The sequence below is a fragment of the Rummeliibacillus sp. TYF-LIM-RU47 genome, from assembly GCF_008638315.1.
Classification (GTDB): domain Bacteria; phylum Bacillota; class Bacilli; order Bacillales_A; family Planococcaceae; genus Rummeliibacillus; species Rummeliibacillus stabekisii.
This window is the reverse complement of sequence record NZ_VVIR01000004.1, coordinates 115,343-203,696: the sequence shown is the minus strand read 5'-3', so window position 1 is coordinate 203,696 and position 88,354 is coordinate 115,343. Positions and strand designations below refer to the sequence as shown.

The window sequence follows — 88,354 nt, the reverse complement described above, 5'->3', positions numbered from 1 at the left end:
TATTAGGCACGCCGCCAGCGTTCGTCCTGAGCCAGGATCAAACTCTCCATAAAAGTGTTTGATTGCTCAAAATTTCACTAGCGCATCATCTTTACGATGATGACTTTAAAACTAACAGTTGTTAGTAGTTTAAATGATTAACATCTTGCTTGTTCAGTTTTCAAGGTTCATTTCGTTGTCGCCTTAACGACTTAACTATCTTACCATGGTTAAAATCATTAGTCAACAACTTTTTTAAAATAATTTAAGTCGTCTACTATCAGTCTTGCTCATTCTGACGAGTCAACGTTAACAACTATACTCTCTTACTATAAATGAGTCAACTATTTTTTTATAAAGTTTTAAAATACAAGCCTCTAACATATATATACTTTGGAGGTGAGCATACTGATTAAAAGAATACTGCTACTGATGATAGTAATGTTAGCTATTCTACTCGTCTTTATTCCGACTAAAAACAATTTACTTAGTGTATTTCGGTTAACAGATGAGCCAAACGTTATTTTAAAGGGAACATACGGAAAGGCATTAACAATTGATCTTTCATATGCCGATGAGGAATTTATCAAATGGCTAAACGAAACAAAATCTCCTTACCCATTATTAATGGTAGACCCAGCATTATTAGAACGTTCTAAAACTCTCGTAAAAGTCATTAAGTCTAAAAACATTCCTGTTGGTTTATTAGGCAAAAGCAGTGAAATATATGAGGAAAACCCTTCTCAACTGGAACAAGATATAGAATTGTTCAACACCATTATGAAACAACCTCCACTTTGGTTCAGAACGAAAGATTACATCTTCCTGCCAAACGTTTCAAATGCTTTATGGAAACAAAAGATCAATATGTTAGCAGCATCTAAAATGGGCACAAATTCAAAAGAAATAAAGGTTTCAAACGGAGACATTATTGCCATCCCTTATCATCAAGAAGAAAGAATCACCATAAAAAACTTAGAGCGACTAATTGAGAGTAACCAATTTGGACAAATTGAAGAAGTTATTTTTGGTTATTCCGCAACCACTAAAAAGTATCCTAAATAGAAAGAAGGCTATTTCACCATAACCAGGGAAATAGCCTTTCTTTACTTTTGTTTCGCTTTTTTTCGGTTTGTTTGTTGATTATTCGCTTGTTGTTTTGTAGCGTTGGCATTATGTTCTTTACGGCGCTCTTCCCTTTTCTTCAAATCAGCTGCTGATTGTGCATTATATTTAGGTAATTCCAGTAGTTGGAATGCATTAACAGCCAAAATTGGGAATAATAAAATCGTGATATATTGATTGCCTCCTTCAGTACGAACCCAAAGCGCAATCAGCCATTCGATAATACTTACAAAAACCATGAAAAATAAAGCGGAGATAAGGATATGCTTTTTATTCGTCATTTTGACTTTTTTGATAGCCGTCAAAAAAGCAGCTACTAATAATACCGCTAATAAACCTATGTATAGGAACCAATCATTTGCAGTATCGGCATATGGCCTAAAACGGAAATAAACCACATCTGCAATCGCTATAATCATCAACAATAGTTGTACCCAATTCCACAAAGTTAATGAGCGGAAAATATTTACCCCGATTTGATGCACCGTCAGATAGGCAAAATACCCCATTTGGCAAACCATGCTAATTGTAAATCCAAGAAATACAAACCACAATAAGCCACTGATTGCTTCTGTTAGTTCACCATTAGAAAAATGCGGTCCATAAAAATTTCCCCACCGAACGATTAAACTCATAACCCCAGTGACCAAGCCGCCTATAATCAACGCTCTTAAAGCAAACTTCAACCAATTACGTATCGTCACAACGAGTGTCCTCCATTTTTTTAGAAGTTCTTGTTTCATTCTAACATGAATATTTAAAAAATCTATTTCTTCTCGTTCCCCATACATATTACACGGGCTTTTGTGAACAATAAATGAAACGACTGATACACAAAAGTGAGGGAAGGTTATGTATAAAAAAGCCATTATCTTTACATTTCTTCTTGCTCTTTTAACAGGTTGTTCCGCTGCTGCTCCTCCTCAAAGCCAATCGTATGAAGATATAAAAAAATCCACTCTAGATGCATTGCAAACAGAGGAAGGAAAAAAGGTCATACGAAAACTTCTAGAAGATCCGGCCATGAAGGATATGCTTGTGCTCGAGCATGATGATGTCAATTCTGCTATAGAGGACACATTGCTTTCTAAAAAGGCCGAAGAATATTGGAAAACCCAATTTGAAGATCCTAAATTCCGCGAAACATTTGCGAAAAGCTTGAAAAAGGAACAAAAGGATCTACTGAAAGATTTAATGAAGGATGCCTCTTTCCAAAAAGACTTGGAACAATTTTTCTCTCAACCCGACATGCAAAAACAATTAGAAAAAATCATGAAATCAGCAAGCTCTAAAGAAGATTTAGAAAAAGTGATTGCTGAAGTCATAAAAAGCCCAATGCTACAAGAAAAGTGGGCAAAGCTAATTGAATCGTCAGGAGAAAAGTCTAAGTCTTCAGATGGCGGTGGCGGCAGTGATGGTGGCCAAGGTGGCGGTGGCGGCGGCTCCGGTAAAGGAGTTGGCGGTAAGTAAGCATGAAAAAGGGATGAAGCATTTAGCTTCATCCCTACTTTTTTTACCTTAATCTTCTTGCTCTAATTTATCACTTACACGCTGTGCAATTTCTAAATAAATTTGACCTGTTGAATGATTTTTGGCATAAACAGATGGCGCAAAATCAACTTCATTCCAATCTGGTTGTCCTAAAGGTATTTGGCCAAGTAAATCAGTTCGCAATTCATCGGCTAGCTTTGGACCGCCGCCTTTTCCAAATACATATTCTTTTTCACCTGATACATCAGATTGGAACCAAGACATATTTTCAATCACACCAAGGATTGTATGCTCTGTTTTGATAGCCATAGCACCAGCACGAGCTGCTACGAATGCTGCAGTTGGGTGTGGCGTTGTTACAACGATTTCATTTGATTCTGGCAACATTTGGTGAATATCAAGCGCAACATCCCCAGTGCCCGGAGGAAGGTCTAATAATAAGTAATCTAACTCTCCCCATTCAACATCACGGAAGAATTGATCCAATACTTTGCCAAGCATAGGTCCGCGCCATACAACTGGTGCATTATTTTCGACAAAGAAGCCCATTGAAATCATTTTTACTCCAAATCGTTCCACAGGGATTATACGATTCTCTTCTACAATTGGCATAGTTTGTACACCCATCATATCCGGTACACTAAAGCCATAGATATCTGCGTCAATTAAGCCTACTTTTTTCCCTAAACGTGATAAAGCAACCGCTAAATTGACAGCGACAGTAGATTTCCCCACTCCGCCTTTACCTGACGCAATGGAGATGAATTTCACTTTATTTAAAGGCGATAACAAATCCTGTGCTTCTGCACGAGTGGCAGTTCCACGGAATTGCTCGATATTTTCTTGAGGAAGTTCTTGGAATCTGATGCCGACTGTTTTAAATCCTGCTTCCTTTAATGTATTGACGATTTCCATTTGAAGAGAAAGCTGTTCAGGTGTATTTGTTTTCGCAATTGCAATTTTTACACTGACATGTTCTTTCTCTTCTTTAATTGAAACCTCTAAAACCCCACCAGTTTCCTTTAAGGATTTATGTAGAAAAGGATCTTTTAATGCTCCCACTAATTCCAGAACTTGTTGTTCATTAATCACTGTAGACACTCCTCTATTGCGTTTGCCTTTAGTATATCATAACGCTTACAAATAAGTATTATGGCATATCTTATTCAATAGAGGATTCAGAATAGCGTTCAATACCATCCACAATTGCTTCCGCCATTTTTCGTTGATAATCAGGAGAAGACAATAGCTCTGCTTCTTCAGGATTACTTAAAAAGCCGGTTTCAACTAATACAGCTGGCATTTTCACTTTTTTCAGCAAATATACTTGCTTAATAGCTAGCGCTTCACGCTCTGTATTTTTTAGGTTCTCCTTGATGGAGTCTTGGATAGAATTAGCTAACAATTCTCCTGCTGGATGCCCATTCGCATGGTAAAATACTTGAGCTCCACGCCACTTTGTTTCAGGAATAGCATTTGCATGTATGCTTAGGAATAAATCCGGTTTTTCCTTGTTTACTAATTTTTCTCTTAAAAATATGTCTTGCTTTTTGCGTTCTCTCAATGTGTTAAATTCAGCTTTAGGTGTATGCTCGGCGATCACATCATCATTCTTTGATCTTGTCATATATACCGTTGCGCCTTTTTTCTTTAAAAGCTTTTCCACTTCTTTCGTAATAGCCAACGTTACATTTTTTTCAATCAACTTATCTGTAGACGCCCCTCCATCAATCCCCCCATGTCCCGCATCCAATGCTATCTTGACGCCACCCAAGGTCTCGGAAATAAAGAATCCGCGATTAGATGCTTTGGTTTCATACACAACTATGAAAATACAAGCTACTAAAACAACACTCCATATCATCCAACGTTTCAATCACAGACACCACCTTTTTACCATACCATATGCGGAAGACTGTCCCGATATGTCGGTGCATAAGCAAAACAAAAACCCCTTCTCTGTTGTATGAGAAAGGGGCTTTGTTTATTTGTATTAATAAGCGCGGGCAAACCACACTGTATGTTTTGCTTCTTTTCCACAATTCAAGCATGTATGCTTTGTTGTTGGCGGATTGAATGGTATGTTTCGCGTAGTGAATTTTGTTTTTTCTTTTATCGTTTCTTCACACGCGTCATCTCCACACCAGCCAGCTAAAACCCAACCAGGAATGGTTTCTTGTTCTTTAGACTTTTCTAAATGGGTTGTTAACTCATCCAATGTTTCAATATGCGTGTGTGAATTCTCTGTTCGGAAAGCTTTTGCTTTTTCCAAAAGGCGTGTTTGCATCATTTCAAGTTCTTTTTCTACATGTTCAATGACTGCATCTAAAGATACTGAAACTTTTTCATCCTCATCGCGTGCTTTCATTAAAGCTTGCTGATTTTCTAAATCACGAGGACCAAGTTCAATACGGACAGGAACACCTTTCAGCTCCCATTCATTAAATTTATAGCCGGGCGATTGATCTGAATCATCCAGACTAACACGAATACCTTTCGCTTTCAATGCCGCGAAAATTTCATCGAGTTTCTCAACAATGGCAGGATTCTTTTTCCATGGACCGACCGGAATAAGTACCACTTGTGTAGGTGCTATCTTTGGTGGCAAGACAAGGCCTTTTTCGTCACCGTGAACCATAATAACAGAACCAATCAAGCGTGTAGATGTTCCCCAAGAAGTTGTATGCACGTAAGTATGCTTGTTTTCTTTATTCAAGTATTTGATATCAAATGCTTCCGCAAATTTTGTACCTAAATAATGAGAAGTCCCCGCTTGTACAGCTTTTCCATCCTTCATCATCGCTTCAATAGAGAAAGTATCAACCGCACCGGCAAAACGTTCTGATGGTGTCTTTTGCCCATCATAAACAGGGATAGCAAGAAGTCCTTCAACTACCTCTTTATATATAGATAGCATTTGCATCGTTTCTTTGCGTGCTTCTTCTTCATCTACATGTGCAGTATGACCTTCTTGCCACAGGAACTCGGATGTACGAATGAATGGAAGAGTTTTCTTTTCCCAACGGAATACATTTGCCCATTGGTTAATTAAAACTGGAAGGTCTCTGTAGCTTTTAATCCAGTTTGAATATAGATGGCCAATCATCGTTTCAGAAGTTGGACGTAACGCCAAACGCTCTTCTAATTCTTCTCCTGCTGCTTCTGTCACCCAAGGAAGCTCTGGTGAAAATCCCTCAATATGATCCTTTTCTTTTTGGAAAAAAGATTCAGGAATTAACATTGGGAAGTATGCATTGCGGTGCCCCGTTTCTTTAAATCGTTTATCCATCTCCGCTTGGATATGTTCCCATATCTCATAGCTGTCAGGTTTGAATGCAATACATCCACGTACTGGAGTGTAATCAATCAAATCTGCTTTTTGAATTGTATCAATATACCATTTTGAAAAATTGTTTGTCATTTGAGACATTTTCTTTTCCTCCTTAGAAAAAATAAAAAAAGCATAAAGCGTCCAAATAAGGACGTCTTTATGCTAGTAGACGTGGTACCACCTTAGTTCGGCGTAAATAAACTTTATGCCCTCTAAACGTTTATAACGAAACGACTCGGTTAGCTTTTCACTAACATCTCCGTGGCAGGGTTCAATAAGAAGAGGTGATATAGCTTCCAGCCTAGGCTATACTTTCTGGTTCACAATTCTTATTTACTTGATCACTTCACTGATTATATATATAAACAAATATATCAACTTGTTTCAGATACTTCAATCATTAGTATCAACACAAATGCTAATTTGTATACCATATTAACATATTCTTTTTCTAATATGGATAGAAGATTTATAAGTCTGCTCCCCCTACCGTTACTTTCGACGATGGATAGGGGGTTTTATAATTGGTTCTTCTATCAAATGGTTCACGATAATAACACGTTTTTCAATTGACTTTCTGATTAAATTAAAATAAACTACTAACATACTTTTTAAAAAGTACTTTGATTAAAGTATTTTAAATAAAGCATAAATGAACTTAACAAAAGGAAGGATTCAACAAATGAAGTTTACTCAATTCTTAAAAACAAAAGGGGCAATCGGAGCCATATTCATGGGCATATTTTATGCGGTTGCCATGTTAGGGATCTTCTTGCCTGGCTATTCAGCAATCCCAGGAAATATAGATAAATTACCAATAGCCATAGTTAATGATGATACTGGTGAATACGGTGCAAAGATTGCCGATCAGTTACAAGAGAAGCTACCGTTTAAAAAAATTGAAATGGATTTAACAAATAAAAAAGCCTTAAAGGACTTAGAACATAATGATTTAGCGTTAGTTGTACACATTCCAAAAACATTCTCTAAGAATATGCAAAAAGGTGAAACATCTTCAAGCATCGACTTTACAATCAATGAAGCCGGAGCTACAACCGTTTCCTCTTCTATCAATTCTGTCATTACGGCAATCAATAACCAATTTAGCACTCAATTTTCTCAACAGACAGCAGAAGGCATTCTAATGAACGTGAATGTACCAAAAGAACAAGCGGCTGAATTAGCCAAAAAGATTGAAACGTCGTATGTAGGAAACGTCGTAAAAATTAACGAGATGCCAGATGGTATGAATAATAACATGTTGCCAATGTTCTTAACGATGGCTGGTTATACAGGTGCGATGATTGGTGCCATGCAATTAGTAGGCGTATTCAAGAGCAGTCGTGGAAAAGCAAGTAAAACTCGCTTATTCTGCTATGTACAATTAACAGCATTGTTAGTGGCAGTAATATCATCACTAGCCGGTACAGGGATTGCATATTTAATTAATAAACCAAGCGGCAGTCTATTCTTCAGCGTATTAGGACACCAAATTCTTAATTATATGGTCTGCTTCAACTTCACAGCCATTTTAATCTTTTTAGTTGGTGAAGTAGGGATGATTTTCAACTTACCAATTTTACTCATTCAAACACTAGCAAACGGCGCGACTATTTCCCGGGATATGATGTACTTGCCGTATAAATGGATGAGCTATATTTCACCAATGTATTACTCTGTACAAGGATACTTTGCTGACTTATACGGAAGCATCAGTGCAAGTCCATATATTTGGTCAATGGTTGCAGTAGGTGCAGCTGCTATGTTGATTAACATTGGGATTGTGGCATTTATTCACAAACCTATCCCAGTAGAGGAATCTTCAACTGAAGAAGACAAATTAAAGAATTCGACTGAAGCAACTATCTAGTTTTTGTTACAATAGAGTTAACATGCTTCTTGAAGGAGTGTTAGTATGTCTATTCAAATCTTTATATTGAGCAAACTGATGGAGGGTGCCAACTACCCTTATAAATTAAAAAAACACCTATCCGATCCGATTCCATTAGATCAAATAGCTGGATTAACAGAAAGTAAGCTATATTATAATTTTGACTCCCTAGCTAAAAAAGGGTTGATTGAAATTATTGAGATTAAAAAAGAAGAAAATCGACCAGATAAGCAAGTATTTGCGATTACCGAAAAAGGTCGCGAAGAGCTGCCCAAACTCATATACAAGTTATTTGAGAATGCCAAAGAAATTACAGATATGGTCGTGGGCATAGCAAATATTAAATATGTGAACCGAGAAAAAGTAATAGAGATATTAGAAAAGAAAGCTCGAAACATTGAAAGCCAATGGGCGCACGTAATTGGGTTCAAAGACCAGATTGAGCTAGATGAAGATAGTGAGAAGTTTGTAAACTACATGACAGGTTATGTATCGACCAAAACCGAACACACGATTTTCTGGCTTGAGGAACTAATTAATCGAATTCAACAAGGACAGCTATAACAGATGAAAATAGTCAGTTTTCCTAATTAAGGAGAGCTGGCTTTTTTCTAACATTAATTGATAACAACTTATATACCAAACCTCTTTCCGATGCTATATCAGAAAGAGGTTTTTATGATAAATATGGATGTTCAATATTGTACATCAAACAAGATAACGATACGATGGCTTATTCATCCAAGGCCCTTGGCAACATTGTTTTTAAAAACATGTAAACGAGCTAATTCTCCTTGTATCAATACCAAAAATCACCCAGGTCCAACCAGTCCATCTGAAACCTGAAACGGATCTTGAACCTACGAAAACAGGATAGTACCAAAATGCTTCACCATTGTTTAGCCATACGTACGTATTACGGAACAGACACATTCTAATTGCTCCTGGATCTACTGCTAATGGTGAAACAGTTGTTGATCGTTGCGGAGTAAATGATGGGGGCGGAGCAGTTGGTGCCTGTGAAGTGCCTGGCGTTCCTGGAAATGATGGTCCTGGAGAGCTTGGTATCCCCGGTATTCCTGGAAATGAAGACCCTGGGAAACCTGGCATTCCTGATGACCCTGGGAAACTTGGAAATTGGAATGGATTATTCATTTTAAAAATCACCACCTTAAATAAAACTCTAAAGTAGTGTATGTTGTATTGTCCTTTTGTGTTCAATTACTCTCAGATCAAATAGAGTACCAATTGATACAAAATAAAAAAGAATACCCTGATATATGGGCATTCTTACTGTTTTTGTTTTTTTGGCTTCGGATCTAGAATGGATCTTAATTCCTGTATATCCTCTTCGGATAAGTTATCCTCCTGGATAAACTGTACTAACATAGACTTCAGTGTGCCGCCATAAATACGTTTAATAAACGATTCCGCCTCTGCACGCTGACATTCATCCTGCTCATACAGCGGAAAAAAGGTATACACCCTTTGTTCTTTATTTACTCCCACGACTTCTTTTTTGACAAGACGATCTAAGAGCGTGCGTATTGTTTTTGATTTCCAATCAGTTCGTTTCTGTAGGGCGGAGATTACATCATTTGCAGTAAGCGGCGCCTCTTTCCAAAGCACCGTCATCACTTCCCATTCAGACTCTGATATATTGGGAATATTTTTAGACATCATACAACCTCCTTTAGTAGATCAATAATTAATATATTCCCATGTCCTTTAAAATGGACAAAGTTATTTCTGCCGCCTTTTTACCCGATGCCTTTTCTTTTCGCTTAATATTGGTTGCAAAGAAATACGTATTCTTCCTCTTCTCAATATATCCAATGAACCAACCATTCACTTCTTTGTTATTGACAACGCCTGTACCCGTTTTCCCAGAAAGCAGTACCCCATTTTTTTGCTCGAGTTTGATTGCCTTTTTAACCGCTTGGACGTTTTTATCCTTAAACCCTAGCCGATTAGTATAGAAATTTTTTAATAACTGTACTTGTTCAACTGGCGATATTTTTAAAGATGATTCTAGCCAATATTGACTGACCCCGCCCGACATATCGGAATTGCCATATTTCATTCGTTTTAAATAGGATTCAATGATTGCAGTCTGATTTCGCCTATCTAACTCTTGAAAATACCAGCTCACTGAATTTTCCATCGCAGTCGACAAATTTTGTTTTGAATTCCAAGAATCAAAAGGATACTTGGTCCCATTCCATTTTAGGCTAGAATTTTCACCTGAAATAATACCGGACTCCAATCCGATTAATGCACTATAAATCTTGTAAGTAGAATCTGGAGAAACTCGAAGTGTACTTTTATCTTTATTATATATTTTATATTGATCAGCCTGGTTATCGTATAAGACAAAGCTTCCATCATACCCCTTGAAAAGATTACTCAGATCCAAATAACTAGTCTTTTCACTCATAAACTCATAACGATTCTGGTTCTGAGCCATAGCTGAAATGAATGGAACCTGACTCCCCACCAATATGCCTAACATCATAAAAACCACTATACTCTTCAGTTTCAAAAGCTTTGTTTCCTTTGTATAACAAGCAATATGCTCTATACGGCTTTTCATTTGCTCTTTGAAGCCATTAAATTGATTGGCTAAAATTAGGTTTTTCTGCTGCGAGACTTTCTCTATAAAATGGATAATCGTCAGCCCATATTCTTTGTGGTAATTCTCATCTAAGGAAGCTAAAACTGCATAATCGCAGGTGATTTCCCGATCCAAGCGCATCTTGCGGAAAGCTATCCAAACTAGTGGATTGAACCAGTAAATAATTTGGAAAAAGAGGATAAGGTAATTTACAACTGTATCTTTATATTTATAGTGATTAAGTTCATGTAGAAAAATATATTTGATTTCATCTTTTGACAGCCATTGATCAAAATTAGAAGGCAATACAACATAATTTCTTAGAAGACCGATTATCATCGGAGAATTGACAAGCTTTGACTCCCCTACTGCTATCTGTCCCGATATACCTAATTGCTTTTTGCACTGTTCAAATAAAAACAGTATATCTTTATTTACTAAGGGGGATGTTGTTCGTTTAATTTTCTTTATATCAAGCCAAGCAATTATTGCTAGCCATAACATAACTAGCATTCCTGCGATCCATATATAAGTTAATACCGTACCCAGAAATTCTATATTAATGCGATGAATAGATAAGGAATAACCCTGTATCCAATTCGAATGTTGAACATCTTCTGTACTCGCCAACACTGGATTTCGTTCATTATGTTGGTTGACACCCAAATCGATAGAAGGATATTTAATAGGCAGTAACTGAAACGGAATAAATGGCAGAATTAAGGCCACCATCAATAAAAACCACATATGATATTTCCCTTTTACAGATAACTGCTTTCGGAAAATTTTCCTTCCCAGCATAATTCCTATAACCGTTAAAGAAGAAACTATAAAACAAATGATGAAGTATGTAAAAAGCAATGTTTTCACCTCCATATCCAATTAAAACAAAATACGTCTATCTTTTGTTCATTCGAAGAAGTTAAATAAAATCTCCTTAAAACTACAACTGTAATATTCAAATATTATCATGACGGTTATGGTTTATCAAACACCCTCTCTACTGATGCATTATGTTGTCCCCCTTGTTAAAAAAGGTTGACCAATATGGATTACAATTGTAGTATTGTATTACACGTGTAATACATTTGGTGTGAAAGGTGGAGACGATTTAATCTATTTAAGACAATAATGATGAAATAGAAATGAGGTTATAACTTGAAGAAATTAACGAATACATTATGTAGACTAAATAAAACCCTCCTTTTATCTTTGCTAGGTTTAATCATGCTGGCTGGTTGCACAAATGCAACTAATTCTTCTGCTGCTTCACCCGAGCATAAAACAACTAAGGAAAAAGACACGCATACTGAAGAAGCTTTCAAACAGCTGGAGAGTGAGTTCGATGCCCGTCTTGGTGTTTATGCGATTGATACGAAAACAAAAAAGAGCGTCAGCTATCAATCAGATGAACGATTTGCTTTTGCTTCTACTTACAAAGCACTTGCCGCAGGTGCCATGCTTAAGCAAAAATCCATGAAGGATCTTGATAAGATTATCACTTACACTAAGGATGATTTGGTTACCTATTCACCTATCACTGAGAAATACGTAGATAAAGGAATGACAGTGAAGGATATTGCGACTGCTGCTATTCGGTATAGTGACAATACAGCAGGAAACCTACTTTTCAATGAATTAGGAGGTCCTACTGGATTTGAAAAAGCCTTAAGGATGATGGGAGATAAGGTAACACAGTCTAATCGTTTGGAACCTGAACTAAACCTTACCACTCCCGGAGACCTTCGTGATACAAGTACACCGAGAGCACTTGCCTCAAATCTTCAAAAATTCGTGATTGGTGACGTACTTCCTACAAAAAAGAAGGCTCTCCTAACCGATTTGCTAGTTGGGAACGCTACAGGGGACACATTAATACGTGCAGGTGTACCTAAGGATTGGGTTGTTGCTGATAAAAGTGGAGCAGGGGGCTACGGAACACGTAATGACATTGCAGTTGTTTGGCCACCCGATAGAAAACCAATAGTAATCGCTATCCTTTCTTCTCGCAATACGAAAGACGCAACCTATGATGATGCTCTTATTGCAAAAGCTGCGAAAGTTGTAGTAAACGCTTTAAAATAATAAACAAAATAGGACTGAGATATTTCAGTTTATATTGTTATCATGGCTAAACTTAACCATGTTTATTATAGATTTTATTAACCCAGCTACTTTCTTGTGGAAGTTAGTTGGGTTTCTTAATTATTTATCCATATGTTACTCGGCCATTAATTCTTGGTTCATTCAAATTTACTCATAAATAATCAAAAAACCCTTTCTCGGTATTTCGAGAGAGGGTTTGAACACATTGACTCACACAAAGATCCTGTTATCCGATGGTAGAAATAACATTCCCATCTTGATCTTTAATGTACGTTTTAACGACTTGGATCACGAAGCCTTTATTAGATAACAAACGAATTTCTCCTTCTTCTGGTTGAAGTTTACTCATGAGCTCGTTGACGACCGATTCATCAAGTTTTAAATGGACCAAATGCTCATCTACTTCAATTTCAGTCATTGAAGCGGGTTCTAATATTACGCTAATCTCATTATTTGTTAAAGTTAAATTTTTCCCCTTAAGCAGTCGGCCTCGTAGTAGTTTCCCAACTGTTTCTGCTTGTTTTGCTCCTAGTGTGAGCACAGATGGCTTCTTTTTGAACAAACCATTCTTACCAGATTTCCAGTCCAATTGATCCACAAATAATAAACCAGTACTCGAGCCGTCACGTTCGATACCTTTTTGAACACTTTCCTGAACAGCAGGGATTCGCAGCATAGAATTTCGGGATAAGTCTGTAATATACCCGGGAATCTCAGCTTCTCCAGCTTCAAGTAAACCTCTTGTGTTCCATATTTTCATGGCCTCCAGCTCATCCTCAGTAATCCCAACCATTTGAAGAAACTCAACGCGTCCGTTAGACGTATGCAATGTACCCAATTCTGGATCAGAGATAAAGGCAAGAGCAGTTAGCTCTGTATCTGCTCCCAAGCAGATTGGGCCATTCGCATCTAAATAATCCCCTGCGACAAAAATATTGTTACTGTTAAATACATATCGCCCCATGTTTTGAAGCAGATTTAATGCCCATGCAGGAGGCTCCTCCTCATCCTTACTGCGGGCAACCCGGAAAGAAAGCTCAAACCCGTAGCCGCTAAAATCAGTATTCTTTGATTCCTTCTCATAAAGCTCAGAGAAACCAAAAGTTACAATATGCCAATGAGGAGAAGGTATTTCTGCTTTGTAAGCACTAAGTCCATCTAATGGATCTTGTCCGCCAAGCATATAAGGAAGCACCGTACCATAATGCTTTGGCTCCTGTTCCCCATATAACTTCGTTACTGCTTCATCAATTGCATCCCATCCAGTGGTGTTAACTTCTTTCGTCATTATTTTCCCTCCATTTTAAAATGTATCTATTATTATCTTTTTCTCGATTGGAAAAGCAATCATCCCTTTACATAAGTTCCAATAATATGTATAAATTATAATGGTAAATCAGCATTATTGTAAAATATGGTTAAATTGTTCAAACATTATAGCCGCCTTTATAGAAATAGTAATCTCTTCTGTTCTTTATGCAGTATTTCTATAGTGTCTGGATTACTAAATAAAACAAAAAAAGAATGCAAAAGCAAAATTTTCTGCCCTCCGTTCTGGCAATAATTCCACTGTAATTAATTGAGCAAGCTTCTTTGCAACCTCTTTATTTAAAACGAATGCTCCTTTCACATAAATGACGATTCAGAGGAGGTTACAAATGTAAAACTAAATATACTTTTGATAAATATTTTGAAAACTTTTTTTATTCATGATAGGGTGGAGTTGTTGTCCTAAGAAAGGCATTTAATAGAGTTTGAGTCTTCTTAGTTAAAAAATTTAAAAGAAAGAGAGCGATTGTGATTGAGTCATTAACATCAAAAAAGATGATGAAGGTTTTGTTATTTTCAATTAGCGTTATAGCAGGTGTCTTGCTATATAGGATTCTTCATGAATATCTTGCCTATGTTTTTTGCTAACATGGAGAATACTGAAAAGAACATCTTAGCAATTTTTATAATAACTTTCACTGTCTATGTATTATTGAGCATCATATTTAATCTGGACACTAAAACTGATAGATACATACTCCTGGCACTCTATTTACTGGTTTTAGTATTGGGCTTACTTCGCCCTGATCAGCAATATTCCGCGAAAATTGCATTATATGCCTGGAATCCATTTGGATTTATTTCTGACATTCAAAGTGATAATTTTTCACTGATTGTTATGGTTATTAATCTCTTGATTTTTTTACCAATGTACTTTTTATTAGCATACACAAACATATTAAAAACGTTTATGAAGAGATTAATTGCTTTTGAAGTGTTTGCAATTTTAATCGAATATTTACAAGCTCAATTAAAAGTCGGTATTTTCGACTTAGCCGATATATTTTTATATAATGTGAGTTTTCTTATCGGATATATACTTTGTTTGCCAGTTTTAAAAATTTTAAGAAGGCGCTTTAGGAACAAATATTGAATGAGATATGTAATCGTGTAACCATTCTTTTTTGTACTTTTAATTTTGTCCTTAGGTTTAAGTATAAGTGGAAATGTTCAGCTGCAGCATTTTCTATCATTTACGATGTTATATAACCAGATACATATGAAATTATTTTATAAATTATTGGGAGGTAGAAATGAAACAAAATTTAATTGATCAATTAAACGAATGGCATGAATCAGATGAACATCAACGAATTATCGATTTCCTTTTAACAATTTCTGAGGAAGAACAGGACTATGACTCAATCAGCCTTTTGGCCAGAGCCTATACCAATATGGGGCTTTACGAAGAAGCGCTCTATCACTTTGATAAAATTTCTGAGGCTGGCAAACAGGATTCTCTCTGGCATTATCGGGTAGGGTTTGCTTTATATTATTTAAAGCGTTATGAGGAATCGGCTCAAGCCTTCAGCAGAGCTGATCAACTAGACCCTGGAGATCAATATACAGAGTATTTTTTAACACGGAGCAGCCAAAAAGCGGAGAAGCAGAAAAGAGAAAAACTTCGCCTTTCCAAAAAGGGAGCTTCCATGGCACGTGGCGAATCGGTCAATGGGAAAGTTCTTTTTTCGGATATGTTTTTAGCTGATTTCTGGGAGGACAGCGAGTATGCGAGAGAGTCTTATCAATCTGAGCTACCGACAGATGAACTAATTGATTCGATAGAGAAAGAGCTTGGATACAAGCTTCCTTCTTCTTATATTGATTTGATGAAGCAACGGAATGGCGGTGTGCCGAACAACACCAACTTCCCAACAAAGGATCCCACTTCCTGGGCAGAGGATCATATTGCCATTACAGGAATCATGGGAATTGGCCGTAAGAAAAGCTATTCTTTGTGTGGAGACTTAGGTAGCCAATTTATGATTGATGAATGGGGATACCCTGACATTGGTGTTGTAATTTGTGATTGTCCTTCAGCCGGACATGATGTTGTTATGTTAGACTATCGAGCTTGCGGTATAGATGGTGAACCAGAAGTTGTTCATGTCGATCAAGAAGACGATTATGAAATTACCTTCCTTGCCGATAATTTTGAAGAATTTATCAAAGGCCTAGTGAACGATGAAGAATATGATACTTCTGAGGAAGACAAAGAAGAAGCTCTAGATAAAGTAGCCCATGGTAAATTTTCTCCTCTGCTGGAGGAACTGTGCTCAAGGGTAACCGAAGTGGACCAAGTTGAACAGAAAGTCCGGACTATCTGTACACAGATTTGTGAAGAGAAAGGCAATTTTTCTTTTCAAGCTGATGAATTATCGTATCTCATGTATGATGTCCAATTCTGGTTGTATACGAAGTCCTATCTAGACACCAGTCGTGATCAATATGTGGCGGCCTACCCCAAAATAATTGCATTTGGCGGAGAATTCGGTCAAGGCGGATATGCTCCCTCTTTCATTACAGATTGGCTGGATGTCCGCAAAAAAGAAGGACGGATTATACAGGACCACGGGATTATTCGGTTTACTGATTCATATTCAGAAGAAGTTATTAATAAGTTACAAGAAGCCTAAGTTGTGTATACCCCTATAATGAACAGAGCTCGCTTTAAAAGCGGGCTCTTCTCCTTGTAATCTCCTATCTAAAATTATATATCTATATGTTCCCTTTCAAGCAGCCTCGTTATAAATTTTTTTCTGAGACGAGTTTAGATATATACTCGTTAGCCATTACATAGAAACTGCCTTCTGCTCCTACAAGTATAATTCATTATATCGGAAGTCCATTACATAGTTTGTTAGTACTGCTGAAAAGTTTCAACAATAAAAAAGACCCCCAGCCAAATGACTGAGAGTCTTGAAACGCCAAAATTAACGTTTTGAGAATTGAGGTGCGCGACGAGCGCCTTTAAGACCGTATTTTTTACGTTCTTTCATACGTGGGTCACGAGTTAGTAAACCTGCTGATTTAAGTGCTGGACGGAAATCAGGGTCAACTGTTAGCAACGCACGAGCAATACCGTGGCGGATTGCTCCAGCTTGGCCAGTGAAACCACCGCCGTTTACGTTTACGTGAATATCGTAGCTACCTAGTGTTTCAGTTGCTACTAATGGTTGTTTAATTACTTCGCGTAGTGATGCGAATGGGACGTAGTTTTCAACGTCACGGTTGTTGATAACGATTTTGCCTTCGCCTGGTACTAAACGTACGCGGGCAATTGAGCTTTTACGACGGCCTGTGCCGATATATTGAACTTGTGCCAAGGTTGTATCCTCCTCTAATTATTATCCGCGAAGCTCGTAAGCTTCTGGTTTTTGTGCAGCGTGTGGGTGTTCAGAACCTGTGTATACGTGCAATTTGCCGAACATTTGACGACCTAAAGTGTTTTTAGGAAGCATGCCTTTAATTGCTAACTCAAGCATTTGAGTTGGGTATTTTTCTTTCATTTCACCAGCAGTACGTTGTTTCAAACCACCAGCAAATTGAGTGTGACGGTAGTAAATTTTGTCTCTTAATTTGTTACCAGTTAATTCGATTTTGTCTGCATTGATGATGATCACGTGATCACCTGTATCAACGTTTGGTGTATAGATTGCTTTATGTTTACCACGTAAAATAGCAGCTACTTCAGAAGCTAAGCGACCAAGAGTTTGGCCTTCAGCGTCTACTACTAACCATTTACGTTCTACTTCGTGACCTTTAGCCATGAATGTTGTACGCATTTTAGTATCCTCCTACAATTCAAATGATTGTTCTATTGTCTGTTCCAATTGTTTTCTTTATCCTCAAAAGCTAAGATTCGGGGCTTATCTTGTGGGGTAATGAAAATACCATATGTCATCTTAACCCAAATAGAATTATAAGTCAAGCATTTCAAGAAAAACACCTGGTCATGTTGCTTTCGCTTTAATAGCTCACTTTTTCAAGGTACAAACCTTGTGCTGGCGCTGTTTTGCCGGCATTCCCTCTATTCATGGAAGCGATGATCTCAGTCAATTGTTCTGGTTTTCTTTTTCCGGTCCCAACTTCCCATAAAGTACCTGCTATAATTCGTACCATATTGTACAAAAAGCCATTCCCTTCAATTACCATGTGCAACTCATCCTGATGCCATTCAAATTCTAATAGAGTAACTGTACGCACTTTATCTTTTACACTCGTATTTGCTGCACAAAAGCAAGAAAAGTCATAAGTGCCAATAATGTGCTGAGCTGCTTCTATCATCTTTTTAATATCAGGCCTTATTCCATTAGTAGGCGTGACGTAAAATCGCCTAAAAGGGCTTTGTATGGCTTCACAGGACCATATGTAGCGATATCTCTTACTCACCACCTTATAGCGTGCATGAAAATCCTCAGGTACTTCTTCCATCACTTTTATACGAACATCTGTCGGCAATTGGACATTTAGTGCTTTTCTATAACTTTCAAGTGGAATATCCAATGATGTATCGAAGTGAATCACTTGCCCTGTCGCATGTACCTTGGCATCTGTTCTGCCACTTGCCGTAACATTTACTTTGGTTCCTTTATGCATCTTTGTTAAGACTTTTTCTAGCTCTTCTTGTACTGTGCGCTGATTGGGCTGCACTTGATAACCAGAAAAGTTTGTACCGTCATAGGCAATGGTCGCTTTCAACCGTTTTTCCATTTGTCCATTCTCCTATATCTTTAACTGTATTTTCTCAAATAAATCAGCACAGCACCCATTACAACAATTGATAGCACGGCAATTGTATCTCTAACATGCCATTTCAACTGGCGGTAACGCGTTCTTCCCTCTCCGCCGCGATAACCGCGTACTTCCATAGCCGTAGCAAGGTCCTCAGCACGTTTAAAGGCGCTGACGAACAATGGCACTAATAATGGGACAACAGCCTTTATACGCTCTTTAATTGGTCCTGACGTAAGGTCTGAACCTCTTGCTGTTTGTGCTTTCATAATCTTATCTGTCTCGTCCATTAAAGTAGGTATGAAGCGTAGAGAAATGGACATCATCAATGCCAATTCATGAATCGGCAGCTTTAATTTTTTCAATGGATTTAATAACACTTCCATACCATCCGTAATGGATATAGGTGAAGTCGTCAGTGTTAAAACCGTCGTAACAAAAACAAGTACTAAAAAACGGACGGATATGAAGATCCCTTGGCGAAGGCCTTCTTCATAAATCGTAATAAACTTCCAATGATAAAGTATATCCCCTTCTTTGGTGAAGAAAATATGCAAGAAGAAAGTGAACGCCATTAAAATCAAAATGGGCTTCAAACCATTAATCAAAAAATAAAGCTTAATTCTAGACAACAGAATAATAAGTATTGTAAAGATGAGCAACGCAGCATACGTAGCTGTGTTATTCGCGATAAAAACAATAAAGATAAAGGCAAATACAAAAATAAGCTTTGCTCGCGGATCCAACCTATGGACAAAAGAGTCACCCGGGATGAAACGGCCAAATATAAGCTTATCCATCATAATTGATTCCGCCTTTCTTGAAGCCATTCAGAAATCATTGATGCAAACTCTTCTTCTGTAAGGCATAGTTTTGGAAACGAGAAGCCAGCTTTTTGTTCTAGCTGCTTCTGAAAGTGAATAATCTGCGGAACTTCGAGACGGTAATTTGACAGTGTTTCGATATCACTAAAGATTTCTCTTGGCGTCCCTGTTAAAACGCATCGCCCTTCATGCATAATAGCAATTTGATCCGCATAGCGAGCGGCATCTTCCATACTGTGTGTTACAAGAATGGTGGTTAAATTGCGTTTTTGGTGTAGTTGATAAAATAAGTCCATAATTTCTTTACGCCCTCTAGGATCAAGCCCAGCCGTCGGTTCGTCCAAGACAATGACATCAGGCTCCATTGCTAACACGCCCGCAATTGCCACACGGCGCATTTGTCCACCAGATAAATCAAATGGCGACTTTTCTAGCACTGCTTCTGGCAAACCAACCAACTTGACCAAGTCACGAGCCTTTTCCATAGCTTCTTCTTCAGGAACACCAAAATTCATCGGCCCAAAGATAATATCCTTTAGCACCGTCTCCTCAAATAATTGATGTTCTGGAAACTGAAAAACAATCCCTACCTTTTGGCGAATCGGCCGCAAATCTTTTTCTTTTTTGCCTGCCGTAATTACTTTATCACCAATCTGTATAGAACCCGCCATAGGCTTTAATAAAGCGTTGAGATGTTGAAGAATTGTCGATTTACCAGAACCAGTATGTCCAATAATCGCTTGATAGCTACCAGAAGCTATGGCTAAATCCACATCAAATAAAGCCCTTTTTTCAAACGGTGTGCCAGGGGCATAGGCAAAGCTTAATTTTTGAAGTTTGATATCCATAAATCATTCACCAACTCTTCTTCTGTCATAGGCTCGCCGCTAAGGTTAACACCGTTTTTTTGCAAAAGCTTACCCAGCTTTAAAGCAAAAGGCAAATCAAGCCCCAATTCCACTAATTGATCACCCATTGCAAAAATCTCAGACGGCGTTCCTTCTGCAAATTTCTTTCCGCCATTCATAAATAATAAGCGGTCTGCCATCATGGCTTCTTCTAAATCGTGCGTAATAGACAAAACTGTTAACCCTGTTTTTTCGCGTAGTTCTCGTACAATAGATAGCACCTCTTGTCTTCCTTTAGGGTCAAGCATAGACGTGGCTTCATCCAAAATAAGCATTCTTGGTTGCAATGCGAGAGCGCCCGCAATAGCGACACGCTGTTTTTGGCCTCCAGATAGATGACTTGGTTCATGATTCAAAAAGCCATCCATATTCACCTGCTTTAAGGCTTCCCTAACACGCTTCACCATTTCTTCATGTGGCACACCATTATTCTCTAATGCAAACGCTACATCATCTTGAACTGTTGCACCGACAAATTGGTTATCTGGATTTTGAAATACCATTCCAATTTGAGAGCGGCTATTCCACAAGTTATCCTCGTTTAGTGGTTCTCCAATTACTTCTACCGTTCCATTTTGAGGAAAAATTAATCCGTTAATAAGACGGGCAATCGTAGACTTACCTGATCCATTGTGTCCTACAATGGCAATCCACTCACCCTCTTGAACACTAAATGAGACATCTTCAATCGCATTCTTAATTGAACTGTCTTCAGGGGCATATGTAAACGTAACGTTGTTCAATGTTAGTATTTCTCGCATGTGCTTATACTCCTCTCGCTAAACTGTTCTTGGCTCTGCTCAACTCATTCTTAACTTACATTGTTTTATGTATGAATGCTAGTCAAACATTTTAAAGTGTAAAAAAATACGACTTTGTCCATTAAGGCAAAAGTCGATTCAGATATCCAGCTATTATAAATAAAAAAGCGCGCACCCCATTCAGAGAAATGCGCTTTGAGATCTCGCGTAAAAAGGTTGCTCAGGCCTTTAACGGGAACGGGGTACGTAGAGCTAAACGAGACAGCATAAGGTGCCGCTCATCATAACACTCAGCTTTTAAATTTGTCGTATAAATCTTCTATTTGGAAAAAAGAGGGTGTAAGTCAGTTCAAAATATGATGAACAATTACACCCTCAATTAATCGTTATACTTAAACTAATTCAATTACAACGACTGGTGCACCATCACCGCGGCGTGGTCCAACTTTCATAATACGAGTATAACCGCCTTGACGGTCAGCGTAGCGAGGTGCTACATCATCAAACAATTTTTGAAGTGCAAAAACTGTTGATTCATTACCTTCAGCATCTGTTGAAGTAGCTACTTCACGACGGATAAATGCTGCAGCTTGACGGCGTGCATGCAAATCACCGCGTTTACCTAAAGTAATCATTTTTTCAACTACTGATCGTAATTCTTTCGCACGAGTTTCTGTAGTTTCAATGCGTTCATTGATGATTAAGTCAGTTGCTAAATCACGCAGCATCGCTTTACGTTGAGAACTTGTACGTCCAAGTTTTCTGTAACCCATGGATATTTCCCTCCTTTATACACTTACTGATCTAAGTTATTTTATATACGCTTAGTCTTCTTCTCGTAATCCTAAACCAAGCTCTTCTAACTTGTATTTAACTTCTTCTAATGATTTACGTCCTAAGTTACGAACTTTCATCATATCGTCTTCAGACTTGTTAGCAAGTTCTAAGACAGTATTAATGCCAGCACGTTTTAGGCAGTTGTAAGAACGGACAGAAAGATCAAGTTCTTCAATCGTCATCTCTAAAACTTTTTCTTTTTGGTCTTCTTCTTTTTCAACCATGATTTCAGCAGTTTTTGCTTCATCCGTTAAACCAACGAAGATGTTTAAATGCTCGGTTAAAATTTTAGCTCCGAGCGAAATCGCCTCTTTTGGACCGATGCTGCCATCTGTCCACACATCAAGTGAAAGTTTGTCGTAATCAGATGATTGTCCAACACGAGTATTTTCAACTGTATAGTTGACGCGTGAAACTGGAGTGTAAATAGAGTCGATCGGGATCACGCCGATAGGAAGATCCTCACGTTTGTTTTGATCAGCTGAAGTATATCCACGTCCGCGTTGCGCATACATACGCATACGAAGATGGCCGTTAGTAGCAACCGTTGCAATGTATAGATCTGGGTTCAATACTTCTACATCACTGTCATGAGTAATATCAGCAGCAGTTACTGCTCCGTTACCTTTAAAATCGATTTCGATAACTTTTTCTTCATCGGAATAGATTTTCAAAGCTAGCTTTTTAATGTTCAAAATAATTGATGCAACATCTTCTACAACACCCTCAATAGTAGAGAATTCGTGAAGTACGCCGTCAATTTGGATTGAAGTTACAGCAGCTCCTGGTAAAGAAGACAGAAGGATACGACGTAGTGAATTACCCAAAGTAGTTCCATACCCACGTTCAAGTGGTTCTACAACAAATTTGCCGTATTTTAAATCATTGCTGATCTCAACGGTTTCAATCTTTGGTTTTTCAATTTCGATCATTCAATTTACCCTCCTTCAAAACATCGAATATATGGTATTATTTCCATCATAAAATCGAATGCTAACCAATCAAAATGATTATATTCTAATTGCGTATAAAAAGTGTACTCAATACGTTAGTGAGTTGCAACTATTATACACGACGACGTTTTGGTGGGCGGCAACCATTATGAGGAACTGGAGTTACGTCTTTAATTGCAGTCACATCTAAGCCAGCAGCTTGTAGTGCACGGATAGCAGCTTCACGACCAGCACCAGGACCTTTAACAGTTACTTCTAAAGTTTTTAAACCATGTTCGATAGATGTTTTAGCAGCAGTTTCAGCAGCCATTTGTGCAGCGAATGGTGTAGATTTACGTGAACCTCTAAATCCTAGTGCACCAGCTGAAGACCAAGAAACAGCATTACCTTGCATGTCAGTGATGGTTACAATTGTATTATTAAATGTAGAACGGATGTGTGCGATACCGGATTCGATATTCTTTTTCACACGACGTTTACGAGTTTGTTGTTTACGTGCCATGTTAAGAAGAAACCTCCTTTACCTATTATTTTTTCTTGTTAGCTACAGTTTTACGTGGACCTTTACGAGTACGAGCGTTGTTTTTAGTATGTTGTCCTCGAACAGGCAAGCCACGACGATGACGGATACCTCGGTAAGAACCGATTTCCATTAATCGTTTAATGTTAAGAGAAGTTTCGCGACGTAAGTCACCTTCTACTTTGTATTTATCAATTTGTTCACGGATTTTGTTTAATTCGTCTTCAGTTAAATCGCGAACACGAGCATCTTCTGAAACACCAGCATCTGCAAGAACTTTCTTAGCAGTAGTGTTTCCGATACCAAAAATGTATGTTAATGAAATTACAACGCGTTTTTCGCGTGGAATATCAACACCAGCAATACGTGCCATGTATGATGTACACCTCCTTGGGAATTATCCTTGTTTTTGTTTATGCTTAGGATTTTCGCAAATTACCATTACTTTACCGCGTCGGCGAATAACTTTACATTTTTCGCAGATCGGTTTCACAGATGGTCTCACTTTCATCTAACCTAACCTCCTTAGTGGTCCGGAGTGCAAAAGATTATTTAAAACGGTATGTGATACGACCGCGAGTTAAGTCATACGGAGATAGTTCAATTGTTACTTTATCTCCAGGCAGGATTCGAATAAAGTGCATACGAATTTTACCCGATACATGGGCAAGCACTGTATGACCATTTTCTAATTCTACCTTAAACATCGCGTTTGGCAAAGTTTCAACAACTGTGCCTTCGATTTCAATTACATCGTCTTTCGCCATCGACCCTGTCTCCCTTCTATATATATATGCAATTCAGATCTATGATCAAATTCTGCAGAATTTGTTGCAACAGTAGCCTGCTTGCTCAACATATGTTTAGACTATATGAGAGATGTTCGAAAGACGCTCATCAGGCTTCGCTTCTCGAACCAAGACTATGTGCCACAGGATGGCCCTGATACCCACACGTTCCCCGGCTACTTTAGATGAGATCCTGCATACCCGTTTACACAGATACTTTTCCACGAAACCCATTATACCACCCTAAATAAAGAATCCCAACTTATCTATTCTATTATTCATTGGCGTATAGACCGGGTACAATATGCTTTTGCAGCTCTCGAAAATATCATTCCGTCATGCTACCGCATACTCCCGCGGTTGCAGATATCTGCGCCCTCTGGCGGGTATTAGTTGCGGTTACCTTTTAAAAGAGCATCAACCTCAGCAAATACATCATTGATATCTTGCTGACCATTAATGTTAGTTAAAATATGTTTTTCTCGGTAAAAGTCAAGCAACGGTTGAGATTGCTTAATATTCACTTCAAGGCGGTTGTTAACCGTTTCCGGATTATCATCTGCCCGTTGGTAAAGCTCTCCACCGTCTTTATCACATATTCCCGCCTCTTTTGGAGGGTTGAAAATAAGATGATAAGAGGATCCACATACTTTACAGATACGGCGGCCAGTCAATCGTTTGACTAAATCATCTCGTTCAACTTCGATGTTAATCACGTGTTCAACCTTTTTGCCTAGGTCAGCTAATATTTGATCTAAAGCTTCAGCTTGTGCTGTTGTACGCGGGAATCCATCAAGTAGAAATCCTTTGTCACAATCAGCTTCGCTTAGGCGTTCTCGAACAATGCCAATTGTCACTTCATCAGGAACTAATGCTCCTTGATCCATGAATGACTTTGCTTGCAACCCTAATTCTGTACCGTTTTGAATAGCGGCACGGAACATATCACCTGTAGAAATATGAGGGATACCGTATTTCTCAACAATTTTATCTGCTTGCGTACCTTTTCCGGCACCTGGCAAACCCATTAAAACAATATTCATACGGAGTCACCTCCATTATTAGTATGAAGGTTTTTAGGAACGTGGCCGTTCCAAAAAACCAACCTTATTTCATAAAACCTTTGTAGTGGCGTTTAACAAGTTGTGATTCTAATTGTTTCATCGTTTCAAGAGCAACACTTACTATGATTAGTAAACTAGTGCCACCAATTTGAGCAGATGAAGGTAGATTCGCAATATTGATAAACAAGATTGGTAGAACAGAAATCACAGATAAGAAAATCGCACCTACAAATGTTAAACGGTATAGAACAGCTGTTAGATAATCCTGCGTGCTTTTTCCTGGGCGAATGCCAGGGATATAGGCACCTTGTTTCTTAAGATTATCAGCAACCTTTTCAGGATTTACTTGAACAAACGCATAGAAATATGTGAAAGCGACAATTAGCGCTACATATATGATCATCCCAATAGGTTGAGAGTAATCAAACGTTTTTTCAATAAATCTTGTTACACTTGTATCTCCAAAGAAAGTAGCAATTGTTCTAGGCGTTACAAGGAATGCAACTGCAAAGATAATTGGAATAACTCCGGCAGAGTTAACTTTCAGTGGTAAGTGTGATTGTTGAGCTCCACGTTGCGCCCCAGTACCTTTAGCATATTGAATAGGGATTTTACGATTCGCTTGTTGAACGTAAGTAACCCCGACAACAATTGCCAATGCAGCAAGAGCAATCAACACCAGCGTAATAATGTTGATGAACAATTGATCACCAGCATTTTCAAACTGTTGAGCATAAATTTGGTTCACTGTATTTGGTAATGCAGCAACGATCCCAGCGAAGATGATAATGGAAATACCATTTCCAACACCTTTTTCTGTAATCTGTTCGCCTAGCCATAATAAGAATGCAGTTCCAGCAGTTAACACGATTGCAATTGTAATGTAAGTCATTACTCCTTCTTCTCTAATCAATGAACCGCCGTACATACGGTTAAAACCGTAAGACATAGCGATTGATTGAATGAAAGCAAGGACAATTGCGAAATATCGTGTGAATTGAGAAATCTTCTTACGTCCCACTTCACCTTGTTTTGACCACTCGGTAAACTTTTTCACTACATCCATTTGCAACAGTTGAACAATAATTGATGCTGTAATGTAAGGCATTATCCCCATAGCGAATATAGAGAAGTTCTTAAGAGCTCCACCGCCAAAAGTATTTAGGAAACCGACTAGGTTATACTGGTCAGTTTGCTGTAATACTGCAGCGTCGACATTCGGAACAGGAATAAATGAACCTATGCGGAATACTATCAACATCAAAAGGGTGAAAATGATTTTATTTCTAATATCTCTGACGCGCATAAAGTTAGAGATTGTTCGAAACATTAGATCACCTCAATGTTTCCGCCGACATTTTCAATTGCTTGTTGTGCAGATGCAGAGAATTTATGAGCTTTTACAGTAAGCTTTTTGTTAAGAGTTCCATTACCTAGAACTTTAATGCCAGCTTTCTCTTTGCTCACAACGCCAGTTTCAACAAGTAAAGCTGGTGTAACTTCTGTGCCTTCTTCAAAACGGTTTAACGCATCAAGATTTACGATTGCGTATTCTTTGCGGTTAATGTTAGTGAAACCACGTTTTGGCAAACGACGGAAGATCGGGTTTTGACCACCTTCAAATCCAGGGCGTACACCGCCGCCTGAACGTGAATTTTGACCTTTTTGACCTCTACCAGAAGTTTTACCGTTACCAGTCGCGATACCACGACCAACACGATTGCGTTCTTTACGTGATCCAATAGATGGTTCTAACTCATGAAGTTTCATTAGATGGCACCTCCTTGTTATAGAATTTAAAATTATTTTTCAGTAACTGTTACTAAGTGAGCGACTTTAGTGATCGCACCACGGATAGCAACGTTATCGTTATGTTCAACAGTTTGGTTCATTTTACGTAAACCAAGTGCTTCAATTGTTTTGCGTTGTGCAGGTTTAGTACCGATTAAACTTTTAGTGAGGGTAATTTCTAGTTTATTTGACATGTCATTTCCCTCCCTTAACCTAATAATTCTTCTACTGATTTACCGCGAAGTTTTGCAACTTCTTCAGCTTGTTTTAATTCAGATAATCCTTTAATAGTCGCACGCACCATATTGATTGGTGTGTTTGAACCTAAAGATTTTGAAAGAATATCAGTAATACCAGCAAGTTCAAGTACGGCACGTACCGGACCACCAGCGATAACTCCTGTACCAGGAGCAGCAGGTTTAATCATGATGTTACCTGCACCGAATTTACCCATCACTAAGTGAGGAGTAGTACCACCAACACGTGGAACTTCGATTAGGTTTTTCTTCGCATCTTCAACAGCTTTGCGAATAGCATCAGGTACTTCTTGAGCTTTACCTGTACCAAAACCAACATGGCCATTACGATCTCCAACAACAACTAATGCAGTGAAGCGGAAACGACGTCCACCTTTTACAACTTTAGCAACGCGGTTAATCGTAACTACGCGTTCTTCAAGTTCTAGATTGTTTGCGTCAAAATTAAGACCCATGAAAAGTGTACCTCCTTCTTATTAAAATTCTAACCCGTTTTCGCGTGCAGCTTCAGCTAAAGCTTTAACACGTCCATGATATAAGTAACCGCCACGGTCAAATACAACAGCTTTGACATCTTTCGCAGCAGCACGTTTAGCGATTGTTTCACCAATTTTCGCAGCAGCATCCACGTTGCTTGCAGTGCCTTCGAACTCTTTATCCATAGTTGAAGCTGAAGCAAGTGTTACGCCTTGAGTATCGTCAATGATTTGTGCGTAAATGTGTTTATTAGAACGGTACACGTTTAAACGAGGACGTTGTGCTGTACCAGTAATTTTTGAACGTACACGAGCATGACGTTTTTTACGAACTTGATTTTTATCTTGTTTCGTAATCACAAAGGGTCACTCCTTTCTAATGCTTAGGCAGCATTATTTACCTGTTTTACCTTCTTTACGACGAACATGTTCGCCTTCATAACGGATCCCTTTACCTTTATAAGGTTCTGGTGGGCGTACGTCACGGATGTTTGAAGCAAGAGCTCCAACTTGTTCTTTTGAAATACCTTTAACGATTACTTTCGTATTAGAAGGCACTTCAACTTCAACACCATTTTCAGGTGTGAATTCAACTGGATGAGAGTAACCTACGTTTAATACAAGTTTTTTACCTTGTAATTGCGCACGGTAACCAACACCGACTAATTCTAGAGTTTTAGAGAAACCTTCAGAAACACCTGTAACCATGTTTGCAAGCAAAGCACGAGTTGTACCGTGGTTTGTACGGTGTTCTTTAGATTCAGAAGGACGTGTTAATGTAATAACGTTGCCTTCTTGTTCGATTTTAATATCTTTGTTAAAAGAACGAACTAATTCGCCTTTAGGGCCTTTTACAGTTGCTACGTTATCAGCATCAACTGATACAGTAACACCTGCAGGCACCTCGATTGGCTTTTTACCTATACGAGACATTTATTGTTGCACCTCCATTCATTTGTTGCTAATTACCAAACGTATGCTAGAACTTCGCCGCCAACTTTTTTAGCGCGAGCTTCTTTGTCTGTTAACAAACCTTGTGAAGTTGATACTAAAGCGATACCTAGACCGTTCAACACTTTAGGTACTTCATCAGTTTTCGCATAAACACGTAATCCTGGTTTTGAAATACGTTTTAGACCAGTAATAACGCGTTCGTTATTTTGGCCGTATTTCAAGAAGATACGGATAATACCTTGTTTATCATCTTCAACATATTCAACGTCACGAACGAAACCTTCACGCTTAAGAATTTCAGCGATTTCTTTTTTGATATTAGAAGCTGGAAGCTCTAATTTTTCGTGACGGACCATGTTAGCATTACGGATGCGTGTAAGCATATCTGCAATCGGATCTGTCATAGTCATTACAATTTACCTCCTTCCCAAATTAGGGGATTACCAGCTGGCTTTTTTGACGCCAGGAATTTGTCCCTTGTATGCAAGTTCACGGAAACAAATACGGCAAAGTTTGAATTTGCGGTATACAGAGTGTGGACGGCCACAGCGTTCACAACGAGTGTATTCTTGAACTTTATGCTTCGCACCACGTTGTTGTTTAACGATCATTGATTTTTTAGCCACGTTCTCGCCTCCCTATATTATTTTTGGAATGGCATACCGAATTGAGTTAACAACTCGCGAGCTTCTTCATCAGAGTTCGCAGTAGTAACAATCACGATATCCATACCGCGTACTTTTGATACTTTATCATAGTCGATCTCAGGGAAGATTAATTGTTCTTTCACACCAAGAGTATAGTTACCGCGACCATCGAATGCTTTTTTAGAAACACCGCGGAAGTCACGTACACGTGGAAGAGAAATTGAAATTAATTTATCCAAGAAGTCATACATACGTTCACCACGTAGTGTAACTTTTGCACCGATTGGCATTCCTTCACGAAGACGGAAACCAGCGATAGATTTTTTAGCTTTAGTCACAACTGGTTTTTGACCAGTGATTAATGTTAATTCTTCAACAGCAGAATCAAGCACTTTAGAGTTTTGAACAGCGTCACCAACACCCATGTTGATTACGATTTTTTCAACTTTCGGTACTTGCATTGTTGAAGTGTATTCGAATTTGCTCATTAGAGCTGGAGAAACTTCTTTTACAAATTTTTCTTTTAGGCGGTTCATGTTTGTACCTCCCTTCTCTGTTTAAACTTATTTATCGATTACTGCACCTGATTTTTTTGCTATACGAACTTTTTTGCCATCTTCAACTTTATAACCTACGCGAGTCGGCTCGCCAGATTTAGGATCGATTAGCATTACGTTCGAAACGTGAATTGCTGCCTCTTGGCTGACAATTCCACCTTGTGGATTAAGTTGGTTAGGTTTCACGTGTTTTTTAACGATGTTAACACCCTCAACTAACACGCGATTTTTTTTAGGGAAAGCAGCAAGAATAACACCTGTTTTGCCTTTATCTTTACCTGTAATAACCATTACTTTGTCGCCTTTTTTAACATGCATTCTGTCGCACCTCCTTGATTGGCACTTTCATGTAATTAAAGAACTTCCGGAGCTAATGAAACAATTTTCATGAAGCTATTGTCACGTAATTCACGTGCAACAGGTCCGAAAATACGTGTACCGCGTGGTGATTTATCATCACGAATGATTACACATGCGTTTTCATCGAATTTGATGTAAGTGCCGTCTTTACGACGAACGCCGCTTTTCGTACGAACGATTACAGCTTTAACAACTTCACCTTTCTTGACAACGCCACCTGGTGTTGCTTTCTTCACCGTACAAACGATAACATCTCCGATGTTAGCAGTTTTACGACCAGAACCACCAAGTACTTTAATAGTTAAAACTTCTTTTGCACCTGAGTTGTCGGCAACTTTCAAACGACTTTCTTGTTGGATCACTTAGGTTACCTCCCTTCGGACTTGTCTTATTCCGAAATTTATTAGATAATAACCGCTTTTTCTACAACTTCAACTAAACGGAAACGTTTAGTAGCTGATAGCGGACGAGTTTCCATAATGCGTACGATATCTCCAACTTTAGCTGTGTTGTTTTCATCATGCGCTTTGAACTTTTTAGAGTATTTTACACGTTTGCCATAAAGCGTATGCTTTTTGTATGTTTCAACTAAAACAGTAATAGTTTTATCCATTTTATCAGAAACGACGCGGCCTGTGTAAACTTTGCGTTGGTTACGCTCAGTCATGCTTGCAAACCTCCTCATTATCAGTTATTTGCACTGATTTCTCTTTCACGAATCACAGTTTTCATACGCGCAATCGCTTTACGTACCTCACGAATGCGAGCTGTGTTTTCTAATTGACCAGTCGCCAATTGGAAGCGAAGGTTGAAAAGCTCTTCTTTCAGTGATTTTACTTTTACTTCGATTTCTGCAGTTGTAAGTTCACGGATTTCATTAGCTTTCATTAGATTCACCACCAATTTCTTCACGTTTAACAATCTTACATTTAACAGGTAATTTATGACTTGCTAAACGAAGTGCTTCACGAGCGATTTCTTCAGAAACCCCACCGATTTCAAACATAATTCTGCCGGGTTTTACTACAGCTACCCAACCTTCAGGAGCACCTTTCCCTGAACCCATACGTACTTCAAGAGGCTTTTTAGTGTATGGTTTGTGAGGGAATATTTTAATCCAAACTTTACCGCCACGTTTTGTATAACGAGTCATAGCAATACGAGCAGCTTCGATTTGACGGTTTGTAATCCAGCTAGCTTCTAGTGATTGTAAACCATATTCTCCGAAAACAACTTCTGTACCACCTTTCGCTTGACCGCGCATTTTGCCACGGTGTACACGACGGTATTTAACGCGTTTTGGCAATAACATATTATTTGCCTCCTTCCTCAGAGTTCTTCTTAACTGGAAGGACTTCACCACGGTAAATCCATACTTTAACACCTAGTTTACCATAAGTAGTGTCAGCTTCTGCATGAGCATAATCAATGTCAGCGCGAAGTGTATGAAGTGGAACAGTTCCTTCACTATAATGTTCTGCACGAGCGATATCAGCGCCACCTAGACGACCAGATACTTGAGTTTTGATACCTTGAGCACCTGAACGGATTGTACGTTGAATTGCTTGTTTTTGTGCACGACGGAATGATACACGGTTTTCTAATTGGCGAGCGATATTTTCAGCTACAAGTTTAGCATCAAGATCAGCGCGTTTAATTTCAACGATGTTGATGTGTACGCGTTTGCCAGTCATTTCGTTAAGGTGTTTACGAAGTGCTTCCACTTCAGAACCGCCCTTACCGATAACCATACCTGGTTTCGCAGTGCTAATTGTAATGTTAATTTTGTTAGCAGCACGTTCGATTTCAACTTTAGAAACCGATGCTTCTTTTAAAGTTTTTTCGATATATTTACGAACGTTGATGTCTTCGTGTAGTAATGTAGCATAGTCTTTTTCAGCGTACCATCTAGATTCCCAATCACGAATGACACCAACACGTAATCCTATTGGATGTACTTTTTGACCCACGTATTATCCCTCCTTCTTCTCAGATACCACGATTGTGATGTGGCTTGTACGTTTGTTAATTGCACTTGCACGACCTTGTGCACGTGGACGGAAACGTTTCAATGTAGGACCTTCATCTACAAATACTTTAGAGATCACTAAATTGTTAACGTCTAAGTCATAATTATGTTCAGCGTTTGCAACTGCAGATTTTAACACTTTTTCTACTACCGGAGATGCTGCTTTTGGAGTATGGCGTAAAATTGCAACTGCTTCGCCAACTTGCTTGCCTCGGATTAAATCAACTACTAAGCGGACTTTACGAGGAGCAATTCGAACTGTGCGAGCAATAGCTTTAGCTTCTTGCATCAGGATTTACCTCCCCTCAAATTAGCGTACTGAAGTTTTCTTATCATCTGCACCGTGTCCTTTATAAGTACGAGTTGGTGCGAATTCGCCTAGTTTATGACCTACCATATCTTCAGTCACGTATACTGGCACATGTTTACGACCATCATATACAGCGATTGTAGAACCGATGAAGTTCGGGAAGATTGTAGAACGGCGAGACCAAGTTTTGATCACTTGTTTTTTTTCTGAATCTTGTTGAGCTTCCACTTTTTTCATTAAGTGTTCGTCAACAAAAGGTCCTTTTTTCAAGCTACGACCCATTTTGGAACCTCCCTCCGTGATTCCACCACGGCTCTATCAGTGAACCGTAGTCTAATCACATTATTTTTTACGACGACGAATGATAAGTTTGTCGGAGTTGTTTTTCTTTTTACGAGTTTTATAACCAAGTGCAGGTTTACCCCATGGAGTCATTGGAGATTTACGACCGATTGGAGATTTACCTTCACCACCACCGTGTGGGTGATCGTTAGGGTTCATTACAGAACCGCGGACAGTAGGACGTTTACCCATCCAACGAGTACGGCCTGCTTTACCAATGTTGATAAGCTCGTGTTGTTCATTACCAACTTCACCGATTGTAGCACGGCAAGTTGCTAGGATCATACGAACTTCGCCAGATTGAAGACGAACGATTACGTATTTACCTTCTTTACCAAGGATTTGAGCAGATGTACCAGCAGAACGTACTAGTTGTCCACCTTTACCTGGTTTCATTTCGATGTTGTGAATTGTTGTACCCATTGGGATATTTGATAATGGCAGGGCGTTACCTACTTTAATATCAACATCTGGACCAGATACAATTGTCATTCCAACTACTAGACCCTTAGGTGCTAGGATATAACGTTTTTCACCATCAGCATAGTTAATTAATGCGATGTTTGCAGATCGGTTTGGATCATACTCGATAGTAGCAACGCGTCCTGGAATGCCATCTTTTGTACGTTTGAAATCGATGACACGGTATTGACGTTTGTGACCACCACCATTATGACGAACAGTGATTTTACCTTGGTTATTACGACCAGCTTTGCGTTTAGTAGATTCTAACAATGATTTTTCTGGTTTGTTAGTTGTAATCTCAGCAAAGTCAGATGATGTCATGTTACGACGACCATTTGAGGTAGGCTTATACTTTTTAATCGCCATTTGTGTTCCCTCCTTCTTTAATGTTCATATTGAACGAATATTACATTTCGAATAATTCGATTTCGCCTTCAGACAATTTTACAATTGCTTTGCGGCGTTTGTTTGTGTATCCACCGTGACGGCCAACACGTTTGAATTTACCTTTGTAATTCATAATGTTAACTTTTTCAACTTTAACGCCAAAGATTTCTTCTACAGCATCTTTGACTTCAGTTTTATTGGCACGAGTGTCAACTTCAAAAGTATATTTGTTTTCTGCCATTTGTTCTGAAGAACGCTCAGTAATGACAGGACGTTTTAAAACTTCACGTGCTTCCATTAACCAAGCACCTCCTCAACTTTTTTTACAGCAGCTTGAGTGAATACAACTTTATCATGACCTACAAGATCAAGAACGTTGATTCCAGCTGCAGTTAGAACTGTTACACCTTGGATGTTACGAGCAGATAGTGCTACGTTTTCATCTAAGTCAGCAGTAACAAATAATGCTTTAGAGTTAATTGAAAGATCAGCTAAAACTTTAGCGAAATCTTTTGTTTTTGGTGCATCTAATTTCAATGCTTCTAGTACCACAAAGTTTGTTTCAGCAACTTTAGAAGATAGAGCTGATTTAAGAGCTAAACGACGAACTTTTTTAGGAAGTTTGTAGCTGTAGCTGCGAGGTGTTGGACCGAATACAGTACCACCGCCACGCCATTGTGGAGAACGGATAGAACCTTGACGAGCACGCCCAGTTCCTTTTTGGCGCCATGGTTTACGACCACCGCCAGCAACTTCAGAGCGATTTTTTACTTTATGTGTACCTTGACGTAATGAAGCGCGTTGAGCGATAATCGCGTCAAATAATACTGATTGATTAGGTTCAATTCCGAAGATCGCATCGTTTAATTCGATTTCGCCTACAGAAGAACCTGTTTGACTAAGTAAGTTAACTTTTGTCATTCCTGTTTCCTCCTTTCTTCGGAAAATTAGTTAGCTTTAATAGCAGACTTAACTGTTACTAATGCTTTACGAGAACCAGGAACATTACCTTTGATTAGTAGCAAGTTGCGTTCCGCATCAACTTTAACAATTGTTAAGTTTTGAATTGTAACTGTGTTGCCACCCATTTGACCAGGTAATTTTTTTTGTTTAAATACGCGGTTCGGAGCTACAGGGCCCATTGAACCAGGACGACGGTGGTAACGAGAACCGTGGGCCATTGGTCCACGAGATTGTCCGTGGCGTTTAATTACACCTTGGAAACCTTTACCTTTAGTAACACCTGTTACATCTACTACATCGCCTTCTGCGAAAATTTCAACTTTGACTTCTTGACCAACCTCGTACTCAGCTAAGTTTACATCGCGGATTTCGCGAATGAAGCGCTTAGGAGTAGTGTTCGCTTTTGCTACGTGTCCTTTTTCAGGTTTGTTTGAAAGCTTTTCGCGTTTATCATCGAAACCGATTTGGATTGCTTCGTAGCCATCTGTATCAACTGATTTCTTTTGAAGAACTACGTTTGGAGCAGCTTCAACAACAGTTACAGGGATTAAATCACCATTCTCAGCAAAAACTTGCGTCATACCGATTTTTCTACCTAAGATTCCTTTGGTCATTAGTCACACCTCCTGAGATAATTTAATTTAATATATTTTTTACCATTAAAGTTTGATTTCAATATCAACGCCTGATGGTAAATCTAATTTCATTAACGCATCCACAGTTTGTGGTGTTGGGTTAACGATATCGATTAGACGTTTATGAGTGCGCATTTCAAATTGCTCACGAGAATCTTTATACTTGTGAACAGCACGAAGAATTGTGTAAATGGATTTTTCAGTTGGAAGAGGTATCGGACCTGATACACTTGCACCTGAGCGTTTCGCAGTTTCAACAATTTTCTCAGCAGATTGATCAAGAATTCTGTGATCATATGCTTTCAAACGGATTCGAATCTTTTGTTTTGCCATTATTTTCCCTCCTTTTCGCCTATTTCCTAGACATTCTCCACGGAAATTTCCCACACACGCGCCATGGCAATGCGGCCGGGTGTGTCGGCAACCTCCCGCTTCATCGCAGTCAAAGACCAACATTAAATATTATACATAGATTTTCGCGAATAAGCAAGTGATTTCACGAATTTCTTTATATATTGTTTTAGAAAGTCTTCATATCTACTAAATCTTGTTTTGCACGTATTCCAGTATATTAAATTTCTCTTTGTTTGGCAATCGTTTTGTCCATAAGAATTCTTGCCAAATCATTGAAATATAAAAAAAGCTATCCCGTGTGCACTCGGGATAGCTTAATAAATAAATTGTTTTCAAGAAACAATTATTTTTCGATAGATGAAACAACGCCTGAACCAACAGTACGGCCACCTTCGCGGATTGAGAAACGAGTACCGTCTTCGATAGCGATTGGGTGAATTAGTTCGATGTTCATTTTTGTGTTATCGCCAGGCATAACCATTTCAGTACCTTCTGGCAAAGTGATAACACCAGTTACGTCAGTTGTACGGAAATAGAATTGTGGGCGGTAGTTTGAGAAGAATGGAGTGTGACGTCCACCTTCTTCTTTTGATAAAACGTAAACTTCAGCTGAGAATTTAGTGTGTGGAGTGATTGTGCCTGGTTTAGCCAATACTTGTCCACGTTGGATTTCTTCACGAGCAACACCACGTAGTAATGCACCGATGTTATCGCCAGCTTCAGCATAGTCTAATAATTTACGGAACATTTCAACACCAGTTACAGTTGTTTGTTTAGTTTCTTCTGCGATACCTACGATATCAACAACGTCACCAACTTTTACTTGACCGCGTTCTACACGACCAGTAGCAACTGTACCACGACCTGTGATAGAGAATACATCTTCGACAGGCATCATGAATGGTTTGTCAGTTTGACGTTCTGGAGTTGGGATGTATTCATCAACAGCGTTCATTAATTCAACAACGCGTTCTTCCCAATCTGCTTCGCCTTCAAGAGCTTTAAGAGCAGAACCTTTGATAACAGGAACATCATCACCAGGGAAGTCATATTCAGATAATAGATCACGAACTTCCATTTCTACTAATTCAAGTAATTCTTCGTCGTCTACCATATCGCATTTGTTTAAGAATACTACGATGTAAGGTACACCTACGTTACGAGATAATAGGATATGTTCACGAGTTTGTGGCATTGGACCATCAGCAGCAGATACTACAAGGATAGCGCCGTCCATTTGAGCAGCACCAGTGATCATGTTTTTAACATAGTCAGCGTGTCCTGGGCAGTCAACGTGAGCATAGTGACGTTTTTCAGTTTCGTATTCGATGTGAGAAGTATTGATTGTGATACCGCGTTCTTTTTCTTCTGGAGCGTTATCGATTTGATCGTATGATTTAGCTTCTCCACCCATTTTTTTAGAAAGAACTGTAGCGATAGCAGCAGTTAAAGTTGTTTTACCATGGTCAACGTGTCCGATTGTACCAATGTTAGCATGTGTTTTAGAACGGTCGAATTTTTCTTTAGCCATTTTAAAATTGCCTCCTCAAGGTTATAAGTTTAGTTTATAGTTACGTATCTTCGGAGGCAGGGCCCTTGCTTCCTGAAGATGACATAGCTTACATGTTATTTATACTTTATATAAAGGTAAAATTCAATCAAAAATTACTTTGAAATTATGCACCTTTGTTTTGTTTGATAATTTCATCGCTAATTGATTTAGGAACTTCTTCATAATGGTCAAATACCATTGAGAATGTACCACGTCCTTGTGTAGCAGAACGTAGAGTTGTTGCGTAACCGAACATTTCAGCAAGTGGAACCATAGCGCGAACAACTTGAGCGTTACCGCGAGCTTCCATACCTTCAACGCGACCACGGCGAGAAGTGATGTTACCCATGATATCACCTAGGTATTCTTCAGGCATTACAACTTCCACTTTCATAACTGGTTCTAAAAGAACTGGGTTACATTTTGAAACTGCATTTTTAAGTGCCATTGAAGCAGCTACTTTAAATGCCATTTCGTTTGAATCGACATCGTGGTAAGAACCATCAAATAGTTTTGCTTTGATATCGATCAATGGGAATCCAGCAAGGACACCATTATCTAAAGAGTCGCGAAGACCTGCCTCAACTGCTGGAATGTATTCACGAGGAACTACACCACCAACGATTGCATTTTCGAATTCGAAACCTTTACCTTCTTCGTTAGGTTGGAATTCGATCCAAACGTGACCGAATTGACCACGACCACCTGATTGACGTACAAATTTACCTTCAACTTGTGCGCCAGAACGGAATGTTTCACGATAAGATACTTGTGGCGCACCAACGTTTGCTTCCACATGGAATTCACGTTTCATACGGTCCACAAGAATGTCTAAGTGAAGTTCACCCATACCTGAGATGATTGTTTGGCCAGTTTCTGTGTCAGTGTGAGCACGGAAAGTTGGATCTTCTTCTTGTAGTTTTTGTAAAGCTTGTCCCATTTTATCTTGGTCAGCTTTAGATTTTGGTTCTACAGAAAGTGAGATAACTGGTTCTGGGAATTCCATTGACTCTAAAATCACTAGTGATTTTTCGTCACATAGAGTATCACCAGTAGTAGTTGCTTTAAGACCTACAGCAGCTGCAATGTCTCCAGCGTATACTTTTGAGATCTCCTCACGAGAGTTAGCGTGCATTTGTAGGATACGACCTACGCGTTCACGTTTACCTTTTGTAGAGTTTTGTACGTATGATCCAGATTCTAAGATACCAGAGTATACGCGGAAGAAAGTTAATTTACCAACATAAGGGTCAGTCATTACTTTAAATGCTAATGCAGAGAATGGTTCTTCATCAGATGAATGACGAACAATTTCTTCATCTCCATCGACTGATGTACCTTTAATTGCAGCAACGTCTGTTGGAGCAGGAAGGTAGTCGATTACAGCATCAAGCATTAATTGAACACCTTTGTTTTTGAATGCTGTACCACATGTTACTGGGTAGAACTCAACATTTAATGTAGCTTTACGGATAGCAGCTTTTAATTCTTCATTAGTGATTTCTTCACCAGCGAAGTATTTTTCCATTAAATCTTCATCAAGTTCAGCTACAGCTTCAATTAATTTTTCGCGGTATTCTTCAGCTTGAGCTTTGTGCTCTTCTGGAATTTCGCGAACTTCAGCGTTAGAACCGTCATCGCCTTCTTTATAGAATGTAGCATTCATTTCAATTAGGTCGATGATAGCATTGAACTCATCTTCTGCACCGATTGGAAGCTGAATTGGATGAGCATTTGCTTGTAAACGTTCATGCAAAGTGTTTACTGAGTACAAGAAGTCAGCACCGATTTTATCCATTTTGTTGATAAATACGATACGTGGTACTCCGTAAGTTGTTGCTTGACGCCATACTGTTTCAGTTTGTGGTTCTACACCTGATTGGGCATCAAGTACAGTCACTGCACCGTCAAGTACACGTAAAGAACGTTCAACTTCTACAGTGAAGTCTACGTGTCCCGGAGTATCGATGATGTTTACGCGGTTGCCTTTCCATTGAGCTGTTGTAGCAGCAGAAGTGATAGTGATACCACGTTCTTGCTCTTGCTCCATCCAGTCCATTTGAGAAGCACCTTCATGAGTTTCACCGATTTTGTGAATCTTACCAGTGTAATAAAGGATACGCTCAGTTGTTGTTGTTTTACCAGCATCAATGTGAGCCATGATTCCGATATTACGAGTATTCTCAAGGGAGAACTCTCTAGTCATGCTGTCTTTCTCCTTCCATAATGGATTAAGGTTAGTTTGTGATTACCAACGATAGTGAGCGAATGCTTTGTTCGCTTCTGCCATTTTGTGCATATCTTCACGTTTTTTAACTGACGCACCAGTGTTGTTAGAAGCATCTAGAATTTCATTTGCTAAACGTTCTTCCATTGTTTTTTCGCCACGAAGACGAGAGTAGTTCACTAGGTAACGAAGACCTAAAGTTGTACGACGTTCTGGACGAACTTCAACTGGTACTTGATAGTTAGCACCACCGACACGGCGAGCACGAACTTCAAGAACTGGCATTACATTATTTAGAGCAGCATCAAATACTTCTAGTGGATCTTGACCAGAGCGTTCTTTTACTAATTCGAAAGCTCCGTATAAGATTTTTTGAGAAGTACCTCTTTTACCATCTACCATCATTTTATTGATTAAACGAGTTACTAGTTTTGAGTTATAAATTGGATCTGGTAACACGTCACGTTTGGAAACAGGACCTTTACGAGGCATTTGTTTTCCTCCTTTCATTAAAAAGCATAATTAGATTATTTTTTTTCTTTTGGTTTTTTAGCACCATATAGAGAACGAGATTGCATACGGCCGTTTACTGCAGCAGTATCCAAAGCACCACGTACGATGTGGTAACGTACCCCTGGTAAGTCTTTTACACGGCCGCCGCGGATTAGAACAACACTGTGTTCTTGCAAGTTGTGGCCTTCACCAGGAATGTAAGCATTAACTTCGATTTGGTTAGTTAAGCGAACACGAGCATATTTACGTAAAGCTGAGTTCGGTTTTTTCGGAGTCATTGTACCAACACGTGTACAAACACCGCGTTTTTGTGGTGAGTTTACATCAGTCAATGATTTTACAAAGCTGTTATAACCTTTGTTTAGAGCTGGTGATTTAGATTTTTTACTTTTGGATTGACGAGGCTTACGTACTAATTGGTTAATTGTAGGCATCGATTTTTCCTCCCTTCATACTGTTTCTTAATCCACACATCCAGGTGGTTCATTTTAAGGTAAAAAACAAAGCTTTTGCGTGATCATCGCAAAAACCAATATTCAGTGGTCGCACTATTGTTGCTCTATTATATTGCGTAGGCTCTACCAAGTCTTCTTTTCGAGTCTACCTATACAACGGGAATGCCAATTCTTTGTGCTATAAGCACCGCATGCGTGGCCATTCGATCGTCTGCATATGAGCAACGAAAACTTCGGTAATATACCCTTGCAATGCTGTACTGTTTTGTTTTCTTACCAATGATTGTTTGTTATCCTATGCATTTGTTCAATACAAGATCGATGAGTGCAACAGACAACCAACTATCAACCTAAAATATATTATCATCCATTGATCATATTGTCAACGAATTTATTAAAAAGATGAGGAGGAGGACTGCCCCTCCTCTCATACTTTTAACTAATCTACTGCAAGTGTTTCTTCTTGTTCTTCTGTTTCGTTATCGGCCATTTTAATTTGACGGTAACGTTGCATACCTGTACCAGCAGGAACAAGTTTACCTAAGATAACATTTTCTTTCAGTCCAAGTAGTTCATCGCGTTTACCTTTGATTGCTGCATCTGTTAATACGCGAGTTGTTTCTTGGAATGAAGCTGCAGATAAGAATGATTCTGTTTCAAGAGAAGCTTTTGTAATACCCAAGATGACAGGTCGGCATGTAGCTGGAATCTTACCTTCAACAATAGCTTCAGCATTTGCTTCTGCAAATTGGTGTACATCTAGCAATGTACCAGGAAGTAAGTCTGTTTCTCCCGCTTCAATAACACGTACTTTACGAAGCATTTGGCGAACCATTACCTCTACGTGTTTATCACCAATTTCTACCCCTTGCATGCGGTATACTTTTTGGACTTCTTTTAATAGGTATTCTTCTACTGAAGAAACATCTGTAACTTTAAGTAATTCTTTCGGATCAATTGAACCCTCTGTTAATATTTGACCATGATACACATTTTCGTTCAATTGAACTTTTAGACGTGCATTATATGGTGCTAAATATTTACGTGTTTCAACTTTTCCTTGGACCGTAATTTCTTTTTGGCCTTCGCGAATTTCTTCGATCTCTGTTACAACACCAGCGATTTCAGTAATGACCGCTTGACCTTTTGGATTACGTGCTTCGAATATCTCTTGGATACGTGGAAGACCTTGTGTAATATCGGCACCGGCTACCCCACCTTGGTGGAATGTACGCATTGTTAACTGTGTACCAGGTTCACCGATTGATTGTGCAGCGATGATACCAACTGCCTCACCAACTTCAACTTTATCGCCTGTCGCTAAGTTCATGCCGTAACATTTTTTACATACACCATGTTTGGTATTACATGTGAAGGCAGAACGGATTGTTACCTCTTCAATGCCCACTTCTTCAATTAGACGAGCAAGCTCAGCTGTAATCAATTCGTCGCGTGCTACAAGGACTTCGTTTGTTTCTGGGTGGCGAATTGTTTTCTTCGCATAACGTCCGATCATACGCTCTTCTAGAGTTTCAATAATCTCTGTACCTTCTTTCAAAGCAGAGATTGCTAAACCTCTATCAGTACCGCAATCATCTTCACGAACAATAACATCTTGTGCAACGTCAACTAGACGGCGAGTAAGGTAACCTGAATCGGCTGTTTTCAGCGCTGTATCAGCAAGACCTTTACGTGCACCATGCGTAGAGATGAAGTACTCGAGTACTGTTAAACCTTCACGGAATGATGATTTAATCGGAAGTTCGATAATACGTCCTGCCGGGTTGGCCATCAAACCACGCATACCAGCAAGCTGAGTAAAGTTAGATGCGTTACCACGGGCACCAGAGTCACTCATCATAAAGATTGGGTTCTCTGCTGGAAGGGAATCCATCAGTTTTGATTGAATTTCGTCTTTAGCAGCACTCCAGAAAGAAATAACGCGATCGTAGCGTTCTTCTTCTGTAATTAAACCGCGACGGAATTGTTTCATCACTTTATCCACTTGCTCTTGCGCTTTATGCAAGATCTCGTGTTTCCCTGGTAATACGATGATATCGGAAATACCAATTGAAATACCGGCTTTAGTAGAATACTTGAAGCCAAGATCTTTCATACGGTCAAGCATGACGGATGTTTCAGTAATATGGTATCTAGCAAATACTTCTGCAATAACATTACCTAAATACTTCTTAGTAAACGGCTTAACAAGTTCTTGTGAAGCGATATGTTCCTTCACATCTGTTGACGTAGGAATAAAGTATTTGTCTGGTGTTGCATCATGCAAGTTTGTATTTGTTGGTTCATTGATATATGGGAATGAATTATCCAAGATTTCATTGAAGAAAACTTTCCCAGCAGTTGTAAGCAACAACATATTGTTTTGTTCTTCTGTAAATGTCTTATTATTTAAAGAAGATGCTTTAATTGCAATACGTGAGTGCAAGTGTACTTCGTTATTTTGATAAGCAATATTTAATTCTTCTGGTCCATAGAAGACAGAACCTTCACCAATAGCGCCTTTTCTCTCAAGTGTTAAGTAATAGTTCCCTAATACCATATCTTGAGATGGCGTAACAACTGGTTTACCGTCTTTTGGATTTAGAATGTTTTGAGCTGCAAGCATTAATAAACGAGCTTCCGCTTGTGCTTCTGCAGAAAGTGGAACGTGAACCGCCATTTGGTCACCATCGAAGTCAGCGTTGTAAGCTGTACATACTAATGGATGAAGACGGATAGCCTTCCCTTCGATAAGAGTTGGTTCAAATGCTTGAATACCAAGTCTGTGAAGAGTAGGAGCACGGTTTAGAAGTACTGGATGCTCTTTCATTATTTCTTCTAGAACATCCCAGATTTCTGGGTGCATACGTTCAATTTTTCGTTTTGCAGATTTAATATTATGCGCAAGACCGCGCTCTACTAACTCTTTCATTACGAAAGGCTTGAACAATTCGATTGCCATACCTTTTGGAAGACCACATTGATACATTTTCAAAGATGGACCTACAACGATTACAGAACGGCCAGAGTAGTCAACACGTTTACCCAATAAGTTTTGACGGAAACGCCCTTGTTTCCCTTTTAACATATGAGATAAAGATTTTAATGGACGGTTACCAGGTCCTGTAACAGGACGACCACGACGGCCATTGTCTATAAGTGCATCGACAGCCTCTTGTAGCATACGTTTTTCGTTTTGAACAATAATGCCAGGCGCGCCTAGATCAAGAAGGCGTTTCAAACGGTTGTTACGGTTAATTACACGACGATATAAGTCATTTAAATCTGATGTAGCGAACCGTCCACCATCTAGTTGTACCATTGGGCGCAATTCAGGTGGGATTACAGGTAGCACATCTAGAATCATCCATTCAGGACGGTTGCCGGAATGGCGGAATGATTCTACCACTTCAAGACGTTTGATTGCTCTTGTACGGCGTTGGCCTTGTGCTGTTTTAAGTTCTTCTTTTAATGTTTCTGTTTCTTTATCAAGATCAATTTCTGATAATAATTGTTGAATTGCTTCAGCACCCATTGAAGCTACGAAAGTTTTACCGTATTTTTCGCGGTACGCACGGTATTCTTTTTCTGAAAGCAATTGTTTCTTTTCAAGTGGTGTATCTGCTGCTTCAATTACAACATATGATGCAAAATAGATTACTTCTTCAAGTGAGCGTGGTGACATATCTAGGATAAGTCCCATACGGCTCGGGATTCCCTTGAAGTACCAGATGTGTGAGACAGGAGCAGCTAATTCGATATGCCCCATACGTTCGCGACGTACTTTAGCGCGAGTTACTTCTACTCCACAACGGTCACAAACAACACCTTTGTAACGTACACGTTTGTATTTCCCGCAATGACATTCCCAGTCCTTTGTCGGTCCAAAGATACGTTCACAGAACAAACCGTCTTTTTCTGGTTTAAGTGTTCGATAGTTAATAGTTTCTGGTTTTTTGACTTCTCCATAAGACCATGAACGGATTTTATCGGGCGAAGCTAGACCAATCTTCATGTATTCAAAATTATTAACGTCTATCAAGGAGCCTACCTCCCTTTATTCTGAAGTCTTAAGTGACTTTCCATTAGCTCGGCGATATTTATTGGTAAAAGGGGATAAGGACAAGCCCGCAAACGGTCCTGTCCAGTATCCTGTAGTTATAAATATTTATTCTGCTGATCCTACTGATGCTTCTTCTTCTGTAGTCGAAGCAATATTGAATGAATCGTTTGGTTGAAGATCATCATCATCTTCAGTATCACGCAATTCGATTTCTTCATCATCGATAGTCAACATTTTCACGTCTAAACCTAAAGACTGAAGCTCTTTAATTAATACTTTGAAAGATTCCGGAACGCCTGCTTCAGGAACGCTTTCTCCTTTAACGATGGCTTCGTATGTTTTCACACGACCCACAACGTCATCGGATTTAACTGTTAAGATTTCTTGAAGAGTATAAGCAGCGCCATACGCTTCAAGCGCCCATACTTCCATCTCACCGAAACGTTGTCCACCGAACTGTGCTTTACCGCCAAGTGGTTGTTGCGTAACAAGTGAGTAAGGGCCTGTTGAACGAGCGTGCAATTTATCGTCAACCATGTGAGCCAGTTTGATCATGTACATAACCCCAACTGAAACGCGGTTATCGAATGGTTCGCCTGTACGTCCATCATATAAAACAGTTTTACCGTCACGGTTCATGCCAGCTTCTTCCATTGTTCTCCAAACATCTTCGTCTGAAGCACCATCAAATACTGGTGTAGCCATGTATACGCCTAAATAGCGAGCTGCCATGCCTAGGTGAATCTCCAATACCTGTCCAATATTCATACGAGAAGGTACGCCTAGTGGATTTAACATGATATCTACTGGAGTGCCGTCTGGCAAGTATGGCATATCTTCTTCAGGCAAGATGCGAGAGATAACCCCTTTGTTACCATGACGACCGGCCATTTTATCCCCAACGCGAATTTTACGTTTTTGGACAATATAGACACGAACCATTTGGTTAACACCTGGAGATAGTTCATCGCCATCTTCACGATTGAAGACTTTGACATCTAGTACAATACCGCCTGCTCCGTGTGGCACTTTAAGAGAAGTATCACGTACTTCACGCGCTTTTTCACCGAAGATTGCGTGTAATAGGCGTTCTTCTGCAGTTAGTTCTGTTACACCTTTAGGAGTAACTTTACCTACTAAGATATCGCCATCATTTACTTCCGCACCAATACGGATAATTCCTCGTTCGTCAAGATTGCGCAATGCCTCTTCACCGACATTCGGAATATCGCGAGTGATTTCTTCAGGTCCGAGCTTTGTATCACGAGCTTCTGATTCATACTCTTCAATGTGTACAGATGTATACACATCATTTTTCACTAAACGTTCGTTCATGATAACAGCATCTTCATAGTTGTAACCGTTCCATGTCATGAATGCAACCACAACATTTCGGCCTAGTGCTAGCTCACCGTTTTCCATAGATGGACCATCAGCTAAGATATCACGAGGTTGAACACGGTCACCGACTTTTACCAACGGGCGTTGGTTGATGCTTGTTCCGTGGTTAGAACGAGTGAATTTTTGTAATTTATATTTTGTTAAATCGCCTTTAACTTCTTTACCGTCGATTTCTTCAATGCGACGCACATGAATAGTACGTGCTTCTACATGCTCGACAATACCAGGATATTTCGCAACTACTGCTGCGCCTGAATCTCTAGCATCTACGTGTTCCATACCTGTTCCAACGAATGGAGCTTCAGGATTTAAAAGAGGAACAGCTTGACGTTGCATGTTCGCACCCATTAGGGCACGGTTGGAGTCATCGTTTTCTAAGAATGGGATACAAGCTGTTGCAGCTGATACTACTTGTTTTGGTGAGACGTCCATGTAATCGACTGTATCACGTTTAAACACAGAGTTATCACCGCGGAAACGGCCAACAACTTCTTCCTCAACAAACGAACCATCTGGATTTAATGGAGAGTTTGCTTGCGCTACAACATAGTTATCTTCTTCATCGGCAGTTAAATAGTCGATGTGGCTTGTTAAACGACCTGTTTCAGGGTCTACGCGACGGTAAGGTGTTTCGATAAATCCGAATTTGTTTACTTTCGCATAACTAGATAGTGAGTTAATCAAACCAATGTTTGGACCCTCAGGTGTCTCAATCGGACACATACGGCCATAGTGAGAATAGTGAACGTCACGCACTTCCATGCCAGCACGTTCACGCGTTAAACCACCAGGTCCTAAAGCGGACAGACGGCGTTTATGCGTAAGCTCAGCTAATGGATTTGTTTGGTCCATGAATTGTGACAATTGAGAGCTTCCGAAGAACTCTTTAATCGCCGCAATAACTGGGCGGATATTGATCAATTGTTGCGGCACTAGAGAAGCAGTGTCGTTAATTGACATACGCTCGCGCACCACTCGTTCCATACGGGAAAGACCAATACGGAATTGATTTTGCAACAATTCGCCTACAGAACGTAAACGACGGTTACCCAAATGGTCAATATCATCTGTATCACCTACACCATATAGCAAGTTAAAGAAGTAAGAAACAGATGCTACTACATCAGCAGGAGTAAGATGTTTAACTTCTTCATCGATGTATGCGTTGCTGATCACTTTAATTTCTTTTTGTGATTCGTCATTTGGTGCATAGATCTTAATCTCTTGAATTTGGATATCACCTTCAAGGACACCACCTACTTTTGATACAGTTTTAAAGCCTACACCATTTTCTAAATAAGGGATAAGGCGATCTAAAACGCGACGGTCGATTAATGTACCTGCTTCAACTAATATCTCGCCTGTTTCAGGATCTGCTAATGTTTGAGCGATCGTTTGGTTGAAAAGACGATTTTTGATATGAAGCTTTTTATTCATTTTATAGCGACCAACATTCGCTAAGTCATAGCGTTTTGGGTCGAAGAAACGAGAATACAACAGATTTTTTGCGCTTTCTACTGTTGGTGGTTCACCAGGACGAAGACGCTCATAGATTTCAAGCAATGCTTTTTCTGTGCTGTCTGTATTGTCCTTTTCCAACGTATTGCGTAAAAACTCATTGTCACCGATCAAATCGATAATCTCTTGATCAGATGCAAACCCTAGCGCGCGAAGCAATACCGTAATCGGTAATTTACGCGTACGGTCAATGCGGACATATACAATATCCTTTGCATCTGTTTCGTATTCAAGCCAAGCGCCACGGTTTGGAATAACTGTTGCACCAAAGCCTTTTTTACCGTTTTTATCTGTTTTATCGTGATAGTAAACACTTGGTGATCGTACTAATTGGGAAACAATGACGCGTTCAGCACCATTAATTACAAAAGTACCTGTATCCGTCATAAGCGGGAAGTCACCCATGAATACTTCTTGTTCTTTTACTTCTTCTGTTTCTTTGTTGAGTAGACGCACTTTAACTCGTAATGGAGCTGCATAAGTTACGTCACGTTGTTTACACTCATCGACATCATATTTCGGTTCTCCGAGACTATAGTCGACGAATTCTAGTGATAAATTCCCTGTGAAGTCTTCAATTGGTGAAATATCATGAAACATTTCACGTAATCCTTCTTCAAGGAACCACTCGTTAGATGCAGTTTGAATCTCAATAAGATTCGGAAGTTCTAGCACCTCTTTAATACGCGCGAAGCTTCTACGCTTTCGGTGTTGTCCGTACTGAACTAGTTGACCTGTCAACTCATTCACCCCTCAATAAAGCGATAATAGGTCTTTCAGAAACCATATAAATGTTGTATGATAACGAAAGACAAAAAAGAAAATAAGTTCAAATATGAGCTCATTTCCGATTAACCAAATTCAAATTTGAAAGCTCTTGCTATTCACTTTTCAGCTAAAGGGCAAACGCCTTCAAATTAATATTTTTGCATTTTATTATAATATCATAGCGCATTTGTCAAGTCAATCTATAAGTTTTTATTTCCTCGCTTTGATAATCCAATAACCTTTTTTCTTCTCTACTATCTCCACTTTTGAGAATTTTAATTCCAAATAATCAAAAGTTGATGGAGCTCCTTGCTTTTTTTGTATCACTACCCACAACTCGCCTGAATCCGCTAACTTATCATACGCCTCGTCATAGAATCTAAAAATAGTATCCTTACCAGCTCGTATAGGGGGATTCGTCAAAACTGCAGCGATTTTTCCATTCGGAACAGATGAAAGTGCGTCACTTTCATAAATTTGCACATTTTGAACCCCGTTCAATTCAGCGTTCTTTTTTGCTAAATTAACTGCCCGCTCATTTACATCCATCATTTCAACGATTCGGTCAGGATAACTTTTTGCAATCGACAATCCAATCGGGCCGTAACCACACCCTACATCTAAAACATGCCCATCTACATCCGGCATAACAAAACAATCAATTAATACACGGGAACCAAAATCTACTTCGCTTTTACTAAAAACTCCAGCATCTGTTTCAAAAGTAAATAAAAAACCTCGTAGTGTGTATTGCCATTTAGAAGGCTTGCTTTCTACTTGAGGATTTTTGGAATAATAATGTTCTGACAAGAAAAATACCCCCATCATGTAATGATAACGTAAAACTTCTAACAAACGGAGCTGTTCTTCTATCTGCTGATTGCTGTTCTAATCAGTAATTTCACGGGTAAATGCTCCAAACTTATACTCTATTAAACGTCGGCACAGAAACTTTATGCCCATTAATTTGAGATAAAGAAAAAGCCCGCCAAATTGACGAGCTTTTACAATCAATCAGTAGAAATTATTTTACTTCTACAGATGCGCCAACTTCTTCAAGTTTAGCTTTGATTTCTTCAGCTTCTTCTTTAGAAGCGCCTTCTTTAAGAGCTTTAGGAGCGTTATCAACTACTTCTTTAGCTTCTTTAAGACCTAAACCAGTGATTTCACGAACCACTTTGATTACTTTAATTTTTTGATCGCCAGCAGAAGCTAAAACAACATCAAATTCTGTTTTTTCTTCTGCAGCTGCAGCGCCGCCACCAGCAACTGCTACAGGAGCAGCTGCAGTAACACCGAATTCTTCTTCGATTGCTTTTACTAAATCATTTAATTCAAGAACTGTCATAGCTTTGATTGCTTCTAAGATTTGCTCTTTATTCATTATATTTTCCTCCTATGTGGAATGTATTAGTTTTTTTGTTTTATGCAAGTGCATTTAAGCTACACTTAAAATTAAGCGCCTTGCTCTTCTTTTTGTTCTGCAACAGCTTTTGTTGCAAGAGCGAAGTTGCGTACTGGAGCTTGAAAAACAGAAAGTAGCATAGATAGTAAACCTTCGCGTGATGGAAGTTCTGCCAATGCTTTAACTTCTGCAACGTCAGCGTAAGCACCTTCAATAAGGCCAGCTTTGATTTCTAATTGTTCGTTTTCTTTCGCGAAGTTATTAATGATACGTGCAGGAGCAACAACATCTTCATTAGAGAATGCGATTGCGTTCGGGCCTGTAAGAACTTCATTTAGATCTTCGTGGCCAGCTTCTACAGTAGCACGGCGAACTAAAGTATTTTTGTATACTTTAAATTCTACACCAGCTTCACGTAGTTGTTTACGTAGTTCAGTAACTTGAGCTACTGAAAGTCCGCGGTAGTCAACTACTACAACTGATGCTGCATTTTTAAACTTGTCAGCGATTTCTTGAACAACAGCTTGTTTCATTTCAACTGCTTTGTTCATATTGACACCTCCTATAAGAATGAGTCATTTATACCGACAAAAGAAAAGCCTCTTGCCATCAGTAGACAAGAGGCGGAATTTCATCATCTTTAAAACAAGAGTCTGAGTTCCTTTGCCCTCGGTAGGATCATTAAGCACTAGGCCCCTACGGTCTACGGTACAAATGGATAAATCACAACGTTATTCATCATAGCAAACGATCAATAGTTTGTCAATGAAAAAATACTATTTTACTGCAGTTGCAGTTAATGGATCAACTTTGATAGATGGTCCCATTGTAGTAGTTACATGAAGAGACTTGATGTAAGTACCTTTTGCTGCTGCAGGTTTGGCTTTAACGATTACATCAACAAGTGTTGAGAAGTTTTCAGCTAGTTTGTCAGCATCGAATGATACTTTGCCGATTGGCGCATGTACGATACCAGCTTTGTCAGCACGGTATTCTACTTTACCAGCTTTAATTTCGTTAACTGCTTTTGTTACGTCGAATGTAACTGTGCCAGTTTTAGGGTTTGGCATTAAGCCTTTAGGTCCTAATACACGACCAAGTTTACCTACTTCACCCATCATGTCTGGAGTTGCAACGATTACATCGAAGTCGAACCAGCCTTGTTGGATTTTTTGGATATATTCAGCATCGCCAACATAGTCAGCACCAGCTGCTTCTGCTTCTTTAATTTTTTCGCCTTTAGCGAAAACTAATACACGTTGAGTTTTACCAGTACCGTTTGGAAGCACAACTGCGCCACGGATTTGTTGGTCGTTTTTACGAGTATCGATATTTAAGTTAAATGCCACTTCAACTGTTGCGTCAAAGTTAACAGTGCTTGTTTTTTTAGCAAGTTCAGTTGCTTCTGCAATTGTGTAAAGTTGATCACGATTTACAAGTTTAACTGCTTCTTGCATTTTTTTACCTTTTTTAGCCATTTTAAATTTCCTCCTTGATTGTGGTTGTAACGGATTAAACCTCCCACGAATAAAGGCTGCGTGTTTCAAATATGACTATAAGAAACAATCGCAACCTCAAAAAACAATACTTTATCAAGTAATGGGATTAGTCTTCGATTACAATACCCATGCTACGTGCAGTACCTTCAACCATTGACATAGCAGCTTCTACTGATGCTGCGTTTAGGTCAGGCATTTTAGTTTCCGCGATTTCGCGTACTTTATCACGTTTCACAGTAGCAACTTTGTTGCGGTTTGGTTCACCAGAGCCTGATTGAATACCAGCCGCTACTTTAAGTAATACTGCTGCCGGTGGAGTTTTTGTAATGAAAGTGAATGAACGGTCTTCAAATACAGAAATCTCAACTGGGATGATTAATCCTGCTTGATCTGCAGTACGAGCATTGAATTCTTTACAGAATCCCATGATGTTAACACCTGCTTGACCCAATGCAGGACCTACCGGTGGTGCTGGGTTTGCTTTACCAGCTGGGATTTGAAGTTTTACAACTTTAATAACTTTTTTAGCCACGAGACACACCTCCTTAAGTCCGTGATGTGGTAATAGGGTTGCCCCTCCCACTCAATATTTGTCTGTCGGCTTAATCCGATAACATTAAAATTACTGATGCCTACTACGTATGAATAATTCCTATAGTATGACCTTTGAAATGATAACACTTTTTAAAATACAAGGCAAGTCCCTAGAGATTAAACTTTTAGAACTTGGTCAAAATCTAGCTCCATTTTTGTTTCGCGACCAAACATATCGATGGTTACGCTAATTTTTTCTTTGTCGCTAAGGATTTCGCCCACAATACCTTGGAAGTGAGCAAATGGTCCTTCTAAAACTTCTACTAAGTCTCCTACGTTGAAGTCTAGATCCACTTTACCTTCAGTTTCACCCATTTGTTTAAGAATAGCTTCAACTTCTTCCGGCAATAGTGGAGTTGGTTTTACACCACCGCCTGATGAACCAATAAAGCCAGTAACGCCCGGCGTGTTTCGTACAACATACCAAGCATCGTCTGTCATGATCAATTCTACTAATACATAGCCAGGGAAAGTTTTGCGCATATACGTTTTTTTGCGACCATCTTTTACTTCTGTTTCTTGTTCTTCTGGAATCACAACACGGAAGATTTTGTCTTGCATCCCCATTGTTTCAACACGTTTTTCAAGGTTTGCTTTGACTTTATTTTCATAACCTGAGTAAGTATGAACAACATACCAATTTTTCTCCATAATAGATAGGGCGATTGCCGCCCTTCCCTCCTTTTCTAAAAGGCAAATGAAAAAACCCGTTTCATATACGGGCTAATTCGAACATATTAATCTTATTAAATCACAATTCTAAGTACCAGCGCAATAATTTAGAAATACCTAAGTCAACTACCATAAAAAAGGCAGCCATAAATAGCAAAGTTGTCACGATGATAATTGTATACTTTGTTAATTCTTTGCGTTTTGGCCAACTTGTCTTTCGCATTTCCGATAGAACGCCGCTAAAAAATCCACCTATCTTGCCCATTCACCAAACCTCCGAATATAATCGTCTATCTACTAAATCGTATTATTTCGTTTGCTTATGTAATGTATGCTCATTACAATTTGAACAATATTTCTTAAGCTCCATTCGTATAGAATGATTCTTAGTTGCGGGTAAATGATAATTTCTAGAACCGCATTTTTCGCAGCTTAATGCTACTTTCTGCCCCATAGTCCTCACCTTTTTACACTTTAATCCCTTTAGAGAAGCCTATCACCTATCACAAATACTGTCAACTAACCTTTTAATCACTCAAAACTATACTTCTACTTCCAAATGGCGTTCGAGTTTGCGTTTAATTCGCTGCAAAGCATTATCAATTGATTTCACATGCCGGTCTAAACTCGCAGAAATCTCTTGATATGATCTACCTTCTAAATATAGAGTTAATACTTGGCGTTCTAAGTCACTTAATACCTGTCCAATCTTTTCTTCTAAACTATTAAACTCTTCTTGATGGATAATAAGTTTTTCCGGATCATCAATTGTTGCTCCTGAAAGCATATCCATAAGCGTTTTTGCTGATGATTCTTCTTCAAAAACAGGTTTATCCAGCGAAACATAAGAGTTCAGTGGTATATGCTTTTGGCGTGTAGCTGCTTTAATTGCTGTAATGATTTGGCGTCTGACACAGAGTTCCGCAAACGCCTTAAATGATGTGATTCTCTCGCCATTAAAATCTCTTACTGCTTTATAAAGCCCAATCATTCCTTCTTGCACAATATCTTCTTTATCAGCACCAATTAAAAAATAGGACTTTACTTTTAAACGCACTAAAGGTTTATACTTGCTGATTAAAAAATCTAATGCGTTTGAATCGGCATTGCATGCCATCTCGACTAATTGCTCATCCGAACAATCTTCAAGACGTATATGCTTCTCTTGCAAATGATCGCTTGTTACCAAAGTATCACCTCACCAGATGGCTATTTAGAACAAGTATAACGGAGGTGGAAATTATCAGTCAATCACTCAATTTATTTCCTCTTCGCATTTGTTCGAATTTTTCTAATACTTCTGCTGATAAAGGGATTTTAGAACTAGGCTTTTGTGTTTGGATTTTTTTTACTTTATGTGTTATTTGCATTTGGACTTCCTGCAGCTCAATTTCAAACTCACGCGCTGACTTTCGCAATGCGCCATTACCAAATGCGACGCTTTGCTCCGCCATATCAGACGTTGCCACATAAATCTTATTGCGTTTAGAAGTCAGCTCTGCCGTGAGTTTTTCAATGCGATCATCCGCCGTTTCCTTTGCCCTTGTATAGATCACTTCGACATCACTTTGTTTTAACTTTGTGGCAATGCCTGGTACAAGGTATGCATCAAAAACGACGATGACTCGCATCCCAGAATAGGCTTGATAGTCTGCCATTAACTCTATCAGTCGATCTCTTGCGTCTACAAGCTTATGTTCTTTTAAACGTTGAAGCTCCTTCCACGCACCGATAATGTTATAACCATCAACTAAGAGTATATTCATTCATGTCACCTAAATCTCATGGCGCTTGCGGTATACCTCGTACATCAAAAGAGAAGCAGCTACCGAAGCATTCAATGAGGTAACATGACCCACCATCGGCAAGTTGTAAAGGAAATCGCATTTTTCTTTTAAGATACGACTCATTCCTTTTCCTTCACTGCCGATAATGACAGCTAGCGGAAGTGTGGCATCCATTTTGCGATAATCAACAGAACCTTTTGCATCTGTCCCTGCAATCCATACGCCGCGTTCTTTTAACTCTTCTACTGTTTGTGCTAGATTGCTGACGCGAACAGTAGGGATGTATTCAATGGCCCCTGTAGATGCTTTAGCAACTACAGCTGTCAGACTTACCGACCGTCGCTTTGGAATAATGATGCCATGTGCTCCTATTGCATCCGCCGTCCGCATAATAGAGCCCAAATTATGAGGATCCTCAAGTTCGTCTAAAATAATAAAGAACGGATCTTCTTGGCGTTCTTTTGCCAATTGGAATAAATCATCAAGCTCTGCGTAATTGTAGGCTGCAACAGATGCCACAATTCCCTGATGGTTTTCGGAAGATAATTGATCTATCTTCTTTTTTGGAACAAACTGTACGATAATTCCTCGTTCTTTTGCCATACTTATCAATTCATTGATGCCGCTTTTTTTAACGCCTTCTGCAATCCATATTTTATTGATGTCTCTCGTTGAACGAAGAGCTTCTAAAACCGGATTTTTTCCGGCAATCATTTCTTTTGTTTGTTCAGTCACTTTTTCGCCACCTCTTCTCTCTTATTTTCGACTAATTGTATGGCATATTGAATAACTTGTTCTTGTCTTTCTTGCTGTTTCGTTAAATATAAAAAACCAAGAACCGCTTCAAAAGCGGAACTATAATGATACGTTTGTACATCTGTATTTTTGGGGACGGAGCCAGACTTGGCGTTGCGTCCCCTTTTTAATACAGCCATTTCTTCTTCTGTAAAAAATGCTTCATCCATCATTTGGCGAATGACCATCGCTTGTGCTTTAGCAGAAACATAATGCGTTGCTTCCCTGTGCAAAACATTTGGCTTTACTCGCCCAGTTTGTAGCAAGTGTTCACGGATGGCAATTTCTAAAACGGCGTCTCCCATATAAGCTAAAGCTAGCGCGTTCAGTTGTTTTACATCCGCCGTGCGCAGTTCTTTCACTTTTATTAACCTCGTTTCCATCGAACACCTTGGCGTGTATCTTCTAAAATAATATTCATTTCTTTCAATTGATCTCGTATTTCATCAGCACGTTTAAAATCACGATCTTTACGTGCTTGTTGTCTTTCTTCAATCAGAGCATCAATTTCTTCATCTACTAATTCCTCTTTCACCTCGAGCTCAAGGCCTAATACATGTGAAAGCTCAGATAGCGTATCAATAAAAGCAGTTAATACTTCTTTATTAGTATTTTCTTGGTTCAAGTACTTATTCGCTTCAGTTGATAAGCTGAATAAGGCAGCAATAGCATTTGCAGTATTGAAATCATCGTCCATAGCTGTTTCAAAATCCAGGCGTTGCTTTTCGATTTCATCCAAGTCCGATGTATCGGCATCTTCTAGGTTCGCAGATACTTGCAACCGGTGTTTTAAATTCGTATAAGAAGTACGTATACGTTCTAAGCCTGCGGCTGCTGCTTCCACTAAATCTTGAGCAAAGTTAATTGGATGGCGATAGTGTACCGATAGCATAAAGAATCTTAAAACTTGTGGATCAATTTGCTGAATAATATCATGCACTAAGATAAAATTCCCTAGTGATTTTGACATTTTTTCGTTGTCAATATTGATATAGCCATTGTGCATCCAATATCTCGCGAATGTTTTGCCACTGTATGCTTCAGATTGGGCAATTTCATTTTCATGGTGCGGGAAGGTTAGATCCTGACCACCTGCATGGATGTCGATTGTATCACCAAAATGATTGTGCACCATCACTGAGCATTCAATATGCCATCCTGGACGTCCTTTGCCCCATGGACTTTCCCATGAGATCTCTCCCGGCTTCGCTGCTTTCCATAAAGCAAAATCCAAAGCATCTTCTTTTTTCTCACCCGCTTCAATGCGAGCGCCTACTTTTAAATCATCTACTGACTGGTGAGATAATTTGCCGTAGCCTTCGAATTTACGGGTTCTGTAATAAACATCTCCCTGTGATTCATAGGCATAGCCTTTATCAACCAATACCTTAATAAAATCGATAATTTCATCCATATGTTCAGTTACACGTGGATGTGCATCCGCCTTTTGGCAGCCCAATGCAGTGATATCCTCAAAATAAGCGTTTATGAAACGTTCTGTTAGCTCAGGCACTTCTTCCCCTAATTCGTTGGCTGCTTTGATAATTTTATCGTCCACATCAGTAAAGTTAGAAACATATGTCACATCATATCCGCGATATGTTAAATAACGGCGCACTGTATCGTATACGATGACAGGACGTGAATTTCCGATATGAATATAGTTATAAACGGTTGGACCGCATACATACATCTTAACCTTTCCTTCTTCAAGAGGGACAAATAATTCTTTTTCTCTTGTTAACGTGTTGAAAATTTGGATTCCCATAAAATACTATCTCTCCTTTTTGTTTTCTTCTTGTTCTAAAGCGGTTATTTTTTCTTCTATTATCATTAATCGTTCTTCTACTGGATCAGGTATGTTTTGATGATCTAATTTTTGTTTATGGTTGACACGGACGCCATCCTGGATGACTACTTTACCTGGAATCCCTACAACAGTGGCATTTGGAGGGACCTCTTTTAATACAACGGATCCTGCCCCGATTTTACTATTCTCTCCAATTGTAATCGAACCTAATACCTTTGCTCCTGTGGCCACTAGGACGTTGTCATGAAGTGTTGGGTGCCGTTTACCTTTTTCTTTCCCTGTACCACCCAATGTCACGCCTTGATAGAGCGTCACATCATTGCCAATCTCGCAGGTTTCACCAATGACTACTCCCATACCATGGTCGATGAAGAAACGCCGGCCAATTTTCGCCCCTGGATGAATTTCAATCCCTGTAAAGAAACGGCTAATCTGAGAAATCGCTCTTGCTAAAAAATAAAATTTGCGTTTATACAAACGATGGGCAATACGGTGAGACCATATAGCATGCAAGCCTGCATAGGTTAACACCACTTCCATTGTGCTTCGCGCTGCCGGGTCATTATCAAAAATCGTTTGAATGTCTTCTTTCATATTCTTAAACATGTAAATACCTCCCCACAAATATCTAAGACATTTGGATTCAACAAAAAAGACGCCCCTGTCTAATGAAAGACAGAGACGCCTACTATGCGCGGTTCCACTCTGATTGGAAGCATACTTGCTTCCCGCTTGAACATCTTTTAACGGAGATTACCGGCTAAGTCTACTCTAGTGACTATTTCAACTTAACGCTCAGAGGTGCATTTCTGTAATTCATTGGCTCAGACCATTTTCAGCCGGTGATGGTCCTCTCTTTTAGAGCATGAATTGCGTACTTCTCCTCTTCATCGCTTTTATATCATTTGTTAGCTTCATTTTACAATGTAGCGAAAAAAAATCAATCAAAATAATAACCAATTAGAAATGATAAACCTATTTCATCCACTCTGCCCTACGACAGCATATGAATAAAGGTATTATTAAATGAATGCTTCGATTCGTTTAACAACAGTGTCTTTGCCCAGTAATGAAAGTGCATCATTTAGTTCTGGTCCATGCATTTCACCTGTAGTAGCTACACGAATTGGCATGAAAAGATTTTTGCCTTTATGGCCTGTTTCTTTCTGCACTGTTTTGATTGCTTTCTTAATGTCTGCAGGCTCAAATGATTCCAACTGTTGTAATTGTTCTTTGAACGCAGCCATTACTTCTGGTACTTGCTCTCCTGCAAGAACTTCTTTTTCTTCATCAGTATATGCAAGTTCCTCTGTGAAGAACATACGAGATAAATCAACAATTTCTGCTCCAAAGCTCATTTGCTCATGGTACAAACCAATCAACTTATTAGCCCACTCTTGTTGTTCCTCTGATAAGTTTTCAGGAAGAAGTCCTTCTTTTTGTAAGAATGGAAGGGTTAAAGTAACTACTTCTTCGCTATTCAGCTTCTTCATGTATTGGTTATTCATCCATTTTAGTTTTTGTTTATCGAACATGGATGGTGATTTAGATAGACGTTTTTCATCGAACTTTTCGATAAGCTCTTCTTTTGTGAAGATCTCTTCTTCTCCCTCCGGAGACCAACCTAAAAGAGCGAAGAAATTGAACATCGCTTCTGGCAGGTAGCCAAGATCTCTATATTGTTTCACAAACTGGATAATAGATTCATCACGCTTAGAAAGTTTTTTATGGTTTTCATTTACGATCAGCGTCATATGGCCATAGTGAGGTGGTTCAAAACCAAATGCATTAAATATCATTAATTGCTTTGGTGTATTTGATAAATGCTCTTCTCCTCTAAATACATGTGTAATATCCATCATATGATCATCAAGAACTACTGCATAATTATATGTTGGGATGCCATTTGCTTTTACGATAACCCAATCGCCGATATCTTTTGATTCAAAAGATATTTCTCCGCGAACTAAATCATCGAATTTATATACAACGTTTTCTGGCACTTTAAAACGGATTGTATAAGGTTCGCCTGCTTCTTCTTTTGCAGCTACTTCCTCTTTTGATAGATGTCTGCATTTTCCGTTATACATAGGAGCCGCAACGCCGCGCTCTTGCTGAGCTTCACGGTCTGCTTCTAATTCTTCTGTTGTACAGAAGCATTTATAAGCCATGCCCATATCAATTAGCTTATTTGCGTATTCTGTATAAATTTCTAAACGTTCCATTTGACGATATGGCGCATACGGACCACCAATATCAATTGATTCGTCGTAATCAATACCAAGCCATTTTAGGTTGTCTAATTGAGATGCTTCGCCACCCTCGATATTGCGGGCCACATCCGTATCTTCAATGCGGACAATAAAGTCTCCGTCGTGGTGTTTTGCATACAAAAAGTTAAATAAAGCTGTACGTGCGCCGCCAATATGTAAATGTCCAGTAGGGCTCGGTGCATAACGTACTCGAACTTTGTTAGTCATGTCTAAATCCTCCTATTAATCGTTCAAAAATTCAACTTTACCCATTTTACCACTGCTAGTATGAAAATTAAAGGAAGTCACTTTTTAATAAGCAAAATAGTTGCCATACTTGCAATTCCTTCTTCACGCCCTGTAAAGCCTAATTTTTCTGTTGTTGTAGCTTTGACATTTACTTGAGAAGGCTCTGCATGTAAAAGTTCCGCAATTCGATTTCTCATTTGCTCAATATAAGGCGCAAGTTTTGGCCGTTGTGCCATAATAGTGCAATCAACATTTCCTAAAGTATAACCCTTCGATTCTACGATCTCCCAAATGTATGAAAGCAATTTTGCAGAATCTGCATCCTTGAATGCCGGATCAGTGTCGGGGAAATGATGACCGATATCCCCTTCCCCAATCGCTCCTAATGCAGCATCCGTTACGGTATGTAATAATACATCCGCATCAGAGTGACCGATTAAGCCTTTACTATGAGGGATTGTAATACCGCCAATAATTAATGGGCGCCCTTCTTCAAATGCATGTACGTCAAAACCTTGTCCTATTCTAAACATGTTATCCTCCTATACGTTGACTTAAAATAGCATCGCCAAATATTAAGTCCTCTTTAGTAGTTATTTTAACGTTTTCATAGCTACTTTCAACTATATATACAGATTGTCCTAAACGTTCAACGAGCATCGCTTCATCTGTTCCTAAAAAATTGTCTGTTTCTGCTTGCTGTTCCGCCTTTTTTAAAAGTGTGAAATCAAAAGCTTGCGGTGTTTGAATCATCCATAAACTTGAACGATCAACAGTTCCTTTAATCTTTCCGTTCTCTACTACTTTCATTGTATCTTTTGCTTTTACGCCTGCAATGGCAGCACCTTTTTTCTCGGCTGCTTCTACTAATTCATGGATAATAGGCATGGTGATAAATGGTCTTGCCGCATCATGTACCAAAACAATTTGGCCATCCTCTATCTGCTTCACACAGGCTACAACACTATGCTGCCTTTCTTCTCCACCATTCGGCATAGCCTTCACTTTTGTAATATGGTATTTCTCTAATAGTGTTTGAATATAAGCTTTTTCATCAGGCTTTACAGCTAACCAAATACCTCTACATGCTTCATCCTGTTGGAAAACCTCTAACGTATGGATTAAGATGGGCTTATTTCGAAGCTCCAAAAATAACTTATTGTGTCCAGCAGCCATCCTTTTTCCACTACCCGCCGCTGGTAATATAACATCATACTGCATCCGGTTCACTCTTTCTTAATAGAAAAGGACAAGGTAAATTACCCTGCCTCTCTGCATTTTGTTACGGCAAGTGCCTACTAGCCTGCACTTTTGCCATTGTATTTTGGCTTAGCAAAAATCATACGCCCTGCTGATGTTTGCAGTACGCTTGTCACGGTAACAACAATTGCTTGGCCGATATATGATTTTCCTTCTTCAACCACAATCATCGTGCCGTCATCTAAATATGCAACACCTTGATTATGCTCTTTACCGTCTTTAATCACCAGCACATTCATTTCTTCCCCAGGAATGACCACTGGTTTGACTGCATTTGCTAAATCATTAATATTTAATACTTTCACATTATGAAGATCGCATACTTTATTTAAATTAAAGTCATTTGTTAAAATCTGACCGCCCATTTTTTTCGCTAAACGGACTAATTTTAAATCAACCTCTTGCACATCTTCAAAGTCTACTTCAGTGATCAAAACTTGTGTGGCTCTTTCATCTTGCAATTTTTTCAAGATATCAAGCCCACGGCGCCCTCTGGTCCTCTTCAGCGTATCAGATGAGTCCGCTATATGCTGAAGCTCAGTTAAGACGAATTGAGGTACAACGAACGTTCCCTCTATAAAGCCTGTTTCTGAGATATCAGCAATCCGGCCATCAATTATGACACTAGTATCTAAAAGCTTATACTTTGCATCGTCGAGTTCTACATCTTCTCCCATTGCCTTTTTCTTTGAAGCATTCGATGATTGAGCTTTCCCAGCTGTAAATACATGGATTAGCTCATCTCTCTTTTTAAAACCGACCTGGAATCCGAGATAGCCGAGAACAATGGACAATAGGACAGATAAGATAGGCACAATCGTAGTAATTAAAGGAATTTTGATGTTATCAATAGAAAAGCCAATTAGGTAAGCAAGTATCAACCCAATAATTAAACCTAATGTCCCGAACAACAAATCTCCTACCGGTGCTTTTAATAATTTATCTTCCATCCACCGAATAAATTTTACAAAGTAATCTGAAACCCAAAATGAGAAAGCAAATAACAAGATGGCTCCTACAGCCACTGATGTATACGGATTATTCAACCACGGGTTATCTGATAGATGAATGATTTGGTATAATAGCGGTAAGACAAATAAACCCACAGTCCCTCCAATAAAAAGAAACGCAATTTGGATTATTCCCTTTAACATTCAGGCACCTCCTTTTTTTATTTTAATTATACATAGTTTACCTTTGATGCGTCTTGTGAAACCTCTTTCTTACACCCTATGACAAAGATGGACTAATCTTGACACAGAACATGAAAAAGCATTCATTTAGCAAGTGCAACGAGGTGAAGCGGAATAGCTGCGAAGGTTTTCTAAGATGATGTGAAACTCTTAATATGCTGTTATTCAGGAGCTCACTTCTCAGCTAACCTTTATAGTGCCTTCTATTCCGACTCCTTATAATTCCCCCGATAAATATATAAATAACCAGGCATTACACAAAAAACATCTTATGCCTTATCAAAACTTAATTTTAGTGCTTGATTAACTGTATCTACCCCGACTACTTCAATGGTATCAGGATACTCAAAGCCACCCAAGTTGGATGCAGGGACAATCGCGCGTTTGAACCCTAGTTTGGCTGCTTCCTGAATTCTTTGTTCAATCCGTGACACTCTTCGCACTTCACCTGTTAAACCTACTTCTCCGATATAACAATCCATTGGTTTAGCAGCTGTATCTCTAAAGCTTGAAACAATGCTTACAAGAACCGCTAAATCAATAGCAGGCTCATCTAGCTTAACCCCACCTGCTACTTTGATATAAGCATCCTGTGCCTGTAAAAGCATGCCCATCCTTTTTTCTAATACTGCCATCAATAAGGATATTCGGTTCTGATCTACTCCTGTTGCCATTCGCTTTGGATAATTGAAACTTGAAGGCGTCACGAGAGCTTGTACTTCCACTAAGATAGGCCGAGTACCTTCCATCGATGCCACAACAGTGGAGCCTGGAGCACCCTGCGAACGTTCCTGCAGAAACAATTCTGAAGGATTTAATACTTCCTTCAAACCATTTTGGAGCATCTCAAATATAGCAATTTCATTAGTAGAACCAAATCTATTTTTTTGGCTCCGTAGAATTCGATAAGTGTGGTGGCGTTCTCCTTCAAAGTAAAGGACTGTATCCACCATATGTTCTAGTATCCTTGGCCCTGCAATTTGCCCTTCCTTCGTCACATGTCCAACTAAGAAAATCGCAATATTCTTCGTTTTCGCTATACGCATAAATTCAGCAGTACATTCTCTAACCTGCGAGACACTTCCCGGTGCGCTTGTTACATTCGGATGGTACACCGTTTGAATGGAGTCCACAATAACAAACTTGGGGTTCACTTCTTCAATCGTTTGATTTAGAAATTCAAGATTTGTTTCTGAATAAATGTAAAGCTCTTCGGATTTTACGCCTAGTCTTTCAGCTCTTAGCTTCGTTTGGCGAATAGATTCTTCTCCGGAAATATAGAGGACACGATGCCCTTTATTTGAAAGAATCGCTGAAACTTGCAGCAAAAGTGTGGATTTTCCAATCCCCGGATCCCCACCAATTAGGACAAGTGAGCCTGGGACAATCCCACCTCCTAGGACGCGATTCAGTTCGTTTAGTTCCGTTTCAATCCTTGGTGCATCTTCTGTTTCAACTGCAATTAATGGCGTAGCTTTTTGCGTTACAGACGAGGAATGCTGAAAAGCCCCTCTTGGCCCCTTGGATACTACTTCTACTTCTTCCACCATTGTATTCCAATCACCGCAACCAGGACATCTACCTAGCCATTTTGGCGATTCATATCCACATGCATTACAAAAAAACTTTGTCTTCTTTTTGGCCATTTTATATCTCCTGCCATTTTTAGTCTTACTCTTATTATAAAACAAGGCGTCCCAAATTTCGCATTTGGAACGCCTCACTGTTGCATATTATTTTTCAATATGTTGACATAAAGTTCACTATTTTGTTGCTAATTCTTTGACATTCACGACAAATTCTCCATCTTTTACATCAAATTCAACGCGTTGTCCAGTTAAGACAGTGCCTTTTAAGATTTCTTCTGATAGGCGGTCTTCTATATTTTTTTGGATAGCTCTGCGCAATGGGCGGGCACCGTATTGCGGATCGTATCCTTCTTCTGCAATTTTGTCGATTGCTTCCGTTGTAAGATCGAGCGTAATATCTTGCTCATGCAGGCGTTTTGTTAATTGGTTTACCATTAGGTTTACAATTTTGCGCAAATCTTCTTTTTCTAATGAGTGGAAGACAATCATTTCGTCGATACGGTTTAAGAACTCTGGACGGAATGCTTTTTTCAATTCTTCCATCATGACACTTTTTGCATTTTCTTGGCTTTGTGATGCACTTTGAGCACCAAAACCAAGTGATTTGCGGTATTTTAAGGCCTCTGCACCTACATTGGATGTCATTATAACCACCGTATTACGGAAGTCCACTACACGGCCTTTAGAATCCGTTAAACGGCCATCGTCCAACACTTGTAAGAGGATATTGAAAACATCCGGGTGAGCTTTCTCAATTTCATCAAGCAAAATAACAGAATATGGTTTGCGGCGTACTTTCTCTGTCAGCTGACCACCTTCCTCAAAACCGACATACCCTGGAGGCGATCCAACAAGTCGAGAAGTCGAATGTTTTTCCATGTATTCGGACATATCTACACGGATCATGGCATCTTCATCACCGAACATTACTTCAGCTAAAGCCCGGGCAAGTTCTGTTTTACCAACACCTGTTGGGCCTAAGAATATAAAGGAACCGATTGGACGTTTTGGATCTTTTAATCCTGCACGAGCACGGCGAATCGCTCTCGAAATAGCTTCAACTGCTTCGCTTTGGCCTACTACTCGTTTATGCAACTCATCCTCTAAGTTCAACAGCTTCTCTGATTCAGCTTGCGCTAGTTTAGAGACTGGGACACCCGTCCACATGGACACAACTTCCGCAATATCATTCACCGTTACTTTAGATTCTGATTTACCTTGCGCTTCTTTCCATTCTTTTTTCGTGCTGTTCAATTTATCTTTAAGCTTTTGTTCAGAATCACGTAAGGACGCAGCTTTTTCAAATTCTTGAGATTGGACTGCAGCCATTTTTTCAGAATGAAGTGAGTCTAGCTCTTGTTCTAACTCTTTTAAATCTGGTGGTGTTGTAAATGAACGCAACCGGACTTTAGATCCTGCTTCATCGATTAAGTCAATTGCTTTGTCGGGCAAGAAACGGTCTGAAATGTAACGGTCTGACATTTTAGCAGCCGCTTCAATAGCTTCATCTGTAATTTTGACACGGTGGTGAGCTTCATAACGGTCGCGCAGCCCATTAATAATTTGAATAGCTTCATCCACTGATGGTTCATCGACTTGTATTGGTTGGAAGCGACGTTCGAGCGCTGCATCTTTTTCAATGTACTTGCGGTATTCATCTAATGTTGTAGCACCAATACATTGCAATTCTCCTCGAGCAAGTGATGGTTTCAAGATATTTGAAGCATCAATTGCTCCTTCTGCTCCACCAGCACCAATCAATGTGTGCAACTCATCGATAAATAGGATAACGTTTCCTGCTTGGCGAATTTCATCCATTACTTTTTTCAAACGATCTTCAAATTCACCACGGTATTTTGTACCTGCTACGACCGTTCCCATATCAAGTGTCATAACACGTTTATCGCGCAATGTTTCAGGCACTTCATTGTTCACGATTTGTTGTGCAAGACCTTCTGCAATCGCTGTTTTACCGACACCTGGCTCCCCGATTAATACAGGGTTGTTTTTAGTACGGCGAGACAGCACTTCAATTACGCGTGTAATTTCTTTGCTGCGTCCAATAACAGGATCCAAGCTGCCTTCTCGTGCTATTTGAGTAAGGTCTCTTGCTAAGCCATCGAGCGTAGGTGTATTAGCTGTCGGCGCACTATTATTGCTTGCTTGTGGATGATCATTACTTCCAAGCAGTTGTAGTACTTGCTGACGGGCTTTGTTTAGACTGACACCCGCATTATTTAACACACGAGCTGCTACACCTTCGCCTTCTCGAATTAACGCAAGCAATAAATGTTCTGTACCAATGTATGAATGGCCCAGTTTGCGAGATTCATCGACTGATAATTCAATGACCTTTTTAGCACGTGGTGTATAGTGTACTATCGGGCCTACATTTTTAGTGCCGACACCAACCAATTCTTCAATACCTTCTTCAATCATTTCTGTACTCACGTTGATTGCTTCAAGCGCTTTTGCCGCTATGCCGCCTCCTTCACGTATGAGGCCAAGCAAAATATGTTCTGTGCCAATGGCTTCGTGTTTCATACGAATTGCCTCTTCCTGTGCTAATTGCAGAACTTTTTGAGCGCGCTGTGTAAATCGATTGTACATCATGAAGATCCTCTCCTTTTTACTGTTATATTATTTAACCGTCGTATTGTTTAATTTTTCTCGAATAATTGTTGCTCGAAATACATCTCTTTCGTTCGCCTGGAGCGTTGTACCAGCAAGCTGCTGCAAGAAACCAGGCTGCATAATCAACATACATTCATTCAAAACTCTATCCGGATATGTTGGAATTAATCCCAAATCTATACCCAACCGGACATTTGATAAACAATTAGCCGCTTCTTCACTAGATAAAATCCTTGCATATTTCAACACACCTAATGATCGATTTAAACGATCTGAAACCGCAATGGATGCGTGTTCTAGCAAAGCTCTACGGGCACCGATTTCTTTTTGAATAATTTGCTCGGCTACACTTTGTAGATCCAAAATAATATCTTCTTCTGGCTTACCAAGGGTGATTTGGTTAGAAATTTGATAATAATTCCCGAGAGCTTCGGTACCTTCTCCGTATATTCCTCTTACAACCATCCCTAAACGAGCCATTGTATTCATCAGCGTTCCCATTTGGTTAGTCGCAGTTAGGGCAGGTAAATGCATCATCACTGATGCCCGAAGCCCTGTACCTGTGTTTGTTGGACAGCTTGTAAGGTAGCCAAATGAATCATCGAATGCATATGATAGCTTTCTTTCTAAAAGTCGGTCCACTTCATCAGCCAGCTGATAAGCCATATCCAATTGCAGGCCTGGTTGTAAGCTTTGTATGCGGATATGGTCTTCTTCATTTACCATGATGCTAATTGTTTCATCATCCGACACTAAGATAGAGCCTGTTTTTGTTTTATTTGCTAATTGCGGGCTAATTAAATGCTTCTCTACCAAAACCTGACGCTTAAGAGCGGGCATATCATGAAGTGAGAAATAAGAGAATGGCATATCAAATTTCTGGTCTCCATCAATCAATGCATTTGAAACCATTTTGTCAATTTGCAACGCTTCATCTTCTGAAAAAGCCCGTGGAAACCGAAAACCATTTATATTTCTAGCTAGGCGAATCCTTGTACTCATGACGATATCGCCAAATGTACTATCACCTCTCATCCATATAGGAGGTTTGCTTTGCAGAAAGTGGTCAATGTTCATCTCTCTTCTCACCTCCTCCATTCAATTTGTTTTCAAGCAATTTAACCTCATCTCGAATTTCCGCGGCGTCTTCAAAACGTTCCTCTTCCACTGCTGTTTTCATATCTTGTCGCAGCGCTTCAATTTGGCGTTTTGTCTGATAGCTCTCATTAATTGATCCAGGAACCTTGCCTATATGTTCTGTAGCGCCATTATGAAGCCGTTTTAATACCTGTGGCAAAAAATCTTTAAACGTCTCATAACACGTTGGACAATTGAATTTCCCTTCTTCGAGAAATTGTCTATATGTCATGCCGCATTGTGGACAGCTTTCATTTTGCACTTTACTTTGTGGTTTCTTGATAGGCACATCCTGTACTGACCAGCTTGGCGTTCCGAATAAATTTGAAAATAGTTTTTGCATGGCATTGGAACTATCACCAGGTTCAAGATTCACGTGAAAGTGATCTAGCTGCTTATTGCATACATCACAAAAGTGCCTTGTTATCTTATTGCCGTTTTTCATCTGTGTGACTGTAATTGTAGCAGGCCGCTGTTTACAATTTTCACATATCATCTTTAACACCTCTTTGCATTTGCTGGTCGTATTTCACCGCTAGTAACATCGCCCTCATAATACGCGCTCGTAGTTCATCGCGTAAGGGTAAATGGAGGGACAATACTGAACGGTCTAGTGCCGCTATCATCATCCTTGCTTCTCTTTGCGTTATTACATCTTCATCAATTAACCGAAAAATAAAGTCCTGTGCAGACGACTGTGTGATAGAATCACCAATTTGATGCATAATCTCTTCAATTAACTCGGTCCCTGAGCTTGCTCTAACACGTAAAATCCGTATATAGCCACCCCCGCCTCGCTTACTTTCAACGATATACCCTCGCTCGGCTGTAAACCTTGTATTGATGACATAATTGATTTGGGAAGGTACACATTGAAATTTGTCTGCAATTTCACTTCGTTTGATTTCAATATGACCTTTACCACCTAATTCAATAATCTCTTTTAAATACCCTTCAATAATGTCTGAGATATTCCGCATTTTTATTCCACCTCACTCGCTTCACTGACTTTGACTAACTTTGACTTTATTATATGTTCCATCAAAAAATGATGCAAATATTTTGCTTAACCTGGAAAATCGTTATTCATTCTCCTAATATACACAAAAAACATACTGCTATATGCAGTATGTTCATAAGTTTTTGTATTAAATCCACTTTCCAACAATCGGATATTCCCAATGTGTTCCCTGAAGTGCTCTAATTATGCCGATAATAGGTATAATAACGCCCATAATCCCGAAAATAATTATCATCGGAATGCCAATAATCGCAAGAATTATAGTGAAGGTCAGGATGCCTCCAACTGTAACGAGCAGCCACATAACGAATTGGAACAGCAGCGCTTGAATTGATAAACGTTTTATCTCTTCATCTCTAATAAACACAAAAATAAGAATCGGGACTAAACATGGGGCAAAAAAAGCGCTCGCATGCAAAATAACTTTTAACCCTTTATTCTCCATCTTGTTATTCACTCACTTTCAATATCTATTTTTTCTTAACTTAATTTACGTATTACATTAAATATAGTTTCACTTTTTTATACCCTCTCTTATATGAGGGGTTTCTCCTTTCTGGCATTGTTTACATATTTGTGAGAGGATAAATATACGAATATTGTTGAAATGAGGGTTTGAGATGATTCGGACGCTTGGTATCACTAATGATCAACAACTCTTAGCTGATTTTTCGCTCGAAGAGATTAAAACCGGCAAGTTTATATGGTATTGGGTCGATTTTGAATCGCCTACCACAGAAGAAAATAGATTACTTAGCAGCTTTTTTCATTTCCACCCCTTAGCCATCGAGGATTGTTTAATGAGACTACAACGGCCTAAACTGGATTATTATGAGGGGTACCATTTTCTTGTCGCTCATAAAATAAATAAAGAAACATTTGAAGGGGAGGAGGTCAATTTATTTGTAGCGCCAGACTTTATTGTCACCTATCATCACTCACCTGCCCCCGAGTTTGCCATCGTGAGAGAACGAATTGAAGAAATGCCAGCTTCCTGGGAGCGCGGATCCCTGTATATTGCCTATCAAGTACTTGATAAAATTGTTGATGGTTACTTTCCGTTAGTATATGATATCGAAGATCATTTGAATGAGATAGATGATGAAATTGGTTTTAAGAGTACGACAAAATCAATGAAATATGTATTTGATCTAAGGAGCGATTTGCTTCATATTCGTCGTATCGTTTTGCCAATGCGCGATTTACTTTATCGAATTTTAAATTCCTATCGCTTCCGCTTGAATGACCAGGAACGGGCTTACTTTATGGATATCCACGACCATTTGATTAAGCTAACAGAAATGGTGGAATCGAATCGGGAACTGACAGCAGACATGCGAGATAGCCATATGTCGATAAACTCGAGCCGGATGAATGGCATTATGATGATTTTGACTATTATTTCTTCCATATTCATACCGCTGACATTTATTGCGGGTGTCTATGGAATGAATTTTAAAAACATGCCTGAGCTCAATTGGCATTATGGTTACTTTATTATCTTATTCATTATGTTTGGCATTGCCTTTTCGATGGCCATCTGGTTTAAGTTGAAGGGATGGTTTGATTATAGACCGTAAAAACGAAAATAGAACAGCTGCAAAGTTCTCTATACTTTGCAGGCTATTCCATTTAAAGTTGGTTTCTATTAATCTCATTAATATGGGATTTATTTAGGAGTATCCTTTAAACCAAAAAGGACAAAAGACAGGAGATAAGTGACGATGGTTGCACCGATTGTAATATAGATTCTGTGGCTCATTGGCACTTCTGTATAGTTAGCATTTAGAAGCATTAACGATGAGACCGCTACTACCATTGCTAATGGCAGTGCATATTTCATTCCTCTTTTTGTATCCATGCTGTACATCCTATTCTTGTGATTTTTTCTTTATTGTAGCATGTTCTACCTAGCTCGAATAGATAAAGAAACGATAATAGGCGGTTGCTGTTATAAGTTACAGCAACCGCCTATTTGTATAATATACCGATTATTATAAGGTAAAGAACTTGCTTGGCATTTCGCGCTTTTCTTTACGAATCTTCCGGCGTATCGAGCCTGATTCGAATAATTTCTTTTCTTGTTCTGTTTCTGGGAAAACGGGCGCTACTTCCTGAGGTGCACCATTGGTATCTACTGCTACCATAGTAACGAAAGATTCTGTCGTTAGTTTTTTTACACCTGTGTCGATATTAGTAGAATGCACCACGATATATAACTCCATCGATGTGCGTCCAGTAGAACTAACAATCGCCTCTAGTTCTAGGACTTCTCCTGAACGGACTGGCGAATAAAAGTCCACTGAGTCGAAAGATGCTGTTACTGTTTGCATTTTTGCATGCTTCATGGACGTAATCGCTGCGATCTCATCAATATACGCCAACACCTTCCCACCAAAAATTGTGCTCATATGGTTGGTATCGGGCGGTAAAACCAATCTTGTTTGTATTGTTCTTGAACTGCCCATTGGCACTGCTTCTAGCATCGTATACACTCCTCACGTATCTTTTAACACATAATTTTAAAGGGAAGCCCTTGTTCAACAAGTCATTTCTCTGTACTTGCATCGACTTCTCCAAACATACTACAGTTTAGTCTTAATCGTAATAAACTTCAAATCAGTCATTTCGTTCACTGCATATTTAATGCCTTCGCGTCCATATCCGCTATTCTTCACTCCACCATATGGCATATTATCTATACGGAATGTTGGAACATCATTAATGATGACTGCCCCGGCTTCTAATTCCTCTGCTGCTCTCATGGCATCTTCTAAATTATTTGTAAAGATCCCTGCATTTAAACCTAAATCTGATTGGTTTACTAAATTAATCGCTTCATCGAATGTGTCATATGGAACAATGGATACAATCGGAGCAAATGTTTCCTGGCATGCTACCTTCATATCAGGCTGAACATTGGCCATGACAGTTGGTGTTAAGGTACGCTCTGTGAAGGTTCCGCCTGTAGCAACGGTTGCACCTTGCTCTTTCGCCTCTTCAATCCATTGCATAATGCGTGTAACTTCTTTTGGATTAATCATTGCACTTACATCTGTTTTTTCGTCCAAAGGATCGCCTACTACCAATTTTTCTGTAGCTGTAACAAAGGCATTTAAAAATTGGTCATAAATCGATTGATGGACATAAATACGCTGTAGTGAAATACATACTTGTCCTGCGTAACCAAATGCGCCACTTACACAGCGATCTATAATTTTATCGATTGGCACACTTGGTTCTACAATCAAGCCTGCATTAGAACCCAATTCAAGCGTTACCTTTCGCAATCCTACTTTTTCTTTAATCTTCAATCCAACAGGACTGCTGCCTGTAAACGTAACCTTTTTGACGAGCGGATGTGTAACAAGCGTATCGCTTAACTCACTTCCACTTCCAGTAACGATTTGAAGCATCCCATCTGGTAAACCTGCATCTTTAAAGATTCCAGCCATTACAAGGCTGCTTAAAGGTGTTTGTCCAGCAGGCTTTAAAACAACTGCGTTACCCACAGCAAATGCAGGACCTAATTTATGTGCCACTAAGTTAAAAGGAAAGTTAAATGGTGTAATGGCTGATATAACACCTAAAGGTACGCGTTTTGTCCAGCCAATCCGATCTTTTCCACCCGGTGCAGCATCCATCGGAAGCGTTTCACCACTTAATCCTTTAGCTGCCTCGGCTGCAAATTGGTACGTTGTAATGGTACGATCAATTTCAGTAAGGGCAGCGGTGATAGGCTTTCCTGCTTCTCTCGCTGCTATTTCAGCTAGATCTTGCTTGCGCTCTTTCATTAACTCTGCCACTCGATATAAAATTTCAGCTCTTTCATAAGCTGTTGATGATTTAAATTGAAGAAAGGCTTGATGTGCACCTTCAATGCTTCGTTCTACATCATTCACGGTGGCTTTCGCTATATTTGAAATATGCTCCCCATTATAAGGAGCGGTTAATTCATAGCTTTCAGCTGTGCTAACCCATTCTCCATTAATCCATAATTTTGTTTCCTTCACAGAAGACACCTCCGTTAAAGTTATACCCCTCTTATTCCATACTAACATGATTACTTTTTCATATCCTAAATAGATGCCTAGCATTTCCCAAACTAAAAAAACTCCAGCTATCATAGCCTGGAGTTTTGTGCTTATATTAAATTGTACACTTTTCTCGTCAATCCTATTCAAAAACTCTTGATTCAATTACGAAATGTTCTTTTTCAATACTATCCAGCGAAAACGAAGCGCCTCTGCCAGGCTTCACATCTAAGATCAGCTGGGTATTCTTCATATACTCATAGTGGCTTTTGTGTATATAAAATGGCACATCGCCCACTTTACCAAGAAGTAGATCCTGTTCACCTACTCGAAAATCCTCTTCTTTATAGCACATAGGTGCAGAGCCATCACAGCACCCACTAGATTGAAAAATTAAAATCGGACCATGCAACGATTTCATATAGTTGATAAACTCAAGAGCTTTATCTGTCGCTTGTACACATTCTGTCATCTAGGATCCACGACTATTCTAGAAGAAACCTTGTGGCTTACGATTATAGCTGACAAGTAAATTCTTCGTTTGTTGATAATGTTCTAACATCATTGCGTGGTTTTCACGGCCAATGCCTGATTGCTTATAACCGCCAAACGCTGCACCCGCTGGATATTGGTGATACGTATTTGTCCATACACGACCAGCTTCAATAGCGCGTCCTGCACGATAAGCGGTATCACCTGAACGAGACCATACACCTGCACCTAAACCATATACAGTGTCATTCGCAATTTCGATAGCTTCATCAAAGTCTTTAAACGTAGTGACACCAAGGACTGGGCCAAATATTTCTTCCTGGAAAATACGCATTTTATTATGGCCTTTGAATACAGTTGGTTTTATATAATACCCGTCCTCAAAACCATCTATTTGATTGTGCTCACCACCGATTAAGCATTCTGCCCCTTCCTCTTTGCCTAATTTTAAGTATGATAGAATTTTTTGCTGCTGCTCGTTTGATGCTTGTGCCCCCATCATTACTTCGGTATCAAGCGGATTGCCAATCTTAATTGATTCAATTCTCGCCATTGCTCGTTCGATGAATTGATCGTAAATGGATTCTTGCACTAATGCACGGGATGGGCATGTACAAACCTCTCCAGAGTTAAAAGCAAACATTACAAAACCTTCAATTGCTTTATCTAAAAAATCATCATCATGTTCCATGACATCTTCAAAGAAGATATTTGGCGATTTACCACCAAGCTCAAGGGTAACAGGAATAATGTTTTCGGTTGCATATTGCATTACTTGGCGACCTACTGCAGTAGAACCCGTGAAAGCAATTTTAGCAATGCGAGGGTTTGTAGCAAGTGGTTTGCCTACTTCTACGCCATAACCGTTAACTACATTCACCACACCAGCAGGAAGTAGATCTTGAATTAATTCCATTAGCACCATAATAGATGCAGGCGTTTGTTCTGCTGGTTTTAATACAACACAGTTACCCGCAGCAAGTGCAGGAGCCAATTTCCAGACAGCCATTAGTATCGGGAAATTCCAAGGAATGATTTGCCCAACGACGCCAAGTGGTTCTTGGAAATGATAGGCTACAGTATCATTGTCTAGTTGAGTCGTACGTCCTTCTTGTGCACGAATAGCACTGGCGAAATAACGGAAATGGTCTGCAGCCAGCGGAATATCCGCATTCAATGTTTCACGGACAGCTTTACCGTTATCCCAAGTTTCTGCTACAGCCAATAGCTCTATATTGTCTTCAATTCTATCTGCAATTTTATTTAAAATACGGGCACGTTCAGCAGTAGAAGTCTTGCCCCATTCGCTTTTTGCACTATGTGCTGCATCTAAAGCTAGTTCAATATCATCTGCAGTGGAACGAGCTACTTTTGTGAATACTTGGCCATCCACTGGTGATATGTTGTCAAAATATTGGCCTTTAACAGGTTCTACCCATTCGCCCCCGATAAAGTTATCATATTGAGCTTTAAATTGAACGACAGCACCTTCAGCATTTGGTTTTGCATAAATCATGTCCGATCTCCCCCTTATGTTTGAGCGAATACTACTATCCTATTAAATAGATAGCGCTTTCATATATAATGATGTCTGAAACTATCTTAATATTCAAGTTTTTTAAACTATATTCAAAAATATTTTCGATTAAGATAGATCCAACATTTCATATATATGGCCTAGATATAAAAATATGCATATAAAAAGAAGACAAATACAACACGTGTATATGTCTTCTTTATCAGTTACTTCGATGACCTGGTAACGGTTGAGAACTCACTGTATATTTTGTGGCCTTTGACCGTTTGGTATGCCCTAATTTTATAATCTAAATTTTTGCCGTTCTTTATGTTTCTACTAGCAGCACTCACTTTAGAACCTTTGATTGCCATCAGTTTTTTATAGTTTAATCCTTTGCGTGGTGCTTTATAAATTTCGTAGCCTAGAGCTCCGCTTACAGGCTTCCATGAGAAAAGAAGCTTGTCCTCCGATACTTCCTTGGCCTTCAGATTTGTAGGCTTTGCCAATATAGGACTTCCTGATTTTATGTCTGTGTAAGAACTATATAATTTTATATTTTCCACATTCTTGTAAGAACGCATTTTATAGAAATACGTATTCCCCAGCGAAACTTTTTTATCTATATATGTTGTTACTTTACTGTTTTTTAGGGTAGCTATTTTTTCATATTTGCCTGATTTCTCTACAGCGCGATAAATGATGTAGCCTTCTACATCTGTCGATCCCTTCCAGCTTACAGTAATTTGATTATAGATTTTGCCTGATACAGAAAGCTTAGCTGGTTTTTCAGGGTTCTTGATAAACTTTGCAAAAACCACTGTCTCAGTTTTTAACATCGTATCAAAATCAAACTCTTTTTTATATGAATTATCTGTATACCATCCTGCAAAAGTATAGCCTGCTTTTTTAGGTACCTCTAATGCTTCATCATCTCGTATTGTTTGTTGAGATAAAACAGTGCCATTTGCATCTTTAATAGATACTGCGTAATCTTTTAATCCATCGCCCGTTTCAACCGTTTTGAAAGTCCAGATTGGCGAGCGGACTTTTCCTTGGTAATCATCTGTTACGTCTGTATACCAGTAGTATTGTGTATTGTTCTCGAGGTCCTTCCATACTACTTTAGCAGCTTCATTGTTTTTTACATTTTGAGTTGCGCCAATTTTGGTATTCGTATAGACATTTACATTAAATGAATCGGTTGCTACTACTTTCTCTTTTGGCGTTAAATCTGTTTCAATAACAAATTCATCTTTGCCTGGATAGTCATCCGCATTATAAAAATTATATTTATTTAAATATGGAGAATAGGTTTTCACATAAATTTTATTCTCGATAGGATTTACTTGGAGAATGCGCATAAACCCTTGTCCACCTTCAGGACCACCGGAATAATCAGTTAGCATTTGATATACTTTACGATCAGGGTGGCCATCACTGTTGTCATCAATCTCATCTACTCGTGTTTCACTTCCAAAGAAATGACCTGATAAAACAAGAATGACATTTGGATTCTTTTCTACTACTTTTTCAAAGAGAGTATTTCCCAGGAAACTTCTATCGCCTGACGGTTGTAGGTACTCATGGAAATTGAGTATAGCTTTACGATCTGGATATTTCTGTAGTACTTTATTCATCCACTCTATACTCTCTTCATCAGTTCCCCATCCCATATAAAGCATAAGGAAATCATTGCCTTGTTCACTGATTAAATCATAATGACCACGATTATTATCATAAGACTCACCGTAATAATCTTTGTTGATAAAACGTTTTTCACCAAAATATTTATAGAATGTATTGTAGTTAAAATCAATGTGGTTGACATCATGATTGCCTGCCAGCACGCCATACGGAACATTTGCATCATCCAATGTTTTCATTGCAGCGTCTGCGTTGACCCATTGGCTTTTCTTTGATTGCATATCAATTATGTCTCCTGTATGAAATACATATTTAATCTTCATTTCATCTTGCTGATTCACAATCCACTTTGTCATTTCTTTATAGATTTGCGGATAGCTTTTCGCATAATATTGAGTATCCGTCATCCAAACAAAGGAATAATTAAATTGATTCGTCTGAGCTACTTCATCTTGAACCAATACTTGCACTTTGTGGTCACGTGCAAATGCAGTTCCTGAAATGACAGCATTCAGCTTAAAGTTTTTATTATCGTTGGCAATTTTCCATTCTTGCACCTGCCATTTTTGTTTGTCAAAATTCCACACATAGAGTGATACTCTTCGACCAATAACAGATTTACCCTCCCAGTTTATTTCAACCTCGTCTTTTGCAAGGTCCACTTTGTTATCCAAAGATACTTCAAAGCGGTGGTACGGGTATTTGTCCGTTCCTGTTGTCGTTACGTATTTTTTGTCTGAGGTAGCTATCGAATCAACATTTTCTATAGGCTTTTCCCCATTTGATATGAGATCCTTCGGTGGTTCATTATCTGTCTTATTTTCATATGCTCTTATATGTTCATCTTGATTTGCATTATATTGATACGCTTTTTTAAATGAAACATGCAAATCGTCTCCAGTTGGGTCACCGACAGTAACCTTCAACTTCGGTGCTAGAGGAACATCGACTGATTTTTCATAGGGTATCATTAACTGAGGTAGATAAGGTTGTTCTTCCACTACCTGGAACGTTGTAGTTTTCACTGAGCGATTCCCAGCTTGGTCCGTTGCTTCAATTCGTAAAGTATGGCTACCTGGTGTTAACGCTGCTGAAAAAGTATTAAACGGCAAAGCAATCTCATTATCATCTAGCTTTGCCACTACTTTTTGGACGCCTGCATAGTCATCCTTTAATTCAGCGTTAATGGTGAATTTGCCTTTATAAAGCTTATTCTTTTGGATAGATGGAACAATCACGGGCGGCGTATTATCAACAAAGACAGTGGATTTGACTGTTTTCTTCCCGCTCTTTGCCATAATGGTATGGGTTCCCTCTTTTGCACTCTTTGTATTCCATTTAAAGGAGCTTGCTGAAAACTGTTCGTCCGGTACAGCAAAGCTTATTTTTAGAATGGACTTTGACCCTTTGCTATCACCAACTTTCCATTCCTTTTCCGAATCTGCATATTTAGGATCGTAGAGAACTGTTCCGTCACTTAATATTAATCGCATATGTTTGACAACAAAGTCATCACGATTTTCTTTTGAATTTTCATCAAAAGGCGATACCTTTGTTCCGGACCGAATAGCAAATGCTCGCTTCTTCCCTTTTGTAAAATACTTGGGGTCCACAGGAACAATAAGTGTTTTATACGAGGTGATTTTGTCATGGAATATTTGCAGGACATCCTTACCAATCGTCACACCATTTTCAAAATAACGATCAATTTTATTAACATCCATGACTAAGTACGCCTTGCTTTCCAAGGCCTCTTTTGTTTTTCCTGTTACATCCTCTTGATCAATCAATAAAGAAGATTTTGAATTTTTTTCTGTATTAAAGGCTTTTACCAATATATTTTTCGAGAGAACAGTATCATTCTGGATATTGAGTGATAGTCCTTGAGGTATTCTTTCTTGCATTACCTCTACTTTTTTCTTCTCAATCTCTTGTGTATTTGTTCCATCAGATACGCTTAAGTAATACTCTACATATTCCTTCCCAATCAGGTCTGTAGAGGGAATTGTATATTTATAGAGGCTACTGCCGCTCTTTTTAGTAAGGTCAATGGCTTTAAATGACTCTTCATCATTGGTCTTGTAGTACAAGCGAGCTGTTTTAATTGAAATATTATCATATAGGTTAAAAGAGAATAACAAATCATTTTGTTCGACGTTCACCTCAGGCGTAGAAACGTCTTGGATTTCTGGCTTTTGTTCATCTTTTGGAATAACCACTTTTTCAGATGGTATTTGCTCTGGCGATACATAGCCAGGCGTGGCATCATAGGTTCTACTGCTATACTTTTTCAACATCTTGTCCTTTGGCGTTCCTGAATATGTATAGAGTATTCCTTTGTCTGCTACAGTATCTATTACTCCAGGTACTTCATTATAGTAGGCAATTGCCACATCTTCCCCTGTGTTTGTTGCCAGTGCAAGACCTTGAACACCATTAACCTCCAAAGGTTTCGTAGCAGTTACCTTGACGATTGTTTCATTTTCAATTAGATTCACATCGTAATAACGATTAAAGTCTGCCACAGTTTTCGTATTATCTTGTACAATCCAGTAGACAATCGAACCTCCTGTTGGAATCGTGATGTCCTCAGTTTCAGGAGTCAAAACGTCATCTTCCTTTTTCAAATTTTCAAGATAGCGGTAGCGGAGCTTGTAATCATTTAAGGAAATATTTTTATCGGCATTATTGTAAATCTCCACAAATTGATAAGCATTTGTTCCTTCTGATTCAGCATTTTTAGGAACTACCTCTGTCATGAACAATGAAGGTGCGTTAAGTATTGAAGTGTCATTTTCAGCTGCATGGGCTGTCGTTACATGTAAGTTTGCTATGCTTGCTGAAAGAAAAAGTATGGAGGCAAGGAACATAGCTAACTTCTTTTTCATCATTTTGTCTAACCCCTTTGTAATTTTTGGATATAAAAAATAATTTTCCCATGCCTATTATAACAATACACCCAGATTTATCTACTAGTATCAGGAAAAAGATGAGTCTTTTTAACAATAAAAAATAAAAAACTGCACAATCTACATTGATAGATTGCGCAGCCTATAAAAATTTATCCCATATAATGAGGTATAATCAGATACTATAATCCACCTAAGTAAGCAGCTTTTACTTGTTCTGCCTCTTGTAAATCTTTTGCTAGTCCAGATAATACTACGTGACCCGTTTCTATTACATATGCACGGTCTGCTATTGATAAAGCCATATGTGCATTTTGTTCGACTAACAAAATGGTCGTTCCCTCTTTACGTATTTCTTCAATGGTATGAAAAATTGTTTTTACCATTAAGGGAGCTAATCCCATGGATGGTTCATCTAATAGAAGTAGTTTTGGACGTGCCATAATTGCTCGCCCCATCGCTAGCATTTGCTGCTCTCCACCTGATAGTGTCCCGGATAGCTGTTTTCGCCTCTCCAATAAGATTGGAAAGATTTTAAAGATCCTTTCTTTATCTTCTGCTACGGCTTTATGATCCTTACGTAAATAAGCACCCAAATCCAAATTTTCTTCCACTGACATGTTTGAAAAAACTCGCCTACCTTCAGGTACGTGAGATATTCCAGCTTTCACGATAGTTTGAGCTGCTTTACCAGCAATTGTTTTACCTTGGAACTCAATGGTTCCTTGCTTTGGTTTTAAAAGGCCAGAGACCGTTTTTAAGAGTGTACTTTTCCCGGCGCCATTTGCGCCGATTAATGTCACAATCTCTCCTTCATTAACCTCTAAGGAGACGCCTTTTAATGCTTGGATATTCCCATAGAATACATTAATCTCATTAATTGTTAGCATCTACTCCGTAACCTCCTCGCCAAGATACGCTTCAATGACTTTCTTGTTGTTCCTGATTTCTTCCGGTTTGCCCTCAGCTATTAGTTGGCCATGATCCAGTACATAGATGCGCTCACAAATCCCCATCACCAATCCCATATCATGCTCGATCAGCAAAATGGTTAGGTCAAACTTTTCCCGTATAAGAGCAATTAAACCCATTAGATCTTGCGTCTCCTGTGGGTTCATACCTGCAGCTGGTTCATCTAAAAGCAAAAGCTTAGGTTTAGCTGCTAGTGCACGGGCGATTTCTAACCGCCTTTGCATACCATACGGCAAGTTTTTAGCCAATTCATTCATGTAGGGATCGAGCCCAAAAATCTTTAAAAATTCTATAGATTCTTGTTCCATTTTTGTTTCACCCGAAAAATAATTTGGCAAACGAAAAATGGAACTGATGACAGAATGGTGTGCCAAAGAGTGATTGGCTACTTTTACATTGTCTAATACCGTTAAATCCTTGAAGAGTCGAATATTTTGAAACGTCCTACTGACACCGCTTTTTGTTACTTGGTGAGGCGACATATTATTTGTTTTCTTTCCATTAAAAATAATGGTGCCTTCAGTAGGTTTATAAACACCTGTCAGCATATTGAAACTTGTTGTTTTCCCAGCGCCATTCGGTCCGATTAACCCAATTAATTCGCCTGCATGCATTTCCATATTTAATCCGGATACTGCTTTTAAACCACCAAACTGAATACCTACATTTTCTACTTTCAAAAGAAGGTCACTCATTGACTTTTCCTCCTTTTGCTTTTTTGTTGAATTTAAAGAAGTCCGTTATTTCTTTAGTTCCCATTAAGCCTGATGGTCGATATAACATAACAATAATGAGGACTAAGCTATAAATAATCATTCGAGTTTCAGGGAAGTCTTGTAAGTATAAAGAAATAACTGTCAATAAAATAGCGGCAATGACAGCACCAGATAAACTTCCCAGCCCACCCAAAACAACATAAATTAAAATATCAAAGGATTTTAAGAACCCAAATTGTGATGGTTGTATGATGAAGAAGTTGTGTGCAAATAGCCCACCTGCAAGTCCAGCAAAGAATGAACCGATTGCAAATGCCAATACCTTGTAATACGTTGTATTAATCCCCATTGCATCTGCTGCAATTTCATCTTCTCGTACGGCGATACATGCTCTACCATGTCTTGAATTCGTAAAGTTTGCAATTACAATAATAGTAATTAGGACGCCGAAAAACGCGTATGTCCAAGTCGTCAAATAATCAACCTGCATCCCTGCAGCGCCACCGACATAATCAATATTCAAGAAAATAATTCGTATAATCTCAGCAAATCCTAGTGTGGCAATTGCCAAATAGTCTCCCTTTAAGCGCAATGTCGGTATCCCAACAATAAGTCCTGCTACAGCTGCAACAATTGCACCAATGATTAGAGCAACAGGGAATGGAAAGCCTAGGTTGGTAGTAAAAATAGCTGAAATATAAGCCCCAACAGCTAAGAATCCCGCATGTCCAATCGAAAATTGGCCAGTAATGCCAATGACTAAATGTAAACTCACAGCTAGTATGATATTAATAGCAATGGTAATAAATAGATTGGAATAATACATATCAAGTTGGCCATTGACAATCAATAGCTCAACAATGGCATAGACCACAAGCGCCACTGCAATGTAAATCCAAAAGATTTTAGACTTTTTCATATGCACGCTCACCTACACTTTCTCTCGGGTGTTCTTGCCAAAAATACCCGATGGCCTAAAGATTAATATGAGAATTAGAATAATAAACGCTGCCGCATCCCGCCAAGAAGAGAAACCGAGCGCACTAACAACTGTTTCAACTACGCCAAGCACCATTCCGCCAGCCACTGCTCCTGGAATAATTCCTATTCCTCCTAATACAGCTGCAACGAATGCTTTAACTCCTGGAATGATCCCCATTAATGGATCAATTTTTGTATAATACACACCGAATATAACTCCTGCCGCTCCAGCTAAGGCTGACCCTATCGCAAACGTTACGGAAATCGTATTATCCACATTAATCCCCATCAACCGTGCTGCCTCTACATCATGAGATACTGCACGCATAGCCTTGCCAATCTTTGTTTTATGTACGATAAATTGAAGGATTAGCATTAGTACGATAGATACTGATAGAATCATGATTGACTGCATACTAATTTGTGCACCTAAAAATTGAAATGTTTTAGAAGAAACGACATTAGGATATGCCTCCGGTTGTGCCCCTCTAAAGAAAATGGTTGTATATTCAATTAATAGCGACACTCCAATCGCTGTGATCAATGCAGCAATACGCGTAGCATTGCGCAAACGTTTATACGCTACCCGCTCGATGAACACGCCCAATAAAGCGCAGACCACCATCGCTAGAAGGAGAGCCGGAAAGAAACCCAAATCCCATCTTGATATTGCAAAAAAACCTATAAATGCGCCAATCATAAACACATCACCGTGCGCAAAATTAATTAATTTGATAATGCCGTAAACCATTGTATAACCTAGTGCAATCAAGGCGTAAATACTGCCGAGTGAAATTCCGTTGATTAATTGTTGCAGCCATTCCATATACAGTTCACTCCTTTTAAAAAACAATAGAAAAACTAGAAAAGGGAGGTCTATGCCCTCCCTTTAAATAACAGCTTAAGGATTGACCTTAGAGTTAAACACTTGTTTGCCATCTTTGAATTCAAGTACTGTAGCTGATTTCACTGGGTGGTGATTCTCATCCACAGAGAATGTGCCTGTTACGAGAGACAATTCTTTTGTTTCCGCCAAGGCATCTTTCACTTTTTCGCCATCTGTAGAACCAGCTCTTTCAATTGCATCTTTCAGCCAATACACCGTATCGTAGCCCAACGCATTGAATGCATCCGGTGCTTGGTCTTTGTTAGCACCTTTAAAGGCCTCTACAAATTTTTGAATTTTTTCATCTGGATCTTCTGATGAATAGTGATTGGTAAAGAATGTGTTATTAAGCGAATCTCCTCCAGCAAGTTCGACCATTTTTGGCGAATCCCATCCATCTCCGCCCATCAAAGGTACGGTGATACCTGCTTCTCTTGCTTGCTTGACGATCAAACCTACCTCCTCGTAATAACCTGGAATATAGATAAAGTCAGGTTTCTTGGATTTTAGGCGTGTAAGCGTTGACTTGAAATCCGTATCTTTCGCAACATATGATTCTTCCGCTACTACTTTTCCACCATTTTCTTCTATTGTTTCTTTGAAAGATTTCGCTAAGCCTTTTGCATAATCACTGGCACTATCTGAGAAGATAGCGACGTTCTTCGTTTTCAGTGTGTTCAAGGCAAAGTTTGCTGCAATCCTTCCTTGGAATGGATCAATAAAGCATGTACGGAATGCATATTCATTTACTGAATTATCACTGTTAACAGTTACTGTCGGTGAAGTAGCTGATGGCCCGATCACCGGCATTTTATTTTTATTTGCTATTTGTACAGCCGCTACAGTATTGCCTGAAGTAGCTGAACCAATTTGCGCTACAACCTTTTCTTGCGTTGCGAGCTTGATAGCAGCAGCCGTTGCTTCCGCTGCGTCTGATTTATTGTCAATTTCGACAGGGACAATCTTCTTGCCGTCAATACCCCCGTTATCATTGATTTCTTTAATAGCAAGTCTTGCTCCTTTTGCAATGCCCGAACCGTAAGAGGCCACATTGCCCGACAACTCTAGATTTAGACCAATTTTCACTTCTTTACTGCTGTTACCTTTGCTGCCTGACGTAGTGGATTGGTCTTTGCTACCGCAACCTGCCAATAGCCCTACAACTAATGAAGAAGCCAAAAATACCGAAGCATACTTTTTTAATTTACTGTTAGCGACCATCTAAAGCCCTCCTTTGATTACTATATTCCAAATATTTTGAAAATTTTATTTAGAAGATATTTAGGAATATAGTCTTTCTATCTAGCAATACTTAATACTTATCATATTGTAATGTATTCCTTTCTATTCGTCTACATAATTTTTTATAAATTATAAATATTTAAAATAGTCTAAAATATATTTTATTAATCAATCCATTTTGTTCTATATTATGGTTTCAGAGCTTCTAGTATACCTTTATAAAGAAATGAAAAAATCAAGAAGGAGTACCCTTCTTGATTCATTGATAAAGGCTATAGTGAAAAAATTAATGAAGCATAATAGAACCGCCATCAACCATAAAGGTTTGGCCAGTCATGTATTGAGAATCTTCTGAAGCTAAGAATACAGCTACACGGCCGATATCTTCTTCCACATCGCCAAAACGGCCCAATGGAATTTTACTTCTTACTGCTTCATAGTACTCTGGTTGGGCTTTTGCCCATGCTTGTACACCAGGTGAGTTGGCAATTGGGCTGATAATGTTTACGTTAATGCCAAAGCGGCCCCATTCATTTGCAGCAACACGAGAAATGCCACGAATTGCTTCTTTTGCAGCAGCATATGAACCTTGTGTTTCATGACCATTAATACCAGCGCCTGAAGCAAAGTTAATTACATTGCCTTTTGTTTCTTTTAAATAAGGAAGCGCTGCTTGCATTAAATAAAATGTTGGGTAGAACCCTGTATTGAATGACAAATCTAAATCATCTTGTGTTATATCTTCAATAGTAACTTGCTTAGAAGCATGTGCATTGTTTACTAATACATTCAATTTTCCGTATTTCTCAACAACTGTTTTTATGATATTTGGAAGATTTTCGCGATCCATTAAGTTCGCTTGCATGAACATAGACTTTGGCGAGATTGCTTGCAATTCTTTTTCCATTGCTTTGCCTGTCTCTTCATTTAAGTCAACAATCACTACGATTGCTCCCTCTTTTGCCATCGCTTTCGCCATGCCACTGCCAATACCTCCAGCTCCTCCTGTAATAATAGCAACTTTTTCATCTAATTTACCCAAAAGTAACAACTCCTTTCCTTCAATACACACTATTTTAGCACTAAAACATTTAACGTTAAAATAATATCTATTTCTATACTGGTTTTTTATGCATTAAACCGGTTTATTCTCCATTAAAAGATGATCTTTTCGGCCATGAAGCAAGAAGTATAGAGCTAATGTGATAAAAATAAATATCCCTAAAGAGATATATAGTTTTCCATAGCCGATAAGCGGGATAATAAAACCAAGCAAATATGGCCCGATACCTAAGCCGCCGTCCATTGCGATAAAGAATGTAGAAGTCGCAAGACCCATACGATGAGAAGGTGTTACTTTTACGGCGATAGCTTGTGCTGAAGATGATAAATTACCGTAACCTATCCCAATAATAGCGCCAGCAGCTAAAAGAACAAAATTGCTATGCGCAGTACTTAGTAATAGCAAACCTAAGCCAAATAGAACAAAGCAAGGATACATGACAAAGTTAGCACCCTTCGTATCCATTAACCGTCCACTGAATGGGCGTGTAATTAAAATTGCAATTGCATACACAACAAAGAAAAAGCTAGAAGCTTCTACTAAGTTACGATCTTTTGCAAAGAAGTTGATGAATGATAAGATGCCTGCATAACCTAATGACATACAAACAGTAATAATAGCAATCGGAATTGCTTTTGGCTCAATATATTGAGAAATAGAGAAACCTTTTGATTCCGCTTTTGCTTCAGGAATCAATTCCATAGGCGGAACTTTTGTTGTAAGGCCTATTATTAAACTAATAACACCTAATAGTACACAAACCGCAAAAATCATATTGTAAGAAGTATGTTGGCTCATTAGAATTCCGATAAATGGCCCAATCGCTGTTCCTAATGTTGTACTCATACTGTAATAGCCAATGCCTTCACCTTTACGAGAAATCGGTAGTACTTGCGCAACAATGGTACCAGTTGCTGTAGAAGCAATCCCTACGGCAAATCCATTTACAAAACGAGATAAAAGGAGCACTGTGATGCCCGCGTGGATAAAATACAAGCATAATGTAGCAATAAATAGAACAAGACCTACAATCAGAACATGTTTACGGTCAAAGTGGTCGATAACTCTCCCCGTCCCAAGTCTTCCAATCAATGTACCGATAATATAAATCCCTGTTACTAAGCCCGCTTGACTAGTAGTTGCATGATAATCTTTCACTGCAAATGAGGCGATAGTTACCATTAATAAGTAGAAAATTAATAGAATAAAAAAGTTAATTAAGGACATGACGATAAAATCTTTTGTCCAAAGCTTTTCTTTTGCGTGACTCATTTATTTTCCTCCGATCTGGTAGATAAATTTCTTTTGATTTTTTGCAAAGTATGAATAAATGCAAGTTGCTCTTCTTCTCCCACATCTAAGAGCAGTTGTTGTTCAAAAGCATCCACTGTGGTGCGGATTTCATTGAATATTTCCATGCCTTTATCTGTCACCACTAACCGTTTTTCTCGTTTGTCTTGCCCTTGGATGGTGTCGACATAACCCATTTCGATTAAACTCTTCATAGTTCTTGCAATATTCGGCTTTTCAACACCCATAATACGTGCAATTTCTACGGACGTAGCAAATTCGGTCATGACTAAATAATATAAAACGGACCATTGAGTTCGATGCAGCCCATGCTTAGAAAGCTGCTCATTTAACTGTGTTTCAAACGGTCGGTAGGTTAAGATTAGCTCATGAAAAAGTGTGCGATATTTTTTCATATACCCTCCATATAGTTAACAATGATAACTAAAACAACTTTTTCATTGTATCAGAATATAATTTTAAAATCAAGTAGCCTTGTAGGATTAAAGGTTTTTCCTTCTGGTTTCATGTCACAGTTTCTTTCTAAGCAAAATAAAAAGGCTACAGCCATTATGATGGCTGTAGCCTAAGTTTTTACACTAAGTTACTATTTTTTTCATTTTCAAAATAGTTATCATATTTTTCTTTATCCAAACGACCTTCTGATTTAGCCATAACAAGTGAGGCTAAAGAGTTACCTGTTACGTTTACAGCTGTACGTGCCATATCCAGGATACGGTCAATACCAAGGATAAATGCTAAACCTTCCAAAGGAATACCTACAGCTCCAAGAGTTGAAAGCAATACAACGAAGGATACGCCTGGAACACCTGCAATACCTTTTGATGTTACCATCAATGTTAATACCAATGTAATTTGTTGACCGAGACTTAAGTCAATTCCATACATTTGTGCGATAAACAAAGCAGCGATTGCTTGGTACAACGTAGAGCCGTCCAAGTTAAATGAATAGCCTGTTGGTATAACAAAGGATACGATATCCTTTGGTACGCCTGCTTTTTCCATTTTCATCATAATCCGCGGTAAAACTGTCTCGGAACTAGATGTAGAGTAAGCAAGTAAAAGTTCGTCTTTTAAAATGCGAATCAATTTAAATACACTTAGACCGAAGATTTTTGCCACAATGCCCAAGACGACCACAACAAAAAGAATCATTGCTGCATACACAAGAATAGCCAACTTGCCCAGTGGAACCAACGACTTAATACCGAATGTTGATACTGTAACAGAGATTAAAGCAAATACACCGATTGGCGCAAATTTCATGATTGTATTTGTTACCCAGAACATAGCATCTGCTACTCCTGAGAAGAAGGACAATACTGGTTTCCCTTTTTCTCCGATTGCAGCAACACCTAGACCAAATAATACTGAGAAGAAAATAATAGCAAGCATATTACCTTCAGACATCGCTTGTATCACATTCGTAGGTACAATATGGACGATTGTGTCAGCAAATCCGCCACCAGATTTAACACTTTCACTTGTCTCTACATAAGAGGAAATATCCCCTTTTGTTAAATGATCCATGTTAACGCCAGTACCAGGATGGAAGAAATCGGCTACAAAAATACCAATTATGATAGCAAATGTAGTAATTACTTCGAAGTAAACAATTGTCTTGATCCCTAATTTACCTAGCTTTTTCAAGTCACCTTGTCCAGCTACCCCTAAGATCAATGTAGAGATGATAATCGGTACGACAATCATCTTAATCATGTTCATAAAGATAGTGCCGACTGGTTGAAGATATTTGGGTACGTTTTCATTTCCGTAAAAAACAGCACCTACTATAATACCAAGAATTAGCCCGATTAAAATTTGCCAAGCCAATCCGATTTTTATTCGTTTCATTCAAGTCACCCCTTTAAAAAATTACAACTTTTTTGTGAATTATTTTTATTGTACCTAAGACATATAAAATCCGACACCATCCGACATTTTTTATGAAATAAAAATTCAAAAATATTTATTCAACTTAAAATTTTTAAAGAGAATTATAACATCATGCATCATAACGTGGCGGGTGTTTGAATTTTTCTTCTGCATCTACATACAGCACTTGAAGAAATTTTTTCACATTTACTTTCATCTTCTTTGGCGTTAGGGCCTTCTGTTGTATGCCGTTCATTAAGCCTCTTATTTCGGCAAATTCGAAATAACGAGGTGCATAATACTCAAATTCCGGATTCGTATAGTCTACTACCCCTAAAGTTGCTAAATTATTCATAGCAATCACTAGCGTACGCCGAATTCTTTGCTCAATTGCTTTACTTTCCTTAATAATTTCAGAGCTGCTTAATTTTTTTCGGCATGCCAATTCTTCATATAAGTCTTTTAATGGAGGAATTTGCCTTGGCTTATCTTCTCTCGATACTAAGAATTCAATGATGGCTACAATATCATCGC

The 88,354-nt window shown here is 38.9% G+C and carries 97 protein-coding genes and 3 other annotated features (1 of these 100 only partly in view); of the genes, 8 read left to right on the top strand and 89 right to left on the bottom strand.

What is annotated here, in order from left to right:
• Positions 1-411 precede the first annotated feature (411 nt).
• Positions 412-1,044 (top strand): hypothetical protein, encoded by a 633-nt coding sequence (locus tag F0527_RS14680; RefSeq protein ID WP_066790831.1) that lies wholly within the window; start codon positions 412-414, stop codon positions 1,042-1,044.
• A 41-nt stretch (positions 1,045-1,085) separates the two neighbouring features.
• On the opposite strand, the gene F0527_RS14675 is transcribed toward F0527_RS14680, so the two are convergent.
• Complete coding sequence (locus F0527_RS14675; protein ID WP_147197369.1) at positions 1,086-1,808, bottom strand: KinB-signaling pathway activation protein; 723 nt, start codon at positions 1,806-1,808, stop codon at positions 1,086-1,088.
• A 148-nt stretch (positions 1,809-1,956) separates the two neighbouring features.
• Between F0527_RS14675 and gerD the strand changes: the two genes are divergently transcribed.
• Complete coding sequence (gene gerD, locus F0527_RS14670; RefSeq protein WP_066790833.1) at positions 1,957-2,574, top strand: spore germination lipoprotein GerD; 618 nt, start codon at positions 1,957-1,959, stop codon at positions 2,572-2,574.
• Between the two features lie 48 nt (positions 2,575-2,622).
• Here the strand turns inward: gerD and F0527_RS14665 are convergent, their stop codons facing one another.
• The 3 genes from F0527_RS14665 to proS form a co-directional block, all read right to left on the bottom strand.
• Positions 2,623-3,687 (bottom strand): Mrp/NBP35 family ATP-binding protein, encoded by a 1,065-nt coding sequence (locus F0527_RS14665; protein ID WP_150285399.1) that lies wholly within the window; start codon positions 3,685-3,687, stop codon positions 2,623-2,625.
• Between the two features lie 70 nt (positions 3,688-3,757).
• Entirely contained in the window at positions 3,758-4,471 is a 714-nt protein-coding gene (locus F0527_RS14660) for an N-acetylmuramoyl-L-alanine amidase (RefSeq protein ID WP_150285398.1), read from the bottom strand.
• Positions 4,472-4,588: 117 nt separating this feature from the next.
• Positions 4,589-6,025 (bottom strand): proline--tRNA ligase, encoded by a 1,437-nt coding sequence (gene proS / locus F0527_RS14655; protein ID WP_150285397.1) that lies wholly within the window; start codon positions 6,023-6,025, stop codon positions 4,589-4,591.
• Between the two features lie 45 nt (positions 6,026-6,070).
• Positions 6,071-6,285, bottom strand: a binding site (T-box leader).
• 323 nt (positions 6,286-6,608) lie between these two features.
• Here proS and F0527_RS14650 point away from each other — a divergent pair.
• Positions 6,609-7,796 (top strand): YhgE/Pip domain-containing protein, encoded by a 1,188-nt coding sequence (locus tag F0527_RS14650; protein ID WP_150285396.1) that lies wholly within the window; start codon positions 6,609-6,611, stop codon positions 7,794-7,796.
• A 45-nt stretch (positions 7,797-7,841) separates the two neighbouring features.
• On the top strand, positions 7,842-8,381 hold the full coding sequence (locus F0527_RS14645; protein WP_150285395.1) for a PadR family transcriptional regulator: 540 nt from the start codon (positions 7,842-7,844) through the stop codon (positions 8,379-8,381).
• 201 nt (positions 8,382-8,582) lie between these two features.
• Here F0527_RS14645 and F0527_RS14640 read toward each other — a convergent pair whose 3' ends face one another.
• The 3 genes from F0527_RS14640 to F0527_RS14630 all read right to left on the bottom strand — a co-directional run bounded on the left by F0527_RS14640 (position 8,583) and on the right by F0527_RS14630 (position 11,301).
• A complete protein-coding gene (locus F0527_RS14640) occupies positions 8,583-8,972 on the bottom strand; it encodes a collagen-like protein (protein ID WP_150285394.1) in 390 nt (129 codons plus the stop codon).
• A gap of 135 nt (positions 8,973-9,107) precedes the next feature.
• On the bottom strand, positions 9,108-9,497 hold the full coding sequence (gene blaI, locus F0527_RS14635; protein WP_150285393.1) for a penicillinase repressor BlaI: 390 nt from the start codon (positions 9,495-9,497) through the stop codon (positions 9,108-9,110).
• Positions 9,498-9,525: 28 nt separating this feature from the next.
• A complete protein-coding gene (locus tag F0527_RS14630) occupies positions 9,526-11,301 on the bottom strand; it encodes a BlaR1 family beta-lactam sensor/signal transducer (RefSeq protein ID WP_370454696.1) in 1,776 nt (591 codons plus the stop codon).
• A gap of 288 nt (positions 11,302-11,589) precedes the next feature.
• Between F0527_RS14630 and bla the strand changes: the two genes are divergently transcribed.
• Positions 11,590-12,516 carry a class A beta-lactamase gene (gene bla, locus F0527_RS14625; RefSeq protein WP_223823620.1) on the top strand — a complete coding sequence of 309 codons (927 nt, stop codon included), beginning with the start codon at positions 11,590-11,592 and terminating at the stop codon, positions 12,514-12,516.
• Positions 12,517-12,763: 247 nt separating this feature from the next.
• Here bla and F0527_RS14620 read toward each other — a convergent pair whose 3' ends face one another.
• Positions 12,764-13,825 (bottom strand): suppressor of fused domain protein, encoded by a 1,062-nt coding sequence (locus F0527_RS14620; RefSeq protein ID WP_150285391.1) that lies wholly within the window; start codon positions 13,823-13,825, stop codon positions 12,764-12,766.
• 600 nt (positions 13,826-14,425) lie between these two features.
• Between F0527_RS14620 and F0527_RS14615 the strand changes: the two genes are divergently transcribed.
• Both F0527_RS14615 and F0527_RS14610 read left to right on the top strand, forming a co-directional pair.
• Entirely contained in the window at positions 14,426-14,959 is a 534-nt protein-coding gene (locus F0527_RS14615) for a VanZ family protein (protein WP_150285390.1), read from the top strand.
• Between the two features lie 160 nt (positions 14,960-15,119).
• Positions 15,120-16,502: an SMI1/KNR4 family protein gene (locus F0527_RS14610; RefSeq protein ID WP_150285389.1), complete on the top strand. Its 1,383-nt coding sequence runs from the start codon at positions 15,120-15,122 to the stop codon at positions 16,500-16,502.
• Positions 16,503-16,799: 297 nt separating this feature from the next.
• On the opposite strand, the gene rpsI is transcribed toward F0527_RS14610, so the two are convergent.
• The 65 genes from rpsI to F0527_RS14285 form a co-directional block, all read right to left on the bottom strand.
• Positions 16,800-17,192 carry a 30S ribosomal protein S9 gene (gene rpsI, locus F0527_RS14605; RefSeq protein ID WP_066790857.1) on the bottom strand — a complete coding sequence of 131 codons (393 nt, stop codon included), beginning with the start codon at positions 17,190-17,192 and terminating at the stop codon, positions 16,800-16,802.
• A gap of 21 nt (positions 17,193-17,213) precedes the next feature.
• Entirely contained in the window at positions 17,214-17,651 is a 438-nt protein-coding gene (gene rplM, locus F0527_RS14600) for a 50S ribosomal protein L13 (RefSeq protein WP_066790859.1), read from the bottom strand.
• Positions 17,652-17,835: 184 nt separating this feature from the next.
• Positions 17,836-18,579 (bottom strand): tRNA pseudouridine(38-40) synthase TruA, encoded by a 744-nt coding sequence (gene truA / locus F0527_RS14595; protein WP_150285388.1) that lies wholly within the window; start codon positions 18,577-18,579, stop codon positions 17,836-17,838.
• 20 nt (positions 18,580-18,599) lie between these two features.
• The gene (locus F0527_RS14590) at positions 18,600-19,403 is read right to left on the bottom strand and encodes an energy-coupling factor transporter transmembrane component T family protein (RefSeq protein WP_066790861.1); all 804 of its coding nucleotides are present in this window, start codon (positions 19,401-19,403) and stop codon (positions 18,600-18,602) included.
• Entirely contained in the window at positions 19,400-20,272 is an 873-nt protein-coding gene (locus F0527_RS14585) for an energy-coupling factor ABC transporter ATP-binding protein (protein ID WP_150285387.1), read from the bottom strand. The genes F0527_RS14590 and F0527_RS14585 overlap by 4 nt, the downstream gene beginning before the upstream one ends.
• The gene (locus tag F0527_RS14580; protein WP_150285386.1) at positions 20,248-21,093 is read right to left on the bottom strand and encodes an energy-coupling factor ABC transporter ATP-binding protein; all 846 of its coding nucleotides are present in this window, start codon (positions 21,091-21,093) and stop codon (positions 20,248-20,250) included. The genes F0527_RS14585 and F0527_RS14580 overlap by 25 nt, the downstream gene beginning before the upstream one ends.
• 392 nt (positions 21,094-21,485) lie before the next feature.
• A complete protein-coding gene (gene rplQ, locus F0527_RS14575) occupies positions 21,486-21,866 on the bottom strand; it encodes a 50S ribosomal protein L17 (protein ID WP_066790864.1) in 381 nt (126 codons plus the stop codon).
• Positions 21,867-21,917: 51 nt separating this feature from the next.
• Positions 21,918-22,862, bottom strand: coding sequence for a DNA-directed RNA polymerase subunit alpha (locus F0527_RS14570; protein WP_066790865.1), 945 nt, complete (start codon positions 22,860-22,862; stop codon positions 21,918-21,920).
• A 133-nt stretch (positions 22,863-22,995) separates the two neighbouring features.
• On the bottom strand, positions 22,996-23,385 hold the full coding sequence (rpsK, locus tag F0527_RS14565) for a 30S ribosomal protein S11 (protein WP_066790867.1): 390 nt from the start codon (positions 23,383-23,385) through the stop codon (positions 22,996-22,998).
• Positions 23,386-23,410: 25 nt separating this feature from the next.
• The gene (gene rpsM, locus F0527_RS14560; protein ID WP_066790872.1) at positions 23,411-23,776 is read right to left on the bottom strand and encodes a 30S ribosomal protein S13; all 366 of its coding nucleotides are present in this window, start codon (positions 23,774-23,776) and stop codon (positions 23,411-23,413) included.
• Between the two features lie 24 nt (positions 23,777-23,800).
• Positions 23,801-23,914 carry a 50S ribosomal protein L36 gene (gene rpmJ / locus F0527_RS14555; RefSeq protein ID WP_000868344.1) on the bottom strand — a complete coding sequence of 38 codons (114 nt, stop codon included), beginning with the start codon at positions 23,912-23,914 and terminating at the stop codon, positions 23,801-23,803.
• Positions 23,915-23,951: 37 nt separating this feature from the next.
• The gene (gene infA / locus F0527_RS14550; protein ID WP_038179110.1) at positions 23,952-24,170 is read right to left on the bottom strand and encodes a translation initiation factor IF-1; all 219 of its coding nucleotides are present in this window, start codon (positions 24,168-24,170) and stop codon (positions 23,952-23,954) included.
• Between the two features lie 410 nt (positions 24,171-24,580).
• Positions 24,581-25,234 carry an adenylate kinase gene (locus tag F0527_RS14545; RefSeq protein WP_066790873.1) on the bottom strand — a complete coding sequence of 218 codons (654 nt, stop codon included), beginning with the start codon at positions 25,232-25,234 and terminating at the stop codon, positions 24,581-24,583.
• Between the two features lie 64 nt (positions 25,235-25,298).
• Positions 25,299-26,585, bottom strand: a complete 1,287-nt coding sequence (secY, locus tag F0527_RS14540) for a preprotein translocase subunit SecY (RefSeq protein WP_066790875.1) — start codon at positions 26,583-26,585, stop codon at positions 25,299-25,301.
• Positions 26,585-27,025 (bottom strand): 50S ribosomal protein L15, encoded by a 441-nt coding sequence (gene rplO, locus F0527_RS14535; protein ID WP_066790877.1) that lies wholly within the window; start codon positions 27,023-27,025, stop codon positions 26,585-26,587. Before rplO ends, secY begins: the two co-directional genes overlap by 1 nt.
• A 32-nt stretch (positions 27,026-27,057) precedes the next feature.
• Positions 27,058-27,240, bottom strand: coding sequence for a 50S ribosomal protein L30 (gene rpmD, locus F0527_RS14530; RefSeq protein ID WP_066790880.1), 183 nt, complete (start codon positions 27,238-27,240; stop codon positions 27,058-27,060).
• A 14-nt stretch (positions 27,241-27,254) separates the two neighbouring features.
• On the bottom strand, positions 27,255-27,758 hold the full coding sequence (gene rpsE / locus F0527_RS14525) for a 30S ribosomal protein S5 (protein WP_066790882.1): 504 nt from the start codon (positions 27,756-27,758) through the stop codon (positions 27,255-27,257).
• Between the two features lie 21 nt (positions 27,759-27,779).
• Positions 27,780-28,139 (bottom strand): 50S ribosomal protein L18, encoded by a 360-nt coding sequence (rplR, locus tag F0527_RS14520; protein ID WP_150285385.1) that lies wholly within the window; start codon positions 28,137-28,139, stop codon positions 27,780-27,782.
• A 33-nt stretch (positions 28,140-28,172) separates the two neighbouring features.
• On the bottom strand, positions 28,173-28,712 hold the full coding sequence (gene rplF / locus F0527_RS14515) for a 50S ribosomal protein L6 (protein ID WP_066790886.1): 540 nt from the start codon (positions 28,710-28,712) through the stop codon (positions 28,173-28,175).
• A 32-nt stretch (positions 28,713-28,744) separates the two neighbouring features.
• The gene (gene rpsH, locus F0527_RS14510; RefSeq protein WP_066790894.1) at positions 28,745-29,143 is read right to left on the bottom strand and encodes a 30S ribosomal protein S8; all 399 of its coding nucleotides are present in this window, start codon (positions 29,141-29,143) and stop codon (positions 28,745-28,747) included.
• A gap of 30 nt (positions 29,144-29,173) precedes the next feature.
• Entirely contained in the window at positions 29,174-29,359 is a 186-nt protein-coding gene (locus tag F0527_RS14505; RefSeq protein WP_066790898.1) for a type Z 30S ribosomal protein S14, read from the bottom strand.
• A 17-nt stretch (positions 29,360-29,376) separates the two neighbouring features.
• A complete protein-coding gene (rplE, locus tag F0527_RS14500; RefSeq protein ID WP_066790900.1) occupies positions 29,377-29,916 on the bottom strand; it encodes a 50S ribosomal protein L5 in 540 nt (179 codons plus the stop codon).
• Between the two features lie 27 nt (positions 29,917-29,943).
• A complete protein-coding gene (gene rplX / locus F0527_RS14495) occupies positions 29,944-30,255 on the bottom strand; it encodes a 50S ribosomal protein L24 (protein ID WP_150285384.1) in 312 nt (103 codons plus the stop codon).
• A gap of 35 nt (positions 30,256-30,290) precedes the next feature.
• On the bottom strand, positions 30,291-30,659 hold the full coding sequence (gene rplN / locus F0527_RS14490; protein ID WP_066790904.1) for a 50S ribosomal protein L14: 369 nt from the start codon (positions 30,657-30,659) through the stop codon (positions 30,291-30,293).
• Positions 30,660-30,700: 41 nt separating this feature from the next.
• The gene (rpsQ, locus tag F0527_RS14485) at positions 30,701-30,964 is read right to left on the bottom strand and encodes a 30S ribosomal protein S17 (RefSeq protein WP_066790906.1); all 264 of its coding nucleotides are present in this window, start codon (positions 30,962-30,964) and stop codon (positions 30,701-30,703) included.
• Between the two features lie 20 nt (positions 30,965-30,984).
• On the bottom strand, positions 30,985-31,185 hold the full coding sequence (gene rpmC, locus F0527_RS14480; protein WP_066790908.1) for a 50S ribosomal protein L29: 201 nt from the start codon (positions 31,183-31,185) through the stop codon (positions 30,985-30,987).
• Positions 31,175-31,609: a 50S ribosomal protein L16 gene (rplP, locus tag F0527_RS14475; RefSeq protein WP_066790910.1), complete on the bottom strand. Its 435-nt coding sequence runs from the start codon at positions 31,607-31,609 to the stop codon at positions 31,175-31,177. The genes rpmC and rplP overlap by 11 nt, the downstream gene beginning before the upstream one ends.
• 1 nt (position 31,610) lies before the next feature.
• Entirely contained in the window at positions 31,611-32,267 is a 657-nt protein-coding gene (rpsC, locus tag F0527_RS14470) for a 30S ribosomal protein S3 (RefSeq protein ID WP_066790916.1), read from the bottom strand.
• 3 nt (positions 32,268-32,270) lie between these two features.
• On the bottom strand, positions 32,271-32,615 hold the full coding sequence (gene rplV, locus F0527_RS14465; RefSeq protein WP_066790918.1) for a 50S ribosomal protein L22: 345 nt from the start codon (positions 32,613-32,615) through the stop codon (positions 32,271-32,273).
• A gap of 21 nt (positions 32,616-32,636) precedes the next feature.
• On the bottom strand, positions 32,637-32,918 hold the full coding sequence (rpsS, locus tag F0527_RS14460; protein WP_066790923.1) for a 30S ribosomal protein S19: 282 nt from the start codon (positions 32,916-32,918) through the stop codon (positions 32,637-32,639).
• 60 nt (positions 32,919-32,978) lie between these two features.
• The gene (gene rplB / locus F0527_RS14455; protein ID WP_066790925.1) at positions 32,979-33,809 is read right to left on the bottom strand and encodes a 50S ribosomal protein L2; all 831 of its coding nucleotides are present in this window, start codon (positions 33,807-33,809) and stop codon (positions 32,979-32,981) included.
• A gap of 40 nt (positions 33,810-33,849) precedes the next feature.
• On the bottom strand, positions 33,850-34,128 hold the full coding sequence (gene rplW / locus F0527_RS14450) for a 50S ribosomal protein L23 (protein WP_066790927.1): 279 nt from the start codon (positions 34,126-34,128) through the stop codon (positions 33,850-33,852).
• On the bottom strand, positions 34,128-34,751 hold the full coding sequence (gene rplD / locus F0527_RS14445) for a 50S ribosomal protein L4 (RefSeq protein WP_066790929.1): 624 nt from the start codon (positions 34,749-34,751) through the stop codon (positions 34,128-34,130). Before rplD ends, rplW begins: the two co-directional genes overlap by 1 nt.
• A 26-nt stretch (positions 34,752-34,777) precedes the next feature.
• Entirely contained in the window at positions 34,778-35,407 is a 630-nt protein-coding gene (rplC, locus tag F0527_RS14440; protein ID WP_066790931.1) for a 50S ribosomal protein L3, read from the bottom strand.
• Between the two features lie 45 nt (positions 35,408-35,452).
• Complete coding sequence (gene rpsJ, locus F0527_RS14435) at positions 35,453-35,761, bottom strand: 30S ribosomal protein S10 (protein ID WP_066790933.1); 309 nt, start codon at positions 35,759-35,761, stop codon at positions 35,453-35,455.
• Positions 35,762-36,125: 364 nt separating this feature from the next.
• The gene (gene tuf / locus F0527_RS14430; RefSeq protein WP_066790935.1) at positions 36,126-37,313 is read right to left on the bottom strand and encodes an elongation factor Tu; all 1,188 of its coding nucleotides are present in this window, start codon (positions 37,311-37,313) and stop codon (positions 36,126-36,128) included.
• A gap of 145 nt (positions 37,314-37,458) precedes the next feature.
• Positions 37,459-39,540 (bottom strand): elongation factor G, encoded by a 2,082-nt coding sequence (gene fusA / locus F0527_RS14425; protein ID WP_150285383.1) that lies wholly within the window; start codon positions 39,538-39,540, stop codon positions 37,459-37,461.
• Positions 39,541-39,582: 42 nt separating this feature from the next.
• Positions 39,583-40,053: a 30S ribosomal protein S7 gene (rpsG, locus tag F0527_RS14420; protein WP_066790941.1), complete on the bottom strand. Its 471-nt coding sequence runs from the start codon at positions 40,051-40,053 to the stop codon at positions 39,583-39,585.
• A gap of 35 nt (positions 40,054-40,088) precedes the next feature.
• Positions 40,089-40,508 carry a 30S ribosomal protein S12 gene (rpsL, locus tag F0527_RS14415; protein WP_066790943.1) on the bottom strand — a complete coding sequence of 140 codons (420 nt, stop codon included), beginning with the start codon at positions 40,506-40,508 and terminating at the stop codon, positions 40,089-40,091.
• A 460-nt stretch (positions 40,509-40,968) separates the two neighbouring features.
• Positions 40,969-44,571 carry a DNA-directed RNA polymerase subunit beta' gene (gene rpoC, locus F0527_RS14410; protein ID WP_150285382.1) on the bottom strand — a complete coding sequence of 1,201 codons (3,603 nt, stop codon included), beginning with the start codon at positions 44,569-44,571 and terminating at the stop codon, positions 40,969-40,971.
• A 126-nt stretch (positions 44,572-44,697) separates the two neighbouring features.
• Positions 44,698-48,252: a DNA-directed RNA polymerase subunit beta gene (rpoB, locus tag F0527_RS14405; RefSeq protein WP_066790946.1), complete on the bottom strand. Its 3,555-nt coding sequence runs from the start codon at positions 48,250-48,252 to the stop codon at positions 44,698-44,700.
• A gap of 237 nt (positions 48,253-48,489) precedes the next feature.
• Positions 48,490-49,089, bottom strand: a complete 600-nt coding sequence (locus tag F0527_RS14400) for a class I SAM-dependent methyltransferase (RefSeq protein WP_066790947.1) — start codon at positions 49,087-49,089, stop codon at positions 48,490-48,492.
• 214 nt (positions 49,090-49,303) lie between these two features.
• Positions 49,304-49,663 carry a 50S ribosomal protein L7/L12 gene (rplL, locus tag F0527_RS14395; RefSeq protein ID WP_066790948.1) on the bottom strand — a complete coding sequence of 120 codons (360 nt, stop codon included), beginning with the start codon at positions 49,661-49,663 and terminating at the stop codon, positions 49,304-49,306.
• A 71-nt stretch (positions 49,664-49,734) separates the two neighbouring features.
• A complete protein-coding gene (rplJ, locus tag F0527_RS14390) occupies positions 49,735-50,235 on the bottom strand; it encodes a 50S ribosomal protein L10 (protein WP_150285381.1) in 501 nt (166 codons plus the stop codon).
• Between the two features lie 32 nt (positions 50,236-50,267).
• Positions 50,268-50,411 (bottom strand) — a sequence feature (ribosomal protein L10 leader region).
• A 49-nt stretch (positions 50,412-50,460) separates the two neighbouring features.
• Positions 50,461-51,162: a 50S ribosomal protein L1 gene (gene rplA, locus F0527_RS14385; protein WP_066790953.1), complete on the bottom strand. Its 702-nt coding sequence runs from the start codon at positions 51,160-51,162 to the stop codon at positions 50,461-50,463.
• 127 nt (positions 51,163-51,289) lie between these two features.
• Complete coding sequence (rplK, locus tag F0527_RS14380) at positions 51,290-51,715, bottom strand: 50S ribosomal protein L11 (protein WP_066790954.1); 426 nt, start codon at positions 51,713-51,715, stop codon at positions 51,290-51,292.
• A gap of 179 nt (positions 51,716-51,894) precedes the next feature.
• A complete protein-coding gene (gene nusG / locus F0527_RS14375; RefSeq protein ID WP_066790956.1) occupies positions 51,895-52,428 on the bottom strand; it encodes a transcription termination/antitermination protein NusG in 534 nt (177 codons plus the stop codon).
• Positions 52,429-52,528: 100 nt separating this feature from the next.
• A complete protein-coding gene (gene secE / locus F0527_RS14370) occupies positions 52,529-52,714 on the bottom strand; it encodes a preprotein translocase subunit SecE (RefSeq protein WP_066790958.1) in 186 nt (61 codons plus the stop codon).
• Positions 52,715-52,756: 42 nt separating this feature from the next.
• The gene (gene rpmG / locus F0527_RS14365) at positions 52,757-52,903 is read right to left on the bottom strand and encodes a 50S ribosomal protein L33 (protein WP_084246973.1); all 147 of its coding nucleotides are present in this window, start codon (positions 52,901-52,903) and stop codon (positions 52,757-52,759) included.
• Between the two features lie 87 nt (positions 52,904-52,990).
• A complete protein-coding gene (gene sigH / locus F0527_RS14360; RefSeq protein WP_066790960.1) occupies positions 52,991-53,638 on the bottom strand; it encodes an RNA polymerase sporulation sigma factor SigH in 648 nt (215 codons plus the stop codon).
• Positions 53,639-53,696: 58 nt separating this feature from the next.
• Positions 53,697-54,215 carry an NYN domain-containing protein gene (locus F0527_RS14355; RefSeq protein ID WP_066790963.1) on the bottom strand — a complete coding sequence of 173 codons (519 nt, stop codon included), beginning with the start codon at positions 54,213-54,215 and terminating at the stop codon, positions 53,697-53,699.
• A 9-nt stretch (positions 54,216-54,224) separates the two neighbouring features.
• A complete protein-coding gene (rlmB, locus tag F0527_RS14350) occupies positions 54,225-54,971 on the bottom strand; it encodes a 23S rRNA (guanosine(2251)-2'-O)-methyltransferase RlmB (RefSeq protein ID WP_190323503.1) in 747 nt (248 codons plus the stop codon).
• Positions 54,968-55,393, bottom strand: a complete 426-nt coding sequence (locus tag F0527_RS14345; protein WP_269465571.1) for a Mini-ribonuclease 3 — start codon at positions 55,391-55,393, stop codon at positions 54,968-54,970. The genes rlmB and F0527_RS14345 overlap by 4 nt, the downstream gene beginning before the upstream one ends.
• Before the next feature lie 5 nt (positions 55,394-55,398).
• Positions 55,399-56,799 (bottom strand): cysteine--tRNA ligase, encoded by a 1,401-nt coding sequence (cysS, locus tag F0527_RS14340; RefSeq protein WP_150285380.1) that lies wholly within the window; start codon positions 56,797-56,799, stop codon positions 55,399-55,401.
• Between the two features lie 6 nt (positions 56,800-56,805).
• The gene (gene cysE / locus F0527_RS14335; protein ID WP_150285379.1) at positions 56,806-57,447 is read right to left on the bottom strand and encodes a serine O-acetyltransferase; all 642 of its coding nucleotides are present in this window, start codon (positions 57,445-57,447) and stop codon (positions 56,806-56,808) included.
• 68 nt (positions 57,448-57,515) lie between these two features.
• Positions 57,516-57,741: a binding site (T-box leader), on the bottom strand.
• Between the two features lie 122 nt (positions 57,742-57,863).
• Positions 57,864-59,321 carry a glutamate--tRNA ligase gene (gltX, locus tag F0527_RS14330; RefSeq protein ID WP_066790972.1) on the bottom strand — a complete coding sequence of 486 codons (1,458 nt, stop codon included), beginning with the start codon at positions 59,319-59,321 and terminating at the stop codon, positions 57,864-57,866.
• A 77-nt stretch (positions 59,322-59,398) separates the two neighbouring features.
• Complete coding sequence (ispF, locus tag F0527_RS14325; RefSeq protein WP_066790974.1) at positions 59,399-59,875, bottom strand: 2-C-methyl-D-erythritol 2,4-cyclodiphosphate synthase; 477 nt, start codon at positions 59,873-59,875, stop codon at positions 59,399-59,401.
• Between the two features lies 1 nt (position 59,876).
• Complete coding sequence (ispD, locus tag F0527_RS14320) at positions 59,877-60,563, bottom strand: 2-C-methyl-D-erythritol 4-phosphate cytidylyltransferase (RefSeq protein ID WP_150285378.1); 687 nt, start codon at positions 60,561-60,563, stop codon at positions 59,877-59,879.
• 77 nt (positions 60,564-60,640) lie between these two features.
• Entirely contained in the window at positions 60,641-61,756 is a 1,116-nt protein-coding gene (locus F0527_RS14315) for a PIN/TRAM domain-containing protein (RefSeq protein ID WP_150285377.1), read from the bottom strand.
• 308 nt (positions 61,757-62,064) lie between these two features.
• Complete coding sequence (gene radA / locus F0527_RS14310; RefSeq protein WP_147197434.1) at positions 62,065-63,441, bottom strand: DNA repair protein RadA; 1,377 nt, start codon at positions 63,439-63,441, stop codon at positions 62,065-62,067.
• Positions 63,442-63,558: 117 nt separating this feature from the next.
• Complete coding sequence (locus tag F0527_RS14305) at positions 63,559-65,997, bottom strand: ATP-dependent Clp protease ATP-binding subunit (RefSeq protein WP_150285376.1); 2,439 nt, start codon at positions 65,995-65,997, stop codon at positions 63,559-63,561.
• Positions 65,998-66,024: 27 nt separating this feature from the next.
• On the bottom strand, positions 66,025-67,095 hold the full coding sequence (gene mcsB / locus F0527_RS14300; RefSeq protein ID WP_150285375.1) for a protein-arginine kinase McsB: 1,071 nt from the start codon (positions 67,093-67,095) through the stop codon (positions 66,025-66,027).
• The gene (locus F0527_RS14295; protein ID WP_066790986.1) at positions 67,085-67,651 is read right to left on the bottom strand and encodes a UvrB/UvrC motif-containing protein; all 567 of its coding nucleotides are present in this window, start codon (positions 67,649-67,651) and stop codon (positions 67,085-67,087) included. The genes mcsB and F0527_RS14295 overlap by 11 nt, the downstream gene beginning before the upstream one ends.
• Positions 67,641-68,135, bottom strand: a complete 495-nt coding sequence (locus tag F0527_RS14290) for a CtsR family transcriptional regulator (RefSeq protein ID WP_066790988.1) — start codon at positions 68,133-68,135, stop codon at positions 67,641-67,643. Before F0527_RS14290 ends, F0527_RS14295 begins: the two co-directional genes overlap by 11 nt.
• 168 nt (positions 68,136-68,303) lie before the next feature.
• Positions 68,304-68,621, bottom strand: a complete 318-nt coding sequence (locus F0527_RS14285; RefSeq protein ID WP_147197440.1) for a magnetosome magnetite crystal formation protein family — start codon at positions 68,619-68,621, stop codon at positions 68,304-68,306.
• Positions 68,622-68,796: 175 nt separating this feature from the next.
• On the opposite strand from F0527_RS14285, the gene corA reads away from it, so the two are divergent.
• Positions 68,797-69,756 (top strand): magnesium/cobalt transporter CorA, encoded by a 960-nt coding sequence (corA, locus tag F0527_RS14280; protein ID WP_066790992.1) that lies wholly within the window; start codon positions 68,797-68,799, stop codon positions 69,754-69,756.
• An 89-nt stretch (positions 69,757-69,845) separates the two neighbouring features.
• Here corA and F0527_RS14275 read toward each other — a convergent pair whose 3' ends face one another.
• The 16 genes from F0527_RS14275 to F0527_RS14200 all read right to left on the bottom strand — a co-directional run.
• Entirely contained in the window at positions 69,846-70,037 is a 192-nt protein-coding gene (locus F0527_RS14275) for a hypothetical protein (RefSeq protein WP_066790995.1), read from the bottom strand.
• A gap of 133 nt (positions 70,038-70,170) precedes the next feature.
• Positions 70,171-70,662: an acyl-CoA thioesterase gene (locus tag F0527_RS14270; RefSeq protein ID WP_066790997.1), complete on the bottom strand. Its 492-nt coding sequence runs from the start codon at positions 70,660-70,662 to the stop codon at positions 70,171-70,173.
• Between the two features lie 99 nt (positions 70,663-70,761).
• On the bottom strand, positions 70,762-72,189 hold the full coding sequence (locus F0527_RS14265; protein ID WP_150285374.1) for an aldehyde dehydrogenase family protein: 1,428 nt from the start codon (positions 72,187-72,189) through the stop codon (positions 70,762-70,764).
• 163 nt (positions 72,190-72,352) lie between these two features.
• Positions 72,353-72,682: a DUF779 domain-containing protein gene (locus F0527_RS14260; protein ID WP_150285373.1), complete on the bottom strand. Its 330-nt coding sequence runs from the start codon at positions 72,680-72,682 to the stop codon at positions 72,353-72,355.
• 18 nt (positions 72,683-72,700) lie between these two features.
• On the bottom strand, positions 72,701-74,218 hold the full coding sequence (gene exaC, locus F0527_RS14255; protein WP_150285372.1) for an acetaldehyde dehydrogenase ExaC: 1,518 nt from the start codon (positions 74,216-74,218) through the stop codon (positions 72,701-72,703).
• A gap of 227 nt (positions 74,219-74,445) precedes the next feature.
• Entirely contained in the window at positions 74,446-78,756 is a 4,311-nt protein-coding gene (locus F0527_RS14250; protein ID WP_150285371.1) for a metallophosphoesterase, read from the bottom strand.
• Between the two features lie 200 nt (positions 78,757-78,956).
• On the bottom strand, positions 78,957-79,664 hold the full coding sequence (locus tag F0527_RS14245) for an ABC transporter ATP-binding protein (protein WP_066791005.1): 708 nt from the start codon (positions 79,662-79,664) through the stop codon (positions 78,957-78,959).
• Entirely contained in the window at positions 79,665-80,441 is a 777-nt protein-coding gene (locus F0527_RS14240; protein ID WP_150285370.1) for an ABC transporter ATP-binding protein, read from the bottom strand.
• The gene (locus F0527_RS14235) at positions 80,434-81,381 is read right to left on the bottom strand and encodes a branched-chain amino acid ABC transporter permease (protein WP_147197451.1); all 948 of its coding nucleotides are present in this window, start codon (positions 81,379-81,381) and stop codon (positions 80,434-80,436) included. The genes F0527_RS14240 and F0527_RS14235 overlap by 8 nt, the downstream gene beginning before the upstream one ends.
• A 12-nt stretch (positions 81,382-81,393) precedes the next feature.
• Positions 81,394-82,269 (bottom strand): branched-chain amino acid ABC transporter permease, encoded by an 876-nt coding sequence (locus F0527_RS14230; RefSeq protein ID WP_066791013.1) that lies wholly within the window; start codon positions 82,267-82,269, stop codon positions 81,394-81,396.
• A gap of 75 nt (positions 82,270-82,344) precedes the next feature.
• The gene (locus tag F0527_RS14225) at positions 82,345-83,550 is read right to left on the bottom strand and encodes an ABC transporter substrate-binding protein (RefSeq protein ID WP_066791015.1); all 1,206 of its coding nucleotides are present in this window, start codon (positions 83,548-83,550) and stop codon (positions 82,345-82,347) included.
• Between the two features lie 307 nt (positions 83,551-83,857).
• Positions 83,858-84,613: an SDR family NAD(P)-dependent oxidoreductase gene (locus F0527_RS14220; protein WP_066791017.1), complete on the bottom strand. Its 756-nt coding sequence runs from the start codon at positions 84,611-84,613 to the stop codon at positions 83,858-83,860.
• A 93-nt stretch (positions 84,614-84,706) separates the two neighbouring features.
• The gene (locus F0527_RS14215) at positions 84,707-85,906 is read right to left on the bottom strand and encodes an MFS transporter (protein WP_147197459.1); all 1,200 of its coding nucleotides are present in this window, start codon (positions 85,904-85,906) and stop codon (positions 84,707-84,709) included.
• Positions 85,903-86,340 (bottom strand): MarR family winged helix-turn-helix transcriptional regulator, encoded by a 438-nt coding sequence (locus F0527_RS14210; RefSeq protein ID WP_066791024.1) that lies wholly within the window; start codon positions 86,338-86,340, stop codon positions 85,903-85,905. The genes F0527_RS14215 and F0527_RS14210 overlap by 4 nt, the downstream gene beginning before the upstream one ends.
• Positions 86,341-86,518: 178 nt before the next feature.
• On the bottom strand, positions 86,519-87,799 hold the full coding sequence (locus tag F0527_RS14205; protein WP_066791026.1) for a cation:dicarboxylate symporter family transporter: 1,281 nt from the start codon (positions 87,797-87,799) through the stop codon (positions 86,519-86,521).
• 151 nt (positions 87,800-87,950) lie between these two features.
• Positions 87,951-88,354, bottom strand: the 3' portion of a protein-coding gene (locus tag F0527_RS14200; protein WP_066791028.1) for a response regulator. Its footprint extends 502 nt past the window's final position; the window shows 404 of its 906 coding nt (coding positions 503-906); its start codon lies off the right edge, out of view; the stop codon is at positions 87,951-87,953.

What these genes read in the sequence shown, in the direction of transcription:
- rpsG (WP_066790941.1), bottom strand. Translation starts at nt 40,053, where the DNA reads ATGCCTCGTAAAGGTCCTGTTTCCAAACGTGACGTGTTACCAGATCCA.
- gerD (WP_066790833.1), top strand. Translation starts at nt 1,957, where the DNA reads ATGTATAAAAAAGCCATTATCTTTACATTTCTTCTTGCTCTTTTAACA.
- truA (WP_150285388.1), bottom strand. Translation starts at nt 18,579, where the DNA reads ATGGAAAAACGGTTGAAAGCGACCATTGCCTATGACGGTACAAACTTT.
- infA (WP_038179110.1), bottom strand. Translation starts at nt 24,170, where the DNA reads ATGGCGAAAGACGATGTAATTGAAATCGAAGGCACAGTTGTTGAAACT.
- F0527_RS14680 (WP_066790831.1), top strand. Translation starts at nt 412, where the DNA reads ATGATAGTAATGTTAGCTATTCTACTCGTCTTTATTCCGACTAAAAAC.
- radA (WP_147197434.1), bottom strand. Translation starts at nt 63,441, where the DNA reads ATGGCCAAAAAGAAGACAAAGTTTTTTTGTAATGCATGTGGATATGAA.
- rpmJ (WP_000868344.1), bottom strand. Translation starts at nt 23,914, where the DNA reads ATGAAAGTGAGACCATCTGTGAAACCGATCTGCGAAAAATGTAAAGTT.
- nusG (WP_066790956.1), bottom strand. Translation starts at nt 52,428, where the DNA reads ATGGAGAAAAATTGGTATGTTGTTCATACTTACTCAGGTTATGAAAAT.
- F0527_RS14230 (WP_066791013.1), bottom strand. Translation starts at nt 82,269, where the DNA reads ATGGAATGGCTGCAACAATTAATCAACGGAATTTCACTCGGCAGTATT.
- rpsH (WP_066790894.1), bottom strand. Translation starts at nt 29,143, where the DNA reads ATGACTATGACAGATCCGATTGCAGATATGCTTACACGCATCCGTAAT.
- F0527_RS14290 (WP_066790988.1), bottom strand. Translation starts at nt 68,135, where the DNA reads ATGCGGAATATCTCAGACATTATTGAAGGGTATTTAAAAGAGATTATT.
- rpsK (WP_066790867.1), bottom strand. Translation starts at nt 23,385, where the DNA reads ATGGCACGTAAACAACAAACTCGTAAACGTCGTGTGAAAAAGAATATC.
- F0527_RS14585 (WP_150285387.1), bottom strand. Translation starts at nt 20,272, where the DNA reads ATGGATATCAAACTTCAAAAATTAAGCTTTGCCTATGCCCCTGGCACA.
- rpmC (WP_066790908.1), bottom strand. Translation starts at nt 31,185, where the DNA reads ATGAAAGCTAATGAAATCCGTGAACTTACAACTGCAGAAATCGAAGTA.
- rplM (WP_066790859.1), bottom strand. Translation starts at nt 17,651, where the DNA reads ATGCGTACAACATTCATGGCTAAAGGTCACGAAGTAGAACGTAAATGG.
- F0527_RS14315 (WP_150285377.1), bottom strand. Translation starts at nt 61,756, where the DNA reads ATGTTAAAGGGAATAATCCAAATTGCGTTTCTTTTTATTGGAGGGACT.
- F0527_RS14615 (WP_150285390.1), top strand. Translation starts at nt 14,426, where the DNA reads ATGAATATCTTGCCTATGTTTTTTGCTAACATGGAGAATACTGAAAAG.
- rpsQ (WP_066790906.1), bottom strand. Translation starts at nt 30,964, where the DNA reads ATGACTGAGCGTAACCAACGCAAAGTTTACACAGGCCGCGTCGTTTCT.
- F0527_RS14210 (WP_066791024.1), bottom strand. Translation starts at nt 86,340, where the DNA reads ATGAAAAAATATCGCACACTTTTTCATGAGCTAATCTTAACCTACCGA.
- proS (WP_150285397.1), bottom strand. Translation starts at nt 6,025, where the DNA reads ATGTCTCAAATGACAAACAATTTTTCAAAATGGTATATTGATACAATT.
- rpsS (WP_066790923.1), bottom strand. Translation starts at nt 32,918, where the DNA reads ATGGGTCGTAGCTTGAAAAAAGGACCTTTTGTTGACGAACACTTAATG.
- F0527_RS14570 (WP_066790865.1), bottom strand. Translation starts at nt 22,862, where the DNA reads ATGATCGAAATTGAAAAACCAAAGATTGAAACCGTTGAGATCAGCAAT.
- rplW (WP_066790927.1), bottom strand. Translation starts at nt 34,128, where the DNA reads ATGGAAGCACGTGAAGTTTTAAAACGTCCTGTCATTACTGAGCGTTCT.
- cysS (WP_150285380.1), bottom strand. Translation starts at nt 56,799, where the DNA reads ATGGGAATCCAAATTTTCAACACGTTAACAAGAGAAAAAGAATTATTT.
- rplB (WP_066790925.1), bottom strand. Translation starts at nt 33,809, where the DNA reads ATGGCGATTAAAAAGTATAAGCCTACCTCAAATGGTCGTCGTAACATG.
- rpmG (WP_084246973.1), bottom strand. Translation starts at nt 52,903, where the DNA reads ATGGGGCAGAAAGTAGCATTAAGCTGCGAAAAATGCGGTTCTAGAAAT.
- F0527_RS14245 (WP_066791005.1), bottom strand. Translation starts at nt 79,664, where the DNA reads ATGCTAACAATTAATGAGATTAATGTATTCTATGGGAATATCCAAGCA.
- F0527_RS14650 (WP_150285396.1), top strand. Translation starts at nt 6,609, where the DNA reads ATGAAGTTTACTCAATTCTTAAAAACAAAAGGGGCAATCGGAGCCATA.
- rpmD (WP_066790880.1), bottom strand. Translation starts at nt 27,240, where the DNA reads ATGTCAAATAAACTAGAAATTACCCTCACTAAAAGTTTAATCGGTACT.
- rplQ (WP_066790864.1), bottom strand. Translation starts at nt 21,866, where the DNA reads ATGGGTTACAGAAAACTTGGACGTACAAGTTCTCAACGTAAAGCGATG.
- ispF (WP_066790974.1), bottom strand. Translation starts at nt 59,875, where the DNA reads ATGTTTAGAATAGGACAAGGTTTTGACGTACATGCATTTGAAGAAGGG.
- F0527_RS14235 (WP_147197451.1), bottom strand. Translation starts at nt 81,381, where the DNA reads ATGAAAAAGTCTAAAATCTTTTGGATTTACATTGCAGTGGCGCTTGTG.
- rplX (WP_150285384.1), bottom strand. Translation starts at nt 30,255, where the DNA reads ATGCATGTTAAAAAAGGCGACAAAGTAATGGTTATTACAGGTAAAGAT.
- rplF (WP_066790886.1), bottom strand. Translation starts at nt 28,712, where the DNA reads ATGTCTCGTATAGGTAAAAAGCCAATCGAGGTGCCTGCAGGTGTTACT.
- F0527_RS14545 (WP_066790873.1), bottom strand. Translation starts at nt 25,234, where the DNA reads ATGAATATTGTTTTAATGGGTTTGCCAGGTGCCGGAAAAGGTACGCAA.
- F0527_RS14620 (WP_150285391.1), bottom strand. Translation starts at nt 13,825, where the DNA reads ATGACGAAAGAAGTTAACACCACTGGATGGGATGCAATTGATGAAGCA.
- F0527_RS14590 (WP_066790861.1), bottom strand. Translation starts at nt 19,403, where the DNA reads ATGATGGATAAGCTTATATTTGGCCGTTTCATCCCGGGTGACTCTTTT.
- F0527_RS14250 (WP_150285371.1), bottom strand. Translation starts at nt 78,756, where the DNA reads ATGATGAAAAAGAAGTTAGCTATGTTCCTTGCCTCCATACTTTTTCTT.
- gltX (WP_066790972.1), bottom strand. Translation starts at nt 59,321, where the DNA reads ATGACTAACAAAGTTCGAGTACGTTATGCACCGAGCCCTACTGGACAT.
- rplP (WP_066790910.1), bottom strand. Translation starts at nt 31,609, where the DNA reads ATGTTATTGCCAAAACGCGTTAAATACCGTCGTGTACACCGTGGCAAA.
- rplO (WP_066790877.1), bottom strand. Translation starts at nt 27,025, where the DNA reads ATGAAACTTCATGAGTTAGAACCATCTATTGGATCACGTAAAGAACGC.
- ispD (WP_150285378.1), bottom strand. Translation starts at nt 60,563, where the DNA reads ATGCAGTATGATGTTATATTACCAGCGGCGGGTAGTGGAAAAAGGATG.
- F0527_RS14640 (WP_150285394.1), bottom strand. Translation starts at nt 8,972, where the DNA reads ATGAATAATCCATTCCAATTTCCAAGTTTCCCAGGGTCATCAGGAATG.
- rplE (WP_066790900.1), bottom strand. Translation starts at nt 29,916, where the DNA reads ATGAACCGCCTAAAAGAAAAATTTGTAAAAGAAGTTTCTCCAGCTCTA.
- F0527_RS14270 (WP_066790997.1), bottom strand. Translation starts at nt 70,662, where the DNA reads ATGCTAGAAGCAGTGCCAATGGGCAGTTCAAGAACAATACAAACAAGA.
- F0527_RS14275 (WP_066790995.1), bottom strand. Translation starts at nt 70,037, where the DNA reads ATGGATACAAAAAGAGGAATGAAATATGCACTGCCATTAGCAATGGTA.
- mcsB (WP_150285375.1), bottom strand. Translation starts at nt 67,095, where the DNA reads ATGAACATTGACCACTTTCTGCAAAGCAAACCTCCTATATGGATGAGA.
- exaC (WP_150285372.1), bottom strand. Translation starts at nt 74,218, where the DNA reads ATGATTTATGCAAAACCAAATGCTGAAGGTGCTGTCGTTCAATTTAAA.
- rplV (WP_066790918.1), bottom strand. Translation starts at nt 32,615, where the DNA reads ATGCAAGAAGCTAAAGCTATTGCTCGCACAGTTCGAATTGCTCCTCGT.
- F0527_RS14355 (WP_066790963.1), bottom strand. Translation starts at nt 54,215, where the DNA reads ATGAATATACTCTTAGTTGATGGTTATAACATTATCGGTGCGTGGAAG.
- cysE (WP_150285379.1), bottom strand. Translation starts at nt 57,447, where the DNA reads ATGTTTAAGAATATGAAAGAAGACATTCAAACGATTTTTGATAATGAC.
- F0527_RS14580 (WP_150285386.1), bottom strand. Translation starts at nt 21,093, where the DNA reads ATGCGAGAAATACTAACATTGAACAACGTTACGTTTACATATGCCCCT.
- F0527_RS14205 (WP_066791026.1), bottom strand. Translation starts at nt 87,799, where the DNA reads ATGAAACGAATAAAAATCGGATTGGCTTGGCAAATTTTAATCGGGCTA.
- tuf (WP_066790935.1), bottom strand. Translation starts at nt 37,313, where the DNA reads ATGGCTAAAGAAAAATTCGACCGTTCTAAAACACATGCTAACATTGGT.
- rplJ (WP_150285381.1), bottom strand. Translation starts at nt 50,235, where the DNA reads ATGAACAAAGCAGTTGAAATGAAACAAGCTGTTGTTCAAGAAATCGCT.
- rpsE (WP_066790882.1), bottom strand. Translation starts at nt 27,758, where the DNA reads ATGGGTCTTAATTTTGACGCAAACAATCTAGAACTTGAAGAACGCGTA.
- F0527_RS14295 (WP_066790986.1), bottom strand. Translation starts at nt 67,651, where the DNA reads ATGATATGTGAAAATTGTAAACAGCGGCCTGCTACAATTACAGTCACA.
- corA (WP_066790992.1), top strand. Translation starts at nt 68,797, where the DNA reads ATGATTCGGACGCTTGGTATCACTAATGATCAACAACTCTTAGCTGAT.
- rplC (WP_066790931.1), bottom strand. Translation starts at nt 35,407, where the DNA reads ATGACCAAAGGAATCTTAGGTAGAAAAATCGGTATGACGCAAGTTTTT.
- F0527_RS14215 (WP_147197459.1), bottom strand. Translation starts at nt 85,906, where the DNA reads ATGAGTCACGCAAAAGAAAAGCTTTGGACAAAAGATTTTATCGTCATG.
- blaI (WP_150285393.1), bottom strand. Translation starts at nt 9,497, where the DNA reads ATGTCTAAAAATATTCCCAATATATCAGAGTCTGAATGGGAAGTGATG.
- F0527_RS14225 (WP_066791015.1), bottom strand. Translation starts at nt 83,550, where the DNA reads ATGGTCGCTAACAGTAAATTAAAAAAGTATGCTTCGGTATTTTTGGCT.
- F0527_RS14645 (WP_150285395.1), top strand. Translation starts at nt 7,842, where the DNA reads ATGTCTATTCAAATCTTTATATTGAGCAAACTGATGGAGGGTGCCAAC.
- F0527_RS14240 (WP_150285370.1), bottom strand. Translation starts at nt 80,441, where the DNA reads ATGAGTGACCTTCTTTTGAAAGTAGAAAATGTAGGTATTCAGTTTGGT.
- rpsJ (WP_066790933.1), bottom strand. Translation starts at nt 35,761, where the DNA reads ATGGCAAAACAAAAGATTCGAATCCGTTTGAAAGCATATGATCACAGA.
- F0527_RS14610 (WP_150285389.1), top strand. Translation starts at nt 15,120, where the DNA reads ATGAAACAAAATTTAATTGATCAATTAAACGAATGGCATGAATCAGAT.
- fusA (WP_150285383.1), bottom strand. Translation starts at nt 39,540, where the DNA reads ATGACTAGAGAGTTCTCCCTTGAGAATACTCGTAATATCGGAATCATG.
- F0527_RS14285 (WP_147197440.1), bottom strand. Translation starts at nt 68,621, where the DNA reads ATGGAGAATAAAGGGTTAAAAGTTATTTTGCATGCGAGCGCTTTTTTT.
- secE (WP_066790958.1), bottom strand. Translation starts at nt 52,714, where the DNA reads ATGGGCAAGATAGGTGGATTTTTTAGCGGCGTTCTATCGGAAATGCGA.
- F0527_RS14305 (WP_150285376.1), bottom strand. Translation starts at nt 65,997, where the DNA reads ATGATGTACAATCGATTTACACAGCGCGCTCAAAAAGTTCTGCAATTA.
- rpsM (WP_066790872.1), bottom strand. Translation starts at nt 23,776, where the DNA reads ATGGCACGTATTGCTGGTGTTGATATTCCACGCGAAAAACGCGTTGTA.
- F0527_RS14260 (WP_150285373.1), bottom strand. Translation starts at nt 72,682, where the DNA reads ATGACAGAATGTGTACAAGCGACAGATAAAGCTCTTGAGTTTATCAAC.
- secY (WP_066790875.1), bottom strand. Translation starts at nt 26,585, where the DNA reads ATGTTTCGAACAATCTCTAACTTTATGCGCGTCAGAGATATTAGAAAT.
- rplA (WP_066790953.1), bottom strand. Translation starts at nt 51,162, where the DNA reads ATGGCTAAAAAAGGTAAAAAAATGCAAGAAGCAGTTAAACTTGTAAAT.
- rpsL (WP_066790943.1), bottom strand. Translation starts at nt 40,508, where the DNA reads ATGCCTACAATTAACCAATTAGTACGTAAGCCTCGTCAATCCAAAAGT.
- rplL (WP_066790948.1), bottom strand. Translation starts at nt 49,663, where the DNA reads ATGAATAAAGAGCAAATCTTAGAAGCAATCAAAGCTATGACAGTTCTT.
- rplD (WP_066790929.1), bottom strand. Translation starts at nt 34,751, where the DNA reads ATGACAAAAGTTAACTTACTTAGTCAAACAGGTTCTTCTGTAGGCGAA.